This is a genomic window from Streptomyces sp. NPDC020299, assembly GCF_044387825.1.
In the GTDB taxonomy this organism is placed as follows: Bacteria; Actinomycetota; Actinomycetes; order Streptomycetales; family Streptomycetaceae; genus Streptomyces.
In genome coordinates, this window is the sequence record NZ_JBIRWL010000011.1 from 1 (window position 1) to 101,643 (window position 101,643).

At 70.0% G+C, this 101,643-nt stretch carries 158 protein-coding genes and 1 pseudogene (1 of these 159 only partly in view); 18 read left to right on the plus strand and 141 right to left on the minus strand.

Going from position 1 to position 101,643, the window contains the following annotated elements; translation table 11 throughout:
• Positions 1 to 27 precede the first annotated feature (27 nt).
• A complete protein-coding gene (locus ACH45E_RS26230; RefSeq protein WP_361448747.1) occupies positions 28 to 264 on the minus strand; it encodes a hypothetical protein in 237 nt (78 codons plus the stop codon).
• Between the two features lie 215 nt (positions 265 to 479).
• Here ACH45E_RS26230 and ACH45E_RS26235 point away from each other — a divergent pair, with 215 nt between their 5' ends.
• Positions 480 to 713 carry a helix-turn-helix transcriptional regulator gene (locus ACH45E_RS26235; RefSeq protein WP_361448744.1) on the plus strand — a complete coding sequence of 78 codons (234 nt, stop codon included), beginning with the start codon at positions 480 to 482 and terminating at the stop codon, positions 711 to 713.
• Between the two features lie 241 nt (positions 714 to 954).
• On the opposite strand, the gene ACH45E_RS26240 is transcribed toward ACH45E_RS26235, so the two are convergent.
• The 3 genes from ACH45E_RS26240 to ACH45E_RS26250 all read right to left on the minus strand — a co-directional run bounded on the left by ACH45E_RS26240 (position 955) and on the right by ACH45E_RS26250 (position 2,629).
• Positions 955 to 1,380, minus strand: a complete 426-nt coding sequence (locus tag ACH45E_RS26240) for a hypothetical protein (protein WP_361448742.1) — start codon at positions 1,378 to 1,380, stop codon at positions 955 to 957.
• Between the two features lie 62 nt (positions 1,381 to 1,442).
• A complete protein-coding gene (locus ACH45E_RS26245; protein WP_361448739.1) occupies positions 1,443 to 1,889 on the minus strand; it encodes a hypothetical protein in 447 nt (148 codons plus the stop codon).
• A gap of 344 nt (positions 1,890 to 2,233) precedes the next feature.
• Positions 2,234 to 2,629 carry a hypothetical protein gene (locus tag ACH45E_RS26250; protein WP_361448736.1) on the minus strand — a complete coding sequence of 132 codons (396 nt, stop codon included), beginning with the start codon at positions 2,627 to 2,629 and terminating at the stop codon, positions 2,234 to 2,236.
• Positions 2,630 to 2,821: 192 nt separating this feature from the next.
• Between ACH45E_RS26250 and ACH45E_RS26255 the strand changes: the two genes are divergently transcribed.
• Positions 2,822 to 4,045, plus strand: a complete 1,224-nt coding sequence (locus ACH45E_RS26255; protein ID WP_361448733.1) for a helix-turn-helix transcriptional regulator — start codon at positions 2,822 to 2,824, stop codon at positions 4,043 to 4,045.
• Here ACH45E_RS26255 and ACH45E_RS26260 read toward each other — a convergent pair.
• A complete protein-coding gene (locus tag ACH45E_RS26260) occupies positions 4,026 to 4,688 on the minus strand; it encodes an HAD family hydrolase (RefSeq protein WP_361448730.1) in 663 nt (220 codons plus the stop codon). The genes ACH45E_RS26255 and ACH45E_RS26260 overlap by 20 nt on opposite strands.
• 72 nt (positions 4,689 to 4,760) lie before the next feature.
• Here ACH45E_RS26260 and ACH45E_RS26265 point away from each other — a divergent pair, with 72 nt between their 5' ends.
• Positions 4,761 to 4,955: a hypothetical protein gene (locus ACH45E_RS26265; RefSeq protein ID WP_361448727.1), complete on the plus strand. Its 195-nt coding sequence runs from the start codon at positions 4,761 to 4,763 to the stop codon at positions 4,953 to 4,955.
• Positions 4,956 to 5,013: 58 nt separating this feature from the next.
• Here the strand turns inward: ACH45E_RS26265 and ACH45E_RS26270 are convergent, their stop codons facing one another.
• The 44 genes from ACH45E_RS26270 to ACH45E_RS26485 form a co-directional block, all read right to left on the minus strand.
• Positions 5,014 to 5,331 (minus strand): hypothetical protein, encoded by a 318-nt coding sequence (locus tag ACH45E_RS26270; RefSeq protein WP_361448724.1) that lies wholly within the window; start codon positions 5,329 to 5,331, stop codon positions 5,014 to 5,016.
• A 92-nt stretch (positions 5,332 to 5,423) separates the two neighbouring features.
• Positions 5,424 to 5,795 (minus strand): hypothetical protein, encoded by a 372-nt coding sequence (locus ACH45E_RS26275; protein WP_361448721.1) that lies wholly within the window; start codon positions 5,793 to 5,795, stop codon positions 5,424 to 5,426.
• On the minus strand, positions 5,785 to 6,156 hold the full coding sequence (locus tag ACH45E_RS26280) for a hypothetical protein (RefSeq protein ID WP_361448718.1): 372 nt from the start codon (positions 6,154 to 6,156) through the stop codon (positions 5,785 to 5,787). Before ACH45E_RS26280 ends, ACH45E_RS26275 begins: the two co-directional genes overlap by 11 nt.
• A 52-nt stretch (positions 6,157 to 6,208) precedes the next feature.
• Positions 6,209 to 6,526: a hypothetical protein gene (locus tag ACH45E_RS26285; protein ID WP_361448715.1), complete on the minus strand. Its 318-nt coding sequence runs from the start codon at positions 6,524 to 6,526 to the stop codon at positions 6,209 to 6,211.
• Between the two features lie 26 nt (positions 6,527 to 6,552).
• The gene (locus tag ACH45E_RS26290; RefSeq protein ID WP_361448712.1) at positions 6,553 to 7,404 is read right to left on the minus strand and encodes a peptidoglycan-binding protein; all 852 of its coding nucleotides are present in this window, start codon (positions 7,402 to 7,404) and stop codon (positions 6,553 to 6,555) included.
• Positions 7,404 to 7,664, minus strand: coding sequence for a hypothetical protein (locus ACH45E_RS26295; RefSeq protein ID WP_361448709.1), 261 nt, complete (start codon positions 7,662 to 7,664; stop codon positions 7,404 to 7,406). Before ACH45E_RS26295 ends, ACH45E_RS26290 begins: the two co-directional genes overlap by 1 nt.
• 2 nt (positions 7,665 to 7,666) lie before the next feature.
• Positions 7,667 to 8,587, minus strand: coding sequence for a hypothetical protein (locus ACH45E_RS26300; protein ID WP_361448706.1), 921 nt, complete (start codon positions 8,585 to 8,587; stop codon positions 7,667 to 7,669).
• Positions 8,588 to 8,654: 67 nt separating this feature from the next.
• Positions 8,655 to 9,203: a hypothetical protein gene (locus tag ACH45E_RS26305; RefSeq protein ID WP_361448703.1), complete on the minus strand. Its 549-nt coding sequence runs from the start codon at positions 9,201 to 9,203 to the stop codon at positions 8,655 to 8,657.
• A 9-nt stretch (positions 9,204 to 9,212) separates the two neighbouring features.
• Positions 9,213 to 12,641, minus strand: coding sequence for a hypothetical protein (locus ACH45E_RS26310; protein WP_361448700.1), 3,429 nt, complete (start codon positions 12,639 to 12,641; stop codon positions 9,213 to 9,215).
• Positions 12,642 to 12,684: 43 nt separating this feature from the next.
• On the minus strand, positions 12,685 to 16,815 hold the full coding sequence (locus ACH45E_RS26315; RefSeq protein ID WP_361448697.1) for a phage tail protein: 4,131 nt from the start codon (positions 16,813 to 16,815) through the stop codon (positions 12,685 to 12,687).
• A gap of 46 nt (positions 16,816 to 16,861) precedes the next feature.
• Positions 16,862 to 17,311 carry a hypothetical protein gene (locus ACH45E_RS26320; RefSeq protein WP_361448694.1) on the minus strand — a complete coding sequence of 150 codons (450 nt, stop codon included), beginning with the start codon at positions 17,309 to 17,311 and terminating at the stop codon, positions 16,862 to 16,864.
• A 240-nt stretch (positions 17,312 to 17,551) separates the two neighbouring features.
• Positions 17,552 to 17,914 carry a hypothetical protein gene (locus ACH45E_RS26325; RefSeq protein WP_361448691.1) on the minus strand — a complete coding sequence of 121 codons (363 nt, stop codon included), beginning with the start codon at positions 17,912 to 17,914 and terminating at the stop codon, positions 17,552 to 17,554.
• 92 nt (positions 17,915 to 18,006) lie between these two features.
• The gene (locus tag ACH45E_RS26330; RefSeq protein WP_361448688.1) at positions 18,007 to 19,182 is read right to left on the minus strand and encodes a phage tail tube protein; all 1,176 of its coding nucleotides are present in this window, start codon (positions 19,180 to 19,182) and stop codon (positions 18,007 to 18,009) included.
• A 78-nt stretch (positions 19,183 to 19,260) separates the two neighbouring features.
• The gene (locus tag ACH45E_RS26335; protein WP_361448685.1) at positions 19,261 to 19,623 is read right to left on the minus strand and encodes a hypothetical protein; all 363 of its coding nucleotides are present in this window, start codon (positions 19,621 to 19,623) and stop codon (positions 19,261 to 19,263) included.
• A 51-nt stretch (positions 19,624 to 19,674) separates the two neighbouring features.
• Positions 19,675 to 20,211, minus strand: coding sequence for a hypothetical protein (locus tag ACH45E_RS26340; protein WP_361448682.1), 537 nt, complete (start codon positions 20,209 to 20,211; stop codon positions 19,675 to 19,677).
• Positions 20,212 to 20,218: 7 nt separating this feature from the next.
• Entirely contained in the window at positions 20,219 to 21,109 is an 891-nt protein-coding gene (locus ACH45E_RS26345) for a hypothetical protein (RefSeq protein WP_361448679.1), read from the minus strand.
• Positions 21,110 to 21,127: 18 nt separating this feature from the next.
• Positions 21,128 to 21,346, minus strand: a complete 219-nt coding sequence (locus ACH45E_RS26350; RefSeq protein ID WP_361448676.1) for a hypothetical protein — start codon at positions 21,344 to 21,346, stop codon at positions 21,128 to 21,130.
• Positions 21,346 to 21,615 carry a hypothetical protein gene (locus ACH45E_RS26355; protein ID WP_361448673.1) on the minus strand — a complete coding sequence of 90 codons (270 nt, stop codon included), beginning with the start codon at positions 21,613 to 21,615 and terminating at the stop codon, positions 21,346 to 21,348. The genes ACH45E_RS26350 and ACH45E_RS26355 overlap by 1 nt, the downstream gene beginning before the upstream one ends.
• A 114-nt stretch (positions 21,616 to 21,729) precedes the next feature.
• The gene (locus tag ACH45E_RS26360; RefSeq protein WP_361448670.1) at positions 21,730 to 22,281 is read right to left on the minus strand and encodes an HNH endonuclease signature motif containing protein; all 552 of its coding nucleotides are present in this window, start codon (positions 22,279 to 22,281) and stop codon (positions 21,730 to 21,732) included.
• 48 nt (positions 22,282 to 22,329) lie between these two features.
• The gene (locus tag ACH45E_RS26365) at positions 22,330 to 24,048 is read right to left on the minus strand and encodes a hypothetical protein (protein WP_361448667.1); all 1,719 of its coding nucleotides are present in this window, start codon (positions 24,046 to 24,048) and stop codon (positions 22,330 to 22,332) included.
• Positions 24,049 to 24,113: 65 nt separating this feature from the next.
• A complete protein-coding gene (locus ACH45E_RS26370; RefSeq protein ID WP_361448664.1) occupies positions 24,114 to 25,934 on the minus strand; it encodes a hypothetical protein in 1,821 nt (606 codons plus the stop codon).
• A 25-nt stretch (positions 25,935 to 25,959) separates the two neighbouring features.
• Positions 25,960 to 28,659, minus strand: coding sequence for a phage head morphogenesis protein (locus tag ACH45E_RS26375; RefSeq protein WP_361448661.1), 2,700 nt, complete (start codon positions 28,657 to 28,659; stop codon positions 25,960 to 25,962).
• Positions 28,660 to 28,670: 11 nt separating this feature from the next.
• The gene (gene terL / locus ACH45E_RS26380) at positions 28,671 to 30,131 is read right to left on the minus strand and encodes a phage terminase large subunit (protein WP_361448658.1); all 1,461 of its coding nucleotides are present in this window, start codon (positions 30,129 to 30,131) and stop codon (positions 28,671 to 28,673) included.
• Between the two features lie 19 nt (positions 30,132 to 30,150).
• Positions 30,151 to 30,816: a hypothetical protein gene (locus ACH45E_RS26385; RefSeq protein WP_361448655.1), complete on the minus strand. Its 666-nt coding sequence runs from the start codon at positions 30,814 to 30,816 to the stop codon at positions 30,151 to 30,153.
• The gene (locus ACH45E_RS26390) at positions 30,816 to 31,265 is read right to left on the minus strand and encodes a hypothetical protein (RefSeq protein WP_361448652.1); all 450 of its coding nucleotides are present in this window, start codon (positions 31,263 to 31,265) and stop codon (positions 30,816 to 30,818) included. The genes ACH45E_RS26385 and ACH45E_RS26390 overlap by 1 nt, the downstream gene beginning before the upstream one ends.
• A gap of 15 nt (positions 31,266 to 31,280) precedes the next feature.
• Positions 31,281 to 31,601, minus strand: coding sequence for a hypothetical protein (locus ACH45E_RS26395; protein ID WP_361448649.1), 321 nt, complete (start codon positions 31,599 to 31,601; stop codon positions 31,281 to 31,283).
• A gap of 12 nt (positions 31,602 to 31,613) precedes the next feature.
• Positions 31,614 to 33,641 carry a hypothetical protein gene (locus tag ACH45E_RS26400; RefSeq protein ID WP_361448646.1) on the minus strand — a complete coding sequence of 676 codons (2,028 nt, stop codon included), beginning with the start codon at positions 33,639 to 33,641 and terminating at the stop codon, positions 31,614 to 31,616.
• 4 nt (positions 33,642 to 33,645) lie between these two features.
• Complete coding sequence (locus ACH45E_RS26405; protein ID WP_361448643.1) at positions 33,646 to 34,110, minus strand: hypothetical protein; 465 nt, start codon at positions 34,108 to 34,110, stop codon at positions 33,646 to 33,648.
• A 10-nt stretch (positions 34,111 to 34,120) separates the two neighbouring features.
• Positions 34,121 to 34,825, minus strand: a complete 705-nt coding sequence (locus tag ACH45E_RS26410) for a hypothetical protein (RefSeq protein WP_361448640.1) — start codon at positions 34,823 to 34,825, stop codon at positions 34,121 to 34,123.
• 48 nt (positions 34,826 to 34,873) lie between these two features.
• Complete coding sequence (locus ACH45E_RS26415; protein ID WP_361448637.1) at positions 34,874 to 35,506, minus strand: hypothetical protein; 633 nt, start codon at positions 35,504 to 35,506, stop codon at positions 34,874 to 34,876.
• Between the two features lie 7 nt (positions 35,507 to 35,513).
• Positions 35,514 to 35,714 (minus strand): hypothetical protein, encoded by a 201-nt coding sequence (locus ACH45E_RS26420; RefSeq protein ID WP_361448634.1) that lies wholly within the window; start codon positions 35,712 to 35,714, stop codon positions 35,514 to 35,516.
• A complete protein-coding gene (locus ACH45E_RS26425; protein WP_361448631.1) occupies positions 35,704 to 35,892 on the minus strand; it encodes a hypothetical protein in 189 nt (62 codons plus the stop codon). Before ACH45E_RS26425 ends, ACH45E_RS26420 begins: the two co-directional genes overlap by 11 nt.
• 20 nt (positions 35,893 to 35,912) lie before the next feature.
• The gene (locus ACH45E_RS26430) at positions 35,913 to 36,101 is read right to left on the minus strand and encodes a hypothetical protein (protein ID WP_361448628.1); all 189 of its coding nucleotides are present in this window, start codon (positions 36,099 to 36,101) and stop codon (positions 35,913 to 35,915) included.
• On the minus strand, positions 36,095 to 36,523 hold the full coding sequence (locus tag ACH45E_RS26435; protein WP_361448625.1) for a hypothetical protein: 429 nt from the start codon (positions 36,521 to 36,523) through the stop codon (positions 36,095 to 36,097). Before ACH45E_RS26435 ends, ACH45E_RS26430 begins: the two co-directional genes overlap by 7 nt.
• A gap of 76 nt (positions 36,524 to 36,599) precedes the next feature.
• Positions 36,600 to 36,887 (minus strand): hypothetical protein, encoded by a 288-nt coding sequence (locus ACH45E_RS26440; protein ID WP_361448623.1) that lies wholly within the window; start codon positions 36,885 to 36,887, stop codon positions 36,600 to 36,602.
• A gap of 17 nt (positions 36,888 to 36,904) precedes the next feature.
• Complete coding sequence (locus tag ACH45E_RS26445) at positions 36,905 to 37,210, minus strand: hypothetical protein (RefSeq protein WP_399041571.1); 306 nt, start codon at positions 37,208 to 37,210, stop codon at positions 36,905 to 36,907.
• A gap of 87 nt (positions 37,211 to 37,297) precedes the next feature.
• Positions 37,298 to 37,942 (minus strand): hypothetical protein, encoded by a 645-nt coding sequence (locus tag ACH45E_RS26450; RefSeq protein ID WP_361448617.1) that lies wholly within the window; start codon positions 37,940 to 37,942, stop codon positions 37,298 to 37,300.
• Between the two features lie 54 nt (positions 37,943 to 37,996).
• On the minus strand, positions 37,997 to 38,431 hold the full coding sequence (locus ACH45E_RS26455; protein WP_361448614.1) for a hypothetical protein: 435 nt from the start codon (positions 38,429 to 38,431) through the stop codon (positions 37,997 to 37,999).
• Positions 38,428 to 38,802: a DUF6221 family protein gene (locus ACH45E_RS26460; RefSeq protein WP_361448611.1), complete on the minus strand. Its 375-nt coding sequence runs from the start codon at positions 38,800 to 38,802 to the stop codon at positions 38,428 to 38,430. The genes ACH45E_RS26455 and ACH45E_RS26460 overlap by 4 nt, the downstream gene beginning before the upstream one ends.
• Complete coding sequence (locus ACH45E_RS26465) at positions 38,799 to 39,089, minus strand: hypothetical protein (protein WP_361448608.1); 291 nt, start codon at positions 39,087 to 39,089, stop codon at positions 38,799 to 38,801. The genes ACH45E_RS26460 and ACH45E_RS26465 overlap by 4 nt, the downstream gene beginning before the upstream one ends.
• Positions 39,086 to 39,286 carry a hypothetical protein gene (locus ACH45E_RS26470; protein ID WP_361448605.1) on the minus strand — a complete coding sequence of 67 codons (201 nt, stop codon included), beginning with the start codon at positions 39,284 to 39,286 and terminating at the stop codon, positions 39,086 to 39,088. Before ACH45E_RS26470 ends, ACH45E_RS26465 begins: the two co-directional genes overlap by 4 nt.
• Complete coding sequence (locus ACH45E_RS26475; RefSeq protein ID WP_361448602.1) at positions 39,283 to 39,765, minus strand: hypothetical protein; 483 nt, start codon at positions 39,763 to 39,765, stop codon at positions 39,283 to 39,285. The genes ACH45E_RS26470 and ACH45E_RS26475 overlap by 4 nt, the downstream gene beginning before the upstream one ends.
• A gap of 208 nt (positions 39,766 to 39,973) precedes the next feature.
• Positions 39,974 to 40,630: a DUF3761 domain-containing protein gene (locus ACH45E_RS26480; protein WP_361448599.1), complete on the minus strand. Its 657-nt coding sequence runs from the start codon at positions 40,628 to 40,630 to the stop codon at positions 39,974 to 39,976.
• A 4-nt stretch (positions 40,631 to 40,634) separates the two neighbouring features.
• Entirely contained in the window at positions 40,635 to 41,153 is a 519-nt protein-coding gene (locus tag ACH45E_RS26485) for a hypothetical protein (RefSeq protein WP_361448596.1), read from the minus strand.
• 151 nt (positions 41,154 to 41,304) lie between these two features.
• On the opposite strand from ACH45E_RS26485, the gene ACH45E_RS26490 reads away from it, so the two are divergent.
• On the plus strand, positions 41,305 to 41,559 hold the full coding sequence (locus tag ACH45E_RS26490; RefSeq protein WP_361448593.1) for a hypothetical protein: 255 nt from the start codon (positions 41,305 to 41,307) through the stop codon (positions 41,557 to 41,559).
• 64 nt (positions 41,560 to 41,623) lie between these two features.
• On the opposite strand, the gene ACH45E_RS26495 is transcribed toward ACH45E_RS26490, so the two are convergent.
• From ACH45E_RS26495 to ACH45E_RS26515, 5 genes are all read right to left on the minus strand, one after another.
• Positions 41,624 to 42,538, minus strand: a complete 915-nt coding sequence (locus ACH45E_RS26495; protein ID WP_361448590.1) for an AAA family ATPase — start codon at positions 42,536 to 42,538, stop codon at positions 41,624 to 41,626.
• A 2-nt stretch (positions 42,539 to 42,540) separates the two neighbouring features.
• Positions 42,541 to 43,668, minus strand: coding sequence for an RNA ligase (locus tag ACH45E_RS26500; RefSeq protein ID WP_361448587.1), 1,128 nt, complete (start codon positions 43,666 to 43,668; stop codon positions 42,541 to 42,543).
• A 69-nt stretch (positions 43,669 to 43,737) separates the two neighbouring features.
• Positions 43,738 to 44,487, minus strand: a complete 750-nt coding sequence (locus tag ACH45E_RS26505; protein ID WP_361448584.1) for a mucin-2 — start codon at positions 44,485 to 44,487, stop codon at positions 43,738 to 43,740.
• An 8-nt stretch (positions 44,488 to 44,495) separates the two neighbouring features.
• Positions 44,496 to 44,669: a hypothetical protein gene (locus ACH45E_RS26510; protein WP_361448581.1), complete on the minus strand. Its 174-nt coding sequence runs from the start codon at positions 44,667 to 44,669 to the stop codon at positions 44,496 to 44,498.
• A 9-nt stretch (positions 44,670 to 44,678) separates the two neighbouring features.
• On the minus strand, positions 44,679 to 45,020 hold the full coding sequence (locus ACH45E_RS26515; RefSeq protein ID WP_361448578.1) for a hypothetical protein: 342 nt from the start codon (positions 45,018 to 45,020) through the stop codon (positions 44,679 to 44,681).
• 100 nt (positions 45,021 to 45,120) lie between these two features.
• Between ACH45E_RS26515 and ACH45E_RS26520 the strand changes: the two genes are divergently transcribed.
• Complete coding sequence (locus ACH45E_RS26520; protein ID WP_361448575.1) at positions 45,121 to 45,369, plus strand: hypothetical protein; 249 nt, start codon at positions 45,121 to 45,123, stop codon at positions 45,367 to 45,369.
• A complete protein-coding gene (locus ACH45E_RS26525) occupies positions 45,366 to 45,629 on the plus strand; it encodes a hypothetical protein (protein ID WP_361448572.1) in 264 nt (87 codons plus the stop codon). The genes ACH45E_RS26520 and ACH45E_RS26525 overlap by 4 nt, the downstream gene beginning before the upstream one ends.
• A 172-nt stretch (positions 45,630 to 45,801) precedes the next feature.
• Here ACH45E_RS26525 and ACH45E_RS26530 read toward each other — a convergent pair whose 3' ends face one another.
• Positions 45,802 to 46,101 carry a hypothetical protein gene (locus ACH45E_RS26530; RefSeq protein ID WP_361448569.1) on the minus strand — a complete coding sequence of 100 codons (300 nt, stop codon included), beginning with the start codon at positions 46,099 to 46,101 and terminating at the stop codon, positions 45,802 to 45,804.
• Between the two features lie 133 nt (positions 46,102 to 46,234).
• Here ACH45E_RS26530 and ACH45E_RS26535 point away from each other — a divergent pair, with 133 nt between their 5' ends.
• Positions 46,235 to 46,426 carry a hypothetical protein gene (locus ACH45E_RS26535; RefSeq protein WP_361448566.1) on the plus strand — a complete coding sequence of 64 codons (192 nt, stop codon included), beginning with the start codon at positions 46,235 to 46,237 and terminating at the stop codon, positions 46,424 to 46,426.
• On the opposite strand, the gene ACH45E_RS26540 is transcribed toward ACH45E_RS26535, so the two are convergent.
• The 19 genes from ACH45E_RS26540 to ACH45E_RS26630 form a co-directional block, all read right to left on the minus strand.
• Positions 46,405 to 46,578 carry a hypothetical protein gene (locus tag ACH45E_RS26540; protein WP_361448563.1) on the minus strand — a complete coding sequence of 58 codons (174 nt, stop codon included), beginning with the start codon at positions 46,576 to 46,578 and terminating at the stop codon, positions 46,405 to 46,407. The two genes, ACH45E_RS26535 and ACH45E_RS26540, sit on opposite strands and share 22 nt — an antisense overlap.
• A gap of 112 nt (positions 46,579 to 46,690) precedes the next feature.
• On the minus strand, positions 46,691 to 46,969 hold the full coding sequence (locus ACH45E_RS26545; protein WP_361448560.1) for a hypothetical protein: 279 nt from the start codon (positions 46,967 to 46,969) through the stop codon (positions 46,691 to 46,693).
• Between the two features lie 2 nt (positions 46,970 to 46,971).
• Complete coding sequence (locus ACH45E_RS26550; protein WP_361448557.1) at positions 46,972 to 47,202, minus strand: hypothetical protein; 231 nt, start codon at positions 47,200 to 47,202, stop codon at positions 46,972 to 46,974.
• 23 nt (positions 47,203 to 47,225) lie between these two features.
• Positions 47,226 to 47,378: a hypothetical protein gene (locus ACH45E_RS26555; protein ID WP_361448554.1), complete on the minus strand. Its 153-nt coding sequence runs from the start codon at positions 47,376 to 47,378 to the stop codon at positions 47,226 to 47,228.
• 17 nt (positions 47,379 to 47,395) lie between these two features.
• A complete protein-coding gene (locus ACH45E_RS26560; protein ID WP_361448551.1) occupies positions 47,396 to 47,644 on the minus strand; it encodes a hypothetical protein in 249 nt (82 codons plus the stop codon).
• 73 nt (positions 47,645 to 47,717) lie between these two features.
• Complete coding sequence (locus tag ACH45E_RS26565) at positions 47,718 to 48,383, minus strand: hypothetical protein (protein ID WP_361448548.1); 666 nt, start codon at positions 48,381 to 48,383, stop codon at positions 47,718 to 47,720.
• A gap of 65 nt (positions 48,384 to 48,448) precedes the next feature.
• Complete coding sequence (locus ACH45E_RS26570; RefSeq protein ID WP_361448545.1) at positions 48,449 to 48,853, minus strand: hypothetical protein; 405 nt, start codon at positions 48,851 to 48,853, stop codon at positions 48,449 to 48,451.
• Positions 48,850 to 49,605 (minus strand): hypothetical protein, encoded by a 756-nt coding sequence (locus ACH45E_RS26575; RefSeq protein WP_361448542.1) that lies wholly within the window; start codon positions 49,603 to 49,605, stop codon positions 48,850 to 48,852. Before ACH45E_RS26575 ends, ACH45E_RS26570 begins: the two co-directional genes overlap by 4 nt.
• Complete coding sequence (locus tag ACH45E_RS26580; protein WP_361448539.1) at positions 49,602 to 49,742, minus strand: hypothetical protein; 141 nt, start codon at positions 49,740 to 49,742, stop codon at positions 49,602 to 49,604. The genes ACH45E_RS26575 and ACH45E_RS26580 overlap by 4 nt, the downstream gene beginning before the upstream one ends.
• A complete protein-coding gene (locus ACH45E_RS26585) occupies positions 49,742 to 50,449 on the minus strand; it encodes a nuclease-related domain-containing protein (RefSeq protein ID WP_361448536.1) in 708 nt (235 codons plus the stop codon). The genes ACH45E_RS26580 and ACH45E_RS26585 overlap by 1 nt, the downstream gene beginning before the upstream one ends.
• Before the next feature lie 2 nt (positions 50,450 to 50,451).
• Complete coding sequence (locus tag ACH45E_RS26590; RefSeq protein WP_361448533.1) at positions 50,452 to 51,915, minus strand: hypothetical protein; 1,464 nt, start codon at positions 51,913 to 51,915, stop codon at positions 50,452 to 50,454.
• A gap of 162 nt (positions 51,916 to 52,077) precedes the next feature.
• Complete coding sequence (locus tag ACH45E_RS26595; protein ID WP_361448530.1) at positions 52,078 to 52,272, minus strand: hypothetical protein; 195 nt, start codon at positions 52,270 to 52,272, stop codon at positions 52,078 to 52,080.
• Entirely contained in the window at positions 52,272 to 52,562 is a 291-nt protein-coding gene (locus ACH45E_RS26600) for a hypothetical protein (RefSeq protein WP_361448527.1), read from the minus strand. The genes ACH45E_RS26595 and ACH45E_RS26600 overlap by 1 nt, the downstream gene beginning before the upstream one ends.
• Positions 52,562 to 52,762: a hypothetical protein gene (locus ACH45E_RS26605; RefSeq protein WP_361448524.1), complete on the minus strand. Its 201-nt coding sequence runs from the start codon at positions 52,760 to 52,762 to the stop codon at positions 52,562 to 52,564. The genes ACH45E_RS26600 and ACH45E_RS26605 overlap by 1 nt, the downstream gene beginning before the upstream one ends.
• Positions 52,759 to 52,914: a hypothetical protein gene (locus tag ACH45E_RS26610; protein WP_361448521.1), complete on the minus strand. Its 156-nt coding sequence runs from the start codon at positions 52,912 to 52,914 to the stop codon at positions 52,759 to 52,761. The genes ACH45E_RS26605 and ACH45E_RS26610 overlap by 4 nt, the downstream gene beginning before the upstream one ends.
• Positions 52,911 to 53,291, minus strand: coding sequence for a hypothetical protein (locus ACH45E_RS26615; protein WP_361448518.1), 381 nt, complete (start codon positions 53,289 to 53,291; stop codon positions 52,911 to 52,913). The genes ACH45E_RS26610 and ACH45E_RS26615 overlap by 4 nt, the downstream gene beginning before the upstream one ends.
• A complete protein-coding gene (locus ACH45E_RS26620) occupies positions 53,288 to 53,512 on the minus strand; it encodes a hypothetical protein (RefSeq protein ID WP_361448515.1) in 225 nt (74 codons plus the stop codon). The genes ACH45E_RS26615 and ACH45E_RS26620 overlap by 4 nt, the downstream gene beginning before the upstream one ends.
• Positions 53,509 to 53,811: a hypothetical protein gene (locus tag ACH45E_RS26625; RefSeq protein ID WP_361448512.1), complete on the minus strand. Its 303-nt coding sequence runs from the start codon at positions 53,809 to 53,811 to the stop codon at positions 53,509 to 53,511. The genes ACH45E_RS26620 and ACH45E_RS26625 overlap by 4 nt, the downstream gene beginning before the upstream one ends.
• Positions 53,808 to 53,975, minus strand: coding sequence for a hypothetical protein (locus ACH45E_RS26630; protein ID WP_361448509.1), 168 nt, complete (start codon positions 53,973 to 53,975; stop codon positions 53,808 to 53,810). The genes ACH45E_RS26625 and ACH45E_RS26630 overlap by 4 nt, the downstream gene beginning before the upstream one ends.
• A gap of 189 nt (positions 53,976 to 54,164) precedes the next feature.
• On the opposite strand from ACH45E_RS26630, the gene ACH45E_RS26635 reads away from it, so the two are divergent.
• Positions 54,165 to 54,482, plus strand: a complete 318-nt coding sequence (locus ACH45E_RS26635) for a helix-turn-helix domain-containing protein (RefSeq protein WP_361448506.1) — start codon at positions 54,165 to 54,167, stop codon at positions 54,480 to 54,482.
• A 71-nt stretch (positions 54,483 to 54,553) separates the two neighbouring features.
• Positions 54,554 to 55,084 carry a GIY-YIG nuclease family protein gene (locus ACH45E_RS26640; RefSeq protein WP_361448503.1) on the plus strand — a complete coding sequence of 177 codons (531 nt, stop codon included), beginning with the start codon at positions 54,554 to 54,556 and terminating at the stop codon, positions 55,082 to 55,084.
• 565 nt (positions 55,085 to 55,649) lie between these two features.
• Here ACH45E_RS26640 and ACH45E_RS26645 read toward each other — a convergent pair.
• The 24 genes from ACH45E_RS26645 to ACH45E_RS26760 form a co-directional block, all read right to left on the minus strand.
• On the minus strand, positions 55,650 to 56,471 hold the full coding sequence (locus ACH45E_RS26645) for a hypothetical protein (protein WP_361448500.1): 822 nt from the start codon (positions 56,469 to 56,471) through the stop codon (positions 55,650 to 55,652).
• Positions 56,472 to 56,473: 2 nt separating this feature from the next.
• Positions 56,474 to 56,644, minus strand: coding sequence for a hypothetical protein (locus ACH45E_RS26650; protein WP_361448497.1), 171 nt, complete (start codon positions 56,642 to 56,644; stop codon positions 56,474 to 56,476).
• Positions 56,641 to 57,018 carry a DUF2493 domain-containing protein gene (locus ACH45E_RS26655; RefSeq protein WP_361448494.1) on the minus strand — a complete coding sequence of 126 codons (378 nt, stop codon included), beginning with the start codon at positions 57,016 to 57,018 and terminating at the stop codon, positions 56,641 to 56,643. Before ACH45E_RS26655 ends, ACH45E_RS26650 begins: the two co-directional genes overlap by 4 nt.
• Positions 57,015 to 57,179: a hypothetical protein gene (locus ACH45E_RS26660; RefSeq protein ID WP_361448491.1), complete on the minus strand. Its 165-nt coding sequence runs from the start codon at positions 57,177 to 57,179 to the stop codon at positions 57,015 to 57,017. The genes ACH45E_RS26655 and ACH45E_RS26660 overlap by 4 nt, the downstream gene beginning before the upstream one ends.
• Entirely contained in the window at positions 57,176 to 57,412 is a 237-nt protein-coding gene (locus ACH45E_RS26665) for a hypothetical protein (protein ID WP_361448488.1), read from the minus strand. The genes ACH45E_RS26660 and ACH45E_RS26665 overlap by 4 nt, the downstream gene beginning before the upstream one ends.
• Complete coding sequence (locus ACH45E_RS26670; protein WP_361448485.1) at positions 57,409 to 59,037, minus strand: hypothetical protein; 1,629 nt, start codon at positions 59,035 to 59,037, stop codon at positions 57,409 to 57,411. Before ACH45E_RS26670 ends, ACH45E_RS26665 begins: the two co-directional genes overlap by 4 nt.
• 69 nt (positions 59,038 to 59,106) lie before the next feature.
• Complete coding sequence (locus ACH45E_RS26675) at positions 59,107 to 59,895, minus strand: DNA methyltransferase (RefSeq protein WP_361448482.1); 789 nt, start codon at positions 59,893 to 59,895, stop codon at positions 59,107 to 59,109.
• Positions 59,892 to 60,392 carry a hypothetical protein gene (locus ACH45E_RS26680; protein ID WP_361448479.1) on the minus strand — a complete coding sequence of 167 codons (501 nt, stop codon included), beginning with the start codon at positions 60,390 to 60,392 and terminating at the stop codon, positions 59,892 to 59,894. The genes ACH45E_RS26675 and ACH45E_RS26680 overlap by 4 nt, the downstream gene beginning before the upstream one ends.
• A gap of 73 nt (positions 60,393 to 60,465) precedes the next feature.
• Positions 60,466 to 60,786, minus strand: a complete 321-nt coding sequence (locus ACH45E_RS26685; RefSeq protein ID WP_361448476.1) for a hypothetical protein — start codon at positions 60,784 to 60,786, stop codon at positions 60,466 to 60,468.
• Between the two features lie 14 nt (positions 60,787 to 60,800).
• Positions 60,801 to 61,349: a histone-like nucleoid-structuring protein Lsr2 gene (locus ACH45E_RS26690; RefSeq protein ID WP_361448473.1), complete on the minus strand. Its 549-nt coding sequence runs from the start codon at positions 61,347 to 61,349 to the stop codon at positions 60,801 to 60,803.
• Between the two features lie 10 nt (positions 61,350 to 61,359).
• Complete coding sequence (locus tag ACH45E_RS26695; RefSeq protein ID WP_361448470.1) at positions 61,360 to 61,593, minus strand: DUF6011 domain-containing protein; 234 nt, start codon at positions 61,591 to 61,593, stop codon at positions 61,360 to 61,362.
• An 85-nt stretch (positions 61,594 to 61,678) separates the two neighbouring features.
• Positions 61,679 to 61,987: a hypothetical protein gene (locus tag ACH45E_RS26700; protein ID WP_361448467.1), complete on the minus strand. Its 309-nt coding sequence runs from the start codon at positions 61,985 to 61,987 to the stop codon at positions 61,679 to 61,681.
• A complete protein-coding gene (locus ACH45E_RS26705) occupies positions 61,984 to 63,021 on the minus strand; it encodes a hypothetical protein (protein ID WP_361448465.1) in 1,038 nt (345 codons plus the stop codon). Before ACH45E_RS26705 ends, ACH45E_RS26700 begins: the two co-directional genes overlap by 4 nt.
• Complete coding sequence (locus ACH45E_RS26710; RefSeq protein WP_361448462.1) at positions 63,018 to 63,302, minus strand: hypothetical protein; 285 nt, start codon at positions 63,300 to 63,302, stop codon at positions 63,018 to 63,020. Before ACH45E_RS26710 ends, ACH45E_RS26705 begins: the two co-directional genes overlap by 4 nt.
• A complete protein-coding gene (locus tag ACH45E_RS26715) occupies positions 63,299 to 63,529 on the minus strand; it encodes a hypothetical protein (protein ID WP_361448459.1) in 231 nt (76 codons plus the stop codon). Before ACH45E_RS26715 ends, ACH45E_RS26710 begins: the two co-directional genes overlap by 4 nt.
• Entirely contained in the window at positions 63,526 to 63,927 is a 402-nt protein-coding gene (locus ACH45E_RS26720) for a hypothetical protein (protein WP_361448456.1), read from the minus strand. Before ACH45E_RS26720 ends, ACH45E_RS26715 begins: the two co-directional genes overlap by 4 nt.
• The gene (locus tag ACH45E_RS26725; RefSeq protein WP_361448453.1) at positions 63,924 to 64,493 is read right to left on the minus strand and encodes a hypothetical protein; all 570 of its coding nucleotides are present in this window, start codon (positions 64,491 to 64,493) and stop codon (positions 63,924 to 63,926) included. Before ACH45E_RS26725 ends, ACH45E_RS26720 begins: the two co-directional genes overlap by 4 nt.
• Positions 64,490 to 65,491 (minus strand): hypothetical protein, encoded by a 1,002-nt coding sequence (locus ACH45E_RS26730; RefSeq protein WP_361448450.1) that lies wholly within the window; start codon positions 65,489 to 65,491, stop codon positions 64,490 to 64,492. The genes ACH45E_RS26725 and ACH45E_RS26730 overlap by 4 nt, the downstream gene beginning before the upstream one ends.
• A gap of 69 nt (positions 65,492 to 65,560) precedes the next feature.
• A complete protein-coding gene (locus tag ACH45E_RS26735) occupies positions 65,561 to 65,938 on the minus strand; it encodes a VVA0879 family protein (protein ID WP_361448447.1) in 378 nt (125 codons plus the stop codon).
• 94 nt (positions 65,939 to 66,032) lie between these two features.
• Positions 66,033 to 66,548 (minus strand): hypothetical protein, encoded by a 516-nt coding sequence (locus ACH45E_RS26740; RefSeq protein WP_361448444.1) that lies wholly within the window; start codon positions 66,546 to 66,548, stop codon positions 66,033 to 66,035.
• On the minus strand, positions 66,545 to 66,718 hold the full coding sequence (locus ACH45E_RS26745) for a hypothetical protein (RefSeq protein ID WP_361448441.1): 174 nt from the start codon (positions 66,716 to 66,718) through the stop codon (positions 66,545 to 66,547). The genes ACH45E_RS26740 and ACH45E_RS26745 overlap by 4 nt, the downstream gene beginning before the upstream one ends.
• Entirely contained in the window at positions 66,715 to 67,017 is a 303-nt protein-coding gene (locus ACH45E_RS26750; protein WP_361448438.1) for a hypothetical protein, read from the minus strand. The genes ACH45E_RS26745 and ACH45E_RS26750 overlap by 4 nt, the downstream gene beginning before the upstream one ends.
• Positions 67,014 to 67,790, minus strand: a complete 777-nt coding sequence (locus tag ACH45E_RS26755; RefSeq protein WP_361448435.1) for a hypothetical protein — start codon at positions 67,788 to 67,790, stop codon at positions 67,014 to 67,016. Before ACH45E_RS26755 ends, ACH45E_RS26750 begins: the two co-directional genes overlap by 4 nt.
• On the minus strand, positions 67,787 to 68,884 hold the full coding sequence (locus ACH45E_RS26760; protein ID WP_361448432.1) for a hypothetical protein: 1,098 nt from the start codon (positions 68,882 to 68,884) through the stop codon (positions 67,787 to 67,789). The genes ACH45E_RS26755 and ACH45E_RS26760 overlap by 4 nt, the downstream gene beginning before the upstream one ends.
• A gap of 143 nt (positions 68,885 to 69,027) precedes the next feature.
• Between ACH45E_RS26760 and ACH45E_RS26765 the strand changes: the two genes are divergently transcribed.
• Entirely contained in the window at positions 69,028 to 69,222 is a 195-nt protein-coding gene (locus ACH45E_RS26765; protein ID WP_361448429.1) for a type II toxin-antitoxin system prevent-host-death family antitoxin, read from the plus strand.
• An 88-nt stretch (positions 69,223 to 69,310) separates the two neighbouring features.
• Here the strand turns inward: ACH45E_RS26765 and ACH45E_RS26770 are convergent, their stop codons facing one another.
• The 34 genes and pseudogenes from ACH45E_RS26770 to ACH45E_RS26935 form a co-directional block, all read right to left on the minus strand.
• The gene (locus ACH45E_RS26770) at positions 69,311 to 69,397 is read right to left on the minus strand and encodes a zinc-ribbon domain-containing protein (protein WP_361449169.1); all 87 of its coding nucleotides are present in this window, start codon (positions 69,395 to 69,397) and stop codon (positions 69,311 to 69,313) included.
• Entirely contained in the window at positions 69,394 to 69,588 is a 195-nt protein-coding gene (locus ACH45E_RS26775; RefSeq protein WP_361448426.1) for a hypothetical protein, read from the minus strand. The genes ACH45E_RS26770 and ACH45E_RS26775 overlap by 4 nt, the downstream gene beginning before the upstream one ends.
• Complete coding sequence (locus tag ACH45E_RS26780) at positions 69,585 to 69,950, minus strand: ParB/Srx family N-terminal domain-containing protein (RefSeq protein ID WP_361448423.1); 366 nt, start codon at positions 69,948 to 69,950, stop codon at positions 69,585 to 69,587. Before ACH45E_RS26780 ends, ACH45E_RS26775 begins: the two co-directional genes overlap by 4 nt.
• On the minus strand, positions 69,947 to 70,195 hold the full coding sequence (locus ACH45E_RS26785) for a hypothetical protein (protein WP_361448420.1): 249 nt from the start codon (positions 70,193 to 70,195) through the stop codon (positions 69,947 to 69,949). The genes ACH45E_RS26780 and ACH45E_RS26785 overlap by 4 nt, the downstream gene beginning before the upstream one ends.
• 79 nt (positions 70,196 to 70,274) lie before the next feature.
• Positions 70,275 to 70,766, minus strand: a complete 492-nt coding sequence (locus ACH45E_RS26790; protein ID WP_399041594.1) for a hypothetical protein — start codon at positions 70,764 to 70,766, stop codon at positions 70,275 to 70,277.
• Complete coding sequence (locus ACH45E_RS26795) at positions 70,763 to 71,149, minus strand: DUF6915 family protein (protein ID WP_361446450.1); 387 nt, start codon at positions 71,147 to 71,149, stop codon at positions 70,763 to 70,765. The genes ACH45E_RS26790 and ACH45E_RS26795 overlap by 4 nt, the downstream gene beginning before the upstream one ends.
• Positions 71,146 to 71,349: a helix-turn-helix domain-containing protein gene (locus ACH45E_RS26800; RefSeq protein WP_361446452.1), complete on the minus strand. Its 204-nt coding sequence runs from the start codon at positions 71,347 to 71,349 to the stop codon at positions 71,146 to 71,148. Before ACH45E_RS26800 ends, ACH45E_RS26795 begins: the two co-directional genes overlap by 4 nt.
• A 108-nt stretch (positions 71,350 to 71,457) precedes the next feature.
• Positions 71,458 to 72,075, minus strand: a complete 618-nt coding sequence (locus tag ACH45E_RS26805) for a hypothetical protein (protein ID WP_361446454.1) — start codon at positions 72,073 to 72,075, stop codon at positions 71,458 to 71,460.
• 20 nt (positions 72,076 to 72,095) lie between these two features.
• A complete protein-coding gene (locus ACH45E_RS26810; protein WP_361446456.1) occupies positions 72,096 to 72,425 on the minus strand; it encodes a hypothetical protein in 330 nt (109 codons plus the stop codon).
• Positions 72,422 to 73,159, minus strand: a complete 738-nt coding sequence (locus ACH45E_RS26815) for a VWA domain-containing protein (protein WP_361446458.1) — start codon at positions 73,157 to 73,159, stop codon at positions 72,422 to 72,424. Before ACH45E_RS26815 ends, ACH45E_RS26810 begins: the two co-directional genes overlap by 4 nt.
• Before the next feature lie 69 nt (positions 73,160 to 73,228).
• Positions 73,229 to 74,074, minus strand: a complete 846-nt coding sequence (locus ACH45E_RS26820; protein ID WP_361446460.1) for a hypothetical protein — start codon at positions 74,072 to 74,074, stop codon at positions 73,229 to 73,231.
• Positions 74,071 to 74,562, minus strand: coding sequence for a hypothetical protein (locus ACH45E_RS26825; RefSeq protein WP_361446462.1), 492 nt, complete (start codon positions 74,560 to 74,562; stop codon positions 74,071 to 74,073). The genes ACH45E_RS26820 and ACH45E_RS26825 overlap by 4 nt, the downstream gene beginning before the upstream one ends.
• Before the next feature lie 269 nt (positions 74,563 to 74,831).
• Positions 74,832 to 75,122: pseudogene (locus ACH45E_RS26830) on the minus strand (WhiB family transcriptional regulator); the annotation flags it as partial.
• Positions 75,119 to 76,159 carry a hypothetical protein gene (locus tag ACH45E_RS26835; protein ID WP_361446464.1) on the minus strand — a complete coding sequence of 347 codons (1,041 nt, stop codon included), beginning with the start codon at positions 76,157 to 76,159 and terminating at the stop codon, positions 75,119 to 75,121. The pseudogene ACH45E_RS26830 and the gene ACH45E_RS26835, both read right to left, overlap by 4 nt.
• A complete protein-coding gene (locus ACH45E_RS26840; RefSeq protein ID WP_361446466.1) occupies positions 76,156 to 77,031 on the minus strand; it encodes a hypothetical protein in 876 nt (291 codons plus the stop codon). The genes ACH45E_RS26835 and ACH45E_RS26840 overlap by 4 nt, the downstream gene beginning before the upstream one ends.
• Positions 77,028 to 77,354: a hypothetical protein gene (locus ACH45E_RS26845; RefSeq protein WP_361446468.1), complete on the minus strand. Its 327-nt coding sequence runs from the start codon at positions 77,352 to 77,354 to the stop codon at positions 77,028 to 77,030. The genes ACH45E_RS26840 and ACH45E_RS26845 overlap by 4 nt, the downstream gene beginning before the upstream one ends.
• Positions 77,351 to 77,701 (minus strand): hypothetical protein, encoded by a 351-nt coding sequence (locus ACH45E_RS26850; RefSeq protein ID WP_361446470.1) that lies wholly within the window; start codon positions 77,699 to 77,701, stop codon positions 77,351 to 77,353. Before ACH45E_RS26850 ends, ACH45E_RS26845 begins: the two co-directional genes overlap by 4 nt.
• Entirely contained in the window at positions 77,694 to 78,053 is a 360-nt protein-coding gene (locus ACH45E_RS26855; protein ID WP_361446472.1) for a hypothetical protein, read from the minus strand. Before ACH45E_RS26855 ends, ACH45E_RS26850 begins: the two co-directional genes overlap by 8 nt.
• Positions 78,050 to 78,367 (minus strand): hypothetical protein, encoded by a 318-nt coding sequence (locus ACH45E_RS26860; protein ID WP_361446474.1) that lies wholly within the window; start codon positions 78,365 to 78,367, stop codon positions 78,050 to 78,052. The genes ACH45E_RS26855 and ACH45E_RS26860 overlap by 4 nt, the downstream gene beginning before the upstream one ends.
• Positions 78,364 to 78,843 carry a hypothetical protein gene (locus tag ACH45E_RS26865; protein WP_361446476.1) on the minus strand — a complete coding sequence of 160 codons (480 nt, stop codon included), beginning with the start codon at positions 78,841 to 78,843 and terminating at the stop codon, positions 78,364 to 78,366. Before ACH45E_RS26865 ends, ACH45E_RS26860 begins: the two co-directional genes overlap by 4 nt.
• The gene (locus ACH45E_RS26870) at positions 78,840 to 79,577 is read right to left on the minus strand and encodes an exonuclease domain-containing protein (RefSeq protein WP_361446478.1); all 738 of its coding nucleotides are present in this window, start codon (positions 79,575 to 79,577) and stop codon (positions 78,840 to 78,842) included. Before ACH45E_RS26870 ends, ACH45E_RS26865 begins: the two co-directional genes overlap by 4 nt.
• Positions 79,574 to 80,254: a hypothetical protein gene (locus ACH45E_RS26875; protein ID WP_361446480.1), complete on the minus strand. Its 681-nt coding sequence runs from the start codon at positions 80,252 to 80,254 to the stop codon at positions 79,574 to 79,576. The genes ACH45E_RS26870 and ACH45E_RS26875 overlap by 4 nt, the downstream gene beginning before the upstream one ends.
• Before the next feature lie 67 nt (positions 80,255 to 80,321).
• The gene (locus ACH45E_RS26880) at positions 80,322 to 81,458 is read right to left on the minus strand and encodes a recombinase RecT (RefSeq protein WP_361446482.1); all 1,137 of its coding nucleotides are present in this window, start codon (positions 81,456 to 81,458) and stop codon (positions 80,322 to 80,324) included.
• On the minus strand, positions 81,455 to 81,967 hold the full coding sequence (locus ACH45E_RS26885) for a hypothetical protein (protein ID WP_361446484.1): 513 nt from the start codon (positions 81,965 to 81,967) through the stop codon (positions 81,455 to 81,457). Before ACH45E_RS26885 ends, ACH45E_RS26880 begins: the two co-directional genes overlap by 4 nt.
• The gene (locus ACH45E_RS26890; protein ID WP_361446486.1) at positions 81,964 to 82,170 is read right to left on the minus strand and encodes a hypothetical protein; all 207 of its coding nucleotides are present in this window, start codon (positions 82,168 to 82,170) and stop codon (positions 81,964 to 81,966) included. The genes ACH45E_RS26885 and ACH45E_RS26890 overlap by 4 nt, the downstream gene beginning before the upstream one ends.
• Positions 82,170 to 82,529, minus strand: coding sequence for a LuxR C-terminal-related transcriptional regulator (locus tag ACH45E_RS26895; protein WP_361446488.1), 360 nt, complete (start codon positions 82,527 to 82,529; stop codon positions 82,170 to 82,172). Before ACH45E_RS26895 ends, ACH45E_RS26890 begins: the two co-directional genes overlap by 1 nt.
• Complete coding sequence (locus ACH45E_RS26900) at positions 82,526 to 82,981, minus strand: hypothetical protein (protein WP_361446490.1); 456 nt, start codon at positions 82,979 to 82,981, stop codon at positions 82,526 to 82,528. The genes ACH45E_RS26895 and ACH45E_RS26900 overlap by 4 nt, the downstream gene beginning before the upstream one ends.
• Positions 82,978 to 83,262, minus strand: a complete 285-nt coding sequence (locus ACH45E_RS26905) for a hypothetical protein (RefSeq protein WP_361446492.1) — start codon at positions 83,260 to 83,262, stop codon at positions 82,978 to 82,980. Before ACH45E_RS26905 ends, ACH45E_RS26900 begins: the two co-directional genes overlap by 4 nt.
• The gene (locus ACH45E_RS26910; protein ID WP_361446494.1) at positions 83,259 to 83,525 is read right to left on the minus strand and encodes a hypothetical protein; all 267 of its coding nucleotides are present in this window, start codon (positions 83,523 to 83,525) and stop codon (positions 83,259 to 83,261) included. The genes ACH45E_RS26905 and ACH45E_RS26910 overlap by 4 nt, the downstream gene beginning before the upstream one ends.
• Positions 83,522 to 83,902, minus strand: a complete 381-nt coding sequence (locus tag ACH45E_RS26915) for a hypothetical protein (RefSeq protein WP_361446496.1) — start codon at positions 83,900 to 83,902, stop codon at positions 83,522 to 83,524. The genes ACH45E_RS26910 and ACH45E_RS26915 overlap by 4 nt, the downstream gene beginning before the upstream one ends.
• Positions 83,899 to 84,624, minus strand: a complete 726-nt coding sequence (locus ACH45E_RS26920) for a hypothetical protein (RefSeq protein ID WP_361446498.1) — start codon at positions 84,622 to 84,624, stop codon at positions 83,899 to 83,901. The genes ACH45E_RS26915 and ACH45E_RS26920 overlap by 4 nt, the downstream gene beginning before the upstream one ends.
• Entirely contained in the window at positions 84,621 to 85,001 is a 381-nt protein-coding gene (locus ACH45E_RS26925) for a hypothetical protein (RefSeq protein ID WP_361446500.1), read from the minus strand. Before ACH45E_RS26925 ends, ACH45E_RS26920 begins: the two co-directional genes overlap by 4 nt.
• Positions 85,002 to 85,090: 89 nt before the next feature.
• Positions 85,091 to 85,285: a hypothetical protein gene (locus tag ACH45E_RS26930; protein ID WP_361446502.1), complete on the minus strand. Its 195-nt coding sequence runs from the start codon at positions 85,283 to 85,285 to the stop codon at positions 85,091 to 85,093.
• Positions 85,282 to 85,509 carry a helix-turn-helix transcriptional regulator gene (locus tag ACH45E_RS26935; protein WP_361446504.1) on the minus strand — a complete coding sequence of 76 codons (228 nt, stop codon included), beginning with the start codon at positions 85,507 to 85,509 and terminating at the stop codon, positions 85,282 to 85,284. The genes ACH45E_RS26930 and ACH45E_RS26935 overlap by 4 nt, the downstream gene beginning before the upstream one ends.
• Before the next feature lie 237 nt (positions 85,510 to 85,746).
• On the opposite strand from ACH45E_RS26935, the gene ACH45E_RS26940 reads away from it, so the two are divergent.
• Both ACH45E_RS26940 and ACH45E_RS26945 read left to right on the plus strand, forming a co-directional pair.
• Positions 85,747 to 86,205 carry a helix-turn-helix transcriptional regulator gene (locus ACH45E_RS26940; RefSeq protein ID WP_361446506.1) on the plus strand — a complete coding sequence of 153 codons (459 nt, stop codon included), beginning with the start codon at positions 85,747 to 85,749 and terminating at the stop codon, positions 86,203 to 86,205.
• Between the two features lie 16 nt (positions 86,206 to 86,221).
• Positions 86,222 to 86,770 (plus strand): hypothetical protein, encoded by a 549-nt coding sequence (locus ACH45E_RS26945; protein WP_361446508.1) that lies wholly within the window; start codon positions 86,222 to 86,224, stop codon positions 86,768 to 86,770.
• Here ACH45E_RS26945 and ACH45E_RS26950 read toward each other — a convergent pair.
• From ACH45E_RS26950 to ACH45E_RS26960, 3 genes are all read right to left on the minus strand, one after another.
• Entirely contained in the window at positions 86,694 to 88,337 is a 1,644-nt protein-coding gene (locus ACH45E_RS26950) for a recombinase family protein (protein WP_361446510.1), read from the minus strand. The two genes, ACH45E_RS26945 and ACH45E_RS26950, sit on opposite strands and share 77 nt — an antisense overlap.
• Positions 88,338 to 88,365: 28 nt before the next feature.
• Positions 88,366 to 89,904, minus strand: coding sequence for a carbohydrate binding domain-containing protein (locus tag ACH45E_RS26955; protein ID WP_361446512.1), 1,539 nt, complete (start codon positions 89,902 to 89,904; stop codon positions 88,366 to 88,368).
• Positions 89,905 to 90,060: 156 nt separating this feature from the next.
• Positions 90,061 to 91,212 (minus strand): ATP-grasp domain-containing protein, encoded by a 1,152-nt coding sequence (locus tag ACH45E_RS26960; protein ID WP_361446514.1) that lies wholly within the window; start codon positions 91,210 to 91,212, stop codon positions 90,061 to 90,063.
• A 319-nt stretch (positions 91,213 to 91,531) separates the two neighbouring features.
• Here ACH45E_RS26960 and ACH45E_RS26965 point away from each other — a divergent pair, with 319 nt between their 5' ends.
• Positions 91,532 to 92,440, plus strand: coding sequence for a metallophosphoesterase (locus ACH45E_RS26965; RefSeq protein ID WP_361446516.1), 909 nt, complete (start codon positions 91,532 to 91,534; stop codon positions 92,438 to 92,440).
• Positions 92,388 to 93,068: a 4'-phosphopantetheinyl transferase superfamily protein gene (locus ACH45E_RS26970; RefSeq protein ID WP_361446518.1), complete on the plus strand. Its 681-nt coding sequence runs from the start codon at positions 92,388 to 92,390 to the stop codon at positions 93,066 to 93,068. Before ACH45E_RS26965 ends, ACH45E_RS26970 begins: the two co-directional genes overlap by 53 nt.
• Before the next feature lie 34 nt (positions 93,069 to 93,102).
• Here the strand turns inward: ACH45E_RS26970 and ACH45E_RS26975 are convergent, their stop codons facing one another.
• The 3 genes from ACH45E_RS26975 to ACH45E_RS26985 all read right to left on the minus strand — a co-directional run bounded on the left by ACH45E_RS26975 (position 93,103) and on the right by ACH45E_RS26985 (position 94,693).
• Positions 93,103 to 93,330, minus strand: a complete 228-nt coding sequence (locus ACH45E_RS26975) for a hypothetical protein (protein ID WP_361446520.1) — start codon at positions 93,328 to 93,330, stop codon at positions 93,103 to 93,105.
• Between the two features lie 124 nt (positions 93,331 to 93,454).
• Positions 93,455 to 93,994, minus strand: a complete 540-nt coding sequence (locus ACH45E_RS26980) for a toxin-antitoxin system, toxin component (protein WP_361446930.1) — start codon at positions 93,992 to 93,994, stop codon at positions 93,455 to 93,457.
• A gap of 42 nt (positions 93,995 to 94,036) precedes the next feature.
• Positions 94,037 to 94,693: a helix-turn-helix transcriptional regulator gene (locus ACH45E_RS26985; protein WP_361446522.1), complete on the minus strand. Its 657-nt coding sequence runs from the start codon at positions 94,691 to 94,693 to the stop codon at positions 94,037 to 94,039.
• A gap of 235 nt (positions 94,694 to 94,928) precedes the next feature.
• Between ACH45E_RS26985 and ACH45E_RS26990 the strand changes: the two genes are divergently transcribed.
• The gene (locus ACH45E_RS26990) at positions 94,929 to 95,600 is read left to right on the plus strand and encodes a hypothetical protein (RefSeq protein WP_361446524.1); all 672 of its coding nucleotides are present in this window, start codon (positions 94,929 to 94,931) and stop codon (positions 95,598 to 95,600) included.
• A 106-nt stretch (positions 95,601 to 95,706) separates the two neighbouring features.
• Here the strand turns inward: ACH45E_RS26990 and ACH45E_RS26995 are convergent, their stop codons facing one another.
• From ACH45E_RS26995 to ACH45E_RS27005, 3 genes are read right to left on the minus strand one after another with little or no spacing between them, the layout of a single operon-like run.
• The gene (locus tag ACH45E_RS26995; RefSeq protein WP_361446526.1) at positions 95,707 to 96,642 is read right to left on the minus strand and encodes a PDR/VanB family oxidoreductase; all 936 of its coding nucleotides are present in this window, start codon (positions 96,640 to 96,642) and stop codon (positions 95,707 to 95,709) included.
• On the minus strand, positions 96,639 to 96,854 hold the full coding sequence (locus tag ACH45E_RS27000) for a hypothetical protein (RefSeq protein WP_361446528.1): 216 nt from the start codon (positions 96,852 to 96,854) through the stop codon (positions 96,639 to 96,641). The genes ACH45E_RS26995 and ACH45E_RS27000 overlap by 4 nt, the downstream gene beginning before the upstream one ends.
• Entirely contained in the window at positions 96,851 to 97,918 is a 1,068-nt protein-coding gene (locus ACH45E_RS27005) for an aromatic ring-hydroxylating dioxygenase subunit alpha (RefSeq protein ID WP_361446530.1), read from the minus strand. Before ACH45E_RS27005 ends, ACH45E_RS27000 begins: the two co-directional genes overlap by 4 nt.
• 217 nt (positions 97,919 to 98,135) lie before the next feature.
• Here ACH45E_RS27005 and ACH45E_RS27010 point away from each other — a divergent pair, with 217 nt between their 5' ends.
• The 3 genes from ACH45E_RS27010 to ACH45E_RS27020 form a co-directional block, all read left to right on the plus strand.
• Positions 98,136 to 99,140, plus strand: a complete 1,005-nt coding sequence (locus ACH45E_RS27010; protein WP_361446532.1) for an alpha/beta fold hydrolase — start codon at positions 98,136 to 98,138, stop codon at positions 99,138 to 99,140.
• Between the two features lie 320 nt (positions 99,141 to 99,460).
• Positions 99,461 to 101,266: a hypothetical protein gene (locus ACH45E_RS27015; RefSeq protein WP_361446534.1), complete on the plus strand. Its 1,806-nt coding sequence runs from the start codon at positions 99,461 to 99,463 to the stop codon at positions 101,264 to 101,266.
• A 10-nt stretch (positions 101,267 to 101,276) separates the two neighbouring features.
• Positions 101,277 to 101,643, plus strand: the start of a protein-coding gene (locus ACH45E_RS27020; protein ID WP_361446536.1) for an AAA family ATPase. Its footprint extends 653 nt past the window's final position; only the first 367 of its 1,020 coding nucleotides appear in the window; its start codon is at positions 101,277 to 101,279; its stop codon lies off the right edge, out of view.

Sequence of the window (101,643 nt, forward strand, 5' to 3'; positions counted from 1 at the left end):
TGGGTCCACAAAGTGATTTAGGGGTGGCTATTCGCCTGTCTGGGCGGGGCCGAGTGGAGGGGCATTGAAGACCTCGTCCACGACGGCTAGTACGTCACCGAGGCGGCCGCGCAGCCGCTCGATGAGGAGTATGAGTCCGGCGGCTTCCAGCTGTGCGAGGTCTTCGGCGCGGGCGTATTCGAGGTCGCGGCGGGCGTAGTCGAGGCGGGCGCTTTGGATGTCGGTGAGGGCTCCCGGGCGGGGACGGGGCTGCTCGTCGGTCACGTGGGTCTCGCTTGCTGGTGGTTCGGGTGCGGAATTGTTGAAACGTGCAAGCGATCCTATGACCTGCTGATTGTTGTTTGACAATAGTTCAAATGGCAAGTCACTTGAACGGGTGTTTAGCAGGACCGCCCCTTGCGTTTCCGGGCCCATCATGATCCAAAAATGTACGGTTGACGATACAGACAGGGGATCTTGATCGCGCAAGAGTCGGGCGGGTGCCATCCGCTCCACCGCCCGACTGGGTCATTGCTCGCCGCCGGGCCATCGGCGACCAAATCCGCGATGCTCGCATGCACGCGAACCTCACCCAGCAGCGGGTCGCCGAACTGGCGGGTATGGAACGGCAGGCCATCAACCGCATCGAGATGGGGCACCAAGCCGCTCTGATCGACAACCTGATCTGTATCGCCGACGCCATCGGCGTACCCCTCGCCGAGCTCGTGCGGTGAACTACAAGAGGCCCCGCCCATCCACCACGGGGGAGGCAGACGAGCGGGGCCGATCAACGGCAGGTCAGCACTGTTGCAGCTGACTCTGCGACCTGCGCGGCCGCGGGCCGCCGGGCGGATCAGGCCCCGGCGTCGGCGGCGAAGTGTCTATCCTCGTCAGTGTGTTCCCCTCCTCTCCTGGCGGATGGGATCCGGGCGTCTCGACCACTTGACCTTCGCGAGAGTGAGAGTGGTCGGGGCGTCATCCCGCGTACTGGGGATAGAAGGTCGGCTTCGGGGCTGCCTGCTCCTCGGTGACCGTCGGTACCGTGAACACGCCAGTGACCAGCGTGTTCTGGCCGCACCAGGTACCGATGTCCACCTGCCAGCCGCCGGCCTCCATCTCCCAGTCCTCGTCGGAGAACTTCACGACGGCGTCGCTGCCGCAGATGAGTGACCGGTTGGCCTGGGACACGATCCACATGGCCTTGTCGACCTCGGTGTCCCTCTCCCGGCAGCACCTGTCGGCGATCAGCCACAGCTTGCGCCAGTGCACGCCCGGGGTGAGAGGCCCCACGTAGGCGACCGTCCGGCCGTCCACAAACGCGCTCGCGTAGCCGAAGACGGGCCCGAACATGGAGAACACGGTGACCCTTCCCCGGCCCTTGGCAGCTTCGGCAGTGGCCATGAAGTCTCCCTCTTTGCGGTGAGAAGTCCGAACCGTGAGAGCCGGACTCTAACGGTCGGTGGTCAGCAGCACGGCCCGTCGCCGCAGCACGCCGGCGGGTTGCACTCCGCAGCGGTGCCCCACAGGATCCGGTCGATGTGGAAGCCCTCGGCCTCGATCTTGGCGGTGACGTCGGCCATGAGCTGGCCAGAGCGCGTCTTGCTGTTCGGCGTGTGGTGCAGCAGGTAGCCGAAGTGCTTGGTGCAGAACGCCTCGTACCACTGGGTGTGGAGGATGGCGGTGTGCCATCCGGGGTCGACCGCCTCGGAGGGCGCCATGGTGTCGCCGGACCGGGTGACGCCCATGACGTAGATCATGGCGAGGGCCTGGTCCATGACTCGGTCGGCGAAGGCGGGGTCGAGGTTGTACTCGTTCGCGCAGAACGCGGCGAGCATCTCGAACTCGGAGTCGCTGACCAGGTCCCGGCCGCGCCGGGTGGCGACGGCCGGCTTTTCGGGTGCCACAGTCATCTGGAAGTCCTTTCTCCCATGAGGTGATGTGGTCTTGCAGTCCCGCCCCGGAGCGACCTGTTCAGGAGCCCGGGGCGGGCGTCTTGTGGGTGCTACGCCCGACCGGCCCGCCGCGGAGGATCTGCTGGTCGCAGCGGGCGCAGACCATCAGGCGCCTGCCCTCTCCGGGGCGCAGGCGGGGCAGGCGTACACGTCGACACTCAGATCGTGGGCGCCAACCTTGCCCACCGCGCGGCCCGCAGGAACGCCGCCGTTCTGTAACGAGGCGGTGCACCAGCAGCAGGCCCACCCGGAGTACTGCGCCAGGTTCAACTCGGTTGCCGGAGGCGGCTCGACGGCGGCGGTCACCCCGCCTGCTCCTCGCCGATCCGCGGTCCGAACGCATCCGCGATCGCTGCGGCGAGCGCTTCCGGGTCTGTGAGCCAGCCGTCGTCGCCAGGGCAGATCCGCCAGTGGGGGCCGGGCCCCTGAGTGCGGCGGCCGGGCGGGATCGTCACGGTGGCGCCTAGTCCGAGGGCTCGGGTGTTTTCGACGTCCCAGTCGGTGGCTGTACCGACAGGAGTGAAGAAGTACACGGCTCCGGCGGCGCTGAGAGGGTCTTCGATCACGGCGCCGCAGCGGGTGCCGAGGATGGCCACTGCGGAGAGACCGACGCTGCGGGGAACGCGGATCGCGTCCCAGTCCTGTCCGGCGTCGTACAAGGTGGCCCCTGCTGCGGACGGTAGTCGCGCGCTCGGCATCGCAGTCTCCTCGGCATCAGACGTGATCAGACGCGTACAAGACTGGCCCTCAACGAAGCGTCAGCCGAGGACTTGCAAAGGCCTTTTCGGTGCCACTAAGAGGACTTTCGGTAGTCCTAGGGGGTGACTAGTGGCCAACTGTAGGACCTTCGAGGACACTTGCCGGGAGTACATGACCACGGAGGTACAGCAGTGCCCACATCAGGGAACGCTCGGCTCAAGGCCGCGCGGATCGCCGCCGGTTACCCGTCACAGCAGGACCTCGCCGACGCACTCGGAGTCGGCGTCCGCCAGGTCCGCCGCTGGGAATCCGCCACCCCGCCATGGCCACAGCCAGACCAAGGGCACGCTCTCACACAGCTCCTCGGCCAGGACCTCGAAGCGCTCGGATTCACCCCACCGGGCGGCAAGTGGGTAGACCGCGGCCGCCGCACGGTCCTCACAGCCACCGCCGCCGCGATCGGGCTCGCCGCAGTGCCCACCCAGGCCATCGCCACACAGCCCGCGACCGCAGCCGACGACTACGAGGCTGTCACCCGGTCACACCGTCGCCTGTACTGGTCCGTCGCCCCCGCCACCCTCCACCCAGCCGCAATCGCGCACGCCGCCCTCGGCTGCGCCCTCCTCCCGGAGACCGCCGGCCAGACGCGTGCGCGGATCGCGGCGGCCCTCGCCGAGAGCTACCTCCTCGCGGGGCGGATCGAGTTCTTCGACATGCGGGAGCCGGACCGTGCCGGGCACACGCTGCTGCGCGCGCTCCAGGCGGCGGGTGAGGCCGACGACCCGCTGCTCGGGGCGGCGATTCTGGCGCACACCGCGTTCATCCCGGCCTGGGTGGGGGGCCGGGATGCGGCGGTAGAGCGGATGGTCGCCGCGCGGACCTACGCCCGGCGCGGCCCGGCCTCCAGCGAGCTGCTCGCCTGGCTGGACGCTGTCGAGGCTGAGTGCGAAACCCGCTGCGGCAACACGAGGACCGCACTGCACCTCATCGGGCACGCCGAAGACGTCCTCGCCCGCGGCACCGAGTACGAGAACCCGGAATGGCTCGACTGGTTCTCCCCGGTCCGCCTCGCCGCATTCAAGGGCAACACGCACCTCAAGGCCGGGCACCTGCCGCAGGCCCGGGCCACGCTACTTGACGTGCTCGACACCTTGGAGCCGTCTGGGGAGAAGCAGACGACTGTCGTCCTCGGCGACCTCGCTGCGGTAGAGGCTGCCGCCGGCGATCCCGAGGCAGCGTGCGGGTACGCGGTCCGGGCGCTGGAGCAGCTGGAGCGGACGTGGTACGCGATGGGCATGGACCGGGTGCGGGAGGTACGGCGGGCGCTGGCGCCGCACCAGCACGAGCGGTGCGTGCGCGAGCTCGACGACCGGCTGTACGGGTGGTCGACGACCGTCAGTGCGCTCGCTCGTTGAACTGGCGGATGTTGCCGGACAGTTCGAGGAGGCTCTTCACGCGGAACGTGGGGAGCTTCTTCGCTTCCTCGGTGTTCCACTGGATCGTCGCCCACGGGCCGCGGCGCACGAGCGCGGTGTGCATTCCTGCTGCGGCGGCGGGGCGGATGTCGTTGTCGACGCGGTCGCCGACATAGAGCATCTCGTCGAGCTCGGCCGGTACGACCTCGGCGACGCGGTCGAAGAAGGCGCGGTCCGGCTTCGAGGCGCCCCAGTCGTCGCTGGTGCCGATCAGGTCGACGTCCGGGGTGAACAGTTCGCGGAGGATCCGGCCGGCGCGGACCGTCTGGTTCCCGGCGATGCCCAGCCACAGGCCGTCCGCGCGGAGCGCGGCCAGGGCGTCGCGGACGTCCGGGTAGAGGTCCTGCTCGCCGAAGTGCTCTGGCTTGCCGGCCGCCGCGCGGGCGTCCCGCTCGGCGTAGAGGTCGAAGTCGGGCCGGAACTCCTGGAAGGTCTGGCGGTAGTCGCGGCCTTGTGCGATGACGGCGCCGAACATCGCGTGGAAGGTGTGGCGGGGGACGCCGAGCCAGTCGGCCCAGGTGCCGTACTCGGTCGTCTCGTCTACCAGGCACTCGCCGACGTCGAAGATCACAGCGCGAATCATGCGGGCAGCGTATCGGCCGCGCTCGGCGGTCAGACAGGGGGCGCTGTCAGAGGTGGCCCTTACGCTGGCGGCATGTCCCCCGATCGCGACCAGCCTGGGTTCGTGCGGCCCGCCGCCGTAGTGAACGAGCTGATCCGTGCCCTGATGGTGCGCTGCGGAGGCTGGCTCTCGGCGGCGGACCGTGCCGAGTACGAGCTGCTCGTCGAGGAGTGGACGCTGGCGACTGCGCGGGAGCGGGCGCAGCCAGACGTGGCCGTCGCGGCGTAGATCCCCCAGGCACGACAAAGAGCCCCGCCGCCCGGAAGGGCGGCGGGGCAGATGAGCGTCAGAGCGTGGGCGCTGGGGTGAGGCCGTGCTCGGCGGCGATCGCCAACCCTCGGCGGGCCAAGGCGACGCACCGGCGCGGCAGTGCGGACACGTCCCGGCCGGCGAGGATGCCGTCCAGGGCAGCGTGCGCTGACAGATGGCAATTCGGGCATATCGCCACCAATGGCGTATCGACTGGCTTCCCGGCCGCCGCCCACCACGACGCCGGGGCGACGTGATGGCGCTCGATGACCGCGCACGCGTGGCTGCGGTACAGGGTGCAGGGCTGGAGCAGCAGCCGGCCGTCGGCTACCGCGAGCGTGCGCGGGGCGGTCACTCGGGGTCCTCGTCGGCGGGCGGCAGGGTGGGTTCGAGGAACGGCCGCGGTGACAGCCAGAACGGAGTGTCGTCTTCGTCCATCAGGGCTCCTCAGCCGTACGGGGTGAGCTCGTGCGGCACCGGCTCCTCCGGCTGCCCGGTGGCGGTGAGGCGGGTGTTGGCGCGGCGGACGATGCGCATCGCAGTCTGGAGGAGGTCGCGAAGTCGGGTCTCGCGGCCCTGGCTCTGCTCGACGAGCTCGGTGAGGTGGTCGACCTTCTCTTCGAGCTTGCCGATCTTGCCTTGCATGTCCCGCCAGATCGCCGGTGACACCTGCAGTTGCCCTCCGGATGCTTCCACCAGTTCGACGGCCGCGGCGGGTGGTAGTTCCTTCGGTGCGGGGCCGCGGCGGCCGGTGTAGATGGCTCCGATGAGGCCGATCAGTGCGACGACGGCTCCCCAGAGGCCGCTGTCAGGTCCCATGGTCGCCTCGCAGGTCGTACTCCGGCCAACGGTTGATCTTGGTGATGATGTAAGCCCACACCCCCCACGTCACGAAACTGGTCCAGGCCTGGCCGTAGGCTCCCGACAGCCACGCGATCAGATTGGCGCCCGACCAGATCATCATCGGGAACGTGGACGCGGCGAACCCCCACCGGTCCCAGCGCGGCCGGGGCTCGAACGCCAAGACGACGGCGACGAGGCCGCACAGCATCCACGCCGAACCCCAGAACGCCATGGGAAGCCAGTGGGTGAGGACGCCGACACCGCGGGCGACGCCGTAGCGGGGATCGATCGCGACCTGGAGCCCATACACCAGCTCGACCGCGCCGATCCCCGCCAAGACGTGACCGCGGCGGCCCAACCGTTTCGAGAGCGCGTGGGCCGCCACCACCTCACACGCCCCGCGGAGCAGCCGGCGCGCCGCCGGTGGACGTGGCCCGCTCGATCCCCGGCGCGATCCCGGACGGCCGCCACACCGTGTGGTATGCCACGCCGATCGCGATCGCCGCGATGAGGATGCAGGTCACGATCGTTCGGCCGTGGAACTGGTCGTTGAAGTACGCCGTCCCCAGCCCGTCGCCGGTGGCGACGAGCAGCATGAACAGGCCCTTCACCGCGCCCGACCATCTCGGCTGGTTGACGATCGCGATCACGGGCGGCAGGACGTAGCCGAGAGCCGCAGCCCACAGCTCAGCGTTCGACAGATGCATGAGGGGGTCCCCTTCCGGGAGGTGGGTCAGGACTTCGGGACAGGGACCTTGAGCAGGTCCCACGTCGTCTTCCCGGGCGGCCACTTCGCCGCTGTCCCGGAGAAGCCGCAGGCGCGCTGCCACGCCTCGTACGATGCCTCGTCGCCTGAGCCGATGACGTTCTTGTTGGCCGACGACTGGTAGCGGTTGCAGCCCTCCGCGACGAGCCGGTCGTGCATCGCGGCGACGATCGGCGACCGGCGGCCCATCACGAACCACGCGGCGCCCGGGAACGACACGTACTTTGCGGCCGGCTTCGGTGCCGTCGGGAACGCTGGCCACGTCAGCGGGTCCTGGTGGTCGTTCTCCGGGACAGCCTTGTGCGGGTACCAGCCCGCTTCGGTCTCCCAGGTGTGCTCGTTGCGGGTGCAGTTCTCCGGTCGACCGTTCGGCCAAGCGTCGGGGACGCCCCAGCTCCTCACCCAGGCATGAATGTCGGCCCAGCCCTTACACGGGGTGTCGACGAGCCGGGGGAAGATCCGGCCGTCCACCTCGCAGTACGGGAAGTACAGGCCCTCGATCTGGATCACGACCGCGCCCGCACGGTTGGTTCGGGTGCCGCCGGGCTCGTCGAGGAGGCTCTTGGAGCGGGAGTTGGCCGGGACGAACTGGCAGACCCGGCCGCCGAACGGGTCCCACAACAGGTGCGGAGCCAGCCCGCGGCCGGCGCCCGAGAAGTACGAGCGCAGCGTCTCGTACGGCACCAGCGGCAGCGGCGCCTTGGCGGTCGCGTTCCGGTCCCACGTGATGTGGGGAATCGCCTTGGCAGGGCCGCCGTCGGTGGGCGCGTGGTCTCCGATGTCGAGGTGCTCCGCGCCTGGCATCCACAGTTCGGCCATCACACACGCTCCGGCCAGTGCCAGGTGCCGCCGCGCTGCTGGCTGGTCTCGTTGTGCGGAACGTGCTGGTTGAAGAACATGCCCGTGGGGTTGAGCACGGCGAGAGACACACACTGCGTATGGGCATCACAGTCGGGCGCACCAGTGATGATCGCTGCGCGGCACTGCTCCGTGTACGCCTGCGTGCCGTCCTCGCGGACGGGCGTGCCGTGGCTGACGTAGTGGACGATCCGTCCGACGGAAGGCTGCTGCTCGGCCATGGTCAGGCTCCGTTCGTGGTGGCAACGTGGTGGTCGTGCGCCCACGCCTGCATCAGGTCGTACGCCTGAACCAGGCGAGGATCCTGGCCAGGACCCGGAGCAGGAGTGGGCGACGGGAGAGGGGCCGGGATCGGGTTCGCCTCGCCGGTCAGCTCGGCGAACGCCTGGCCGAGCGCGTAGAAGCTGGGCGCGCCGGTGAAGTAGACGCCGGCCTTCTTCAGTCCGTCCTGGTCGAGGACGACCCAGGCCTCGTCGACGTAGGCGCGCCAGAAGGCTTCGCTCATCGTGGTCTCGGCGCCCCAGGTGATGAGGCCGAACTTGGCTGCCCCGTAGGCGCCGACGATGACGCAGTGGCCGCCCTCGACTCGGGCGCCCCTCACGACGTCCCACGGCTTGCCCTGGTTGAACTGGTCCATGGCCGAGTCGGGGAAGCTGAGACCGACGTAGACCGTGCCGAACAGGCTGATGGCCTGCTTGATCTCGTTCAGGTTCGAGACGTCGAGCGCGGCGTACGCCGTGATCCTGTGTCCCTCGAGGCCGGTCTTCCGCCAGTAGCTGAGGACGTCCTGGCAGTAGGCGCCGGTGTCGGTGGGGTTCTCGCCGGTCGCCGGGTCGGTCTTCGACGGGTCGTATCCGGTGATTGCCGAGTACATGCCGATCACGGACTTCTCGGCGGGCAGCTTCTCCGTGCCGCTGCCGTAGAACGTCAGCTGGTTGACCATGTGGCCGACGCCGGCGCAGGTGCAGTCACCGGCGCGGTCGTTGCCGTACATGGGCCAGGCGATGGCGTCGGACTGCCAGTCCGCCCTCGCGGGCGGGTTGGCGAGCCGCTCGCGCAGGACGGCCGAGAGCCGCAGGTGCGGCCTGGCTGGCTGGGCAGGCAGCTTGCCCAGTCGGCGATGCCGGCCGTCGGGTCGTTCCATGAGGGTGCCTTCCGTGAGGGCATGAGAAAGGCCCGCACGGTGCGCGCGGGCCGGGAGAAGCGAAGGGTCAGCCGGAGATCCACCAGACGCCGAGCGAGCAGGCGACGTCCGAGGCTGCGGAGGTGTTGAGGGCGGCCCCTGACGTTTGGAGGCCCATGACCTCGATGTAGTCGCCGACCGCGCACACGGCCTGCGCTGAGGTCGCGATACCGGAGGAGTGCGAAGCGGTTGCCGCGAGGCCCTTCACGAAGGAACCCGCAATCGACGCACCGTTGACCGTGATGCGTGCCGCCCGGTTCCCCGTCGCATTGGCCGCGAACGCGGCCGCACCGGTGATCGCGTACGTCCCGGCCACCTGCACCACATACCGGCTGGTATTGCTGCTGGTCGAGTGCCCGTTGTCCGAGTCGAAGACCTCGGTGTCCAGATTCAGCGATGTCCAGGTGTTGTCCGCGAGGGACTGTGTGGTGCCCTGGTAGCCGCGGAACCTCGGGACGCCGTTGGAGGCCGACCCGAGCAGCCAGTCGCCCATGGCCTTGATGTTGGCGTTCCACAGGGCCCCGGTCAGGAAGTTGCCGGGGCTCTCGGACGCGATAGCGGGCACCGTACGGGCCACGAGTGCCTCCTAGTAGGCAAATGCGATGGAGTCGAACTTGCTGACGCTGTCCCACGTCGTCGGGTCCGTCGTCCCGGCCGGGAGCGGCTCGCACACGGTGTCGCCCGCCGTGTGCGCTTTGGTCGTCGCGGCGGTCAGCGTGATCGTGGCCGTCGTCCAGCCCGAGCTGGTCGCGCCGACGGAGGCAACGGTGACGGTCTCCTGGTTCGCCGTGCCCTGCCCGAGGAGCAGTTGCTGCCCGGGCGCGAGCTGCGCCGCGAGCGGGTTCACGTTGTCGGCCGACGCGTTGATCGTGATCGACGTGACCCCCGACGCGGGTGAGGTGTTCAGCGTGGTGTGCCAGGCCGCGAAGATCCCGTACGGGGTCAGGTCCGCCGGGCTGCACTGCAGCGTGCACCAGGCCTCGCCGCTGTCGTCCACATCCCATTGGATGTTCTCAACGAAACAGTCCACCTGAATCGCTGGCACGCCCGGCGGCCGGCGCATCACCCGCACCCGCGTGCCCAGCTCAAGGTTCAGGCAGACCGCCCACAGCCCGGGTTGGGCCGAGGGGTGCAACTTGATCGAGCTGACGCGCTGCGCGGGCTGCCTGTACCGGGACAGGAGGTAGTTCGCCGCGTCCTGGCACTCGCCTGTGTCGGATGCGTTGATGCTGCGGGACATAGTCCGCGGGAAGTAGGCCGCGATCGACGCCGCATCGGTGGCGTAGAAGCTCTGCCCCGTGCCCTCCTGGGTGACGGTGATCTGGTTGGACAGGTGCGTGCTGTCATAGTCGAGTTGGCAGTCCTCGTACGGCCACTCGCCCGCCGCCGCGTTCTCACCGAAGGCGTACGTCGGGGTGAGGGCGTTGTACCGGGCCGAGCGGGACTTGAACACGACAGCGCCTGCGCGGTCGACGTAGTGCGCGCCATTCTCCGTGTCCACGACCGCCTGAAGCGCGCTCATCGCGTCCTGGCCGTCGATGCCAGCCAGCCCCATGCTCGTGGTCAGGCCCGTCTGGATCGACGTCCCCCCGCTGTAGCCCGCGTAGCGCAGGATCCGGGCGTAGCGGGCGCTCGAGGACTCGCCTGAGCACGCCGATTTCCAGGCCTGGTAGAGGTTCGTGATGGACTGGTTGGAAACCCAGGCCTGAAACTCCGAGGCGAAGCTGATGTCGCCCTTGTAGTTGAAGGATGTCCCGTTTCCGACGGTGGCATCAACATAGGCGCCGACGCAGTCCGAGATGATCCCCGTCGGCGCGTACGCCGACGGCACGCTGGTGTAGAAAGCGACCAGGTTGCCGTCCTGAGAGATGACCACCTGCGCATTCGCCTGGTTGTAGCCGAAGATCAGCAGGTGCCAGTCGCCGTCGGCGCAGTTAGTGGCCCCGCCCGCGGTGTAGGTGGCTCCTGCTCCGGTTGGCCCTTGCATCTGCATGGCCGGTTTGCCGGTGGAGTCGAGGTAGACACGGATGGCGCTGCCGCTCTGCCCACCACCGGAGCGCTGCCCGTCCATGGCCGACCACAGGTAGGCAGCGGTGGCCGGCGTTGGGCCCGTGTAGCGGAAGGCGATCGCTCGCACCCACTGCGTCGGATCCGCCGGGCCCTTGATCCCTGCCGAGGTCAGTTTGAGGAACGTGGCGGCGCCCACGACCGCTTGACCGGGGTTCGCGTTGTTGAGCGTCGATACCGTTCCGCTGGACCCGGTGTACGCGCCGCCCACATCGGTAGACGTGATCGACGTCCCGAAAACCCATGATCCGGCGCCGTATTTGCTGATGCCGAGCTGCGCCGAGGGGTAATTCCCCGTCCAGTCTGCCGCGCTCGTACTGCCGGACGGGTCGTCCAGCTTGTAGAGGAAGCGGGGCTGGTTGGCGTTGATCTCCTGCGTGAGGGGATCCGACAGCTGCTGCTGCGACAGCAGACTGAAGCTGTCCACCGCAGCGGGCTGGATGGTGCCGTAGGTGCCGGCCATGTCCCACTGCGGTGACCAGCGTTCCGTCCAGCCTGCGTACATCGGGTACCAGACGCCCGGGCACTGCCACGTCGTGGCGGTGGCGCCCTTCTCCAGCTGCCAGCCGTCGGCCTGCATGTTGGCGGTCGCCGCCGCCGTGGCGGCGAGGGCCACACCCACGTCCATGCCGGCTACGTTCGCCGGTGCGGTGGCGGTGACGGTGAGAGTGGTCCACGCTGCGGTGGTGGAGCCGGTGAGGGTGCTGCTCGATCCGTAGGTGATGGTGGTCGGGTTGGTGCCGCCGCCTGCGGTGTACCAGCCGATGAACGCCTGCACCGACAAGGACGTGGAGGCGGTGATGTTGCGGACGCGGATCTGCATCGTGTACGTCTGGCCGGGGATCGGGGACCAGCGCGGTGTGCGGCAGATCCGGGTCGTCGACGTTGACCCGGACGGCACCGAGAACTGCATGACGGCCGAGCCCTGCCACGCTGACGTCGATGTGACGAAAGAACCGCCCGTGGTGTCTGTGTTGGAGAAGATGCAGGCGCCGGACGAGCCCTGGGGGATGGTGCCGAGGCTGTAGCCGCCGACGTCGCCGCCGGCGGCCATGTGCTGGTCCAGCAGGTTCCGGCTGGGGGGCCACTGGGCGCGCTGCCGGTACGGCTGGTACGGGGCGATGTGGCCAGCCCACGGTCCGGACGCGTTCGCCGGGTCCAGTGCCGCATCCGTGTTCGCCAGGGTCAGGCTGGCTTCGCCGGACCGGACCTGGTCCAGTTCGTACTGGCGGCCGCGGCTGATCGTGATACTCCCGCGGGTGCGGTCGGTGACCTCGACGTACCGGTCCAGGGGCTGCGAGCCAGCGTTCGCGTTCCAGTAGGGCGCCCACGCGTCCTCCATGAGCGGCCAGTTCAGGTTTACGGGGCCGCCGATTCGGGTGTTCACGTGGGAGATCACGGACACGTTGCCCGCGGCTTCTGTTGCTCCGGCCTGTGACTCGAACCTGAGGGTGATGTTGGTGGTGTCCCACGTGTAGGCCATGGATGCCAGCTGGGTCCAGGTGAGGCCGTCTGGACTGGCGTCGGCGTAGAAACTGCCGCTGGACTCCCGTAGCCGCCACCAGCGGTGATCGTCTGGGTCGTAGGTGGGCAGGGTGGTGGAGGTGAGGGTGCCGCCGATCTGCATGGTCATCTTGAAGACGCCGGATTCGACGCGCATGGTGGCGGCGTTGTTGCTGTCGAACCGCACCCGCATGATCGTCTTCGTGTTGCCGTTGCCGTTCGCGGCCACACCGATCTGCGCGTAGACGCTGCTCGAGGTGGCGTCGTACAGGTTGTTCGTGCCGAACGTGTTGATCGCCCCCGACGTGGTCGGCACCGCGAGGGCTACCTCGTCGTTGACCGTGTCCAGCGTCGCCGCGCCGCCGGTGACGTTGCTCCACAGGCTCGTATCGATCGCCGCCGCAGTGAACGCATCCTGCAACTTCTCCAGCTTCAGGTTCGGCACCGGGCACCTGCCGTTTCTGGCGCCCGGCGGCGCCCTCGAACTGTCAGCGTTTGTAGGACGGGTACGTGGCCGGGTTCCGCATGCCTCGGCGGAGGAACGCCTGCTCGATGTCCTTGGCGAGACGGTCCACAGTCACCGCGTTGCCTGCGATGTGGAACTCGAAGTGCTGGTGGATGACGGTTCCGCTGGCGCGGCCGCCGGCCCGGGGATTGCCTGACCACACTGGCGTGCTGGCGAGGGTCGCGCCTTGCTGTACCGACATGGCCATGCCGCGTGCGGCGATGATCGCGTGCTTGCTGCTGCGGTCGATGCCGTGCGCGAAGCCGAGGGCGGTGAAGTCACCGACCTGGGCCATGACGGTCGACGGGCTCTTGATGCCGAGGGCATGCTTGATCGCCCTCTCCATGCCCTTAGCGATCTTCAGCATTTGGCGCTCGATCGCCTTCTGCTTCTTCTCCAAGCCGCGGACCAAACCCTCGGCAGCCCTGATGCCGGCGCCGTACATGGAGTCCGCGACGGCGGAGCCGGCCTTGTCGGCCGACTTCTTCATCTGGGACTGCATGCTGTTGAGGTGCTTGATCTGGGCAGCGCTCGCACCCATCAGTGCCTGGGCTGTCGCACCTCCTTGGTCGACGCCTGCTGATGCGATCTGTTCCAGCAGGTCGGCGCGCAACCCGCGCTTCTTCAGGGCCTGCAGCTGATTGGAGAAGGTGAGCGTCTTCGACGCTTGCGTGGCCATGTTGTTGACCACGTCCTGGCTGCTGAGAGCGAAGCCTTCCTGCGGGGCCTGGGTGACGATGCCGCTGTCCTGCATGATGCTCGAGGACACCGAGGACTTCAGCTGTGCCGCACTGTTCTTCAGGTCGTCCAGCTTGCTCTTGGCCGAGGCGAGGCTGGCGGTGACCTTCGTCAGCTGCTTGTCGTAGCTGATCAGGCTTTTACCGGCCCTGTTGAGTTGCCTCAGCAGCGACGTCTCGGTGTGGCCCCTGAACGCCTTCTTGATTTCGCCGGAGACCCCGTTGAGGGCGGACACCAATGCGTTGACATCGGTCGGTACGGCCAACCCGTGCTCGAACGGCGTTCTGCGATAGCCAGCGCGCCTCCCGAAGTAGCTGATCCCGAACTCGCCGTGCAGCTGCTTCCGGGCATCCTTCTCCGCCGACGTCAAACCGCCCCGTGCAAAGTGGCCGAGCTTGTCCTTGTTGATCAGCTGCAGCAGTGGCAGATACTTCTGGGTGGCCTTGGCGTTCACCACGAACTCGGTGTGCGAGATCATGCCTCGCGCGCCGGACTCGAACAGCGCCATGATGCTGTCCGACGTGCCTGTGCCGGGGCCACGGACGAGCCCGGTCGGGGCGATCTGAACGTCGCCGCCGTCGGCGTAGCGGGGCATCAGTCCGCCGCGCGCGGCGCCCGGCATGCCGGGGAGCTGCGGGCCCGAGTGCACCCCGCCCTGCTGCACCGTCCGCATGTATTTCGTCGTGTAGACGCCGATACCGATGGTCTTGCCGTGCAAGGCGTTGACAGCGCCCTGCACGTTGTGGATCTGACTGAGGGCACCCCCGGCGATGGCGGTGATCTTGACACTGCCGTTCTTCAAGTGGGTGACGTGGTAGCCGAAGGCTTCCAGTACCTGCTCGGCCGCGCCGGACAGCGTTTTCAAGGTCACGCTCTTCGCGCCCGGCGAAGCACGGACCTTGGCGTTGAAGGCGTTGAGATCGCGGGTGGCGTCCTCGGTGTTCATCTGCACCCGGGCCGTCTTGCCCGGGATCCTCAGGATCTGGTCGGCAAGCGCCTTCGCCTGCGTGCTGGACAGGCCCATCTGCTCCGCGTACTTGATCAGACCAGAGCGGCCCTTGGCGTAGATCCCGTTGACCGTCTCCCACGAGGAGCCGGCGTCCCGGGCGGACGATGCCGCCGAGTCGGTTTTGTCCGCGAGGTCCTGCAGTGCGGACGCTGCGTCCCGGGCTTTCTGGCTGTTCAGGTTGAGCTGCCCGTGCGTCATCGACAGGGCACCGGCATTGTCCTTCGCGGCCTTGGCCGCGTCGGCGATGGACTGGTTGAACGCGATCATCCCGCCGAGCCCGGCCCGGTTGACATCGTTCAACGCCTGAATCGACTGCCTCAAGCCGTCCGCAGACGCTTTCTGTTTGGCGAGCTGGTCCGAGGCCTTCGCCGCCGCGGCGCCGAACAGGCCCATGCTCTCGGCGGTGAGTTTCTGCTCCAGCGCGGAATCCGCCAGCGCCGACTTGTAGTCGTCCAGCTCGCTGGCGAGTTTCTTCGGGTCGCCGCCCTTTTTCGCGTAGGCCTTCTGCAAGTCCGCCACCGCTTGTGCGGCTACCTTGGCGTGTCCGCCCTTCACCAGATTCGCAAGGGACTTGTCGAGGGAGTCGATGTCCTTCTCAGCGTCCACCATGGAGTTCGACTTCTTCATGCCCAAGGTGAAAACCTTGTTCATGAAGTCATTGAACTTGTCCATGCCGGATGCCTTGCCAGCCACCCGGTCCACGGCGTACGTGAATCCGTCGAGGTTGCTGCCGAAGACCCGCAGCGCTTCACCCGTGACTCTGCCGGTGGCGCCGAGGTTGCCGATGGCCGTGGTCATCTTGTCGACGTCCGGGGCCTTCTTCCCCGAGTCCGAGAGTTTCGCCAGGACAGCCACCACCGCGGCGATCCCCGCCACGATCACGGATGCCTTCGCCGCCGTGCTCAGCGACGCGAACGCGGCACGGATCCGCCCCAGGGCGCCCGCGCCCGTCGCGGAGGCCACCTGCAACTCACGGAACTTCGCGACCAGCGACTGGATTCCCTCGGTGACCGAGGTGATGCCGGAAGCACCCATTTTGATCAGCTTGAACGCTGTGTAGAGCTGCATCATCCGGGTAAGCAGCTCGGCCGGGATCGAAGCAACCAGCTTGGCAAAAGCGTTGACCAGGGTGAGCATCCCGGGGCCAGCCTGGGAGGCAGCCTTGAGGATGTTCTGAATGGCCTCGGCGAGGTTCTTCAGCGTGTCCTTCACCAGCGGCGCGTTCGCCTTGGCGTAGGCCATGAACTGGGCAAGCGAATTACTGCCAGCCCCCTGGGACAGCACCCGTACGAAGTGCACGACACCGTCGACGGCACCCTTCAGTACCCCGTTGGTGAAATTGGTGAACCGGCTCATCAGCCCGTCGAATGCACCGCTGTTCACCCCGCCGGCCAGCATGGTCGTGAGCCGCGTGAACTGGACAGAGGTGTCCTTCACCAGCGGTGACAGCTTCGGCAGGATCGCGTCCAAGACTTCGACGCCCTGTGTGACGGGCTTCATCGTGAACTTCGCCAGGCCGTTGGACCATTTACCGAAGTCGCTGTGCAGGCTGCTGAATGCGGCGGCCGCCTTCAACGTCTGGGCAGGCATTGCCTCCATGGTCTGCGACAGTTCCTGCTGGGCCTGTGCTGCCTGCTTGGAACCGGAGCCGTATTTGGCGACTGCGGCGTCGTACTTGCCCTGTGCGTCGGTGAGCCCGGAAAGAGCCGACAGTTGCGACTTCACCGCCAGACCGAACGCACCCACGGCAACGGTGGCGGCTCCGACAGCGCCCGCAACCGCTGTGGCCTGGGCCACGATCGGGGCCAGGGCAGGCGCCAGCGTCATCAGCGTGCCAAGGGCACCGCCTCCGCCCTCGCCACCGCCTCCGCCGGAGCCGGGCAGCCGGTTCGCGTCTCCGATGACTCGCGTACGGATCGTCACCGTACGGTTCTGCGAGAGCCGGTCCAGTCGCGTCTGAACACGCCGCTGCGAACCCTGGTCCATCTGCGGCCGGATAGAGACATCAATGCGCTTGCCCAGCTCGCGTAGCACCGTCTGCACGCGGCGCAGCGCCGCTTGGTCCATGGTCGGCCGGACGGTCGCCTGGATCGGGCGCTCTTCGAGCTGGGCGCGGATCTGGTCCCGCTGGCCTGTGGCCAGCTGCAGATCCACCTTCAGTTTCGCCGCCGGGCTTTCGGTGACGCGTCGGCGGATTTCCGCAAGCGCACCGCTCTTCAGTTTGGCGTCGACCTCGATGGTCGCGTTGAGTCGGCCGACCTCAGCGACGAAGGCACGGACCTGGGCCTTGGCCCGCGTGAGTGCCTCGGTGAGCTTCTGCTCCCGGCCTTCGACCTCGATGACCACCGGCGGCAGGTAGTCGGACACAGTCCCTCCCCCTCCGTTCAGTTATGCGGGAGCTGGCGGGAAGGGGTTAGAGGGCGCGGCGCCACGCGCCGACGAAGATGCGGCGCAGGGAGCCGTCGGCGAGGACTTTGGCGCGAGTAGGCCGCATGTATGGGCGGGGCGGCAACGTCACCGAGTGGTTGCGGCCAGCTCGTCCGCCTAGCTCCTGGATCCGCGAGTACACCGCGGTAGGCCCGACTTTCCCGGCCATTCCCCCGCCAGTGGGATACGGGCCCGTCGGTGAGAGCGAGCCGAGAAGATGCCCGCTGATACGGGCCGGCGGCTGCCCAGGAGGCGAGGGGGTGGGGGTGTTCGGCGGGTGGGAGTAGCGGGACAGCTCCGCGGTGGCGCGGCGCTGTACGAGGCGGTTGGCGTCCTTGACTGCGCTGCGGGTGGCGGTGCGCATCCGCATTGCGATCCGGTCCAGGGCGGCCGCGACCGCGTCACCGCCCGAGACGTTCATGGAGATGTCCGGCACCAGGTCACCTGCCCGTCTGCCGCTCAGCCTGCTGTTGGGCTCGTTCCTGCACTGCCGCTTGGGCCTCGTCGAAGGCCGTTGCCAGGGTCGGTAGCCGCTCGATGATCCATGCGGGTTGCTCGTCGACCATGGTGGGTGTCCAGCCCCACCGTTCGGCGAACCAGGCGTAGTCGGCGGCTTCTTCCAGCAGCGTGACGGGGGCGTTCTCGCTGCCGGGGATGGGGCGTCCTTCCAGCCGCGCTACGAGGCGGCGGAAGGCTCGGTAGGGGAAGCGTCGTCCGCGGCCTGCTCCGGGTTCTCCTCGACCGGAGTTGGGAACAGGGCGTCCTGTGTCGGGCCGAGCAGCTCGGACAGCTTGTCGTAGTCCGCGATCTCCATCAGGTCCAGGACCTTGATGTCCTGGGAGGGGATCGGCAGCTCGAGGCTCCACGCCTCGACGGCGACCGTGGCGATCGCATCCAGCATGCTGAGGGCGAGTTCGCCAGATTCGGCGTTGTCACGAACGGTACGTAGGACGTGGCGCTTGTCGCCGGACTTGAGGGTGTGGGGGTCGCGGATCTGTACCCAGGAGCCGGTGGTGGCCAGGGGCTGACGCTCGGACATGAGGGTGTGGCCTTTCGGGTGGAAGGGAGGGTGCGGTCCCGGAGCCCTTCCTCTCCGGGACCGCAGCTCAAGAGGGCTGTGCGGGAGAAGGGTTAGAAGGAGCCGGGTGCGACGGCGCAGGTCACGGAGACCTTGATCGGGGACATGCCGCCCGAGCCGCCGGCGTTCGTGGTGTTGAAGTTCGCCTGGAAGCTGGCCTGGTAGCCGACTGCGGCCTTGGAGGTGTCGGGGTCGGCCTGGGTGAAGACGGCGGAGTTCATGTCGATCTGTACGACGACCTGGTTGGCGCCCGCGAGCCCGTTGTCGCAGACGAACTGCACCTGCGGCTGCGTGTTGTTCAGCATGTACAGCAGCACCGACTCGTCGGAGACGGCGCCGAAGTTCAGCTTGCCCGCCACGCTGAGGCCGCCGCGCTGGATGATGTACGGGGTGCGGTTACCGGTCGCGGTGAACACCGGCTGCAGTTCCCGGGTGATGTCGACTTCGCCGTCCATCACTGTGTTGACGAGGGTGCCCCCGGACGCCGGGCCGCCGATGCCTACCTTGGTCCGCCACGAGGCGGTCGGCAGCACCGTGGTGGGGTTCGCCGTCGGCGCCGAGCCCGCGGCCACCGATGGCCACGAGGTGCCCTGTCCGGTCCACGCGAACAGTTCGGACTCGGCGTTGAACGTGAAGTTGCACTGGCTGAGGCAGAAGCCGGGGTACTGGCGGGCACCAGAGGTGGCCGTCGTCCCCAGAGAGTGGGTGAGCGTGTGACTGGCCGGCTGCCCGCCGCCGCTGTTCAGGAGCGACCAGGCGTAGGTGAACGGGCCAGCGGACTGCAGCGGGACGACCGCCTGCGCCGAGGCGTGCGCGTAGGCCAGGCCGCCCGTCGGGGAGGCGAGCGGGATCGTGTACGGGCCTGCACCCGACGGCGTGCCCGTCGTGAACACCTCGGCCGTCGCCCCGGAACCGATCTGCACGATGGTGCCGTTCGGGATCGACGCCGCGGTCGAGACCGACGTGGCCCCCGCGACGGCAGAGGAGGACAGGGTGGTGGATCCGGACCCGGTGGGTGTGCCGGTGACGGCGACGTCGCCGAGGACGTTCCGCAGCCAGAAGCCCATCGTGTCCCCGTAGACGGGCCCACCGAGGCTGACGTCGGCGGTGCCGACACCGAGGATCTGCGCGAACGCGTCGGTGCCCATCGACCCGCGCCACGACTGATCCTTCAGGAATGTCGGTTTGTCGGACGGGGTGAACGTGGACAGCAGTTGCGTCGTGGTCATCGCTACTGCGGTGCCCTGGGTAGTCTCGGGTGCGATTCCGATGAACTGCTTTGTGGATGCGTAGGTGGCGACCACCGGTCACTCCCCTTCGGGGTCGGCCGGGGCGTTGTCCGGCTGCTGGTTGGGCTTCTTCTTGGTGGGCTTCCAGCGGCCGTCACCGGGCGCGCTGACTGGCCAGTCGAAGACGGTCGCGGGCGTGGCCAGCACGGCGGCCTCGTCGTCGGTGGCGTCCCGGCCCGGGGCTGCGGGCCGCGCGGTGAGCGGCACCTCGAGGTACTGCGTGGGCACGGTCCCCACGAATTCGTAGACGCCAGCAGGCAGGCGGTCCTCGGGCACGTCGTCCACCTCGGCCTTGGCCGGCTTCGGCGCTTCGGTCTCCGTCGTGCGGGTCGTGACCGGAGCGCGCTCCGGCTCCGGCTCCTGGGCAGGCTTCGCGGGCATGCTGAACTCCGGTCATCGAGAAGAGGGGGAACAAGGGCGCCCGGCAGCCCGTCAGGCTTGGATGATCTCCAGCGCCGGGAACGTCATCAGGAGGAAACTCTTGGTCAGCTGCGCCTTCGTCTCGGGCTGGCCGTATTCGAGGTCGATGGAGCCGTTGCCGCCGTCGACGTGCTCACCTGCCTCGAAAACCGCGTTGCCGAGGGTGCGGTCGGCGCGCAAGTGCTCGACCAGGGCGTCGCGCAGCGCGTGTACGTCGTCCTGGGCGTCTTCCGCGTGCGGGGTGCGGGACCGGATGTAGCAGCACATCTGCACCTCGTAGACCACGTTCTTGTGGCCGCCGGTGGCGCCGCCAACCGCGAACCGGGTTTCGCTGCTGCGTGGGATCCACACGACGATCTGGCAGCCGGTGCGTGCCCCGGCGTCCTGGCCCCAGAAGTAGTCGGCGAGGTTGTCGTCTTTCGCCCACGCGCGCCGTACGACGCCGACGCCGGCCGACGAGAGCGGTGAGGACCGGTAGGTGCGGGTCTGTTCGTCGTACGCGCCGCCGAAGTAGCGGCAGATGCCGTCCAGCGCGGTCTGGATGCTCATCCGGCCATCACCTGACTCGCTGGTAGGAGGCGAGGATGCGGCGTGCCTCGTCGACCAGGCCCTGCCCCGTCCGGCGGCTGTCCTTGCCGCGGGTACTGGCGTTCGTCGCTGCGTCCGGGAACTCGTCCTCCGCGGTGCTGTCCGGGCGCATCAACAGCGCGCTCGTGTACAGCACCACGGCGAGCCGGGCATCGGCCGGAAGCCCGGACACGTCGTGGCCGGTCTCGTGGTCGAAGACGGTTGGCGTGGCCAGGAGCACGGTGGTGGGCACGGGCGCCGTGGATGGTGTTGGGGGATGCCAGAGCGGCGAGACCACGATGGTCTCTTCGCGGCCGGGTTCCCAGATCCGGTAGCTGCCGCCCGGCTCGATGCAGGTCGGGTCCGTCACCGAGATACTCGTCGCCCCGCTCGTGGCCGCGGCGGACAGTTGCGTGGCCACGTAGCCGGCCGCGATCGACAGGCGTGTAAAGAGTTCCGAGCCGGGTGCTGCTCCGAATCCGGCCTGCAGGGAGCCGCTCCAGGCGGTTGACGCCCCCGCGAGCGCGATGACCAGGTTGGAGCCGTCCTCCACCCAGGCCTGCGGCGAGTCGAGCGCGGTCAGCGACGTTGGGGACAAGCCGTAGGAGAGAGCGGTCACCGTGCTGACCGGGGCGTGGTCGGCGTGGATGCGGAGCATCCCGGACCGGTCGGTGCGCACGCGCGTCGACTGCGTGTACAGGTGCGCCCCGAGTGGCTGGTCGCACTCGTTGTCCGCCCACGCGGAGGCCTGGAGCAGCAGGTTGGTCAGCTCGGCGTCCTGCGCGGCCGGGTCCGGGTTGTCGGGGATGAGGCCGTCGGTGTCGAGGTAGGTGGGGTGGGCGCGGAACGCCGCGGCGGAGACGTACGGTGTGGCGGGCACGCCCACCCTCCTCCCAGGTCAGGAGTTGTCGCGGATCCAGGTGCCGTGGGTGCAGCCCACGGAGAAGGCCTGTTGGGGCCAGCCGTTGGGGAAGCACTCCTCACAGGGCCGGTCGACCGTCTGCAGGTCGCTGCGTGCCGAGTCGTCGGCGGTGGAGCAGGCCGTCTGACTGTCCGTTTCGGGAGCTACCGGCTCCTCGGCCTTCGGTGCGCTCTCGGCGCGCTTCCTCGGGGGCATCAGTGTTCCCTTTCGCAGGTCCCGCCGCAGCGAGAGCAGGTCTTGAAGAAGGACCCGAACGAGCAGGCCGGGCAGCGGTATCCACCGCGGGTGCGGCCGCCGAGGTTCGCGAGGAACGCCCCGTACTCGCGAAGGGCGCGCTCGTGCTGTGGGTTGTCGACGGTGACAGTGCCGTCGCGGCCGGGGGTGTAGGCGGTGGTGGCGCCTGTCTGGGCGCCCTGGACATCGATGCCGCGGCAGGCGCCGTCGGGCATGCACAGTCGAGCCATGCTGGTGTGCTCCTTGAGGGTGTCCGCGGCCCCCGCACCCGAGGGACCGCGGACGATCAGAAGGGATACAAAAGGCCCGCAGAGCTACCTGCGGGCCTTCCTATGAAATGTTTCCTACTGGTATGGAAGTGACTTACGTTCGCAGTAATCGCGAACTCTTCCGATGAGCGGGCCATGTGTCATGCCGAGTTCGGCCGCAATTTTCCGCCACGACATTCCATCAGTCCGCATCTGGTACGCCTTCGCCAACTCTGGATCCCAAGCTTTTTGGGGAGTTGACCGACGGCGCCTCAGGTTTTCTTCTGAGGTGACCGGCTCCATGTGAGCTGGGTTTACACACATTGTCACGAAGCAGCGATGGTCAAGTTCCATCCCTTCAGGGATGGGTCCTACCTGCTGCTCGTAGATCGCTCGGTGCGCGAGACCCGTGCTCTTGCCGCCACGGCTCACGAAGCTGCCGATGGCGTAGCCCTGCCGGTTGGCCCTGCGCTGCCAGATCCAGCACCCGTTGGCGTCTGCGATCCAGCGAGGTCCATGGTCCTTCCACGCGGCGTGGCCGCGAAGGTAAGGCTGAGGCTGCCCCTTGACCCATCCGCGTGCGGTGTGAGTTCGTGGAGCAATTTTCGTCCTACCCTCGCAGCCGCAGCAGCAAAGTCCGTTACTCATTCCATGAGTTTAGAACAGTGCGCCGCAAACCACCTGCGGAATCCGGAACTACGCCGACTTAATTCCCGTGATCGCCCCATTCCAGGCGGGTGCGTAACATACCAGCGTCCCGAACCAGTACGACGAGGACTCGAAGGCGAACTGGTTGACGGGCCAGTCGATGCCCATCAGGTCCTGGACGTTGAACACGGACCAGACGTCGCTGACTTCGCTGTCCGGGATGGGCAGGCTGTCGGAGAGGATCGGCGCGTTGCCCTGCGGCATCCACGGGTGGACCTCGACCGCGACGCCCTTGCCGGTGACCTCGTTGATGATGGTGTTGACGACGTCGCCGATGGTGACGCCGGTCAGCTGGTCCTGGGTGATCGTCATCCGGTAGTTCGAGGACGATGAGCCCTTCAGGGCGTCGGACAGCTGCTTGCGGTCCGCGCCGTTCAGCAGCGTCCGGTCCGGGTCGGCCTTGACCGAGTTGTAGAGCGAGACGAACGCGTTCTGCCACTCCACGCCCGGGTTGCTCGTCGAGAGGGCGGCGTTGAGCCGGTTGACGTACCCGGAGTCGGAGCCGGTGCAGACCGGCAGGATGCCGTCGTAGCCGGACGCGTACGCGGTGGTGTCACCGGTGACGGTCGACGCCGCGGTGCCCGACGTGGGGAGCGCGCCCTGCAGGGTGAAGGTGTTCGTGCCCGACTTGCCCGCGTACCAGCGGGCCGAGTCGCCCGGGTCGGACGAGCCGGTCGACACGTACACGCGCATGCCGGTCGCACCGGCCGGGAGCGTCACGGTGACGTCGACGACCTGCGTCGACGGCGCCACGTTCGCTGCCGAGGAGAGGACGGACTGGCCGAAGTCGCCTGCATCCGAGGTGACCTTGACGTAGATGTTCGTCGAGACGCCGGTCAGCGCGGTCTCACCGGCGCCGGCCGAACGGGCCGTAAGGGTCAGGCCGGTCGGAGCGGCCAGGGCGCCGAGGAAGCCGTTGCCGGAGGTGCCGCGCCCCATGAGGAGCATGCGCTCCTCCAGCAGCATGCTGGAGTACATCAGCGACGTGCGGGACAGCTGGCGGATGTCCTGGTAGCCCTGCCCGGCGTACTGCGCGGACCAGGTGACCTGGTCGGACACGGAGAACTGGCTGTAGGCCACGTTCTTGTCGTAGCCCGCGTAGCTGATCTTCGGGCCGCGCGCGTAGTACAGCGACTGGCTGGCGCCGGAGGGGGCGAAGTTGTTCTGCGTGGTGTCGGCGATACCGGGGTGGATGTTCCCGACGCCACCGCTGCCCGTGCCGGTGAACCCGGAGATCACCTTGAAGCGGTGGGAGAGGCCGATGCCCTTCTTCCGCGGGATCCGGTTCCTGAGCGGGGTGGGCCGCGGCGTCAGCATCTTCGCCGGCGCCTCCAGGTCGAAGGCCACCAGGCCGCCGGAGACCGGGGACGAGGTGGTGATGTCCTTGACGAGGTCGGGCTGCTGGGCCTTCAGCTCGTCCAGCGCGCCGGTGATCGAGGCGAGAGACTCCGCGGACAGGCCCTTGACCAGGTCCGGGCTGGACAGGGTCTTGGTGAGGGCGCCGTACGCGGTGGTCGGCTGCTGCTCGAAGCTGATGCCGCGGCCTTCGGTGAAGGCCTGCACGACGTCGGCCGGGCCGAGGGTGCGGCTGGGCGCGGTGTCGACGGCGGACATCAGCTCGTCGAAGCGCTGGGAGACCTCGGCCTTGGACAGGGCCGGGGCCTCCGGGGAGTCACCGAAGAGGACTTCGGCGCGGGGCAGAGCCATGATGGCCCCTTTCATGCGATAGGCCCCACACAGGGGCCGGAGCTGGTGGGGTGAAGGGCAGGCGGTCAGGCGTCGGCCTTGGCCAGGAGGGCCTTGGCGCGGTCCCGGTAGCCGTCGCGGAGGTCGCGGTCGGAGACCTGGTCGGCCTTGGCCAGCAGCTGGCTGGCTTCGTGCCGCATCCGGTCGGCGTCGCTGTTCTTCGCCTGAGCCTGCTGTGCTGCGGTGCGAGTGAGCGCGGGTCCGCCCGGGGTGGGCATGGCCCGGAACTCCTCGATGGCAGCGTTCGCCTTCGCCAGCTCCGCCTCGAGCGCCTTCGAGCGCTCCTCGGCAGCGGTGGTGACCTCTGCGACTGCGGCCTTGACGAGTTCGGCCATATCGGCCTTCGTCACTGCGTCGGACACCGTCCCGGTCTCGCCGGCTTCGGTGTCCTCGGTGGCGCCGTCGTCGGCCTGCTGGCCCTCGGCGGCGGTCTGCTCCTCGGCGGAAGCAGAAGTCTCGGCGGTTCCGGCCTCGGCGGCGCCCTCGGTGGTCTCGTCGTGGGCGCTGTCCGACTTCGCGCTGTCGGCGAGGTCCATGTCGGCGTCGCCCGCCTGCTCGGCTTCTTCGCGTCGCTTGAACCAGGTCAGAGAGCGTACGGCGGACAGCAGCAGGTCGATGTCGCAGGCCTCGTTGAGGTTGCCCATGGCGAGGGACTCGGCCTCGGCGATGATGAGCTTCGCGATGACAGCGATGGCCTGCTCAGCGTTCGCGATGTCCGCCGACTCGCTCTCGGCGCTGTCGTTCCCTTCGCCGCCGTCACCGTCGTCCGCCTTGGTCAGCGACGGCGCGAGCGCCCGGGTGTCGCGGAGGATCTGCTCGGCCTTCGCGATCAGGTCGTCGTCTCCGTCGGCCTTGTTCGCCGTCTTCAGCGAGCCGTCCGAGTTCCAGTTGCTGGGCACCATGGCCTCCAGTCCGAGGGCCTTGGCCCGCTTCATCACGTGCTTACGGATCTTGTCGTGGTCGGCGCCCCCGCGGCTCACGGCCTTGATGGCCTTCCGCAGGTCCGCCTTCGTCTTGATCGGGTACGAACCATCCGGCATCGCAGCTCCCGAAGCAGCCGCCTGCCGCCGCCCTGCAGCGGACGTGTCCGCCTTGGCCACATCGCCCAGCTCGGCGACGCGCGCATCGACCAGGCCGCGGATCACGTCCTCGGACACGGTCAGCCCGTCGAGCTTCAGCAGGAACGTCGGCGACGAGACGGCCACGCCCTCGTCGACTCTGTCGGCCTTCAGAGCTTCGGCGGACACCGCGGCACCGGCCGATGCCAGGCTGGTCAGCGCGGTGCGCACGCCCTCCGGCAGCCGCTCGTACACGTCGGCCGGGATCCCGAAGGCCTCCGCGTCCGTCTTCTCGACGACTTCGCCCTCCACAGCTTCCAGCGGGCCTGCGCCGTCCGCCTTCGCGATCTCGAAGAGAGTGCCCGGGTTGCACGGCCGGTCGACGACGCTGATCTCGCAGATGCTGCCGTCCACGACCTCGCCGCCCGGCGCGTCCGCCTTGCCGAGCACTACCCGCGGGTTCTTGATGCCGACGGAGAACCCCTTCAGCACCTTCGTCTTGATCTTCTTGATGGCCTGCTCGTCCACGATGTGCGCAGCGATGTGATGCTTGCCGTCTTTTGCCTTCGTCAGGCCCACCCCGACGCCGACGGCCCTCTTGGCGTCGTGCTGCTCGCGGATGTTCCCGACCTGCGCCCACTCCGGCATGGCCCGGTCCAGCCAGTCGGCGTTCAAACGCTGCTGATCGCGGTCGAGGTCGCTGGACGCGGCCGGCCCGTAGACCATCAGCGTTCCGTCGGCCTGCTCCTCGGTCTTGGTGATCGGCGCCCACGCGTAGGCGACTGTCATGACGGCTCCCTTCGGTGAGCGCGGGCTACAACTGGTCCGGCTCCGGCAACGGGCTACACCGACAGTGAGGGTGCGCAGGAGGGGCTTCGGACCCGTCCGGCCACACCTCGCCGATCCTCCGAGGGCCCGCTTCCTCATTGGCCACGCAAACGGGGCAGGCACCTGGCTCCGTGCCCCACCGCCACCTCGTGACGCCCGCCGCCGTGTATACGGCGCGCGCGGCCGCGGTGCTGGCTCGGGTCAACTCGGTGAGAGCCACCATCCGGACCCACGCATCGTCCTGCAGGGTGTCGCGGAGGGCCTGGGCGAGCTCCTCGGCGGTCATGCCTTGCGCCTTGGCCTCGGCCAGCACGCGAGCGAAGACTCGCAGGCGCCGGTCAGCGATGGCCGGGATGCCGCTGCGGTTGCGGTCCAGAAAGGCCTGTAGCGCGTCCGCCGCGGCGGTGGTGAGGGCCTGCCTTGCTGCCTGGTCGTCGCCGATGTCCCACGCGAACCGGGCCCGGCGTCGGCCGGCCAGGATGGCGCGGGCGGCTGTGTCACCGATCGCCCAGCCTTCCGCCCAGATCCCGGCCAGGGCGGCCGCGAGGGGGGCGGTGAAGGTGATGCCTAGGGCGAGGAGGAACGCCACGGCCAGAGCGATCGCCCACTCGGTGGTGCTGTCGTCGTCCTGTGGCGGCTGCTGGTAGGTGTCGACTGCGGCCGGGTCGGGCTCGTCGGCCTTCACCAGTTCCTGGGCCAGCCAGCGTTCAGCCAACCGCTCACAGTCCACCGAGTCGGCCAGCGACTGCTTGAGGCGGTCGCCCCACACGGTGGCGGTTTCCTGGTCGCGGTCCCAGCCGGGCCACGCGACCGGCTCAGCTTTTGGGCGGTCATCGCCGCCCGGAGTGACGAAGACGACGGGCGCGTCGGCGAGGTTGGGCGCGTCCGCCTTGGTAACCGTCTGGAACTCGAACGGCCTGCCGGGGACCGGGTTTCGCCGCGACCAGCGCCGGAAGGCGGCCAGTTCCGCCTTCACTGCGTCGGCGCGCTCACCGCCATCTGCCCCAGCGTCGTCCTCCGTTGGCCCGTCGCCGTCGCCGTCGGCATCCGACAACGGCGTACCTGGCTGTTCACCCTCCCTCGGCGGACTCACGCTCGTCCCTGGCTCGGCGCGTTCGGAGGCGCCTTCCAGGAGAATCACGCCGCGGGTCGTCATGACCATCGGCATGTCGGCCTCAGGGAAGTCGAACCGCGGCTGCCCCATCCGGTCGCGATCCTCATTGATCGTCATGCGGCCCCACATGACCCGGGCGCGGGCGACCTCGTCCGCGCCGGCCTCGTCCTCTTCCTCCAAGCCGAGGAAGCGGAACTCCAGCTCGGCTGGCATCCGCAGGTGAGTGCGAGAGATCGAGGTGAGGAGCTGCTGCAGCCAACGCAGCGTCGGCAGTGTGGCCTTGCGCTGCTGGACCGCGGCCTGGCCCTCGTGCCAGCCCGTCGAGCCGAGACCCCCGGGCTCGGTGAAGCCGAGTTCGGCGATCGTCGTGTCGAAGTGCGCGGCCAACAGTTTGATCAGGAAGAGGTCGTACTCCGGCTTGTACTTCTCGCCGAAGTCGGCCGGGGTCTCGATATCGAATCCGGGCGGGAGCACGCGCAGCCGGTGCCTCGCTGCGGTCGATCCGGAGTAGGCGTCGTTGAGCGCGGTCTCGTACTCCGACAGCTGCGCCGGCGTCCAAGACGTCTGCCCCTGGTTCGTGACGAACCCGGCCGGGACCGTGCCTTCGGAGTACTCGTCCCGGATCCACTTCCGTCGGCGCAGCCAGACGTCGACGTCTTCCAGGGCCTGCTCGACCGCGGAGTACCCGTACGGGGTGTGCGCGCGGACGTTCCGCCGCTTGTACACCAGTTGGTCGGCGCGGTAGCCGCCGATCACCTCGCCGGCTTCGTCCGCGTCGGCGACGAACTCGCCGCGCGGGAACCCCCACAGGATCTGCTGGTACGCGGGGTTCGGCGGGAGCGGCCGGCCGCCGCGGTGGTCGCGGAGGGGCTTGATGGTGGAGCCGTCGAGGACTTCGAGGGCGTAGAGGTCGCCGCCGTAGGTGAGCCGTGGGTAGATCGCGATCGCGTCGAGGACGAAGTGCTCCTCGAGGACTTTGCCGACCCACTCGCCGAAGTTCTCGTCCTGGCCAGGGTCGGGCTTCTGCCAGAACCGGGTGCAGCGCACCATCTCGGCGGAGAGGGACTGGCGGAGTTCCTGCTCGACCTCCGCGCGCGGCTTGTCCGAGGCGGCCTGGGCGGCCTCCACGGCCTCCTTGGTGATCGTGATCGCCCAGTCCAAGGTGGTGACCTCGGCCTTGCGGATCTCGATACAGCGCCGCGGCAGCCCTCCCGCGTCAGCGGCGTCGCGCAGCACCTTCCAGGGCACCAGCCTGTCGCCGACGCCCGGCAGGTTGGAGGTGACCGGGTACTCGTTGAAGCGGGGCTCGGTCCGGCCGTCCGGGCGCAGCGGGTCGATCGCGGCGGGAGTGAGCGGCACGCCGGGCCCGAACGGTACCTGCGGCTCGATCCGGGGCAGCGGCTGATACGTGCCGTCCGTGCGGGCTGCCTGCGCCGTTGCCGCGACGAGTGTACCGACCTGAGCCGGGGTGAACGTCTGCGCTTCGGCCGGGGCGATCGCCTTCGTCGTGTCTGCTTCGGCCGCCGGGGCGGACGGGCGGGAGAACCAGCGGAGCGGGTTCCAGCGGGCCACGGCACCTCCCATCAGGCGGTCGCGTTGCTGAACTGCTTCAGCCAGTCCATGGCCTGCTCGACACCGGTGTGGCTGCCGAGGAGCCGGTCCAGGGCCTGGCTGGTGCAGTCGACCTGGTCGTCGTGGCTGGCGTTCGGGAACGAGGTGTGCTCGACGACGTAGTCATCGATCCACGGGGCGAGTGCCGGGTCCGGGAGGTAGACGTTCCCGGACTCTTGGAACGGCGCGACCGATGAGGCCCGCGCGTACTTGGAGTCCTTCGGGTTGATCGGGATCAGGCCGGGGACCACGGAACGCAGCTGCGCGATGATCGCCGGGCCGTTCGCTTTGTCCTCGACCAGCTTCGCGTGCGTCTGCGGCCACTTCGCCGTCATCGCCTTCACGGCCTGCTGCGTGGCAGGGAAGTCCAGCCGGTCCCGGATCTGGTCCAAGAGGTACACGTCGGCGCCGAAGCGGGCCCATACCTGTCCGACCACGAAGTCGGACTTGCGGGTGTCCTTGAACGCCATGTCCCAGGACTGGATCAGCTCGTCCGCGCCGTGCACCCACATCGTGCCGTCCTCGCGGCGCACCGCCCGGGGTGCCGTGTACCAGCGCCAGTGCTGCCGCTTAAACAGCGTGCCCTCGGAAGGCGCCGGTGCCCCCTGATACAGGGCAGCCCAGGTCCGGGACCCGACGTCCCGCTTCGTCGCCTCCCAGTCATCGGCCGAGCGGCCGCGCGCGGAGACCAGGTATTGTCCCGGCTCCCGTCCCAGCGGGTCATTGTCGCTTTCGGCCTGAGCTGGGATGTTGATGTACCGCCACTCGTGGCCTGACGGCCCTGCCAGCAGCCAGCCGGTCAGGTCGTCCTCGTGCCAGCGGGTCTGGATGATGATCTGCATGGCATTCGGTCCGAGGCGCGTCCGCGCCGTGTCGGTGTAGAAGTCCTTGCAGGCCTTCCGGTACGCCTCGCTATCCGCTTCCTTGCGGCCCTTCAGCGGGTCATCGATCAGCAGCACATCGACCGGACGCGACGTCAACGCGCCACCGATGCCCACGGAGTACACGCCGCCGAGGTGGCCTTCCAGCTGCCACTCGTGAGCGGCTGCCGTATCGTCGCGGACGGTCAGCCCGAGTTCCGGGTGGCTGATGATGTCGTTCCGGATGGCTCGCCCCCAGCGGCGGGCTACGCCCTTCTCGTACGAGACGATGCCGATCCGCAGGTCAGGGTTCTGCATGAGCAGCCACAGCGGGAAGCGGCGGCTGGTGCGCTCCGACTTCCCTTCCTGCGGCGGCATCGACCACATGAGCCGTCGGCAGCGGCCCTCGGCGACGTCGACGAGGTTCGCGTCGAGGAGGTCGAGGGCTGCGGTCTGGACGGTGTTCGGGTCCAGGTGCCGGGCCAGTGCGCCGGGCGTCGCCCACCGCTGGTGCGAGCTGGCCGGTTCGAACTCGCGGGCGGCGAACTCGGCCCAGTCGAGGGTGTCGGTCACGATCACCACCCCCGTGCGGTCAGGAGGCGAGCGCGCGCAGGTGCCGTGGGACGACCTCCGGGACGCGGGCTTCCTGATCCGGCGTGAGCTGCAGATCGCCGAGGATCGCCTTGATAGCCCGGGCAACGAGTGCGCCCTGCTGCTCGGCGAGCTTGATCCGCCGCTCCTCGATGCCAGCCTTGATGGCCTCGGCGCATACCTTGACGAGGTGGGCGCGTTCCTGCTGGTACAGGCGCAGCCACACGTTCGGGACAGCTTCCTCGGTGGTGCCGAAGTCCTCGCCGCCGGTCTTTTTCTTCGTCTTGCCCCAGACGAGCGGGTGCTCGCCGTCGGCTCCGGAGACGGGGCCGGCCTCGATCTCCTGCACGCGTTCGCGGAGGTAGGCGACGTGGCCAGCGGTCCACTGGACCTCGTCCAGCAACGCCTCCGTGGCGGTGGTTTCGATCTTCCGGCCGTACGTTTCCACGAGTGCTCGTGCCTTCGCCTCGGTCACCCGCTGCTCGGCTGCGCGCAGGTTCTGTGGGGCGGCGCCGCCGTGGAAGCGGCACACGTTCTGCCCGGTCATCGCGGGGGCGCCGCACTGCTTGCCGCTCTTTTTGTTCCGGCCCCAGCAGCGGCGGTTGCCGTCGGCCCGGTACTCCTCGAAGCCTTCGGGGAGGTCGCGGCCATATCCCTGCTTGGGCATCAGGCGCCGCCTGTCACCCAGTGCGTGGGCAGCGCCCGTACGGGCTCTTCGAGCGGTTCCTGCGGCCGGACCTCGGGTGTGCAGTCGCAGCTGGGTAGGTCGACCTCGTTCGGGGCCGTGCAGCTGGACGCGTGAATGTGCGCGGCGGCTTCCAGCGTGATGGCGTGCGGGCTGCAGGCGTACACGGTGACGGTCATGTCGTCGCCGGACGGCGGCGGTCCGAACACCGGGGCCGGGAGCTGCGGGTCGGCCACGCGCATCAACTGCTCGCGGCGGCCCCGCTCGGTGGCGATGACCGCGGCCAGTTCGTCGTCCATGGGGCGGCGCAGCCAGTGCACGACTGCCTCGGCACCGCACGCGGCGCACACCGGCCCGACCAGCATCGGCGCGGGCGGAGCGGGGGCGTGGGTGGGGGGCTGGAGGGCGGTTGGCGGGGTGAGGGCGTCCACGCCAGGCTCCTTCTGTTAGGTGACGTTGAGTTGCCCGACGGGGATGACGGGCCGTTCGGGACTATCCGTGACTCGAATCCACACGGCGTAGCGGCCGGGAGAAAGGGCAGGGCCGCCGCTGGAGGGCCCGACGAGGACCTGTGCGCGGTAGGAGTTGGTGCCAGGGATCGAGGCGGTACCGTCCCAGCCACCCGCGTACCAGGTGCTCGGGCGGCCACCGACTGAGGCGAATGCGAATTCGACGACATCGGCCGTGGGGTTGTACGGCTGGCCCTGGACGTTGACGGTGACCTCGGCCTGTACGTATTCCCGGGAGTCGCGGTCGATCGTCTGCACCCTGCACTCCCTTCAGTCGTCGGCGTTCCAGCGGCTGCCGGTGAGCCAGGACCGCCACCGTGCCGGGCCTTCCTGCGTCTGCCAGCGGGTGAACGGGCCCCGCACCGCGACCGTCAGGCGCCGCAGGTTCGCGCGGACCGCACTGGCCGCGCCGGTGAGCTGGGCGACGGCCTGCAAAGCGAGCGCGTACAGGCGGCCGGACACCATGGTGGCGGCGAGCAGTACCGTGCCCCGGTAGGCCGTGAGTGCCGTACGCCGCACTGTGGCGGCGGCCGGCACGATGACGCCCGCCCGCGTGAGGCCGGTCAGACGCGAGACCGCGGCGCTGGCGGTGACGGCCGCTGCGAGGATGAGGCGGGCCGCGCCGCTCACGGTGGCGGTGGCCGTCGTCGCGGTGACTGCGGCGGCGATCTGCTGGAGCAGCCGGACCGCCCGGCTCACTGTGGTCACGGCCGCCGCCCGGGTGAGACCGGTGCTGCGGCTGGTGCTGCCGCTGGTGGGCGCGGGCGCTTGCGCGAAGAGCCCGGCAGCCCGGCCGACGAGCCCGGCCACCGTAGCGACTGCCGCCAGGGCGACGCCGGTCGCGCGCCGTACGGCCGCTGTGCCGGTCACCGACGCCTGCCGTCCGAGTCCGACGGTACGGCGGACCGCCGAAGTCGTGCTTGCGGCCGCCGTCCCGGTGAGGCCGGCGGCCCGGGTGAGGCTGCTCTGGACGGCGGCGGTGGCCGCGCTGGTCAGGGCTGCCGTACGGCGTAGGGCGCTGGCGGTGCTGGCAGCCGCCGTGGCCCCGAGGTTCGTGGCGCGGAGGGTGGCCGCTGTGGTGGTCGTGGTGGCGGCGAGGAGGATGCCGTGGGCGAGCTGGCTGATGTTCGCCGTTGCGGTGGTGGTGACGGTTGCGGCGAGGGTGCGCAGGTAGGCGTTGCCGCGGGCCACCGTGGTGGTCAGCGTGGCCGTGGCGGCCCGGGCCAGCGCTGCGGCCCGACCGATCTGTCCAGCCGTCCTCACCGTGGCCGGCGCGCCGAGCTGGCCAGCGCGCCGTAGGCCGCCCGTCAGGCTGGAGGCGACGTTCATGGCGAGGACGAGGCCGCGTAGGGCGGCGGCGGTGGCGTTGGCGGTGGCCGTGCGGGCGACGTTGGTGAGGCGGCGGGCCTGCCCGAGCGTGGCCACGACGACCGCGGCGCTTAGCGTCGCGCCGCGCTGAAGAGCTGCTGCCGTGGACGTCTGCCCGGCCCGGGCCAGCCCGGCGGTCCGAGCCACGACCGCAGCGGACAGCGCGCTGGCCGCACGCGCGAGCGCAGTCTGCCGCAGTACGGCCGCGCCGGCCGCAACGGTGCCCGGCCGTGAGAGGCCCGCCGCCCGCGCCACGGCGGCGGTGATGCCAACCGCCGCGTCGAGGACCACCGTGAGGCTGCGCCCAAGGATCGCGCCGGCCGTCGTCGTGACGGCTGCTGCGCGGGCCAGGATTGCCGTGCGCCTGGCTGCGCCCGCCGTGGAGGCAGTGGCTGTGAGTGCGCTGGTCAGCAGTCGGCCGACACCCGCGATGCCCGCCGTGGTGGCAGCCCGGGCCAGGAGTACGGCCCGGCGTACGGCCGCCGGAACGGTGACCGTGGCCAGTAGGACACCGAGGGCCAGCGCCCGCGCCGCAGTCGCCGCCGTGGCGACGGACGCAGCCCGCTGAAGCCCGGTCTGCCGCAGCATCAGGCTGCTGGCGGAGCAACTGGCTGACCGCGGCAGGGTCCCGGTGCGGAGCAAGCTGGTGCTGGTGGTCGCGGTGGCGGTCTGCCGCTGGCTGATGAGCCGGGTCGTGGTCGCGGTCGTGCTGGCCACTGCCGTGAGGACGCCCAGGAGCAGCGCGCGGAGCACGCCGGCGGCGAGGGCCGCCGTTGCCGCCAGCGTGAGCAGCGAGCTGCGGCCGGCGCCGGCCGCGAGTGTCACGGATGCGTCGGCGTTGACCGCGTACACGGTGGGGCCGGAGCCTGCGTAGCGGACGGGCGGAATGACGACCGGTGCGGGCGGGCGGGCCCGTCCGAAGCGCGACATCGAGCTACTCCACGAACGACATGTACGCCACGCAGCCCGGCGTCACGGAGGCGGCGGTGGTGTAGCGCAGGCCGATCCGGGCCCCGGAGGATGCTGCGCCGACCTCGCGGTCGAGGACTTCCTGCATGCCGAACATGCCGCCGAACGGGGCGACCATCCAGGAGCGCAAGATGGTCACCGATGTCGGCTCCGTCGTCAGCGCCGTCAACGCGGACGCGGACGCGGACGGCAGGTTCTCATCCGTCAGCTTCGCCAGCGTGCCACTGGATCCGGCCGGGCTGCCGAGGGTGGCCACCCGGTACAGGTCGATCTGCACGCCGGTCGCCGCCGCCGATCCGTCGAGGGAGACGCCGAGTTCGGTGAGGCGCAGGCCCGGCGAGCCGGGGGCGATGAGGATGAGGCTCTTCGTCGCGGACGCGGACAGGGTGATCTTCGCGGTCGTCACCGAGTACGGGTAGATCCCGGGCACCGGGCGCCTCCTATCGCAGGGCGGAGCGCGCCACGGCCTGGCGCAGAAGTAGCGGGGCGATCGGCGGCGTCGGCCCGGCCGGAGCCAGCGCGACGGTGCACATGCAGGCGTTCGACTGCGATGCGGACGCAGTGGACGAGTAGCTGTACGAGCCGGTCGACTGGCCGCCGTTGCTGTCGAACGTCGCCAGGCTGTTGTTGTTCGTGCCCGTCGTCGTCAGGTTCCCGGACCGGGATGTCAGGCCGGTCGGGGTGGACCAGGTGCTGGCGCTGGCCGTGCCTCGGTCGCAGTACCCGGCGATCAGCCAGCAACTCGCGACCGTGGTTGTGATCGACGGGCTGGCGTGCGCCGACCTGTTCGTCGTGTCTGCCGTCGCCGAGCTCGCGTTGATCGGAGTGGTGTTGTCGACACCCCGGTAGCTGCTGATGCTGATGCAGATCTTCCCGACCGAGAAACTGAACGTGTACGACGCGGGTTCGCTGGAGGCGACGCGGTAGAACCCGTACAAGGCCGTACCGTTGCTGTTCGTAGTGGGGAAGTTGGGCAGCGCCGACCAGCCTGTGGGGGTGCTGACCGTTGCTGAGCTCGACGGCCGGGACGTGATCGCCACCATCACGTCACCGTCAGCAGTGTTCGCGGGCACGTTGCAGGCGAGGGAAGTCGCCGACGGCGTCGAGGTGGTCGCCGTGGCCGTGTTCACGTACGAGATCGCCACCGCGTGCCCCCTGACTGGGTGGTGGGATCAGGGGCGGCAGCCAGTTCGCTACGTGAGCTGGACTTTGAGGGTGTAACTCACCTGGTCCCCGGAGCTCAGCACCTGAGACCCGTGCGCCGAGTGGAAGGCCATGCTGCCGCCGGTGACCGCCGTGTTGCCGGGCGGGTTCCCGCCGGTCACCGTGTCGCCGGACGCGATCGTCGAGATCGCGGTGCTGCCGTTCTGGTGGCGGGTGACCGTCAGAGTATTGGTACTGATGCTCGAGATTTGCATTACCTCTGTGCGCACCTGGATGTACTGGTTGGTGCTGAAGTTGGCGCCGTTCGCGACGACCAGGTTCGTCGAGGACGAGGAGCCGATCACACCCGAGCCGCCCTGCACCGTGTCGACGGCCGTCGGCTTCGACGACGAGTCGAACAGTCCGACCTCGGCGATCGTCTGCCCCGACGCCGACGTGAACGTCCCCGTCACCTGATACGTGTCGTTGGAGGTGGACGTCGTCACGAGCGACGACGTGCCGGCCACCCGGGACTCCGCGGCCTCCTTGAACATGGCCACGTCCGTGGCGGCCTCGGTCAGTGAGGCGGGGTTGTTGCCCCAGCCGAGGTTCAGGGGCTCGTTTCCGGAGCCCTTGAGCCGGTTGAGGATGACCTCACGGCCCTTTGCTGTCACGACTGCCATGGTGGGGTCAGCCCCTTCCTGCGGTGCGGTTCGAGCGGCGGATGCGCCGGTTGGCGAGTGGGCGGCGGACGTACAGCCACCAGGCCTGTCTGAACGGGTTGCGGTAGTGCGCGTCGACCACGCCGTGATCGTGCATCGTGCCGTCGGCGCGGCGGATGACCATGCGGAGTTCGCTGGAGTGGGGCACGTTGGCCCGGCTACGGCTCACCGGCCAACTCCTCCCGGGCCGTGGGGTGGGCGTCGGCGATGTGCGCGCGGAACGAGCTCATGTCGATCGTGACGGTCACCGAGGACCGAGCGGCGCCAACCTGCCGGACCGGCACCGTGACCGGCTCCTCGCACGCTGGGCAGTCGAGCGGAATGCTGGAACCGAGGAGAGACGCCACCGGGGCACCTCCTGCCAGGGTCAGCCGCGCTCGGCGATGGTGCGGGCGATGGCGATCCAGCTGTCGGCGAGGCTCTCCAGTCTGGCCATGAGCGCGTGGTCCGTCTGCATCTCGGCGTTCTGGAGCAGCCGGACCGCGTTGGCCAGAGCGCCGTCCACGGTGAGCGGCTCGACGGACGCCGGTGTGGCCTCCCCGTCGGGGCTCACCACGACCCGGACCAGTCGCCCGGCCCCTGCCACATGGCCTCAACCGTCTCCCGCGTCCGGTGGTCATCGCAGAGCGGCGCCTCGAAGTGCATCGGTGGGATGGAAGCGCCGTGCTTCGTCGGCACGTCGCACGGGCCGTCCGTGGCAGGCGCGCGGCACCCGGCCCAGTCGGCGTACTGGGCGTCGAGGCGCAGCTTGTCGAGGAGCACCGCCCGCATGTGGGCGTACGCCTCCTCGGCGGTGTCGTGGCCGATCCGCTCCCAGGCCGGGGAGGAGTCGCGCTGATCGGCTGGCGTCTGCAGCATCTCCAGCCACGCCTCGGAGCAGCATTCGGCGTAGCGGCCCATGCGGGCGTTCCCGCCGCTGTAGATCCACTTTCCGGCACGTGGGCCGCGGTCGAGCTGCTGGACGGTGTGGTGCTGCATCGGTGCCGCCCCCTTGCCTGCTGGCGTTGGTGATCCGCCGCCGCCTGCGACCCTCAGCGCGGACGACGGCGGACGACTATCGGAGGTAGGTCAGGGCGGCGCGACGGCGCCTGTCCCGTTCGAGGACCCGCTGCACAGTTCGCTCCAACGTCCGCTCATCGAGTCCCGTCACCTCGATGTGCACGCGGCTGTCGCCGACGAGGGCTCTCACCTGTTCGTTGCGGTGCACCAGCTCGCACACCGGGCAGTGCTCGACACCGATATGCACGGCCAGGGCGTGGCCGCACTCGACACAGGCGGCGGCCAGCCTCTCGCCGGCGACCGGGCGGTACGAGCAGAACGGGGACGGTTCGACGTCAGGCACTGGCACCTCCGAGGGCATTACGTGGCGGCCGGACGTCGTTGCGGCATCGGCCGGTACGTCTTGGCCCGCTCACGAACCTCGGGGAGGGCGTACATGGTCTTGAACTCATGACCGTTACCGGTCAGCCGGCCGTCGCCCTGGAACTTCTGAATCTTCCCGCGCCGGGCCCACTGCCGGATCACCGGGCCAGGAACGCCAGTCTCGGCGGTCGCCTCGTGCTCGAAGACGAGATCCTCGGCATACAACTCACTCGGGCGCATCAACACCCCCGACATGCAGAAAGCCCCCGGCCGGAAGCTGGGGGCTGAAGCGGATGCGGACACACGTAGTTCCGGCTGAGGGCACTGTGACATACAGACGAACACACACGCAAGCGTGAGATCGCACGTCCAACCTGGAGAGCGGTTCAGCTATGCGGCGACCCGCTCCGCAAGCGGCAGATCCAGCACCTCACTCCGCCCGTACTGCGTACTGCAGCCACGACACCGGACGCCTGGCGTGGACACCGTGACCCGTAGCACCGTGCCACACGGACACGCCACCGCGATCGGTCGCTCAGCGCGCTCGCCGGTGATCTGCCGCTCGCACTGGCGAACCAGATCGCAGGCTTCCCGCGTGAATTCCACGAAAGCGGGGTGCTCGGTGGCGGCCCACTCCAAGTTGATGCGAAGTGCCTTCACGACCTGGTCGAGCTGCTGTTGAAGGCCACCCTCCCAGCGTGGGTGGCGCCAGCCGAGACGCTCGTGCCAATCGACGAGCCACGTCTGAAGGACAGTGACGACACCACCGCGCGCAGTGAGGCTGAGGGGTTCGAGACGCAGCGGGAGCGGCGCGGTGCGGGAGCCGGTGACGCGGACGGCACCCCCACCGGAGCCGGGTGCGAGGACGGTGGCGAGGGCTGCGTACAGGCCGGCGGGTCCGGGGAGGGCACGGAGTGCATGGTCGGCGCGGTCTTGGCAGAGGCGGCAGGCGATGCGGTCGAGTTCGTCGTTGCGGAGTTGGCGTCCGCAGGCGCAGGTGGGCCAGGCGTAGTCGTCGAGCGGGGAGTCGGGCATGTGGGTCTCCCGGGTGTGCTGAGGGTGGTGAGACCTAGTGTGCCTATCTGGTGATCACTCGCCGGGGACTGCCAGATCGGGCAGGATCTCGCGACCCTCGCAGCCGCACGGCTCGAACTGCCAGAGGATCTCGATGTCACCGGGCCCGTCATCGGGTTCGTACCAGGACGTGGAACCGTCGCCGTCCCGCCGGACCCGGAATGGAGGGTCGCAGCTGACGTACTCGCCTCGTCTTCCGCAGAGCGGGCAGACCAGGCAGCTCCAACGGCAGCGTTGGAGAGCGAGGAGGCCGAGTGGGCTGATGATCGGCGGCGGCAGGTAGGCGCCGGGCGTGTAGGGGACGTGATCGCCATCGTGGTCGCACCACAGGCCGCAGTGCTCGTAGTCGTCGCCGTCGATGATCCAGCAGCACTGGTGTGGCGGATCGAGGCGGTTCGGTGGGGCCAGCACCCCGGATCGGAGGAGACGCATCGTGAGCGCGTCGGTCACGTCGTCTCCTCGGTCCAGCCGTAACTGGTCGGGCTGTCGTCGTTGTACTCGACGGTGACCGGGGCGTGCAGGTCGAGCTGCTTCCGGTCGGCGGTGATCCTGCGCAGCACGGCGGCAGGGTCGTGGCGTACGACGTGCTCGGCCATGAACACGCCCTCGTAGGAGCCGTTCCACCGTCGCCCGATCTTCCGCTTGATCCCCGGGTGCGGGTCGTCGACGACGAGGATCCGGCCGTCCGTCGTCTCGTCGCCGAACGTCCACAACGGAGCGGCCGGATGACAGCCGCACAGCTCGGCAGCCTTCCGTGCCGCGAGCCCGGCCGCGTCCATGGCCTCCCGCAGCCACACCACCATCCGGTCGATGTCGGTCACCGCTTCCTCCCGCTGTACAGTCCGCGTCGGATCTCGGCGCGCCGTTCGTCCTCCCGGCGCTGCGATTCGGCGCGTGCGGCGTTTCGCTGCTGCCGCCGTTCGCCCATAACAGCGCCCATCTCCTCCTGAGCCTCAGCCCAGGCGCTCTCGGCAGCCTGCCAGCGTTCTGCCTGCTCGCGCGGCACCTCGTACACGTTCTCCTCGGACCAACAGGACTGCGGCTCGGTAACGAACTGCTCGCCCAGGTAGTAGTCGTCACTGAGGCCCACCCGAACCGTGTCACTCACCGCTCCGCCTCCCACTCGAACCGCATCCCGGCGGCGCGCATGTCCGCCGGGAGCAGCGTCTCCGTCAGCTGGGCGGCGAGCGCCGGACACGCCTCGTCCAGCCGCGCCCGGTACGCAGCCTCGCGTACCTCGCGTTCCGCCTGCGCTTTGTCGAGGAGCGCGAAGAAGTCGGCCAGATCCGACGGCTCGGCCGTCACGGCGTCCACCGTCCGCTCGGCTTCAGCGCTTCCCGGACCATCCCCGGCGTCACCATGAGCCGACGACCCAGTTCCTTCATCCGCATCTCCATGGCACCCAGCAGCATGTACTTCTCGTGCAGCTCCCTGAGGGCGTCTCGCTCGTCGCAGTGCCACAGCAGATGCATCGCCCGGTCGGCCGCTGCGGCCACGATTTCCGGGGGTGCGTCGGCTTCGATGTTGAGGCGGGTGCGCCAGTCGAGGCGCGTCCGCTCGGGAGCTCCGTAGTCGTCGCCGATACCGAAGGCCAGCCGTCCGTCAACCAGGCGCCAGGACAGCCAGAACTCGGAGAACCTCATCGCGTGGCCCGTGGCCGGGTCCGGGAAGGTCATCTTGATCTCGGAGTCGGTGACGTACTCCGGGTCCCAGCCAAGGGCCTTCAACTGGTCGTCGAGGGCCTGCACCGTGGCGTCCGGGAGGCGCACGTAGGTGTCCGTCATGCGGCCAGTATGCGGCCCGGCCGGAATCCGGCCCGTGAATTCCCCACCCGCAGGGCTTTCTGGCGGCCAACCTGCGAAGAGGGGCCACCCCATCGTCCGGCCGCGTGCATGCTGGACATGGTCCTGTGTCTTGGTGGGTCCAGGCGCAGCGAAGGCCGCAGGGGTGGTGCCCTGCGGCCTTCGCCTCACCCGGAGCCGTGCGCAATCGTCACTGGTACCACTGGGCGACACCGTGGTGGTGGGAGCACGTGCCCTGATGGTGGGCGCTGTACGACAGCGTGCCATCGTTACAGAGGGCGGTCGCCCCACCGTGGTCATCGACGGGCGGCGCGGTCGTGTGGTGCGTGGCCGGAGCTGGTGCCGGCGGGCGGACGGCAGCCTTCGGTGTGGCCCGGTGGGTGGGCGATGCCGTGGCGGTCGGCGACTCGCTGGCCACACGCTGCGCCTTGATCCGCTTCCCAACGTCGGACAGCAGGGGCGCGCACCACGTCTTCCCGTCACTGTCCGGGAGGCCGGTCACCAGCTCGTCGAGCACCCGGTACACGTCCTGATGGTGTTCGGTGTCGACCAGGTCCAACGCGGTGCTGGTGGCGCTGTACTCCAGCCCCAGCACGTCATCCGTACAGCGTGACCCGATCCGCTGGACCAGGCCCTCGACCTTGGCCCGGGAGTACCGGTGATCGTCGACGTCGTACAAGTACGGCACCGGGTCCCCGGCGTGCGCCTTGCTGGGGCTCGCAGCCGCGGGCTTGCTCGGACTTGCCGCCGCGGGCTTGTCGTCGCTCGTGGGAGTTGAGTTGCTGGAGCAGCCGGTGACGCCGGCGAGGAAGAGAGTGGCAGCCGCGGCGATGAAGGTTCGTCGCATGGGGTCACTCACCGAGCCCGTTGGTGGCGGTCTTGTACGCGGCGGCCTGCGCCGGGGTGAGGTAGTGCGACACCCGAACGAGGACGCTGCCGTGGACGTAGTCGTACTCGGCGGCTGCGGGCAGCGACTTCGTGACGGCCTGGACGTACTTCGCCCGTGCCTGTGCTGCGGCTTGGTCGGCGAAGACCTCGACCGCCCCGCCGCGGTCGACGTCGCCCTCCTTGGTGCCTTCGACGTCGGCCGCCTTGATCCGACTGTCGGTGAAGGTGACCTTCGACGTGTACTGGCCGGGCCGGCCGAGGAGGTGGTTCGGGTCGGTGGCGGCGGTGACGGTGCCGGACAGCTTGGCTGAGGCGACCTTCGACGAGAGCCGGGTGAAGGCGGTGCTGGCGGTGAGCGGGCGGCTCGCGGCGGCGTTGCCCTTCCCGGAGCCGGTGCTGCTGGCCGGGCTGCTGTTACTACATCCCGCGAGCCCGGCGAGCAGCGCGACGGCGGTTGCGGCGGCGGTGAGGGTTCGTCTCATGCGGGCGAGGGTGGCCGATGGGATGCCCGTGTGATGCTGATGTGGCGGAGTTGTGATGGTGCGTTCGAGAGGAACCGGCCCCAGTGCAACGAATGTTCATGTAGCGTCACGCCACGCTGCGCGCCACGAGCGCGCCAAGTCGGGGGCGATCATGGGGATTCGACTGTCGGGCGGCATCGGCCCGCTCCGGGTATCACTGCCAGTCAGTGGAGCGGCGACCGGGTTCGCCGGCCTGGCCGTGGCCGTATTCAAGGGCCTGTTCTACCTGCTGTGGTTCGAGCTGTGGCTCTGCTACTGGGCGATGTACGGCTGCTACTGGCTTCTGCGGGCCGTGTACTGGGAGGCCCCGCGGGCCGGGTACCGATGGTGGCAGCGGCGGCAGGCGGCACGCCCCGGAGCGGCTTGACCGTGAAGCGGTGAGAGCCCGTCCCAGTGCGGGGGGCGGGCCCTCAAAATACGCGGGTCAGTCGTCAGAAGTTGCCGTAGTTGACCTGCCATGTCGGCAGGCCCATGCGTCGCCAGAGCGCGACCACCCTGTCTCTGTCATCGAGGCTGACGCGGACGTTGTACCGGTGCCGCAGGTGCGCATCGAACAGTTCGGCCTTGACGATGTCGTCGCGCCGCGTGTCACCTGCCGGGCGCATCCACAACTCGTCGTAGGGCACCGCGTGGCGAGTGAGCCAGCCCTCGGTCTGCTCACGAAATTCCTCACCGCGGCCGGACAGCAGGACGATCTCGTCGTTGTTGGCCAGCCGGAACGAGACGAGGGCCCGGCGCACCGACTCGTTGAGGGCATCCTCGCCGCAGCGCGTGAAGTCGTAGGGGCCGCGGTTGCCCATCAGGGCCAGCGTCCCATCGATGTCGCACATGATCGCCGACGGTAGTCCGGGGTCCGGGAGGTATGGCTCGACGGGTGGTGTGTCGTTCATCCACGCATCGGTGAGCCGCCAGCCGTTCCGGGTGGCTTTGACGTGGTTTCCGTGCAAGCGCCTGATGACGTCCTCGCCGACGGCGTTCTCCCGGGCGGCGTCGCGGCGCAGGCATTCCTCGACCGGCACGTGGGTGAAGTCGTGGACCACGAACGTGGCTCGGCCCATGGCGGCCGCCTTGAGACGCTTCGGGATGTGCGGCGTCAGGTGCGTGTTGTCCACGACGGCATCGAACTCGCCGTCGATCGCAGCCCGCACGGCTGCGTCTTGGACGTCGAGGGCCGTCTGCTCGTGGGCTCGGGACCAGGTCCGGCCGCCCTCGTAGTTGTCGAACATTGCCCGCAGATCATCCAGGTTGATCCGGCGGATACGACCGCCGCTCTCGGCGAGGAGCTTGCGCGCGGCAGTCGTTTTGCCGCTGGCCGGCAGCCCGGACATGACGTGGATCGTCGGCATGGTCAGCCCTCCTCGTCGGTCTTGAACGGCTTGTCGCCGCGCGGCTTGATCTGCTTCCACGCCCAGTCGCTGACCGCATCGTTGCGGCCGTCGTGGATGAGGAACAGCGCGGACCGGTGCGAGGATTTGACCGCTTCGAGAGCGAAGGTCTTGCGGTCGGGGTCGGCGGGGAGGGCGGCCATGATGTCGGCGTAGGCGGTGGCAGCCTCGTCGACGATACGGGCATGCTCCGCGCGCAGTTGGTCGGCGACGGTGCGAGCCCAGTCGGCGAACTCGTCGGGCACCTGGTCGAACAGGACAGCCGGGTCCTGGCCGGACGCGAGGACTTCCCAGATGGTCCGCTCGTTCGTGCCGGTGAACAGCTTGTGCAGGGTCAGGTACGCGGACAGCTTGATCTTCGCTCGGGCGCCGGAGGCGTAGCGAATGACGTACCCCTCCTCGTCGGTACCGCCGACAGTGACCCCGTCCAGGGTGGTGCTCGCCAGGGCGAGTTGCTCCAGCTCCGCGAGACCGTCGCGTAGGCCCCAGGACCGGACGACTGGGCCGATCGGCTTCCAATGCGGGGCGACTGTCGCCAGCGGCTCCTCGGTGCCGTCTGCCGGCCGGTAGGCGGCGAGGAGTACGAGCTCCTCGCGCTGGCCGTAGTCGACGACGATCCGGTTGTCCGGGTAGATCGCCTCGGCCAGGTACGTCAGCTCGGGGTCGAGGCCGGACAGGTCTGCGGTGTCGAGGACGGCCTGCGCCCATTGGGCTTGCTCGGAGATGAAGCTGCCCTTGGAAGCGGCGTGCCAGCGGCCGTCGTAGTGGAAGACGATGATCAGGGAGCCGTCGGCCTTCGCGAAGATCTCGAACGGCTCGGCAGGCAGGGGCGGGGCGAAGTCGTGCACGCCGTGCATGGCCGTCACGAAGATCTTCGGGAACGGCAGCGCGACCACATGGCCAGCCTGGTCGTCGGCGATCAGGCCACGGCACCGCATGGTGACGGGTGTCCAGATGTGCCCGTACTGACACTCTCTCGTGTAGGTGTAGATCGACAGAGGCAGGGCGGGGTGCGTCTTGCGGGTGACGTGTCCGGCCTCGATTGCGGCGGCGAGGTCGGCGGGCGGGATCAGGCTGTCGAGGTCGGTCATGCGGACCATCTTCCGTTGCGGCGTGGGCGTTGAGCGAAGGAATTCGGGGTGGACCCTCGGGGTGGCGGGTCAGGCGGCGGTGCGGATGTCGGCGATGAGGGCGGTGGCGTTGTCCGCGTACGGGTCCGGGACGGCGCGGGCGGTTGCGACGGCAGTGTCGACGAACGCCTCGGCGAGTTCGTCGACGTCGCCAATGAGGAACTTCGCCAGCTGGTGGCCGGCGTCCTCGTGGGGCTCGTACGCGCCGTCGGAGGCGAGGAGGAGACGGCAGTCCTCCGGGCCGCGGGTGACGGACTCGATCGCCGGGTGGTTGTGCAGGTTCATCGTCTCCTCGTCGGTCTCGATCGCGCCGAGGCAGGAGGTGATCCGGTTCCGGTTCCCGCCCGGCCTCCCATTGCGGGGCGGCCAGACCCGGCGGAGGTTGTGGTCGGCGGTGAGCCGCTGCACCGTGCCACGGACCAGGACGTAGGCGCGCACGTCGCCGCACCACGCGACGGTCATCGGCCTGTCGGGCGCGGTCACGGCGACCAGCGCGCAGGCTTTGGGCATCTCGTCGCGGGTCCATGGGTCTCGCTGGGCGCGCTGGGCGGCGATGTGGTTGTAGAGGGAGCGCAGGCCGGTCTCGGCGTCACCCTTGCGGGCGGCGATCACGGCGAGGCGGCGGGCCTGCGCGCGGGTCCAGCGGCGTACCGCGTCGTTGGAGCCGATGCCGTCGCAGAGGACGAACGCCTGGGCGCCGGACGGGGCCGTGTAGGTGGCGGTTGCGTCGCACTGGTGACTGCAGTCGCCGATCAGCTGGGCGGTGGCGTAGGTGCGCATCGTGATCCTCAGGCGTTGTTTCGGCTGTCGATTTCGTCGCTGATCCGGTCGGCGTAGTCGGCGTGGAATTCCTTCACACGCTCGCTGCCCGCGTAGTCGTCGGTGGTCAGTAGCAGGCAGGCTTCGCGTTCGTCGCGGAGCCCGTTGGCGGACGTGGCAGCGAGGTTCTCAGAACGGGGCATGGCGGGCTCCTAGGCGGCGAGGGCGAGGCGGGCGGCGGCGACCTTGTAGGCGGGCTTCCGCGGCCGGTAGATGACCGCGATGCGGGCGACGTCGGCCGGCGTGTAGCGGGTGCAGGCGCGGGCCTGGACGTTCTTCGCGTAGCTCACCCCGGCCTGTCCGGTTACGCCAGCCTTGGCCGCGTTGTCGCGGAGGGATCCGGCGACCGAGCGGGCTTCCTTGACGCGGAGGCCGGCGGCGATGCAGTGGGTGGCGAGGGTGGCGGTGCCGTGGCGGCGGATCTTTGCGGCGGCGCGGTGGGTGCGAGCGCGGTCGCGGATGGTGGCGTGGCGGGTGCGGTTAGCGGCGATCATCTTGCGTCCCCTTGCTCGTTTCCGTGTGGCTACACAGTATCGCTAACCGTGTAGCCACACAAGCTATTCGGGTAAGAAACTCTGTGGGAACATGAGCGGCATGTCAGAGGCCACCGACCACACCTTCGTCACCCGCTTCCGCATCCCACGCCGCATGTGGGACGCCTACGGCACCGCGGCCGAACGGCACGGCGTCGACCGCAGTGCTGACCTGGTCGACCACGTGCGCACGTTCATCAAGCAGAACGGCAACGAGCAAGAGCTCGCCGAACTCGCCGCCGCCGAGGAGGAACTGGCAACGCGTCGCGCACGCAAGGGCGGCCGGCCGAGGAAGGGGCAGAGTGCATGAGCGAGAAGCCTGACCGGTACGAGCTGAGGGCGCGCCAACTCCGCATTCTCGCGGGCCTGCACCGTAAGCGTGCCGCCGAGCTGGACATGGCAGCCGAGCGGACGTTGGCCACCCGCACGATGAGGCGCTTCGCTGAGCTCCTCACGGAAGCCGAGGTCTGCCAACTGGCTGAGCATCCGGACTTGGCGGAGCTAAACGTGCAGCTGGAAGGCTTCTACGGCACGGACCCCGAGCGACCGGACGAGGAGCCCACCGCATGACGACGGCCCCGCCCAATCCGGCGGGGCCGCATCATGTCTACGCGGCAGCCGCGCGAGGGAGAACGTCCGCAGCGCCGGGCCGCCTGGGCTCGGCGAGCGGATCCCACGACTGCCGCTGACTGGACGCTACGCCCCAGCGTGCGCGCCTGTCACTACACTTGACCGCCATAGATCACGGCGTCTCGGTGACCGAGTCGAGCATCTTGTTCTCGTCGAAGTCGCCGTTCTCGTCCGTCCAGCCCAGGTGATCCATTGCCGCCTGCATCACGAGCGCGTCGTAGTCGTCCGCGTGCACGTCCTTGCAGGCGTCGGGCTTCCCCTTCTCGTCAGCCTTGTACTGCTCGGCAAGGGCCTTCTGGCAGCCCTTCACCACGTCGTCGTACGACGGCCGGAGCATCAGCCAGACGGCGACGGCAGCGCCGGCGGCGATGACGAATGCGGCGGCGAGGATGGCGAGCTTGCGGTGGCGCATGGTTCCCCCAAGGTGCTTGTGCAGGTAGGCATGATGCGCGCCGGTGCGTCTGGCATGGGGTGTTGTGTCCGTGCTGTGACCCGGATTGGCGAATTCCGGCCCGACATCCCGTACGTCCCGCCACACTCGATCCATGACGATCCGGTACAGCGTCCAGGCGGACACCCGGGACGAGTGCGTCGAGGGCCTGGAGCAGCTCGTGCAGCTCGACCTGGTGCCCGTGATGCTGCCCGTCCAGGTTGGCGGCGACCGGTGGATGGCCCGCGCGGTGCCCCGGCCGGCCGACCGGATCGAGGCGGCCGGTCAAGAGCGTGCCCAGCAGTAGTGCCAGGCGGCGTCCGGGTGCGGGTTGACGCCGAACCAGCGGAGTACGTACCGGGCGCCGTCGAGCTCCTGCTCGTCGGGCGGTACCCCGTCCACGGATTCCACGACGACCTCGCGGCCGTCAGCCGGGCCGCCCTCGACACCGAGTCGCATCTCCACACCGTGATCAACGGCGGCCGGGCGCCGAGGTCACCCCGACGTGCGGCGGCCCCTGCCGCGACGGGGGGTGACACGGCAAGGGCCTGAACGCAGTGTGGCAGACCGGTCAGTAGCCGCGCTCGCGACGGATCTGCTCGTACGCCTCCTCGATCCGCGGATCCGGGGGCTCAGGCGGCGGCAGGATCCCCGCAGCGACGGCCGCGCGAACCCAGCCGCGGGCTTCGGCGATCAGCGCCTCCGGGTTGTCCTTGCCCAGCATCAGCCAGTCCTGCCGGCTGCCGCCCGTCTCCAGCCGCCATCGGGCCTCGGCGAGTTGCCGAATGCGCGGATCGGTGGCGTAGTGCACACGCTCTGCCGCCGCGCGGTCGAGGGTGGTGTCGTCCATAGTCAGTCCTCCTCCGGCCCGCACCGGCACTCATCCGGCGGCGCGCCCTGCCCGATCGCGCACGCGCACACCGGGATCAGAGCGCCAGGCTCGGAGGCCCGCTTCAAGTCCTCCGGCGTGGAACCAGTGCACATGTCGCACTGGCCTTCCTGCCACTCCTCGCCGTCATCGTCGTCGACCAGGTCGTCCTCGTCGTAGTCGACGCCCTCGACGTACCGCTCGTCGTGCCTCATACCGGTCAGTCTCCCTTCTGGGGTCAGTCGTTGTCCGGCGTCTCAGCGACCGTGAGGTTCGGCCGGTACTTCCGGATCCGGCCGATGCGCTCCTGCGCGAAGTCCGGCGCGTTGGTGGTGAACTCGTCGAGGAACGTGCCGTCCTCGTCCTCGACGCGGTAGCGGATGAAGTCCATGAGGACCCCTTCGATGGTCAGCGGCCCCAGCAGTTCGCCAGGACCAGGGCGAGGAGGACGAGCGCGGCAATACCGGCGTGCCGGGGCAGGAGGCCGTCGCCGCGACTCGCGGCGTGGACGCGGTCGATGCGGTCGCCGTCGAGGGGGGCGTGGCCGCCGTGCACGCGGTCGCGGTGCTCCTGCCTGTCAGCTTCCGCGTCCTCGCGCTCGTCGCGTCTGGCTGGCGCCTGGGTGCGGCACTGTGCGCAGGTGTACAGGAACGGCATCAGAGTCTCCAGGCCGGGCGAGGGCTGCTACTACGGGCCCGCTACGCCTTCCTACGATCTGCGACAGTGCAGGTCAGGCGGCTTCTCCGCCATCGCTACACGCCTCTGCTACGGCAGGGGCCTCGGTCGGGGAGCGGGACCGTTCCCATGCTGTCAGATCATCCCGGTGCACCCCCCGGTTCACCTTCCCGCGGGCATCCCGGACGGACGCCCGCAGGGGGATCTCGAGGGCCTCCAACTTGGCCTCCACGTCGGCCCGCGAAGGGGGCTTTTCCCCCGCCGCCTGAGCGGCCCGGGCGAGGGCCTCGGCGAGGGTCTTCAGGTGCACGCCGGGGGCCTCCCCGATCAGCCGCCACAGGAGGCCGGACAGGGGGTCGATGGGGGCCTCCTCGCCGGGCTCGCCGCTCTCCCCCAGGGTGGGGGCTTCGTCGGCCGGTGCCGTGCGCTGGTTACCGAGCTGCTCGATGCGGGCAGAGAGCCTGTCCAGAGGCTCGTGCGGAATGAACAGCCCGACGGCCAGAACGAGGCTGATGACGACCGCCCAGGTCACCCACAGGCTGTAGTAGCCGGCCGCCCACACGGCCACCGCGTGCAGCGTGTACGTTCGGCCGGAGCCGATGCGGTTACTGCACCAGGTGAACCAGCCGCGCACGCCCTGCGCGAGGGCGCCAAGGAGCCCGATCACTTCGGCGGCGTCCCGCTCCTGGCCGTCATCGGCGGCGTCGCCGGGCTCGTCCACAGCGGATTCCTCAAGGTCCGGCTCGGGACCGGGGGCGGACTGTGGCTTGCGGAGGCTGATGAACGTCACTGGAGGCCTACCCGGGCGTTCTCGATGGCGTCGGCGATGTACGACCAGGTGCCGCCGGCGCCGCTGGCGCAGTAGAAGAAGATCAGCGCGGTGTATCCGACCTCCTTGGTGGTCAGCTTCTTGAACAGCATGAAGATGACGACGCAGAGGGTGATGGCGGGCATGGTCAGGCCCTTGAGGAAGCCCTGCGCGAAGTGGATGACGCTGCCTGTGGCGTCCGGGACGATCGTGAACGGGCCGCCGGCGGCCTTGTAGGCGCTGGCGGCGAGCATCGCGACCAGGACGGTGGTCCACCAGCCCAGCGGCTTGATCTTGCCGCCGCCGGGCACGCCGAAGATGAGCAGGCAGGTCAGGGCGGCGGCTAGGCCGACTGGGCCCAGGTCTCCGAAGACGCCGTTCACAGCGGAAGCTCCAGGTGCAGTTCGGTCCAGTCGGTCCCGTACAGGAGGGTGCCGACGACGATGGATGAGATGGGGATGGCCGCCAGCCAGCGGACGGGCAGGCGCCAGCCGCGGAAGGCGCGGTAGCGGAGGACTTCGCAGCCGATCGTGCAGCCGCACCAGAAGATGCCGCTGGCGGTGAGCAGGCCGTTCTGGGCGATCCAGGCCGCGGTGCGGGTCGAGAACTGCACCCAGCCGAGCTTGTATCCGGCTGCGGCTGCGCTGCTGTGCAGGACCAGCCAGCGGATGCGCGGTGGGATGCGGGCGTAGGCGTCGAGGAGGGACATCCGCGGTGCGGGCGCGGCGAGGATCGGGCCGCCGTTCGAGGGGCCGCTGTCGGGGCTGCGCGGGCCGACGGGGATGCGCAGCCGGAGGCGGCGCTTCTTGGGCTGCGCATCTGTATCCGCGCCGTCGGGTTCCTCGGTCGGTTCCGCGTCCGCGTTGGCGGCCTGCGGCTCCTGCTCCTCGTCCTCGTCCTGGCCATCGGGGGTGAGGTCGACGTGGCGGCCGGTCCACCAGGGCGGGATGCGCCGCGGGTCACGGCTACGGCTGGCGGTCTGAGTATCCGGCTCGTCGGCTTCGTCCGGCTGCGGCTGCACGGGGTCGGATGACGCGCCTGCGGTCGGCTGCGGCACGGCTGCTGCCGGGCCGTCGATGAGTGCGATGAGCCGGTCCCGGACGGTCTTCTCGTCGTCGTCCACGGACGCGCTCACCACTGCCACCAGAAGACGACAGCGAACAGTGCGGTCATGGAGCCGATCGCGCGGCACATGTAGCGGGTGTCGAGGGTGGGGTGGTTCCAGCCGGTCAGGGCGGCGAGGACGCCGACGGCGAGGAGGAAGTAGAACATCAGCGTCCTTGCTGGTAGTCGGGCAAGAGCCGGGCCGCCTGCGCGGCCAGGTCGGCGGGTCGGGGGTGGCCGTGGTGGGGGCGGGCGATCCCGGGGAGGGCGTGGGCGGCCTGGTCGGCGTGGATGACGGGGATCCCGTCGACGAGGAGCCGCCCGTCGGGCATCCGGCCGTGCATGACGACGACCGGCACAACGGGCACACCGACGATGCGGGAGACGGCGTCGGACTCGTAGCGGAGGCCGTTCAGCCGGTCGGTGATGTCCCGGGTGCCGTGGAACAGCCGCCTGCCGCGGCCGGTGACCGGCCAGCGCGCCGAGCAGCGTTTCGTGTCGAGGACCAAGACGACACCGGCCGGGCTGATCGCCAGGTGATCCACGTTCGCCCGACTGCCAGGCAGCGCCCGGTCGTGCAGCAGCGTCCAACCCTTCGCGGCGAGCGGGGCGAGGAGGGCCGCGGTACGCCGCTCCCCTTCCGCGCCAGCCTCCGACCGGTCGGCGAGAGCACCGGCCTTGGTGCGGATGCCGAGGAGGGTGGCGAGGCGAACGACCGGGGTGCGCAGCTGGCGGGCCCGGGCAGCTGCGGATGCGCCTGCCCCGATGCGGGGGTTGCGGCTGCGGATACGCCGGGTCATGGTGCGCAGCCACTTCGGGCTGTTGGTGAGGTACAGCCACACGGCGGCAGCCAGGACCATATCCAGCTTCGTCACGGTCAGGCCTCCTTCGCGGGCGGCTGCGCATCCGCATCCGCGGGGTTGTCGAGGGCGTCGGGGAGCTGCGCCTGGATGCGCTGCGCGCGGCGCTGGCCGATGCCGAGGGTGCGCTGCAGGACGCGGAGGGAGACCTTCTTGCCGTCCTCCACTAGCGCGGCGTTGTTCAGGGACTTGGCGCGCTCAAGGAGCTGCGCATCCGCATCCGGTGCGCGCAGCGGCGACACTGGCTGTTTCTTGCCGACCGGGGTGGCCGCGCGCGGGCGTGGTGCATCCGAATCCGGTGTGACCTGCGGTGGCTTCGGCTGCGCGGCTTCCGGATCTGCCGGAGGCCTGTGCTGGACGTCCGGGTGCAGAGGCTGGGCCGGGGCCAGGTCGAGGATCAGCGCCTCGTCGCGTGCGACGTGCTCGATCACGCTCGCAGATGCGTCAGTGCCAATCCGGATCACGGTGTGCGGCTGCGCGACGGCGAGTGCGGATGCGGCTGCGCTGTCGAAGTCGTCGGGCTCCGGCTGCGGTGCGGGCGCCAGCTCGGGCGCGGTCGCGTCTGGGTGCGCATCCCGTACGGTCTGGATTGCGTCCATGGGGTGCATGCGGCGCAGCTCGGCGCCGGTGACCCCGAGCGGGGTGGCGGGGTGCGGCTGCGCCGCGGGGTCGGCGACCCACGGCGACGGGACCTCCATGGTGCGCAGTTGTTCGGCGGTACGGCGGCCGGCCAGGTCTTGGAGCAGTCGGTGGCGGCGGTTGCCGTCGACGGTGGCGCGGGAGCGGGTGACGGCGGCGGCGAGGCGGGCCCTGCCCCACGGGCCGAGGTGGCGGCGGGCGCCGAGGCGGACGGCACGTGAGTGTGCACGGTCGCGGGTGATCTCCTCCGCGGTACGGTCCCGGGTGGCGAGGCCAAGGTAGGACAGGAGCCGCTCGCGCAGCTCGTGGCCGATCTGAGCGGGCAGCCCGCTGGACAGCGCTTCGGGGCGAGTAACGCGGATCTCTAGGCCCATGGCCAGGTGCCAGAGCAGGGCGGCCATGGCCGGGCCGATTGCGCCACGAACCAGACCGGCCCAGAATCCTGACTCCGTGAAGGCTGGGACGAGCTGAATGCTGGTGATGCACCAGACGAGAACGCCGGGGACGCCGGGAGTTCCCGCGCTGTCGTCGGTGGCGGTGGCTTTCTTGTTGGCGCGGGCCATGACAGCGCAAGACAGGAGTGCGATTTCCCCGGCGGCGAACATGAAGAGACGCTCGTTGGGGCTGGTCATGCCGAGGTGGTCCCGGGCGAACCGCCAGGAGGTGTCGCCGGAGTAGCCGGTGCACACCATGGCGCCAATTCCGGCGACGAGCACGTTGCCGCCGGCGCGGCGGACGATCAGGTAGCCGGTGGCGGCCAGTGAGAGGAGCAGTAGGCCGGTGGCGAGGGCGGCCAGCCGCGGCTCGGTGGTGGCCCACCGGGTGAGCTGGTCAGCGTTCACGGTGCTCCTCCGGGAGCGGTAGGGGTCGCGCCCGCGTGGGGGGATGGTCACGCGGGCGCGGCGGTCTGGGTGGGTCAGTGGATGTGGCGGCCGAGGAGGAAGGCAGCGAGGATCAGCGGCCAGGCCATGGCGAGCAGGTAGAGCCAGCGCATGCGGGTCTCCTCAACGGGCTGGGCGGTACCAGCCGCCGCGGCGGTCTTGCGCCCGGTCGCGGTCTTCCCACGCCTGGCCTTGGGCGGCGGCGCGGCGGGCTCCGCTGGTCTTCGCGCGGCGGAACCGGCCGACCGAACCGGTGACGGACACCCCCGCGGCGGGGTAACTACGGGTGGCCTGTGTGTCGCGGCGGAAGAGGCCCATCAGGTGCCGCCTCCGTACGACCGGTATCGGGCGGCTTCGGTGCGGGCCGCGTCGATGGCTTCCTGGCGGGGGATGCGGTCGATGCCGTTGCCTTGCCAGCCGCAGTAGGCCTCGATCAGGCTGTGCGCCTCGTCGTAGAGGTCAGCTTCGGTGGTCTGCCGCTCGGGGACGTGGGCGTGCGGGTTGCCGAAGACGGCTTGCCGTACGGCCTGGTCGGGGTTGAGGTTCGGGTGGGCGTCCATGATCGTGGCGGCGTTCTCGAGGACGCCAGCGACAGCAGCGAAGTCCATCAGTGGTCTCCTGCGAGGGTGCGAAGCCGGGTGGCGTATTCGGAGTGGTGCGCGCCGGCCGGGTTGGGGAGGAGGGTGAGCCAGTCCCCGGGGAGGCCGAGGGCGCGGGCCTTGCCGCGGATGGTGGGCAGGTCGACGGGCCGGTTCGGCTGGGTGTCGAGCTGGTCCGCGAGGGCGGCGAGCACGGTGGGGATGGTCACTGGTGGCCTCCGGGCTCGTTGCCGCGTACGCACTGCCGGATCTCGTGGTCCTCGCGTCGGGCCACGGCGGCCTCGTAGTCCTGGCGTGCGCGGCGGAGGAGTTCGGCGAGTTGGGCGTTCTGGTCGGTGTCGACCGGTGTGGGCTCGTTCACTGGACGTCACCCCCAGCCGTCGGTTCGTCGGCGTCGCGGACGGTCAGCGTCCCGGTGACGGTGTGCATGGCGTCGACGGCGAGGGCGAGCCGGCGGGCGTGCGCGAGGACGGTGTCGAGGCTGCCGCGCAGCTCAGTGACCCGGTCGACGGGTTCGCCGTCGGCGACGGTCAGCTGGCCGCGCTGCTGGGCGACGGTCACCGGGCGCATGGCCTGTTCGAGGGCCTGCGGGAGGATCCGCGTCAGGTAGGCGAGTTCGCCGAGGGCCTCGTACGTGTCGGCGGGGTTCTGCCAGTCCTCACCGGTTTTGACGGTGGCGTGGTTGAACTGGCGCAGCTGCGCGGCGGCCTCGGCCGCGAGGCGGTAGGGCTCGCTCATGCCACACCCGCGATCTGCCTCAGGCGGGCCGCGTAGGCGCCGCGCGTCGTCGGTTCGGTGATGCGCGGCAGGAGGTCGAGGAAGCTGCGGTCGCCGCCGGTGAGGGTGTTCGCGATGGCGACACGCTCATCGGTGGTGAGCTGGGAGTCGGCCGGGCGCTCGGGGTCGTGGTCGAGGATGTCGGCCATCGTGATCAGGCGGTGGCGGAGAGGCTCGTTCACCGGGCCACCCCCGGCTTCGGGAGGGCGCGGCACATCTCGGCGTGGGCCTGGGCCCACTTGTGCGCCTCGCGGTCGGCCTTGTCGCGGTTCGCGAAGTACACGGGCTCACGGCTGCCGTGGCTGTAGTAGTAGTCCCTGATGGCGTGGTCCTCGTGGCTGCCGCAGCCGAGGCACTTGGAGCGGGTGGCGGAGTCCAGTTGCATCAGGTCGACGGTGGCGCCAGCGACGGTGGCGTAGCGCGCGATGACCTTGCTGGGCCACGGCTCGGCGAACACGCTGGGCGCGGTCGGCTGGTTCATCGGGCACCGCCGGCCTGCCGCGGGAACGGGTTGGCGGCGAGGTGCTTGGTGAGCTCGCGGCCGGCCTTCGCCTGCGCGGGGTGCCGGAGGGTGCCGCACAGGTTGCAGTCGCGGGCCGTGTGGGGGCTGGGCTGCGGCTCGGGCGGGTCGGTACGGTTGGCCATCAGGGCCTGCCTTTTCGTGAAGGTTGAGGTGGGCCTGGCCCCGACCGGCAGGGTGAGAGCTCCGGTCGGGGCCGTTGTGCGTTGCAGGCGCGGGCTTCCGCTCGAGCCTGTATGGTGACCATACACCAGTTGTGCGGTCACCATACAGCCTCTGGGGGAAAGCCCGCCTGGATTGAGGAAGGTGCGGGCGTGTCAGACGACGAGGAGGTGCAGCGAGTGTTCGACGCTCTCGACGAGGTGGAACGCATCGCCGACCCAGAGGCGCGGTCGCGTGCTCAGGCCCTGATCACCGCGAAGACGAGGGAGCGGAGTACCAGGTGGAACGCTGAGCGGGGCGAACTGGCCCGTCAGCTCGAGGCCGAGGGTGAAACCGTGCGCGGGATCGCGAAGCGTCTGGGCGTGAAGCCGAGCACAGTGCAAGACCTGCTGCGTGGCTATAGGGGCTCGGGCAAGGACCGGCCGCCCGCCGAGGAGCGGAACGCGACAGACAAGCCGTCTGAGGAATGAGAGAAGCCCGAGCGGTGTGAGAGACCGCCCGGGCTGTGAAGCGCCGAACCCCTTGCAAGGAAGGCACTGCCTTGACTGTATCGAACTGGCTGGAGCAGCATCGGCAGGAGAACCCGCGCTGGTACGAGCCTGCCGCCGTGTACCGGCTGTGGGACGCTGACGGGAACCTGCTCTACATCGGGTCTGCATTCAACCCGGACCACCGCTGCAAGAGCCATCAGAAGAAGCCGTGGTGGTCCGAAGTCGCGCGCCGCACGGAAGAGTGGCACCCGAGCCGTGGAGCGGCGTACGCCGAGGAACTGAAGGCGATCGCGGTCGAGCGATCGAAGTACAACGACATGGGTACGCCCGGGTATCGGACGCCACAGACCGAGAAGATCAAGCAGCGGAACGCGCTGGCTCGCACACGCTCGCTCCTGATCAGCGAAGGCTACAGCGTCAAGGCGGCCATTCGTGAGGCGGCCCGAGAAGCGGGGTACTCCCACGACGAAGCCGACCGGATGGCGACGCTGGCAGAGATCGAGTTCCTGGAGCACACAGGGTTGTTCGCTGCCTCAGTGAAGCGCCGGCGCGAGATGCTCGCGAGGGCTGGCCGCGCGTAGAGCAGAGTCCCCCGAACGCAGCAGCGCCCTCGTCGTCTACTTCGGCGAGGGCGCTTTGTGCTGTAGCACGCCTCCCGTCGGCAGCAGCGTTGCGGCGGGCGGCACGACCAGGATCACACGCCCGTCAAGCCGGACCCGAACCCGTCCTGGAATCCCCTCACTGGAGGGGTTGCGGTTTGGTGTCGGCGTAGGCGTCTGCTGCAATGGGACTGCGACCCCTCGGAAACGGGAACTCGCAGATGGGCCGGGCCTGGAGGGTGGCTCCCTCCGATGGGTCCGGCCCTTCGTGTGTGGGGCGGCGGCCGTCACCGCCAGGTGTCCCGGCAGGGTGCCGGGGATCGTTGCCGCCCCGTTCAGGATGCCAGATCGCGGGCGCCCGTCCAGTTCCTAGTTCTGGTCGGGCGCCCGGGTGGTGGCGGTCGCGCCTGCACGCCTACAGGCCATCGCCGCTGGCGCCCCGCGAGAGGAGGAGCGGCAGGTGCCCGCCCGGCTGTAGTCCGGACCTCCCCGGGTGCTGTGGTTTCCCACGGCAGACGAGCGGGCTGGGTTCAGGATGCCATGGCTGTCAGGCCGGGCGCTGGGTCTGGTCCGTCAGTTCGTCGAGTTGTTCGCGCCAGCGTGCGATGCGGTCGCCGGTGATGTGCCCGCCGTGGAGGATCTCCCGGGCGAGTACGAGCAGCTCGTCCCGCTGCCGGGCGAGGCCGGTCGCTTCGGTCGCTGCCGTGGTCGGCGCGGTGTGGTCTTTGGCGACGTGCCGGTCTCGGGCGCGTTGCGCGGACTGCTCGCTGGTGTGGTCGAGGGAGAGCCAGCCGTCGCAGGTGTCGGTGCCCCAGCAGCGGAACGCCCACTTCTGGCTGCCGTCGTCGGCGCGGTAGGGCTGGACGACGAGGGACGCGTCAGGTTCGAACGGCCCCACGCTGATCTCGGCGCGGAGTTCGGTCAGCGGCCGGTTACCCGGGGGTGGCCCTTCGAGGTCCCACCTGTCGGCGAGCGTGTTCATGCGCTGGCGGAGGCGGTCGCGTTGGGCTGCGATGGCGGCGGCTTGCTGGTGGGCTACGTCGCGCTCGGCCTCTGCCTGGTCGGCGCGGTGCCGCTGCTGCTCCCAGTCGGCCACGGTGGGTGCTGCGTCACCGCGTCCGCAGTCGGGGCAGTAGCCGCGCGCGACCTGCCTGAGCGCGGCCAAGGCGTCCAGTTCGGGCTTCAGTTCGGCGAGCACGGCGCCGGCGAACATCTCCGGGCTGCCCTCCACCACCGCGAGCTTCCCGTGGTGCCAGACGAACGGCTGGATCCGTTCCTTGGCGCATTCCTCCTCGGTCTGGCCGCAGTTGCCGGTGCAGGCGGCTGCCCGAATCGCGTCGGCTGCACGCTGGTGCAGGTCTTCGGTCATCGCTACTTCCTCCGTGCTGCGCGTTTGAGGGCGCGTCGGGTGGCCCGGTTGGGCGGTGCAGGGTCGGGTGCGTCGTCGTCAACGAGCTGCTCGGTGCGGACGACGGTGGTCTGCCAGTGGGCGCCCGGCCGGGGCGTGTGCTCGCCGCGGGGCGTGGACGATAGACCGGTCATGCGGTGAACCTCCGGACGGGGATGCCGGCTTGCTCGGCAAGGCGTGCGGTGTGGCTGGCGCCGCGGGAGCCGTCCTTGATGAAAGCGAGGCAGACATCGGCGCCGAGGTTGACCATGCGGGCGTTGCGGATGAACCCGGCCCGCCTGCCGTTGATCACCCAGTTCGCGGGGTGGGCTTCGATGACGGCGCCGTACCCGCGCGCCCATTCGTGGGCCATGTAGTCGGCGCCTGTGGGGCAGGCTCCGTGGACGATGACGACTTCGCGGTCGGCTGAGAGTTCGCGGACTGCCTCGGCGAGCGCGCTGTAGACGGTCTGCTGGTCGGTCCAGTCGCGGCTGCCGGTGACGAGGATCCGGTATGGGCGTTCGGTCATGGCTGCTCCTGGGTGCCGTTGATGGTGCGGGCCACGGCGAGGGCGTGGCGGGCGACGAGGTCCTGCCAGTCGGGGTGGGTGTGATCGCGGAGGACGAGCCAGCAGGCCATGGCATCGACCAGCTGGTGGAAGCTGTACTGGAATCGGGCGCGGGTGTTCATGCGGCCTCGTCGTAGTCGTACGGTTCGGTGTGCGCCCAGGACGGGACGGGCCGCCGGCGGGGCTCGGGGCGAGCGGTGCGGCGTACGGCCCGGGCGGTGGGCGCGATGAGCGGGGCGAGGCAGAAGCCGACCACGCACAGCACGAACGCGGCTGCGGCGGCGAGGGTTTCGACGGCGGTGATAGCCCGGTCGATGATGAGGACGAACAGGGTGGCGGCATCGTGGATGATCACGGGCGGGGCTCCTCGCTGTCGGCTGCCGCAGGCAGCTGCTCGCCGTGGTGGCCGCAGCCGCAGAGCTCGACCGGGCACTTGCAGACCCACGCCTCGGGTGCGGATTGCTGCTGTGCGGCTGCCTGCTGCCGTTGCTGGAGTGTGTAGGCCGTCGTTCCGGGCCGGGCGTCGGTGACGTCTTCGTCGTCAGCGATGTGGACGGCAGCGCGCGCTCGTTCGATCGCCGCTTCGGCCTGCTCCACCCGCTCGAAGTGCTTCAGGTGCCGGACGCTGCCGAGGATGTCCACGCCGCACGCCTTGCCGATCACACGGAGGCTGGAGTGCGGGATGTACGTGCCGCGCTCGCTGACCTCCCACTGGCCGACAGCGCGACGGTAGGCGGCCAGTTCGGACTCCAGCGCTTGGGCGCGCCGGTTGAGGCGCTGGTTGGTGGCGCGCGCCATGGTCAGCTCGGCGGCCGCCTCGGTAACGTCCTGCTGTTGTGTCCCGGTGTCGTGCGCCTCGCCAGCCAGACGGCGCTCCCGGTCGGCCATGACGCTGAGCTGGTCGGCGGCGAACTGCGTGCCAGGGTCTGTGTCCATGCCGCGCACCGCTTCGGCAGCCTCGGCGAACGCTTCAGCCCGGACGGCGGCCCGGCTCGTCGGCGGGGACACCACGGCAGGAGCGGCGGCGGTCGCGTGGCGCAGCTCGTCGAGCGCGACACGCATCTCGTCGCCGAGTCGGTGCAGCGCGTCGAAGGCTTCGGACTTCAGCGGCACGCCGTCGTCGTCGAGACCGCGGTCGTAGGCCCACTTGCGGCGGTGGGCTTCGGCGGCGAAGCGGAGGAGTAGCGCCTCAGCCTTGGCGGCTCGGTTCATCTGCGGGGGCTTGTCGTCGGCTCGTGTGGGCTGCCCGGCAGGCACAGCAGCGCGGGCCACAGCAGCAGCGACGGCGGCGATGTTCCGCGGGTCGTCGACGGTGAGGCTCATGCAGTCGTCGGTGCCGCACTGCTTCCACACGGCGTGGGCGATGGCCTCCGTCAGCGGGTCACCGTCGGCCCACACGGCGGCGGTTGGGTCGGTCGGCGGGGACACTGCGGCAGACGCGGCCTTCAACACGTGGGGCGTGATCACGCGCCCGTCGGCGCCCTGCAAGCTCTGCCCTCGCTGGAGGAACCAGACATCGCTGTAGCCGAGCGTCCCGCCCTGGCAGTCCAGTTGCGGCGGGCACGCACGGTCGGCGTCCACGAGGTTGATGCAGAGGCAGCGGTGCCAGCGCTTCGGACCGTGGTCGACGACGCCGTCACACTCGACTCCCGGTCGGTGAGCAGCGTGCTGGCAGGTGGGGCAGACAGGCTCGTCGGCGGGCGCGTCGTTCCGGTGCACGATCGCGCGGGCCGCAGCAGCAGCCTTCAGCGGGTCACCGAGCGCGGGCTCGATCAGGCGGGCCAGTTGCGGCACGGTGTAGCTGTCGTAGCCGATCGACGGGTAGCCGTCCTCCGGGTCCGTGTAGACCCGGGACATGCTGACGGTCGGTTCAGGCGGCGCGGCGTGCTCGCACAGACCCCACGCCAGGGTGTGCTTCTGCTTGATGCGGCATTCCCGGTAGCAGCCGTCGAAGTCGGCGGTCGGGTCGGTGTGGTTCACGGTGTCTCCAGGGGTGAGAAGATTCGGTGGCCGGCCGCCCCGATAGCCGCGGGGCGGCCGCGCTCGTGGTCATGCGGCGGCGATCTGTTCCGCGATCCGCTCAGCGGCCTGCACCCGCTGCACGGCAAGCTCAGCGTCAGCACGGTTGATCTCGACGAGGAAGCAGCGGCGGCCTTCGAGGACGGCGGCCACGCCGGTGGAACCGGAGCCGGCGCACGGGTCGACGACCAGATCGCCGCGCACGGTGGACGACTCGACGAGGTCGGCCATCAGCGGGACGGGCTTTTCGTTCGAGTGGCGGGCGCGTCCTCGGCCGGGCCGCTGGTAGCGGAGTACCGATCCGCGGCGCAGGCGGGCCGACAGGTTCCCGGCGCCCGACATCCGGTCGCTGCGCCGTTTGACGTGGACGCCGAAGGTGATCGGCTCGTGGCCCGGCCCCCAGGGGACGGTGAGGTCGCCGCTGCCGATGTCGGTCTTGTCCCACACCAGGACCGCTGTCCCCCCGAGGCGCAGCGGACCGGAGAGGGTCTCGGGCTGGTAGCCGAACACGTACACGTGTCGGGAGGGGGCGAGGCCTCCGTTGAAGGTGCCTTCCGGGCCTACCCACTGGCCGAGGATGGCGGGCCAGTCGATGGTGCCGTCGTCTCCGGGGATCTCGGTGAAGGTGCTGGAGCGGCCGGAGTTGTAGCGCATGCCGTAGGGCGGGTCGGTGCACAGCAGGCCGTACCAGTCTGGGACGGAGGCGATGATCTGGGGGTCGCGGCAATCGCCCCAGATGATGGTGGCGCGGTCGGTGTGGTGGAGAATCTGCCCGCCGGCGGGCGGAATTAGGGGCATGTCGAGCATTTCGGTGCTCACTGGCCACCGTCCTCGTTCGCGGCGGGCACCACAGCCGGGACAGCGGCGGGCTCGATGCGGGCGCGGCCCCGGTCGTAGTGCGGCACCGGGTCCGGGACGGGCAGCAGGACGCGCGAGTGCGGGTCGACCTCGTTGCCGTCACGGTCGTAGTAGGTCGGCGCGTCCATCTCGTGCTCGGCCCGCCACTCGGCAAGGTCGAACGGCGACAGATCCTCCGGAACCGCCTCGTCGTACCAGTTCTCTTCGATGCCAGCCTCTTCGAGCAGGTCGTGGCTCATCTCGCTGACGATGTGCTCGGTGGCGGCCTCCACGCGGTAGGCCTCGGCCTGCGGCACGTGGTCGAACGCCTCGCGCATTTCGTCGAGCAGGGCCACGAACTTCGTCTGCCAGGCGTCGGGCATCGACTGCAGCAGCGTCCGCGGGAGGACGAGGTAGTTGGCGTAGGACAGGCCGAAGTGGGTGTGGATCGCGTCGGTTTCGATCTCGGGCTGGTTCACGGGTGCTCCTGGGGTGGTTGGGGTGGTGGCCGCCCGCGCGGTGGGTTGCGGGCGGCCGTGGGTATCGGGCGGTTCACGGGGTGAGCGCCCGGGCGAGCGCGAGGGCGTGCGGCGAGACGGTGTCCTGCCAGTACGGGTGGGCGGTGGTGGCCATGCGGCGGGCTTCGGCGCGCAGCCAGCGGGCGAGTTCGAGGACGGCGGTCGGCGGGATGGCGCCGACCAGTTCGGAGCAGATGCCGCCCATGCCGTTGGTGAAGCCGTCCCGCCAGGCGGTGGCCTTGTCGTAGCCGGACCAGTAGTCCTTGGCGTCGAGGTCGTGCTGCGCCTTCTTGGCGAGTGCTTCGAGCAGGTCGGCCGCGGCGGTCAGCTCGTCGGCGGGCGTGGGTTCGGACATGGCGGTCTCCGGGGTCACGAGGCGGCCGTGCCGGTGTCGGCGCGCCAGGCATCGACGACTTTCTTCGGGATCCGGCCGCGGTCCGGGCAGGCGACGCCCTTGCCCCGAGCCCAGGCGCGGACCACGGCGGCGTCGTACGACGGCGACGACCGCTTGGCCTTCGGCTTGACGGGGGCGAGTTCGCCCTTCCGGGCGCGGAGTTCGGCGAGGCGCTGCTCCAGCTGCTGCTCCTCGGTGGCCAGGGCGGCGAGTTCGCGGTCGCTGGTGTACCGCTGGCGCAGGCCGTGGAGCGCGATCCGGGCGCGGGCGGCCTGGTCCTGCACGGCGGGGTCTTCGTGGTCGTCGCCCCACTTCAGGAGCTTGCCGACGGGCAGCTGCTCGGGCTGCTCTTCGACGGCCGGCGGCCGGATGGTGACGAGCGGGGCTGGGCGGATGGCGGGTTCGGGTGCGGCGGTCATGGTTGGTCCTTCGTCGGGGAGGTGGAGGCAGTTAGCGCGGGCGGCTTCGGGGCCGCCCTGGTGGTCGATCTCGTCGAGGAGGCGACGGAGGGCGGCGATCGTCACGGCACGCTCCTCACACGCTCCAAAGGGCCATCTGGTCGTCGAGCGGGAGTTCGTCTTGGCCGGGCATCGGCTCGGTGCTGGTGGCTGGACGGGGCGGGGTTGGCTGGCGCCAGGCGTGCGGCGGTCGGCCGTGGAGTTTCCGCCAGCAGACGGGACCCGTCCTCCGGGCAATCGATTCCGGGTCCCGAAGAGTCCGCCCGCACACGCAGATGACGGGCTCCTCCTCGTCGCGGCGTGCTTCCATTTTCCCATCTTTCAGGTGGAGTTATGCGGGTATTGCTGGCTTTATGGAAGTGTGGGCCGCACCATGTCGGGCGACCCGAGAGCGGTCAGGTGGCTGCTGATGCAGTGCGGCGTACACCCTGGAACTTGCGGGCCAACCGGCGGAGTCGACGTTTCGTGTCGTCGCCTCCGCCACCGTTCCACCAGACCCACGCTGCGAGAGCCGTTCCGCCGGCGCAGATGCCCCCGTCCAGGCTGTCGTGCCGCAGGGCGGCGCTGACGAGGTTGATGGCGTTGCCGACGATGCACCAGCCCATCAGGGTGTGGTGGTTGATGATGCCTTTGAGACGGGCGGCGAGGGCGCTGACGAAGGTGGCCATGCCTGCGGCGGACAGGGCGAGCGATACATAGGTCATGAGGTGGCCGCCTCGGTGCCGGGTTCGTCGCTGCGGGATCCCTGGCCGGGGGTGCGCCAGTCGGCGCAGGCTTTCTCGACGGCGGCGAGCGTGAACCGGTCGGGTACGGGCCCGTCGGGGTCCGTCCGCCACCGGTTCATCGCGGCGGCCACGAGGTCGTCGAGGAAGCCGTGCAGGTCGTCGTCGGACATGACGTGCGCCCAGGGCAGGGCGGGCCGGGTTGTGGCCGGGCGGTCGCCGTCGGCTGCCTCGCGTACGGCGTCCACGGTGAACGTGCCGCCGGAGAGGGTGCCGTTGGCCGCGGTCCGGTCGCACAGGTCGTACACGGCGTCGAGGCAGCGGGAGAGGTAGGCCATCTCCTCGGCGATGGTCGGCTCGGCGCCGACGTACTTCTTCCGCTCCGTCTCCAGCTCGGCGACGCGGGCGCGCAGCTGCTCGACCTCGGGTGCGAGCCAGCCCGCGACCTTCGCCCGGGCCTCCGGGTCGAAGGCGAGGGCGACGGGCCGGCCGTTGTCGGCGATCGCGCCGATCGTCAGGCCGGGCTCTTCCTCGAGGGCGGCCTCCATGGCCACGTCGAACCGGGACACGACGAGCGGGGTGGCGGCTTCGGCGCGGTGCTCGGCCAGTTCGGCCGCCTCTCGCTTCACCCTGGTCTCGGCGTAGTCGTCGGCGGTGAACACGCGCAGGCCCTGGTCGACGGCGGTCTTGCACGGCCATTGTGTGGACCAGCCGTCGCCCCAGCAGACCGCGCACACCCAGGCCCTCACGGGCTCGACGAAGGCCGGGATGTGGAAGCGGGCCGGGAGCGCCCAGACTTCCTCTTCGCTCATGCCGGTGATCAGCTCGTACCCGGGTGCGTCCGGTGCGGGGAGCAGCAGGGCGCGCTGCGCGCATTCGTCGTGCACGACCTGACCGCCGGCCGCGACGGTCGTACGGCAGGTGCCGCACGCGCCCGGGTCGGCGTGCTGGCCGCGCTCGGCCACGGCGCGGGCGCGTTCCTGCGCCCAGAAGTCGTCCTCGAGTTGCTCGGTCATGCCGGTGCTCCTTCGGTGATCACGTCGATGTGGGTGAGGGCGATGCCGCCCGGATAGCCGTCGACGGAGACGACGGGCGCGCCGTAGCAGAGGGTCCAGGCGGGGGTGCGGGTCACGGTTTCCAGCCGCTTGTAGAGGTCGGTGCAGTCCGGGTCGGCGTGGCCGCGAGCCTTCCGCTGGGCGCGGGCCGCCGCGATGAACGGGTTGTCCGGGCGCAGGCCGGGATACGCGATCACCGGCGTGCCGACCGGGTGCAGGGCGTTGAACTCGTCGGCGGTCATCGGGGGTCACTCCTGTTGATCAGCTGGGCGTAGGCGCTGGCGGTCTCCCAGATGGCGAAGCCAGGCTCGTAGTCGTGGAACGGTGCCAGCCAGGCGAGGGCGTTGGCGGTGGCTTCGAGCCAGTCGGCGATCGCTGCGTCTTCGGGGGTGCCGGTGGCGCGTTTGGTGTCGGCGGCTTGCTGGAGTTCGCTGGCTTGCGGGCAGGTGGTGCGGCGCGCGACGGTCATGCGGTCACCGCCGTGTGGGTGCAGGGCCAGGGTTCGGCGTGGGTGATCGCGCCGTCGGTGTTGATCTCGGAGTGGGTGGCGCAGGCGAATTTTTTGCGGACTTCAACGCAGTGCTCGGCGTCGAGGGCGATGTCGTGGGCGCAGTCCCCGCCCCCGTCCAGGCACTCCGGTTCGCCGACGAGCATGACCATGGGCAGGCAGTCCGGCTCGGGCGCGGTCGGCCCGCAGGCGGGACACTCGCGGCGGACGTCGGGAAGCGGCAGCCCGTTGAGCGCGCGGGCCATCTCCTGGTCGGTGACGTCACCGAGCCGAAGGCCGCAGCCGTTGCAGGCCCGCTTCAGCTTGATCGTGGTCGAGCCGTGCTCGGTGATCCAGTCCGGGGTCCATGGGCGCGTCATGCGGTCACCGCCGGGGCGTCCTTGCAGGGCCAGCGGTTGCCGCACGCGCACCAGTGGCATCCGTCCGCCGGGTCCGGCACCTTGTCGTAGTGCTGCGAAGGCGGGGTTTCCCCGGCCTCGGTGATGTCCGTCCAGCCGTCCAGCTCGTACTCGCCGTCGGGGATCCAGATGCCGCTGCTGTCCGAGGAAAACCCGAGCGCCGTACGAAGGCCGCGGGGAATCTCGGCGATGGCGACGACCTTGAACGTGCGCCCGGCGTTGACGTAGATGCGACCCGGCCGGAAGAAGCCCGCCGCGGTGTTGGCCGGCGCCTGGCCGTACCGTTCGGCGGCCAGGGCCCGGAGCGTGCGTGCGTCCTCGCGGACCAGGTCGGCGGAGCCGGGGCCGATCCCGGACGCCAGCCCGTAGTGCGCGGCGACGCGCGCCTCGGCCTCGTCGGCGATGGCCTCCAGCACGGCCGCGCCCTCGTGCAGCACCTCGGCGGCGAAGTCGTCGATCGAGCGCCGCGCCATGTCAGCCGGCACGGCCGGGTCGATGTTCGTCTCCAGGACGTCTCGGGCCGTCACGCCGACACCTCCGCGCGGTTCCGGGCGGTGTCGTACTGGGCGATGGCCCACACGGCGGCGTGGCACTGGTACAGGTAGTGGTAACCCAGCTTGTGGATACGCCACTCGGTGAAGTCGTCGAACGTGAACCCCCCGGTTTGCCGGACCTTCACCTTGTGCTTCGGGCCGCTGCCGTGGTGCGTGAGCGCGTTCCAGCAGACCGCGGAGCTGTACGAGTCGTGCTCGTCGCCTTCACCGCAGGAGCATTCCGAGCGGAACCGCATGCCAAGCTGGAACTCGCTGACCAGACGCAGCGCGTTCTGCTCCTCGTCCATCCAGTGGCTGTCCAGGATTTCGTCCCGGACCTCGGCCTCCAGCCCGGCCGGCGCCCACCCGTCTCGGACGGCCTCGGCGACGCGCTCGTTGATCTGGTGCTCCAGCCGCTTCCGGTCGTACTCCTCGACCGAGCGGCGACCGTTGACGAGCTTGCTCGCCCACGACGACGGGCTGACCCGCTGCCCGCGCAGCCAGTTGAGCATGTCCTCGGTGTCCGGGCCGAACCGCTCGAAGTGGAAGCTGCCGTGGCTGCCAGCGACGATCAGGTTGTACGGCCAGGTGACGAGGATGATCCGGGACAGGCCGCTCAGGCCGGTGAACTCGATGTGCCGGAAGACGCCGTCCTCACGGTGCACGGTGAGGGTGTGGGTCTTGGCGTCGTTGGCGAAGTGTGTGGCGGCGCGGGCCTCGTCGGTGAGCTCGTGGCCCGCGGGCGTTGAGTCGGGGACGGCTGGCGTTTTGCGGAGCTGCTCGGGCTTGCCGATGAGCGCGGCGCCTTCAGGGGCGGTGAGGGCGTCCGGCGACGATGCCTCTTCCTGGCCGCCGTACGGGCCGGAGGCGGCCGTTCCGGGTCCGGTTGGGGTCTCGGGCCCACCGTGGGGGTCGCGGGTCTCTGTGGGGCCGTTGTGTCCTTCTGAGGCGTCCGGTGCCATCGAGTTGTCCGTTTCGGTTGAGGGTGTCATGCGGTTTATCCGTTCTGGCGCTGTTCGGTGAGGTACTGACTGGTGAGTCAGTTGTTGCTGACAGTTCTGTCAGCAAGGGGCTGGTGCGAGGGGGAAGGCGTGCTTGGTGCGCCCGTCGGGGAGCTGGATCTCCCAGGGGCCGGCGAAGAGGCCGTAGGCGACCCAGTCGCAGCCGCGGCCCTTCCACTGGTTCTGGGGTCCTTTGAGGGCGCCGAGGGTGCGGCCGATGCATTCGACGCCGAGGATGTCGGAGGCGATGACTTCGTCGCCGGTGACGTGCGCGCGGGGGTGTTTGGTCAGGGCTTCGCTGAAGTCGGCGCCGTTGGCGATGTCGCCGCAGGACGGACAGGCGAAGGCCCACTTGAGGGGGTCGGTGCCGAAGCGTTCGCGGGCTTCGGCGACGAGTTCGGCCTGGGTGAGCTTGCGGTGCTCGGTCGTGGCGGTCACAGGGCTGCTCCTTGGTCTGGGTGGTGGGGCGGTTGGCCGGCGGTGCCTGGCAGGCGGGGCGGCCGCCCGGTGATGGCCCGGGCGGCCGTGGGGGCTACTGGGAGGCGACGAGACGCCGGAGGGCGTTGATCAGCTCGGGGATGCGCTCGATGGGCACGTGGACCGGGTCGACTACGGTGTGGAAGCTGATCGCGGGGCCGCCGTTGACGGGGCTGTGCGGGACTCCGATGTGCAGCAGGTCGCCGTCGTTGTCCGTGAACTGGTAGGGCTCGATGTCGCCCGTCGGTGGCTGGTCGGTGACGCGCGTCCAGCGGGTGACGATTTGGGCGCGCTGTTTGACCTCGAACGCGTTGACCTCACGGTCGTCGAACCAGGGGTCGCACTCCTGGTGTTCGGTCAGAGGCTCCTGGTACGTGACCCGGTAGGTCTTGCCGTCGTCGGGGGCGCGGAAGACGAGTGTGTGGGTGGAGGCCCAGCGGCGGGTGTCGGTCTGTTCGCGGTGGAGTTCGACGGCGGCCTCGGGGTGGTCGGCGGCCTCGTCCTCCTCGATCAGGTCGTACGGGAGCCCCCAGTCGTCGAGCTGGTCACGGGTGAGGATGCGGGTGGTCATTCGGTGTCTCCGGTCTGCTGGTCCTGGTCGGCCTGCTGTCGTTGCCAGGCGGTGGTGCGGGCGTCGTGGCTGGGGATGCCGATGGGGCGGCCGCGTGGGGTGGTGCAGCGTTGGCCGGCGGGGGCGCCGCACCAGGGGCAGCGGATCGCGTGCTCGGGGAGAGCGGTCATGTCATGCCTCCGCAGGTGTTGCAGGTGAAGCCGGCGGGCCGGGCCCCTTGGCAGGTCGGACACGGCACGCAGCGACGGAGGAGCGCCGCGGCGTCGGCGCCGAGCGCGTGGGCGGCGGCGACGAGGTGCCCGACGGAGATCTCGGCGCGGTGTCCGGTTTCGGCCTTCGCGATGACGGCGCGGTCGATTGGGTAGCCAGCGGCTGTCATGCGGTCCGCCAGGACTCGGGCGGAGACCTTCTCGCGCTGGCGGAGTGCCCGGAGTTCGGCGATGACCCGGGCGCTGATGGGCTCGGTCATGACGCGGAGTCCTTCGGCTTGTCGGTGCCGTCCTCCGCGGGCTCTTCGCGGAGCTTCTCCTCGAACTTGGCGAGCTGGTCTCGCTCCTCGTCCGTGAGGCGTCCGAGGTGGGCCTGCGCGGCGGCGCGGCGGCGGTCGATCTCCTCGGCGACGGCGTTGTGGTCCACCGCGGTCTTGCCGGAGTTGATGGCGCGCGACGCCTCGATGCGCGTGGGGTGGGCGTCAAGGCGGCGTCGCCCGCGCCCGCTCTCACAGGACTGGCCGGCGGGCGCGTGGCAGTGAGGGCAGGGCGCGGTGAGTTCGGGGCGGCGGCTGGTCGTTTCGCGGCCGATGGTGCGGAGGATCGCACTGCCGCGGCCGTCGGCGTCCACGCTGTCGCCGCTCGTGAGCGCGGCGGTCGTGGTCTGCGGTGGGAGATGGCCGCTGGCGGCGGCGGAGTGCAGGGCCTTGCGGCTGGCGATCGACTCGCGACCGGTCTCGTCCGGGTTGCCGTCGTACATGACGGCGGTCTTGGCGAGGCGGGTGTTGCGGATTTGCTGGCGGTGGTAGCGGACGTGGTGGGGTTCGAGCCAGCGGCGCTTGCTGGGGTCGAAGCGGGTTGCGGTGTCGAGGGTGTTGGTGCCGTAGAAGGCGGTGACGGCGTCGATGGCGTCTTGGTCGTACGGGATGTCGTGGAGAGCTGCGGCCCAGGCGCGGGCGGCGGCTTCGCCGACGGTGCGGTTGTCGAAGGCGGCAGCGTGGCCGAGGAGGCGGGCGGCTTCGGCGGCGTTCATGGCGAGTTCCTCTCTTCGGCTTCGAGGCGGGCGGCGAGGTTGAAGGCGTCGGAGACGCGCTGGTCGGTGGTGGGGATCTGGCGGGGCGGCTGGAAGGGCACGATGTCCGCGCCGACGGCGACCGGGAGGTGTCCGGGCTGGGGCTGGGCGGCGGGTGCGTCGGGGAGGGCGCGCCAGGCGGGGAGGAAGTAGTTGCCGGAGCGGGGCTGTTTGCGGGCGCCTTGCCAGCTGCCGCGGGCGGAGGTGACGAGGGCGGGGATTCCGCATCGCTTGATGAGCGCCTCGATGAGGAACCACTCGCCGGGCTGGAGGTCCCATCCGACGACGAAGTGTGCGGTGGTGAGGGCGTCGACGAGGGGGCGGCAGGCATCGGGGATGCGGGGCCGGTCTCCGATGCGCGGAAGCGTCGCGTCCGAGCTAGCTAGCTGTCCCTCCTCCTTCGTAGAAGGAGGAGGTGTAGTTGGGACGGGTCGGGTCGGGTCGGGGGCAGCGTCTCCGTGACGGCCGGGAGACGCGTCTACATCGGCATCTACATTCGAGCGCGTACCGTCTTTGACGTGGGGCTTTCCGGTTTCAAGATCGTCCCCGTGTGTGTGGTCAGGGTGCGAACTCGATGCGAACTCGACCTCAACTCGATGCGAGTTGCCTTCCGAATCCGCTTCGACTTCGCGCGACTTGACCTCCGGATTACTTTCCGGGGCATCGGCTGTAGACGCGTCTACATCAGCGTCTCGCTCACCCCTCTTCCCCTCGCGCCACCGCTGCTGCCGGGCGGACTTCGCCTTGCGCGCGGCGTCCGTCTCGGCGCGGCTGGGATTCTTCTCCAAGTACTGGTGGATCACGTATGAGTTGGCGTCGGCCTCGGGGCAGGAGCCGCAGGCGTGGCCGCGCTGGTGCCACAGGCCGGCGTCGACGAGCGCCTTGATCATGCGGGGGGTGCCGTACATGCGGGCGACGTGCTTGGGGATCACGCCGTCGGTGACCTGCTGCGCGGCCCAGGACCCGCAGCGGACGTACAGGCCGACGGCGGGAGTGCCAGCTGCGAACACCTTGGGGTGGCAGTGGAACCCGTCGTCGATCTTGAACCAGGCCATTGGTGCTTCTCTCGGTCGTGCGGATCAGGGCATGGCGAAGAAGCCCGGTTTCAGGGCGGCCTGTCGTTGTGCTCTGACGTCTCAAAGCCTACAGGATTTGTGTACACAAAGGTACCGCGCAGTACCTCGGCTACTCTTTGTGTATGCCGGAGAACGCGAAGAACGAGTTCGGGGTCCGCGAACTGCGCGCGAACCTCGGCGACGTCATCAGCGATGTCGCCGTGCGCGGCCGCATCGTGTACGTCACCAGCTACGGCCGGCGCGTGGCCGCGATCGTGCCTGTCCCTGACGCCGAAGCCCTGGAAGCCCAGCGGCAAGCGGAGCCCCCCGAGTCCTGACACCGTCTCCTCCTCTCGCCCTCCGAGCCCAGCACCGTCGTGCGGGGTTTTGTGATGTTGTGGAACCGTTTCGGCTTGATCCGCCCGATTAGCGCCGGGCTCCGATAGGGCCTGAGCAGGCCTTGCAGAACCCGGCGTTCGGAGGGACCGGAGCCCCGCAGCGCGGACACTTCACGGGCCACCCGCCTCGGTGACGGGCCCGTGTTCGGCGACGAGGACCCGCCAGCGGATGAACCGGCTACCGGTGCACGTCCAGCGGGCGCCGTCCTTCGAGCACCGGCGGCCGGGCCGGTCGGTCACGGCGCGCACGCCGGCCGGGGCCTGGAAGCTGCCGGGGCCGTCCGGCCGCCAGGAGCGGGCGGTCACGGTGGGCCCGGCGTGGGGTCGTCGTGGTCCTGGTCCCAGGAGTGGATGAACCAGTCGGTGCCGTCCCAGGCGTCGGCGACGGGGACGCGTTTGAGGCCCATGTCGCGGGCGAGGACGGCACGGTGGTGGCCATCCACGACGTGGAGGGAACTGCAGCAGTCGGGGTGTCCCCAGCAGAGGCGGATGGGTTCTTCGATGCCGAGTTTGGTGATGCTGCTGCGGAGCTTGGCCATGCGGACGGGGTGGTTCTCGTACAGCCAGGCGGCTTCCGTGTCCCAGGTGTGGTCGGGTGAGACGGTCTGCTCGGTCGGTGTGAACAGCCGGAACAGCTTGGCGACCGACATGGTCCGCTGGGTGGTCATACCCGCTCCCAATCGACGGTGCCCTGCTCGACGTAGCCGGTGGCGCGACTGGTGCCGGTCTTCTCGCCGGTGTCCTCGTCGCGGTCGGCGAGGTAGTTGGTCCAGAAGCTGACGCGGGCGCGGGCGGCGCCGAGGGAGCCGTACGGGCCTTCGTGCTTGGTGTCCTGCGCGCCGTCGTGGTCGGTGAAGGTGATGACGGCGCGGTACACGGTGGCGTCGGCGGCCATGCCGATGGATCGGGCCATGGTGATCTCCTGACGGTTGGTGCCCGGGGCGGCCGGGCGTGGGTGGCGTTTCGCCCCGGGCGGTCTGCGGGACGGGCGGTCAGTCGTGGCTGTAGAACTCGACCTCGATGCCGTCGTGGCGGACGGTGATCTCGGCGTGGTCGCCGAACGCGTCGAGCAGAACGTTTTCGAAGTGGCCGCCCTCGACGGCGCTCTCCAGCGCTTTGCAGCACAGGTAGCGGGCCTCGTCCGGTCCCTCGTACGGATCGGTCACCCAAGTGCCGGTGGCCTCGTCGCGGTGGCCGGGGATCTTGCCCAGACTGCGGTGGCCCCACATCTCCAGGTCGTCCTCGTCGGCGTCCTCATCGGCGGTGGTCCGCACCCACGTGCCGTGAACGCCGAAGGTGCAGGGATCACCGTCGTTGAAGTACGGCGTGTACTGCCGCCACCCGAACTCGACGATCGTCGGGTCGTCGAGGACGGCCTGGAGGATCGGCTGGAGTTCCTCGATCGGGCGCTGTTCGCCGCGGGACTCGCCGCGGGTGATGTCCCCCTGGACGGGGATGCCGAGGAAGTTGCGGGTGTCGGTCACTGGGTGCCTCCGGTGGGCTGGTTGAGGAGCAGGTGGGAGAGAGGGACGGTCTTGCGCTGGGAGCCGGACATCCACGGGGCGATCGGCATGCCGTCGATGTAGTCCGCGGGCGACGGAAGCCAGCCGAGGTCCTCGAGGACGTGCTGCTCCGCGATCAGCCGGACAGGGACCTGCACCGTGGACCGCTGCTTGGGGACGTCGAGGGTGACGCCGAAGATCCGCTGACACAGCCACACGCCGGTCGTGTGGTGGTACATCGAGCGGTGGCGGACGTCGCCGATGACCTGCTTTGACGAGTCGATGAACTCGTGGATCGGCAGGTACAACTCCGGGTCCCCGCCCCACTTCCGGGCACTGGACTGCGCGTGGTGGAAGGAGTTCACGCCCGGGCCCCCGTCCGGGGGCCGCCGCGGGCGCGGAGTTTCACGCCGGCGTCGAGGAGGAGCTGACGAACGTTGCCGTACGAGCGGCCGGTGCGGGCGGCGATGCCGCGGATGCTGGCTCCGGCGTGGTACAGCTCGGCGAGGTCTTCTGCGTAGGCCTTGCGGTCGTCGCCGGTGAGGGCGGGACTTCTGGTGCTCATGTGACTCTCCGGGTTACAGAAGGGGCGCCGAGCCCGCGGTGCGGGGGAAGGTGCGGGCTCGGCGCCCGGGGTGGCCGCGCGTAGGGGGAGGCGCGGCCGGGCAGTGGGTCAGGCGGCGTATTCGTCGACGAGGGCCTGGTACTTGTCGCGTTCGGCCGCGTACTCGGCGATGTACTTGGTGCTCGTCTCGTCCGGGCCGTCTCGGTCGGCGATGCGCTGCCAGTTGGTGACCCGCTCCTCCGCCTGCTGCGCGGACTTGCGTAGCGCCTCCGCCACGGCCGTTCGGCTGGCCCAGGTGTCGTCGGTGACGATCGGCGTCCCGTTGTAGACACAGTCGCGGACGTAGCCGTACACGCTGACCAGGTGCATGTCGGCCTTGCGATCGTAGGACGCGGCCTTGTAGAAAACGCCGACGCGGCGGCGGCCGAGCTCGTCGACGATGTACGACCACATGGCGTGGTCCGACCCCTCGCGCTTCCACCCGTCGGGCAGGGTGGCTGGCGCGAACAGCGGGTCGTGGGGGTCGGGCTGGCCGAAGGTGAAGCCGACGGCCTCGAACTCCTCGCGGGAGTCGCGCATTGCGGTGGGCAGGCAGTCGGAGTGGATGACCTGTGCCTGCCCGGCGCGCTCCTGCGCGCCGATGACGGCCTCAGTGTCGCCGGTGGCGAGGAGCAGCATGCTGGTGAGCTCCATGCTGCTGGGGTCCTGGGTGTTCTCGATGGACACAGTGAGTCTCCGGGTGAGGGTCAGATGTGGTCGCCGACGTGGATGCGGCTCCAGCGGGCAGCGGTGACGCACACGGTGAGGCCGGTGTCGAGGCGCAACTCCCAGCACTCGGGCGTCCGGTGGGCGACGCGGCGCATCCCGGCCGGGATGCTGGAGCAGGTGCGGCGGCTCCTCCGGCCGGACGTCGTGGTGCACACCCGGCGGGTCCGGGTCTGGGTAGTCCACGTCGTCTGCGCGGCCCGGTAGGTTTTGCCGAGGACCCGGCCGTGCGAGGTACTGCTTCCGGAGCAGGCGGTGACGAGCGCGTAGACGGTGAGCGCCGCGCACACGGCGGCGAGCGCGCGCCTCACCGGATCACGCCAGCAGCGGTGGCGGCGGCGAGCCAGCCGGCGTACTCGTGGGTGATCCCGTCGTACAGCTGGGCGTCGGTCACGCGGTGCGGGTCGCGGGCGTGGAAGAAGCTCGCGTTGTCGACGGTGCGGCCACGCAGGTCGTCGAGCTTCTCCAGGAACTTCACGCGGTCACCGAAACCGACGAACGCGAAGAACAGCGGGTGAGTGGACGCTTCGCGGAGCGCGGCTTCCGCGTCGCGGCGGGAGTCCGGCTCGCCATCCGTCTGGAAGATCACCAGCCCGGGCCCGGCGTTGCTGGCGTGGAGGTCGACGACGTAGTCGATGGCCCGCGCGTAGTCCGTCGATCCCCACGGCACCTGGTGGTGGGTGCGGTTGATGACGCCCTGGTAGTCGTCGAGGCGGACGTCGGGCTGCTGGGTGACGTGCGACCCGAAGTACACGAGCGGCACCTGGCCGTCGTCGTCAAGGTTCACGGACAGACCCAGGGCCTGCTCAGCGAGCCGCTGCACCGACCCGTTGTTGTAGAAGCTGGTCATGCTGCCGGAGTGGTCCAGGACCAGGTACACGGCGGCCCGCTGCCCGGCCAGACCCTGCTTCTCCAGGCTGACCGCAGCGGTCTTCGCCAGGGAGACCAGGCCCGCCGGGACCTTGTCGAGGTCGATCGCCGGGCCCTGGCCGACGGGCGCCGGGACCGGCGACGACGTGGCGGGGTTCTTGCGGAAGAGGTTCACGAGGTTCTCCGTTGAGGGTGAGTGGGTGGCCCCGGCCGATTCGCGCGGCCGGGGCGCTCGAGCGGGTGGCTACTTGGGCATGGGCATCTGGCTGTTCGGCGGGTGCACCAGCCGGTCCAGCGAACGGCCTTCGCGTACCGCGTTCCAGGTCCGCACCAGGTAGGCCATGTGCCGGGACTCCGGCATGCGCATGCTGTCGAGACGTTCCGAGGTCACTCGCGACCGCAGCGCGAGGACCGGGTGTCCGACAGGGAGTTCCGCGCCGTCCGCGATCCGCTGGAAGAACCAGGTCGCCTCGTCCAGGGAGATCGCCGCGAACAGGTGGTGGGCGGTACCGAGGACCGATTGCGGGATGTGCGGGAACGCATTCCTGGTCCGGACGGCGATCTCAGCGGAGCGTCGCAGTTCGGGGTGGTCGGCGAGGAGCTGGGCGCACTCGCGGTTGGTCGCCGCGTAGTTGCCGCTGAACCGGTAGTCGCCCTGCTTCCACGCCCAGACGCGGCGCAGAACTGCGGCCAGGGTGTGGGCGTTGGTCTCTCCGCGGAGGCCCATGACGTCGCCGGTGGTGCGCTTCCGGCCGGTGTCCATGGTTTCCTGCGCGGCCGGGTCGAGGCCCACGACGACGAGCATCTGCACCGTGACACCGGATTCGATCACGGCGCGGAGCCGGTGCTGCCCGTCGAGGACGGTGCCGTCGGTGGCGAACTTGATCGCCTCGCCGTTCAGGTTCCAGTGGCCGGCGGCCATGTCCCGGGCGTAGTCGGCGACGGCGCGCTCCCGGACCTTGCGGTTGTGGGTGTTGTTGCGTAGCCAGGTTCGGGCGATGTCGGGGGTGACCTCGACGACGACGGCGGTAGGCCCGTCGATGTCGGCGAGCAGGGGTAGGGTTTCGACGTTCAGCGATTCGGCGTTCACGAGTTGCTGCTTTCTGTGGTTGTTGGGGCGGCGGTGCCGGGCAGGGCGCCGCCGCCTTTGTTGTTGGCCGGGCACCGCTGCTGGTGCTCGGCTGTGATGTGGGTGGCGAAGTGGGCGACCTGGTCCCCGCTGGCGCTCTCGGTTTCCCGACAGGCCGGGCAGACGAAGTCGGCGTTCGGGATGCGGATCCAGCCGCCCCGGTGGTCGCGCTGCCCCGGGTCGAGACGGAGCCCCGGCGCCGGGTCAGGGGCTCGGCCGACAGCGGCCCGAGCGGCCCGGAATGCAGCCGGGTTCGAACGGCGCTTGCCAGAAGCCACGGCGCGGTCACCCGGGCCGGGCGGGATCTCGTCCAGGCCCTGAAGCGCGCGCGGCGTATGAGCTGGGCACCGCAGGCCCGGCAGGAACAGGCGGACGCCCTCAGTCGCGTGGCAGTGCCGCTGCTCGACGCCGACCCAGTAGTCGCACGCCCGCGGCTCGCGGCTGGTCATGCCGTCGCCTTCCGTGCGGCCCGGAGTGTGGCGTCCGTCAGGTGGGCGACGCACTTGTGGTGGTCGCAGTCGGCCTTGACCGGCCCGGACGGCGGGACGCCCGTCGTGGCTTCGAACGCGAGCCGTCGGTACCCGACGTGCTTGTCACCGACCCGTACGGTCGGGGTGGGGCCGATCCAGACCCGGTGACCGTCCTCGGCGGGCTCCGTGTGCTTCACATACAGGGCGGCCGGCGTCTCCTCGGCCGCAGCCTCCGGCTCCAGGTGGGGTGCCGGGCGGCGGCCCTTCCGGCGCTGGAGCCTCCGGCGCTCGTCCTCGCTCAGCCCACCCCACACCCCGAACTCCTGCCGGGTCTCCAGCGCCCACTGCAAGCACAGTTCGGCAACAGGGCAGAGGCGGTGGCAGACATTCTTGGCCTCCTCGATCTGCAGGAGCGCCAGCCCGGTTGCACCGACCAGGAACCACAACTCGGGGTCGTAGCGGCGACGGTCGCGGCAGACTGCCCGGTCACGCCAGTCGCTGTCCCGGCTGGTGGTGTCGGGGTAGACGTGGTGGCTCACGACGCCTCCCCGAAGAGCAGCCTGTACGCGCGGTCAGCGCGGCGGTTCGCCTCACGGATCCTTCGGTCCTCCAGGTGGCCGCCCGCGACGCAGTGGTCCACGCCGCACCCGGGCCGGGCCTGCCCTTCGGGATCGCGGCCGTGGTGGAGACGGAAAGCAACCCTCGCGGCGGTGATCCGGGTCTGACGGCTGGAGACGTACGGAATGCCCTTGTTGATGTAGCCGGTCCAGCGAACGTGGCCGCCCTCGACTGCTTCGGTGTTCGCGTGGAACGCGTCTTCCGGCGAGGCATAGGTGTCGGGGCGTCCGGACCGTGCCGGCGGTAGCCCGAGTTCTGTACGGACGCGTTTGACGGTGGCCGAGGAGACTCCCAGCTGGCGAGCGATGCGGGCGTCAGGAGTGCTCTCGCGGAGCAGCTGCTCGATGACCCTGAACTGCTCCTCGCGGGTGGTCGCGGTCCGCGCTTTCATGGCGGCGGGGTCGCGCCGCCACTCGCGCTTGCACGCCTCGCAGTACGCGGTGCCGGTGGGGTCGAGTCGGCCGTGCTCCTGCTGGTTGTGGCCGTGCACGCACAACGTGGAGACGTCGCCGAGGCCCTGGCTGGTGCGGAGCGCACGGCGGGCCTGCTGGCGTCCGGCCTCGTCGTTGACGTGCTCGGGCGCAATGCAGTGCTGAACCCCGCAGTCAGCGATGGCGTACCCCTCAGGCGCACGACCAGTGCGAATCCGGAACGCCACCCCGGCGGCGCTGAGGTGCCTCTCCTTGTAGGTGAGGAGCGGGGTACCGCTGCCCTTGGCTCTCTCGCCGGTCCACTCCATGTGGCCGCCGTCGACGGGCCGGGCGAACAGCGCCCACTTGTCCTCGACGGTGCGGGTCTGCTCGGCCTTCACGAACTGGGGCAGGCCCAGCTCGTGGCGGAGGCGGGCGACGCGGGTCTTGTCGCAGCGCAGGTCCCGCATGATCTTGCTGTTGCTGTGGCCCTGACGAAGCGCGGTGATGATGTCCTCCCGGGACGCGTTCGGCTGGGTCGGGCTCATGCCGCCACCTCCGGTGCGTACTCGGGGTGCTGGTGGAGGGCCTTGTCGACGTACGTCCGGTCCACGCCGAGGCGTTCGGCGACCAGGCCGCGGTCGAGGCGGCCGGCCGTCATCAGCCAGTGGGCTTCTTCGGCGATCACCGTGATGCGGGCCTTGCCGTACTCCGGGATGAAGTGCGGGTCGTCGATCGCGCCCGGGAACTGGTCCCAGTAGCGGGTCGGCGGCCAGTTCCGCCGCTTCGCGAGGTTGCGGACATACGAAGCCGAGCGGCGGGAGATGCCGTACCTGGAGGGCCTCTTGACACGGAGCGTGTCGTAGCCGCGGGCCACCTTGAGCGCGGTAGCCCCCATGACCTGTGCGTCGTCGTACAGGCTGGCCCGGCCGATCAGGGCGCTGATGTAGCCCGGGTAGAGGTCCACCCATCCGGCGATCTCCGTCATGGGCCAGGCGTCCGCGACGAGGGCCCGAAGACGGCGGCTCGTGCCGAGTGCGGGCACGTACTGCGGGATGACGTCGCCCGCGCTGACAGCGAGCAGCTTCTCCGCGTTGCTGGTGAGGAGCCGGTGCCGCACCGGCGTCCGCCGGCCACTGGAGCGGGGAGGGAGGAGGTCGGAGACCACTCTCAGGCTCGTCTGGGCCCGCAGAGCGATCCCGCGCGGGCTGGCCCCTGCGGCGATCAACTGCTGGACGTGCGCGCGGACCGGGGCCGCGTCGGTGAGGTGTCGGTACTCGCCTGCTCGGTGCAGCCGGGCCCGCTCGCGCTCGTTGGCGTTGTACCGGTCGGTGCACTCGGGCCTACGGCAGCCGTACTTGGTGTAGCAGGTGGTGGTGTCGTGGTTCGGGGGCTCGCGGAGCACGGTCGGGGTGGTCATGCGGCACCGCCGACCTGCTGCTGGCCGATCCGGTCGAGCTGCCGGCTCAGGCGGCGCAGCACCACGACCTGGTAGCTCAAGCGGACGTCCGCGTTGTGCGCGTCCCGGCACGGCGGGCACGCCACCGTCTGGTGCCGCTTGTGCCAGTCCCAGCCCCGCGGGGTTCCCGCCACGTCCTCGTGGGAGACGACGCGGACCGGCGGCGGGCCGTCGGCCGGGCGGCCGTGGTACCGCCAACGGCGGTGGCACGGCTCGCACCAACCATGGGCACGGTGCTCGCGGGACTCGCCGCAGGCGGCACAGACGATGGTCCGGCGGCTCACTGGGCACCGCCGTTCCGTCGGGCCTGCTTGACGGCGTTCTGGTACTCCCGCTGCGCCTGGAGGCACTCCGGGCACGGCGGGTCCTTGCGGTAGTAGTGCTGGCGGGCGCCCCGGATGGTGCCGTGAGCGATCGGCTTCAGCTGCCGGGGCCGCTTCACCGGCGCGGCGTAGCTGGCGTTCTTCGCGTCGGTGTTGGCCTGACGGCAGGCGTCGCAGATCTCGTCGCCCTCACGGCGGTGCCGGTAGTAGCCGGCCGGAGTACCGCAAGCCGCGCGGGCGCCAGGCCCCTTGGCCGGGCGGGTGAAGATCGCGTCAAACAGCGCATCGAGGTCGGTGGGTTCAGACATCGTCGGCCTCCTTCGCCTGGTCGTCGTGGATGGCCTGCCACAGCCGGTCCGGGCCCGGATGCCGGGGAGGCAGGGAGTAGAGGCGCTCGCACTGGTCACGGAGGGCGAGGTTGATACCCCAAGCCGTCTCGCGCGCAGCAGGCTTCGTCCGGTGCGGGAGCGGCGGCCGCGGGTCCGGCACCGTGTCCGCCTGGTCGGCGTTCCGGTACCAGCGCACCAGCCGACACAGGAAGAAGACGGCGATGAGGATGCCGACGGCGAGGAGGGTGGCGACAAGCGCGACCGCGATCATGGCGGCCTTGACGATCAGCACGCTAGTCTGCAGCGCCTGAGCGAGGAGGTAGCCGTTCACGCGGCACCGCCCGAGACCGTCAGGCAGTGGCCGCACTGCCAGGTACCGTCCGCGTGCAGCACGGACGGCATCTCCTGCCCACACGGGCCCGAACACGGCCGCCACGCCTGCACGACCACGCCCGACACCGGAACGTCCGCGAAGCCCGGCGTCGTGTACGGCGACGGCGGCCCCAACAGGTCATCCAACGGCACCGTCCCGGAGGCTCGGTGCCGGCCGAGGGTCGGAGCGGGCCACGAGGCCATCACGCCCCGTGTCACGCCGGTCAGGCCCGCGACGAGCACGGCAGCGCCCACAGCGATCTGCTCGATCACGACGCGCTCGCCTCCTTGTCGGGCGTCGGCTTCTTGTAGCCCGGCTGGTAGGGCGAGCTGTCCCGGATCCCCGAGGGCGTGAGGCCGACTGCGTCGTCCAGCCGTTTCTGTAGCGCCGTCACTTGCCGGGCCAGACTGGTGCTGTTGGCGCGCTCCGCCTTCAGCTCGTCCCGGGCGCGTGCGGTCTCGGCCGTGAGCTCGGCGATCCGGTCCGCGGTCTCCTTCGCCTTGGCCCGGTCGAAGCCGCCGCCGACCTGCGCGGCCTCCAAGCGCTCAGCCAGCGCCTTGTTCCGGCCCTCAAGCCGCCGGTTCGCGGCGTCGAGCTCGGCGTTCTGCGCGAGGACCTGCTGACGGTTGAAGACCGCGGTCTCCTCGCGTTCCTCGGCGTTCTCGGCGCGCTTCCGCTGCCGAGCGGCCTCTGATTTCGCCGCGCCTAGTTCCACCTCGAAGCGGCGGCGGGTGACGAACCAGCTCATGCCGCACCTCCGACCGGACGAAGCGGCCACGAGCCATCGATCACCGCGTCCGTCTCGCCCTTGCGGCGCAGGCTCGCCTGGAAGTTCGCGGCCCACGCCGCGTGCCACTGCACCTGCCAGCCGTGCAGCACCTCGGCGGGCACCTGAATCTGCGCGTACCGTTCGGCGATCGCACGGGCCACGTCGAGCGCGGCCTGCGCGTCGGCATCCGCGGTGTGCGCGTCCGTCAACGTGACGCCGTAGTGGGCGGCGAGCGCTTCGAGATTCCGCCGGCCCCTGCGATACCGGTCCGCGGCCCGGTCCAGGACCAGCGGATCGACGACCGGTGCCACCGCGCCGAGCCGGTCAGCAAGCGACGCCACGCCATACCGTCGGCACTCCGCATCGAGCATGGAGAGGTCGAACGGGGCGTTCATGACCACCAGCGCGGCACGGTTCGCGCCGAGCTCGCTGGCGACCGCGTCCGCGATCTCCTCGACGACCTGCTTCGCCGGACGGCCGTGCGCGCGGGCGTACTCGGTCGTGATGCCGTGCACCGCACTTGCGGCCGCTGGGATCTCTACGCCGTCCCCGTCGGACAGCCACCGCAGTGTCTCGCCACTCGACCGGATCAAGGCTCCGGTCACGATGCGGTCCGTCTCGACGGCCAGGCCCGTGGTTTCCAAGTCGAAACTGGCCAGCGGGCCGCGGTGCCACGAGGGCCCGGTGGGACTGGGCTGGGGTGTGGTGCTCACTCGGCACCTCCCTCGGAGATCTGGACCGCGTGGTCCCAGCCCTCCCAGTTGTCGACCCCAGCCGCCTCCAGCGCGGACAGCCACGCGTCGCGCTTCTCCAGCTCGGCAACGCGCTGCCGCAGCTTCGCGGCGTCCCCGCCCTCGTCTGCGGCCTCGATCGCCACCGGCGCCACCACGGGCATCCCGGCGACGGCCAGGCGGCCCTCACGCCACGCCTCGGCGATCGCCGCCTTACCGGCGTCCGGCACGGTCAGCCGGGTGTACGCGGCCCGGCCCTGCATCTCCACGCCCGGCACGTCATGGATGACGCCGGTCTCCGGGTCAGCCCACTCCGCCGTCCCGGCGGCCGTGAGCGCGTCGAGGATCTTCTTCTGGAAGCCGGGCTTCACCTCGGTGACGAACCGGCGGGTGATCTCGGTGTTGTAGTTCTCCAGCGCCCAAGCGGTGAACGCGTCGGGGTCGGTGACGGCGGCGGCTGCCTTCGGCTGGACCAGGCTGACGGTGCCGATGTCGGGGCCGTCGTCGAGGCTGACGGCGATCTTCTGGGTGCCGGTCTCCTCCTTGGCGGCGCGCAGGCCGTCTTCGAGGTCACGCTTGGCGGTCTTGAGCTCGTCGCCGATGGCCTTGTGGAGGGTGTCGAGGACCGCGGCGCGGGCTGCGGTGTCTTTCAGCGTCATGGTGTGTTCTCCTTGCGGGCGGGGCCGTCCGCGTTTCGGGCGCGGACGGCCCCGCCCTGGTGGTGGTTCAGGCTGCGGAGCCGGTCAGCAGGCCGGTCATCTCGCGCATCTGCTGCGCGCCGGCCTGGGCGATCGGGAGGCCGTAGCTCTGCTCAAACTCGGCGTCGAGGTTGTCGAGGCCCACCCGGGCGGCGGTGGCACGGAGCTCCCGCTCAGCCTTGTCGGCTTCGGTTTCGCCCTCGGGGACGACCTCGGCGTCCGTCACACCGTCTTCGGTTCCGCTGCCCTGAGGCTCCGGGTCCGCGAAATCCTTTGCACGGCGGGTGAGGTACTGGCCGAGCTCGTCGATCTGCCCGGTGTCGGGCGCCTTCACAGGGGCCTCCATGAGCCGCCCCGTCTTGGCCAGCCCCCACAGCTGGGTGAAGCGCTCCTTCGTGGTGGCCTTCTGCGCCTCGTCCGCGATGTCCTGCGCCGGGCGGTGCGGCTCGACGACCGGACCCTCCGTGGTCACTTCCGGCGAGGGCGCAGGCATGGTCCACGGATCGGCCTCGCCAGGCTGCACCTGGCGGAGTTGCGTCACCTCGGCCTCGACCGGCAGACCTTCCGAATCGACCCGCGCTCCGAGTTCTTCCGGCGTGTAAATGGCCCCGTGCAGAACCTCCGGGCACGCGGTCCGCACACACTCGGAGATGGCGCGGGCCCGGAGCATGGCCCGCGGGTACTTCTCCCAGTTCTGCGGCTCGTTGTTCTGCTTGCTGCGGGAGTACGGGCGGTTATTGCGCATCTCGCACAGGCCCGCGGTGACGGCGTCGTCGTAGGTCCAGGTGATCGTGTTCTCGAAGTCCGGGTCGTCGGAGCGCCAGATGCTGACGGTGCAGCTGCCGGGCTCCTGCCGGATGCGGACCTTGTGGCCCGCAGAGCGGGTGCGGGACAGCATGAGGTCGGCGGACTGGGACGGCTTGCCCTTGATGACGTGGATGGTGGTGATGGTGGTGACGACGTCCAGGCCGAGGGCGCGCCCGTACTCCATGGCCCACAGCACGGAGGCCGGGTTGCGGCGGTACGCGTCGGGCAGGAGCGGGGTGTCCGCGAGGGACTGGCAGAACAGCCACGCCTCGTGCGGCGTCATGTGCCCGAGGGAGAGCGCGCCTCCCCGCTGTGCGACTGCAGGCGCGTAGCCCTGGTGCTTGACGATCTCGCTCATGAGGGTTCCCCCGTGGTGGTGCTGGTTGTGTGAATGGAGGCGAGGGCGCCGGCCCAGGCCTCGTCGGCGGACTGCGACGGTTCGCCGACGTAGCGGGCCTCGACCTTCGCGCCCTTCGACACGGGCACGGTGCGGGCCTCGAACGCGCCCGCAGGCCCGTACATCGGCGCGCCATCGGCACTGCGAATCCGGTCTGCGGCAGCCCAGGCGCCGGCCCACGTCTGCCACTGGCCGACCAGAAGCCACACGCCCGGCTGAGCCCGAAGCGCGGCGGCGGCCTCAGCGTGACTGATGACCGTGCGGCGGGCATCGACGGACAGCAGGGCGGACGGCACCTGCCCGGGCTGCCGAAGACTGGCGGCCGGTACTGGCTCCCAGACGGCGTTGCCGTACGCCTCCATAGCGCGGGCGGCGAGCGCCCGGGCCGCATCCGGCCCGCACCGCAGCTCGCCGCGCTCGATCTGCCCGAGGACCCGCTGGGTGTCGAAGGACATGTGCTGGACGCTCACGGCCGGCCGCCCTTCACCCGGGCCGCGATCGCGTCGACGAGGACGCTGGCCGCGTAGCCGGACACGATCACCGCAGCCCCAGTCGCCGCAGTCGCGTACACGCCGTGCAGCGGGGTGAACCCGACGACGGTCGCCGCGCACGCGATCACCGTGCCGACCACGGCGTAGTAGACGAGCGCCGCGCCGATCTCCCGCGCGGCCATCAGCGGGCACCACCGGTCGGCAGGAGCCCGTGACGGGACGCGATCGCGACGGCCTGCCCGCCCGTGTACGCGCCCAGCCGCTTGTACAGCAGCCGCCGGTGGGTGGCCACCGTGTTCTCGGCGAGCTGCAACCGGGCGGCGGTCTCCTGGCGGGTCTCGCCCGCCACGAGCGCCCGGAGGACGTCCATCTGGCGCGGCGGCAGGTTCGTGTCAACCTGCGTTCCGCGCTGAACCGCTGCTTTCTCGGCGACGAGGTGCGCCAGCTGCGCGATCTCCGTAGTGGTCAGGTTCAGGGACATCTCAAGTGCGGCTTCGAAGATCAACTGCCGCAGCCCGGACGGGCCGTTCGGCTTGTTCATGCGCAGTCCTTCGGGATGTAGAGGCGGCGCCCCGTGGCGGTGGTGCCGGTGTCGAGGCGGCCGTTGCGGGCCAGGCCGCGCAGGTCTTTCCGGACGGTGTTCCGGCCGGCCGTCGGCCAAGGCGAGTCGGCGAGGAGCAGTTCGGCGTCGTGCGTGGTGATCGGCTGGCCAGCAGCCCTTATCGCGGCGAGGAGCCAGTCGCGGCGGGTGCCGACGTAGCGGGCGTAGACACGCACGCCTTCCTCGACCAGCTCGGTGCGGGACTCGAACGAGTCTGGGGGCGCGTACCAGGCGCCGACACCAGGGGTTGCCGCGCGGATGGCGTACGAAGTGCTGCTGGCGGTTGAGCGGTTCCGGTACTCGCCGACGATCAGCCACACCCCAGGACTGCGGCGCAGCGCCTCGGCGGTCTCCTTGTGGTTCACCTGGCGGCGCTTGGCGAGGCGACTCACTGGTCCTCACCGCCGTCGGTGGGCGGTCGGTGCGGGATCTCGATCCCCTCGCCCAGCGCAGGCAGCCGGTAGGCGGCGGCGACCTGCTTCCACTTCCGGTGGAAGCGGATGGCCTGCCCGATGCCCCACAAGCTGGTGACCACGTACGTCGCGACCAGGCTGACGAGCAGCGACGGCTGGCGCCCGCTCACCGCCAGCCACACCGGGTTGACGATGAGACCGGCGACGAGACCGGAGGCCACGCCCCCGAAGACGGACCTGACGAACTTGCGGCGGCTCACTGCCCCTCACCGCCCTCGGCGACCTCGGTCCAGCCGCTGAGCTCGAACTCGGCGGTGTCCTGCGAATACGGGTGCCACGACGTCCGGGGCTGCCGTCGGTACCAGCCGAACGCCTGCCAACCGCCGTCCGGGCGTTCGGAAACGTGCCGGACATCGAACTCCGCGCGGACGCCGTGACACTGCCGGGTGTAGATGCGACCCGGCTGGGCGAAGCCGTGCACCACGGCAGCCGTATCCGGCTTGATCATGTTCCGGGCGCTCATGCCGCACCCGCCTCACGCTGCGCGGGGATCGCAGCCCCGTTGACCACGTAGTCCAGGACGCTCAACCGCTGGGCCATCTTCGTCAGCTCGCCGCCGTACACCGGCAGTTCGTAGCCCAGCTCCGCCGTCAGCTTCTCGACGAGCAGCCGCTCCGGCTCCCAGCCGTCGTGGCCCCGCGCCAGCCCCCGGTCCTCCGCGACCTCCAGCAGCAGGTCGAGCAACTCGGGGTCGTCAGCGATCGACTTGATCACGGAGATCAGGTAGTGCTCGACGTCCAACATGACGCCGGTCGGGGTGCGGTGGACGTAGATCCGGTACGGACCCGTGACGGCCGACCGCCGGAACAGACGGTGCAGATTGAGGCGGATACGGTTCATCGGGCCGCTCCCTTGCCGTTGGCCCCGGAGGCGTCGTCGTATCCGGCGACCGTCCACTGTTCGGTGACCCGGTCCCAGACCACGGACCACGCGTTGTGGTCGGTGAGGGTGCCGTCGAGGTCGATGCCGACCGGCATCCCGACGGCGTGTGCGGCATTGAGGGCGTCGGCGATGGCCACCCAGTACGACCGCTCCGTCCGCGGCACGAACACGGCGGCCTCGTCCTCGCGGAGGGCCTGCGTCGGTGCCAGCAGCCGCGTCAGCTTGTCCGCCGACACCTCCGCCGCACGCTGCGCCACCGTCGTGTCCGCGAGGGCTTCGTTCGTCGAGTGCCGTTCCGTCTGCAACTCGGCGATCCGCGCCCGCAGTTGCTCGTTCTCCGCGAGCAGCTTCCGTGCTACAGGGTGCTGGCGGGCCTGGTCCTGCTCCCACGCGGCGTGCATCGCGTCGTGGTTTGCGTCGTCCAGCAGCCACTCCACGACGGCGGCGCGGGCGGCGGTCGAGGCGGGGTCGGTCAACGTGCCGCGCTGCACGTAGCACTCCTGCGCGGAGTCCACGACGTGCGGCCACGGCTCGCTCTTCAGCACGGAGTAGAACTCCGCGTCCAGCAGCCACGACGCACGCGCGACCTCGGGGATCTGCACGTACACCTGCGTCTGCTTCGCGTTCGACATCAGGTCGAAGCGGTCCAGACGGACGCGGACGATGATCGAGTCGCTCATGCGGCCACCGCCGGCGTCTCATCGGTGGCCTGAAGGGTGTTCGCCTGCTCCGCCGTCAGCGGCACGTTGAACCCGGTCAGGTGCACGGCCACGCCGTGGAACACGCCGTCAGCCTGCAGCCACACGTGCTTGTCAGACGTTGCACGCATCTCCACACCGGACGGCGCAATACCCAGGGCCGTCCGCCAAATCTCGAAGGCCTGCGGCGTGTCCAACTGCAGCCCCAGCTCGGCCGGGACGGACAGCACCGGCCGGTGGACCTTGATGTAGGCGTCAGGCAGCTGACCGAACATCCGGATCAGCGAACCCAGCGCCTCAGCAGCAGCACCCTGCTCGCTGATCGGGCGCGGAGTCGGGAAGGTAACCTCGTCGGTCACGGGGACCTCTCTTCTTGGTTGATGGGGTCGCCGAGTCGTTGGGCTGCTCAGGCCGGCACAGTCGGAGCGGCCCTTCGGCGTGAGTGGGATCAGGCGGCGGCGTTCGCCGCGTGCTGGGCGTCGTCCGTCGGCCGCGGCTGAGGCGCGGCGCCTCCGGGGCGGGTCATGATCCGGCGGAGTTCTTCGACGAGTTCGTCTGTCGGTTCCGGGGCGAGTGCTACGCGGGCGCGGATCGCGGCGACGGTTTCGGGGCCGAGGATCGCGAGACGTTCTTCGCGGGTCATGCGGTGGCCTCGGCGTCTTCGGCGGTGTCCATGACGTCGCGGAGGTCGAAGTTGTAGGCCTCCGAGAGTCGCAGTGCCGTAATCAGGTCAGGTTGGGCGGCGCCGCGCAGGATGCGGTAGACGGTTGAGTCGTTGATTCCGGTCCGCTTCTGGATGGCGTAGCCGCTCGTGTCGCCGTGTTCGCGGGCCTTGCTGCGCAGCTTGCGGACGTTGAGCTGGTACATGGGTGCGCGCCTCCTTCCGCAGGTTGCGGGTGGGTTCTGCCTCACGAGGAAGACTCTGGCACAAGAATTCCTGCCGCGCAAGGCAGGTGTCACGTAAGGCAGAGGTGAATTTGGAGGCGAACGTGCGTTCGAGTGCGGGTGTGGCCTGTGTTGACGCAGGTCGGTGACTGGATGGCACACCTTCCTCGCGAGGCAGTCTCTAGCTACTGCCTAGCTAGGCAGGTACTGTGCGGGAATATGACGGAGACCCCCCAGAACCGCGAAGAGTTCTTCACGGTTGTCCTCCCCGCCCTCAAAGCCGCCGGCTACGAGGGCTACGGCTCACAGCAACGCCTCGCCGACGACACCGGCATGTCCCCCGGCACGGTGTCCCGCCTCGTCCGCGGCAAGACAATTCCAGACGTGGAATCGATTCCCGCGCTCGCCAAGGCAATCAAGCTCGACCCACTCGACCTGCTAGTCAGGGCCCGCTACCTTCCCGCCGACTTCCGCGAGTCACAGCAGACACTGTCCGAAACGAGCCGGTCACAGGTAGGCTCCGAAGGAATCACACCGGAGGAGGCCGCCAACAGGCTTGGCTTCCACGACGAGGTACGCCGCTCGATCTTCCTCGGCATCATCGACACGCTGAAGAACACGCAACCCGAGACCGAGCAAGGCACCGCCGCCTCCGGAGACGCAGCAGCACAGATGTGACGCGGGGGTGCGGTGTATGAGGCTCGCAAGCGGCAGTCGGATCATCCTGGCGGGCGGGGCCACGCTACTGGCGAGCGGTCTCGGGCTCGGCGCCATCGGCGTGACCGGCAGCGACGCGTCCCGTTCCCTGGGTGGGACATGCCTCGTTACCGCCGCACTCACGATGATCGCGCTCACGCTGATCCATCACTGGGTCGTCGACACCAGCGTCGTCCGCCGCGAGCTAGTGCGCTCACTCGGAGAGGTCGAGGCAGAACGGCGCCGATACACCGCCCTGCAAGGCGCACTCGAAGCCGAAGCAACGCGCCTCACCCGCGACTTGAACGAAGAGCGCGCCGCCGTCACTGCCACGCTGTACGCCGAACGCGCCGCCATGCAGAAAAAGTTCGAGGAACAGAGACTTCAGCTCGCAGGCGAAGCCTTCCGAACCGGCGTCCAGATGGAACGCTCCGGCATGCTCAAGCCCGACGAGCCCGTACCGGCCAACCTCATCCAGTTCCCCGAGCACGGGCAGATGAGCCGGTCCCCTGAGCGGTCCCGGGAACACGGAGGGGTCGCTCCCTGAACCCCGGCTCACCGAAGAACGCCAGCCGGATACGGCCGTCGTCCAGCGCCCGCCGACCAGACGCCTGCGCCTTGAACAGTCGCACCGTCACGGTCTTCTTGATCACCTCGCGCCTCTGATCCAGCGTGAGCCCCGGCACCGCCGGCGGATCCTCAGTCTCCAGCCGCCCGTTCCACACCACATCAGGATCGGGGGCCTCCAGCAGACGGAGCACCAGCGGCGAGACACCCGTGTAGGTCCGAAGCTTCTCTTGCGCCGCCTCCAACTTGGGCTCCAGCTCCAACTCCATCGCCGCGAGCGAGACGGCGGAGAGCTTGAAGCGGCCGGCTTCCGCGTCGAACTCCCGGGACATTCGGCGTGCTTCGTCGAGCTGCTCCGTGTAGGCGTTGATCAGCTTTTGGGCGGCGGCGGCCATCTCCTTGACCTTGTCGTCTGCGGGGATGAGCGCGGCCCGGGCCTTGGCCTTGTCGGTGAACCAGTCGATGACCGCTTCCTCGACGTATGCGTCGATGCGGGCCTCGGCGATGCTGGTGTCGTTCTTCTCGCTACAGCACAGTCCGGGCTTACGCTTCGTGCTCCCGGAGAGGTGGCGGAGCACGGCGTGGTCGCCGCATTCGCCGCACAGGGCGAGGTACGACAGGAGGTGCGCCACCTCCGACCCGCGCTGCATCAGCCGCGCCGGGTGGGTGAGCGCGGCTGTCACACGGTTGAACATGGCGCGACCGTCGGGGGTTTCCAGGCCCTTGATCGGAGCCCACACGGCCTTGACGTAGGTGCCCTTGTGGACCCGCTCTCCGAGGTAGGCCCGGTTCAGGAGCATCGACCGGGCGAAGGCCTCGGTCCACGGCTTGCCGTCGAGGCGGGTCGCGTCCTGCTGGGAGTTGAGCCAGCGGGTGAGCGACCTGAGGGAGTGCCCCGTGTCGATGCGTTCCAGGGACTGCAGCACGTACTGGCCACGCACGGGGTCTTCGTCCTGTCCGGTGCAGCGTTTGCGCCCGTTGACGGTCTGATAGGTGCGGTTGTACCCGTACAGCAATTTCCCGTGCGGGAGGCCGGCCTGGGCCTGGCTGCCGGCCGTGCGGAGGTTCCCGTCTCGGATGCCTTCCGCTTCGTCCTCGGCGTCGATGGCGTGCTGCGCGGTGGCCTTGAGGTCGTCGCGGCGTGATAGGTCGTAGACCTGCCCGTTGTAGCAGAGCAGCGTGTTGGTGTCCCGGAGGACCTTGCGGAGGCGGACGTAGGCCTCAAGGTCGCGGTAGTAGCGGCTCGCTTGGAAGGCGACGACGATGCGTCGGGTGCCGGACGGCACGGGCTCGGTGCCGAGCGTCTGGATCAGTGTCTCGAAATCGTTGCGAGGTTTGCGGCCGTGCCTGCTGGCGGAGATGTCCGTGTCGCTGAACTCGCGTGTCACGTGCCACTTGTGGTTGTCGCACAGTCTGCGGCCGGTTGCGAGTTGGTCGATGACGGAGCTGCCTTCACCGATGGCGTCATCGGAGTTGCGGCCGTAGAGCATGGCCTCGAAGGTGACGCCGGGGATGACGAGGTGCAGGTACTCGGGCGCGTAGGGCATGCGGTGATGCTAGCGAACTCTGCCACCCCTAAATAGGTTTGTGGGTCCAGATGGCCGGGGTGGTGTTCTCCTGCTGGTCGGACAGGCCGTTCATGCCGGAGATGCCGATGTGGGAGTAGGCGGTGGCGTCGTCCCACCCGAAGGTCGACTTCAGCTTGGTCTTCAGGCCCTCGGCGGCGTTCACGGTGTTGCCGTACATGTCGGAGCCGCCACCGAAGTCGAACGGCATGATCGTGAAGACGTCGATGTTCGCGCCGAGCGACTGCGCCTGCTCGATGAGGCGGTTGCCGTAGTAGGTCGGGCCGGTGGTCGACGTGCCGAAGGTGACGATGGTCTTCAGGCCGGGGTTGTTGGCCTTGACGGTCTTCAGCGCGGTGAGGATCTTCGCCTGCACGGCCTCGTTCTCGAACTCGTCCGAGTTCTCGATGTCCATGTCGATCGCCTTCAGGGAGTAGGCGTCGATCACCTTCTGCAGGGCCCCGGAAAGCGCTCCGGCGGAGGAGCAGTTGGCGCCGAGCTTGCTGCCCTGCCAGCCGCCGAACGACGGGACGATGTCACCGCCGGCGGAGCGGATGGCGTTGATGGCGCTCTGGTCGGCGCCGCCGGTGAGCGGCCGGCTGCCGTCCCAGGCGGGGTTGCAGCCGCCGGAGTCCAGCACGAAGGCCATCGTGAACCACTTGACGCCGGTCGCGCTCATCACCGTGCTCGGGCTCGGGGGATCGCCCCAGCCCTCGTACAGATAGGGTGCGGCCTGCTTGAAGCCGGTGCCGCCGCCGCTGCCCGCATCGGTCGTGACGGACACGGAGTTGGAGGCCGCGGAGGTGTTCCCGGCGGCGTCCCGCGCCTTCACGGTGAAGGTGTACGAGGTGCTCGGCGACAGGCCGCTGACCGTGGCGGACGTACTGGAGACGCTGAGGACCTGGCTCGAGCCGCTGTAGATGTCGTACGCGCTCACGCCCACGTTGTCCGAGGAGGCGTTCCACTTCAGCGACACGCTCGAGGAGGTCTTGCCCGTGGAGCTCAGCCCGGTGGGCGCGGTCGGCGCCTGGGTGTCCGAACCGCCGCCCCCGCCGGGCCCGTCCAGGCTGATGTCGTCGGCGTAGTAGGTGCCTTGCGCGTACCAGCCGTGGACGTAGATCGTGGCGCTGGTCTGGGAGGCGCCGGTGGTGAAGGACACCGACAGCTGACTGTAGGCGGACGGCGACGTCGTCCAGGTGGAGGCGCCGCCGTTCACGCCGAGGTAGACGTAACTGCCGCGCACCCAGCCGCTGAGGCTGTACGTCGTGTTCGGCTGGACGGAGACGGTCTGGCTGCACTGGGCGTTGTCGCTCGAACTGACCGCCCCGGCGAGGGCTTTGGAGCCGCCGTGCACGGGGGAGGAGACGACCGAGCCGAGGTTTCCGGTGCAGGTCCAGGGGGAGAGGCCGCCCGATTCGAAGCCCGGGTTGGTGAGGACGTTGGCCGCGTGTGCGGTACCGGGGAGGGCGATGGCCCCGGCGAGCGCCAGGGCCGCGGAGCCGAGCAGGGCGAGGAGACGGCGTCTGGAACGCCGGAGTGTGTTGCGCACGCGATCTCCCTGAAGTGATGGGGGTGTTCGGGAGTGCACGAAGGTGTGCGGGGAGTGCGGGGGGTGCGGAAAGCGGTGCGCAACCAAGTTGGTATGGACCAATCGAGGTGTCAAGGGGCTACGCCATGATTGGTCCAGACCGGTGGACGGTGTGATCTAGGCCGGTGCTATGGCGGGGGCGGCGGCCCCCGCCTCCGGCGCCACCGCGGTGACGGGCCCGGCCGCAGGCGTGGGCACCGTCGGCAGCAGTACCCCGGTCTCCTCCGTGCGCTGCCGCGGCAGCGACACCGGGCGCAGCGGACGCGGCCCGGAGACCACCGCGTAGTCCTGTCCCAGGAACGGCGGCTCGAACTCGCCCGGGTCCTCGCCGAGCGCCAACTGCACCGCCGCCCAAGGCGCGTTGATCCCGCACTGGGACAGCTGGTGCAGACCGCCGGCCGGGCGCGTGTTGACGTCGAGCAGTACCGGCTGCTCGCCGAACATCCGGAACTGGATGTTGGACAGGTAGTGCAGCCCGAAGCCCCCCGCGATCAGCCGCGCGGGCGCCAGCCACCGCTCGTCGAGCGTGAAGCCGCGACGGCGGCCGTTCTTGGTGCGGCCCACCGCCAGCCGGACCCGGTTGTCGGGGCCGGTCAGGCAGTCCACCGACACCTCCGGCTCCGCCAGGCGCGGCATGACCAGCCAGTCGACCGGTTCGTCGGCCTCCCGTACCGCCGTCAGCACCATGTCCAGCGGCACATGAGGCCCCGGGAAGCCACTGAGATGCGTGAGGGAGAAGGGCGCGCGTGTGATCACCCGGAAGCCCACCCCGCCCGCACCGGCGGCCGGCTTGAAGCACGCCTTGTGCCCCGCCGCCTCCAACTCCTCGACGGCGGCGAGGAGTTCGTCCGCCGTGCGGACCCGCTGCCACGGCGGCACCGGCACACCGACCGAGCCCATCGCCTCGTACGCGGTCGCCTTGTTCTCGAACACGGCGACCGCCTCGGGCGTCGGCGCCAGCAGCGCCGTACCGGCCGCCGCGAAATCGGCGCGGTGCGCCACGATCGCCGCCTGGTGCAGGCGCGGCACGAACACGTCGATGCCGCGCCGTGCGCACTGGTCCAGGGCGTACTCGACGTAACCGGCCGGGGACAGGCCCTCCGGTTCCAGGTCGGCGGTGTCGGCCGCGGCCAGCACGGGGGAGTCGGGGTCGCCGTGCGTGGCGTGGATCTCGACCGCCCGGTCGCTGGGATTTCTCCGCAGCTGATCCATGAAGAACACGTTCTCCGCGTACGTGCGGTTGAGCCAGACGCGTACGCGAGAGAGCATGCAGGCCGCCTTTCGGGGTTTTCGGGCAGGGCGCAGCGGCCCGTGCCCGGGCAGGGTGGATGGAGGGACACCGAACCGCCCTGCGCGAAGGGCGTTGATGGCGGCGGTGTTGGGGCGATCATACGGCTTTCAAACAGCCCGGCGTGCAACGCGAGTGTTACGGATTCACCGGTCCTGCCCACCCGCCCGGCCGGTACTGTGAAACGGGGGTTCGAGAAACAGGAGTTCGGGGCGTTTTCGTACTGTCGTGGATTGTCCTTGTCCGGCGACCGCGAATGTGTTCTCGTTGGTGGCACTGACATGATCGGGAGGGGCCAGGGTGGAGTCGACGGCCGGCGGGGCCGGGCAGTTACTGGCCATCAGCGACCTGCACATCGGGTACCCCGAGAACCGCGCGCTCGTCGAACAGATGCGCCCCGACTCGGACGAGGACTGGCTGATCGTGGCGGGCGACGTGGCCGAGACCGTCGCCGACATCCGCTGGGTCCTCGGGACCTTCGCCGGCCGCTTCCGCAAGGTCCTGTGGTGCCCCGGCAACCACGACCTGTGGACCCACCCCCGTGAGACCGTCCCCCACCGCGGCGTCCCCCGCTACGAGCACCTCGTCGAGGTGTGCCGCGAGCTGGGCGTGACGACCCCCGAGGACCCCTACCCCGTGTGGCACGGCCCCGGCGGCCCGGTGGCCGTCGCACCGCTGTTCCTGCTGTACGACTACTCCTTCCTGCCCGACGGGTGCGCCACCAAGGAGGAGGGACTCGCCTACGCGCACGGCACCGGCATCGTGTGCAACGACGAGTACCTGCTGCACCCCGACCCCTACCCCAGCCGCGATGCCTGGTGCCGCGCCCGGGTCGCCGCGACGGAACGCAGGCTGGCCGCGCTTCCCGAGGACCTGCCCACCGTCCTGGTCAACCACTACCCGCTCGACCGGCACCCGATGGACGTCCTGTGGCACCCCGAGTTCGCCATGTGGTGCGGTACCGGGCTCACCGCCGACTGGCACCGCAGATTCCGCGTCGCCGCCATGGTCTACGGTCATCTGCACATCCCGCGGACGACCTGGCTCGACGGCGTCCGCTTCGAAGAGGTGTCCGTGGGATACCCCCGCGAGTGGCGCAAGCGCCCGGAACCACCGGGAAGGCTGCGCCGCATTCTGCCGATGGAGGTCGGATCCGGTGATCGAGGAGCTGCTTCCGGACTCGGTCGTGGCCGTGGAAGCGTACGGTGACGACGGGCTCCGCGGCGCCCCGCTCTACCCCGAGGAAGCGGCACTCATGACCCGGGCGGTGGCCAAGCGCCGCCGCGAGTTCTCCGCCGTGCGCGCCTGCGCCCGGCTGGCCATGGAGAAGCTCGGCGTACCCGCGCAGCCGGTGCTGACCGGCGAGAGCGGCGCGCCGCGCTGGCCGGACGGGCTGGTCGGCAGCATGACCCACAGCGACGACTACTGCGCCGCCGCCCTCGCCCGCGCCGCCGACCTGGCCTCCCTCGGTATCGACGCCGAACCGCACGAGGCGCTGCCGGGGGAGATCGTCTCCTACGTGTTCCTGCCCGCCGAGTCCGACCGTCTGCGCCGGCTCGCCGGGCAACGGCCCGAGGTGCACTGGGACCGGATCCTGTTCAGCGCGAAGGAGTCCGTCTACAAGGCCTGGTTCCCGCTCACCGGCCAGTGGCTGGACTTCTCCGAGGCCGACATCGAGATCGTCCCCGAGCCCGGCCCGGGCCCGCAGGGCCGCCTGCACGCCGAACTCCTGGTGCCCGGGCCGTGGGTGGGCGGCCGTCGCGTCGGCCGGTTCGAGGGACGTTGGACCATCCGGCGCGGCGTGGTCACCACGGCGGTCGTGGTGCCGCATTCCTGAGCGGTGTGCGGCCGGCGCCCCCGGTCCGGCGCCGTCAGGCCGGTGGACACCAGTCGTGCAGCAGCCGGAAGAACTGCTCCTCGTTGCCCGCGAGTCCGGCGTCCGACAGCGCCCGCTCCGCCTCGGCGAGCACGGCGGGCGGGAGCACGACCGGACGGGCTCCGTCGGGTGGGCCGTCCAGGGCGGCGCGCACGGTGTGCAGCAATCGCAGATAGGCCTGGACGGCGGCACGCTCGTGGTCGGTCAGTACGGCGGTGGGCATCGGTCGGCTCTCCCCGTCGGGTGTCACGGTCACGCACGCGCAGCGCGTACGCCGCACATGTCGGCGGCGCACCTCCAGCTTGCCGTCCACCACTGACAACGCCGCCCCACCGCGCGGTGCACGCTCAGCCCTGCGGCCCGGGATACCCCAGCGATGCCTCGATACGGCCCGCCACGTCGTCCCGCTGCACCGGACCGCGCAGCGAGGAACCGGCCAGCCACGTGCGGCACTTGCTGGCCAGGAGCAGTCCGAAGGTCTCGGCCTCCCGCTCCTCGGCCAGGTCGAAGCGGGTCCGGGCGGCCACGTTGCGCACGGTGGCCTCCAGGGCATGCTGGTCCGGGACGTCGCCCAGCAGCCGCGCGGCCACCCCCACGCCGTCGACGTGGTGGCCGCTGTGGCCGGCCTGCATGTGCCACAGCTCGTGCCCGAGGATGACCAGCTGGTGGTCGGGCGCGGTGCGTTCCTCGACGACGATCAGGTCACGGTCGGCCATGTCGAGCCACAGCCCGCTGGCGGTGCCGGCCGGGAAGCCGGCCGCCCGGAACACCACGGGCCGGCCGCGGCGGCGGCTCATCGCGTCGCACAGCGCCGTGTACAGGTCGTGCGGCCGCGCCGGTGCGGGAAGGGTCAGCTCGGTGACCAACTCGCCGCACAGGCGGCGCATCTGACTGGCGATGCCCACTCTTCTCCCTCGGTTCACGACCGGTCACGACTCGGGGCGCTTGACGCTCTCCAGCAGCATGTCCAGCCACTCCGCGACCTTGTCGCGGTGCTGGTCGGTGGGCAGCTGCGCGGCCCGCCAGGCGATCCCCCGGACACCGTGGTCCTGCAGCAGCCGCTCCAGCGGATCCTCGGCGGCCTCGGCCGCCGCACGCTCGCGGTCGGCGAGCTTCTGCAGCAGCTCCTGCTCGGTGCGCTGCAGCGCACCCGCGAGGGCCTCGGGGTCCTCCGCCGTGAGGAAGCCGGCGTGCACCCGGAAGAAGCGCTGCAGCGCGTCGCAGTGCTCCATCGTGGGACGCCGGTCGCCGTTGATCAGAGCGCCCGCCTGCTGCCGGGACATGCCGGCGCCGTCGGCGATCTCCTGCTGGGTGTACTTCCGCCCGTTCGTCTTCAGCCGGGTGCGGCGCAGCAGGTCCAGGCGCTGCAGGAACCGTGCCTGCACATCGCGTTCGCCCGCGGGCCGGCCGCCGAGCAGGGCCCTGACCACGGGCTCGGGGACACCGCAGCCGACGGACAGCCGTCTGACGTCGAAGACCTCCGCGTGCGGCACGCCGAGCCGGCCGGCGAGCGCGGTGACGCGGGCGACGACGGCCGGCAGCCGGTCGGTCGTCGTGGCGCCCGGATCCTCGTAGCCATCCGTCACCGACAGATCTCCTACGTCTCTCAGAGGCTCAACACGAGGCTCATCACAAACGGTTGCCGTGAACTTCCCGGAGAGTAGCGGTTGGTTCGAACTCACATCCAGGTCTCGCCACAACTGTGGCCAATTTCAGCCGTCAACAGGCATGAAATGCCACGATAGTTGACATCACTCTTCTCGGGGCAGCAGGATCAGGGCGCCGCGTGAAGGCCGCATAGGCAAGAGGGGTGACCTCCCGATGGCACATCAGGCAGGAGGGCAGCGGCCGGCGCCGCGGCCCGTCCCCGAGGGTCTCGAGGCCCAGGCGTACCTCCAGGACTACGCCACGCTCCTTCAGGCCGGCCCCTTCCCGTCCTTCGTCGTGGACCACCGCTGGGACGTCGTCCTGGCCAACAACGCCTTCGAGACACTTTTCCGGGGTGTCGGCCCGCATCCGACGGCCATGCCCGGCGACAACTTCCTGAGGTTCGTCCTGTTCCACCCGGACGCCGGCACGGTCCTCGGCGAGCACGAGCCGAGCTGGTGCCTGCCGATGCTGGCGCACTTCAAGGCCGCCTGGGAGCACGGCGCCCACGACCACGGGCTGCAGGCGATCCGCCGGGACATCGCCCAGGACCCCCTCATGGAGGCCGCCTTCCGGCAGGGCCTGCCGCACTGGATCCGCGCCGTCGGCGAGGACGCCTGCGAGCCCGACGGCGCCGTCCGCCCGCTGCTGCACCCCGACCCGCGCTGGGGCGCCACCGAGTGCCGCATCGTCGTCGAGACCCCGAGGACCCTTCAGGCCCTCGGCTACACCCGCCTCACCCTGGTGCTGCGCGACTCCCGCCGCCCCGCCGCGGCCCCGCGCCGCCCGCGCCGCGCCCGTGCCGCGGCGGGCCATCTGACCGTCGTCCCCGCACCGGAGGCCTGACCCGGCACCGTCGGCGTTCAGGTCGCCGACGGCGCCGGGCCGGAAACCCGCGATCACCTCACCCCGTCGAGGCGGAGGTGCGTTCGACTCCGTGGCGTGCCGCACGTCACAGGTCGAGGACGAGCCTGACGCCCCGGCACCGTGACACGCAGATCATCATGGTCTCCCCGGACGCCCGTTCGTCCTCGCCGAGGACCGAGTCGCGGTGGTCGGGGGTGCCCTCCAGCACGTCGGTCTCGCAGGTGCCGCAGGTGCCCTCGGTGCAGGAGTAGAGCACCTCCACGCCCGCGGCGCGCACGGTGTCGAGTACCGAGACACCCACCGGGACCGTGAGCGTACGGCCGCTCCGGGCCAGCTCCACCTCGAACTCGCCGTCGTCGCCGACCGGTTGCTCCTTGGGCTGGAACCGCTCCACGCGCAGCACCCCGGCCGGGCAGCGCTCCTCGACCGCGTCGAGCAGCGCCCCGGGACCGCAGCAGTAGACCAGGGTGCCGTCGGGCAGGCCGTCGAGCACCGGGCCGAGGTCCAGCAGTCCCGTCTCGTCCTGCGGGGCGATCGTCACCCGGTCCCCGTACCGCGCCAGCTCTCCGGTGAACGCCATGGAACCGCGCGCCCGTCCGCCGTACAGCAGCGTCCACTCGGCGCCCGCCGCCTCGGCCGCGGCCAGCATCGGCAGGATCGGGGTGATGCCGATGCCGCCGGCGACGAACCGGTACCGGGTCGCGGGCTGGAGGGGGAAGTGGTTGCGCGGCCCGCGCACCCGCACCTTGTCGCCCGGCCCCACCTGCTCGTGCACATACGCCGATCCGCCCCGCCCGTCCGGCTCGCGCAGCACCGCGACGCGCCACACGGCACGGTCGGCCGGATCGCCGCACAGCGAGTACTGCCGTTCGAGGTCCGGGCCGAGGAGCACGTCGACATGGGCGCCCGGCTCCCAGGCGGGCAGTTCCTCGCCCAGCGGATGGCGCAGCGTGAGGGCGAGGACCCCGTCGGCGGCGGACTCCCGCCGCTCCACCACGAGTTCGGCTTCGTACACACTCATGAGCCGGCTCCTCGCGGCTGGCGTCCTTCGGGGTGGTGTCCTTCGGTGCGGTGTCCTTCGGGGTGGCCGAGCATCCACTCCCACATGGCGACCGGATCCTGCGCGGTGTGCATGGCACCGCAGTGACAGGTGCCGTGCAGGACGTCGGTGCCCGGCAGCCAGTCGATGCGGTACACCTCGCCGGTGGCGGCCCCGCGGACGGGCGACGTCACTGGACCTTCTCCACGGGCTTGTCGCCCTCCTCGACCAGCCGGGCGAGGATACGGCGGGCGGCCAGGCCGCCGGTGTCGATGTTGATGCTCAGCTCCTGGTAGCCGGTGCGCTCGGTGCCCAGCGTCTTCTGCAGCAGGTTGAGCGCGTCCACGTCCTGCATGACGACGGTGTGGTTGTTGCCCCGCAGGAACCCGGTGACCTCCTCGTCGTCGACCGCCCAGTCGCGGGAGACCATCCAGAAGTCGTACACGTGACCGTCGGCGGACGGCGTGATCGCGTACGTGATCTCGGTGTGGAAGCCGTTCGGGTCGCTGCCGTCCGCCTCCGGCAGCACGCCGACCGGGGCGATGCGGCTGTGCAGCAGGTAGAGGCACGGGGCGTGGTACTCGATGTCCTGCCAGCGGGTGATCCGGCCTTCGATGCCGGTGGAACGGGCGTAGAACGGCGGGCAGGCGGCGTCGTCCATGCGCCGGCTGACCCGCACGATGCCCGCGCCCTCGTCGACCTCCGTGGTGATCGGCGTCTCGGCGACCTCCGGGGTGCCGATGTAGCCGCCGTGCAGATACGTCTCGTGGGAGAGGTCGAGGAGATTGTCTACGAGGAGGCCGTAGTCGGCGTCGATCGGCTCCATGCCGCGGACGGTGACCCAGCCGGGGGAGTCGAGGTGCCGGGCGCGCGGAATGGTCAGCGGGTCCGCGAGCGCCGGGTCGCCGATCCACACCCACACCAGCGAGTCCTGTTCGACCACCGGGTAGGAGGCGACCCGTGCCGTGCGCGGGACGCGTTTCTGCCCCGGCACGTACACGCACGTACCGGTCGTGTCGTAGGTGAACCCGTGGTACCCGCACACGATCCGGTCGCCGTCCAGCCGGCTCTCGGACAGCGGGAAGCGGCGGTGCACGCACCGGTCGTGCAGGGCGACCGGGGTGCCCTCCTCCTCGGTGCGGTAGAAGACGAGCGGCTCACCCAGAATGGTCCGGCCCAGCAGTTCCTCGCGCCCGACCTCATGGCTGTAGGCGGCGACGTACCACTGGTTCCTGGCGAAGGCGGTCATGTGCGGCATGGCTGCGGCTCCCGTCTGTGGTGGTGGCCACATCATGGGAAGCGGCGGAGCGGCACGACAACGGCTCTTCCGTCCCGCGGAAGGGCTCCGCGAAAGGCCGCCTCGCAGGAGGCGGCTCGTTGTCCGGGGCCGTGATGTTTCCGAAGTGCCCCAAAGGGGGCACTTACTCTCGTGTTGCGCTTCGCGGGGGGCGGAGTGGCGGGGGGAGGAAGCCGTGATGGCGACGGCCGGGCCACAGTTGCTGTTGGTACACGGAATCGGGGGAATCCGGGACGCCGAGGACGAACGCCGGGACTGGCAGCGGTCCTTGGCCGAAGGCGCCCGTGCGGCAGAGTACGCGGACCACATTTCGGCTCTGACCGGCGGCTGGCTGGCCGACTGCCGGTTCGCGGATTACAGCGACCTCTTCGCGCGGCCGGGTGCACAGGGAGCCGGCGGGGCGGAAGGCCAACTCGACGACGAGGCGGCGCTGGTGACGCTCGCGATGGTCTTCGAGTACGTCGACGCCCTCGACAAGTCCGGTCCGGCGAGGGCCGATCTGCAGCGCATCCGGGCGCAGGCCCGGCTGTATCTCGAGACGCGGCCCGAACAGCGGCGGGCGCAGGGACTCATGTCGCCGGTGCGACACGCGGCCGCCGTGTGCGCGGCACTGGCGCGCGTACCCGGTGTCCGGTTCGGCCTGCAGCGGGCCAGTGCCGCACGGTGTCTGTCGATCCTGTCCCAGCCGGGCCGCTATCTGCGCCGCAAGGAGCGTGTGACGGACGAGGACGGGGGCGTCACGACGCTGGACGAACGGATCCGGCACCGGGTCGTACGTGAGCTGGATCCCGGGCGTCCGGCCGTCGTCATCGGCCACTCGCTGGGCTCGGTCGTGGCTCTGGAGGCGCTGGCCTACTACCCCGGGCAGGTCGAACTGTTCGTCACCATCGGCGCCCCGATCGCCATGAACGCCCTGATATGGCCCCGGCTCCGACCGCAGCCGCCGGCTGTCCCGGCTCAGGTCCGGCGGTGGCTCGACGTGTGGGACGGGGACGACCCGGTGGTACCGCTGCGGCGGCTGTGCGACGTCATCGCGCCCAATGCGAGCAAGGTGCTGCCCGAGCCGGTGCCGCTGTCGTCCAGGGCGGTGTGGACGCATTCGGCCCTCACCTACCTGCGCCGGCCCGAAGTCGCGGGTCCCGTGATGGACACACTGATCCGCCTGCGCGGGGCCGCCTCATGAGACGTGCCCTCGGGACCGAGTTGCGGCATCCCCGGCACGCCTTGGTGGTGGCGACACAGTGTCAGGCCGAGGACGAACTGCCCGGGCTGGCCGAGACCGCGGCGGCCCTGCACGCCGTCCTCACGAATCCCGCCCTCGGGGCATGCGAGCCGAGCCCGGGCTCCCACGAGTCGGTCATCCGCTCCGGTCATGCCGACCGTGCCACGGTGGACGCGGCGGTGCGGGAGGCGATCGTACGGGCCGGCGAGGCGCACGCCGTCCTCGTACTGGCCTTCCTCGGCCACGGCCAGTCAGCCCCGGGATCCGGCACCCTCCACTACATGGCCGCCGACACCGAATGCGAGGATCCGGTCACGTCGGTGGACGTGAACCAGCTGATCGACTGCGCGGTCAACCGGCACGGTATGGCCGGGGTCGTCGTTCTCCTGGACACCTGCAACGCCGGAGCCGGAATTCCCGCCGCGACGAGCCTGATCGGCGGATACCTGCAGGGGCGGACCCGGATTTCCGTACTGGCGGCGTCGCAGTCGCAGCAAGAGGCCTACAACCTGGATTTCAGCCGCGAGATCACCCAGTGGATCAGTGACGGATTCGAGGACGCCGGGGAATTCGTGCCCCTGCGCAGATACCGGTCGGCGCTGATGGAGACACTCGACCAGCAGGAAGCGGCGGCACTGGACTACAACGGGTCGCTCATCGCGGCGGAAGAGGGACTCTGGCTGGCGGTGAATGCCCGGCACCGTGCGCCGCAGGGCCGCGGACAGCTCAGTGAGGTCGGCGCCGCCGACCTGCGCTCGGCCCTGCTGACCTGGCCGGACGGGGCCGCGATAGGGGCGTCCGACGGACAGGCGGATCTGGCGGAGCTGCACGAGGCGGCAGCGGAGCGCGGCGACTCGATCGGGGCCTGTCGGGTCGCGGAAGTGACGCACGCTCTCATACAGGCGTTCGCAGCGGAGACATTTGTGACCGACTGGACCAAGAACGCGCTGTCGACCTTTACAGTGACCCGTGCCATGAAAGAGCTCAACAAACGCCGTCGCGCCGGAACGGATCCATTGCGCCCGCCCGCGGATCTGCGGGGTACGGATCTGCTGCGGTATTTCCTGCAGCACGAGGCTCTTCGCGGCATGAGCATGGACGGCCGTATGAATTGCGATCTCGCCCTGGCCCGTTGCATCGTCGCCCTGGCTCAGGCGTGCGCCAGGGATCTCGACGATGTGTCGCTCGACGCATGGGCGGCGCAAGGCGATACCCATGTGGCGCTCAACGACGCGCGGGAAGAGGTGCGCGTCATGCAGGACAAGCAGCGCGCCGGCGCGGTGGTGAGTCTGCACGCGGCCCGGCTGGACTGGCCGGAGTCCATCTCGGTATGGGTGCGGCACGGCACCGACTTCTCCGCCCCGGAACACTTCCCCTGCCCTCCCACCCAGTCCGGTGTGGAACAGGTCCTGCCGGACGTCGTGGACTGGGCGGAGGAACAGCTTCCCGCGGGGGTGCGGCTCGGTCACATCGACGTCGTGGTACCGGCGGCGCTCTTCCCCTCATGGCGACCGGAGGAGCTCAGGGCGGGGCTCTACGTCCTCGGCGCCGCCGAACGCAGCGTGACGCTGCGCTGGTCGGAACGGCTCGTGGAGCCTCGTCACCTTCGGGGGCTGAACGACCTGGCCCGGCAGCAGCTCCAGGTGTGCAGCACCGAGGCGTTCAACGGCATGGCGCCCATCGACTGGCTGAGCGTGAAGCAGGTCGAAAACATCGAGCAGTTGACCGACGCCCTGTCGATGGGCCGCTATCCCAGGGCCATCGGCATCGCCCGACGTGACCAGAGCTTCTCCCTCCTCCTGCAGACCCTGCTGCCCTATACGCCCGTACTGCTGTGGCCGGCGGACGAAGAGACGGCCCTGCGTGAACCGTTGGCCGAGCTGGTGCGTAACTGGGAACGTCTGCCGACCGAGTTCACGCGCGCCTACCGGTGGCGCCGGCTCAAGGAGCACGGTGCGGACGGGCCGGTCGACCAGGACGGCGACGCGGCGAGCTGGGCCGAACTGGCCCTGATGAGAACGGCGTGGCACGACGAGCCGTGGCTCGACTTCTGCCGCCGGTTCCAGACGAGCGGGCACCGTCCCTGAGGAGCATGTGATGGCGTGGAACACCTACTACCAGGGCACCGGTGAAGCACATGACACCGAGCTGCCGCCCCCTCCTCCCTGGCGTACCTTCCCGCGCCGGTCCGCGCCGCGCACCTTCCAGCCGCCCGTGGGACTGACCGACGCCGTCAACGCGGCGCTGTTCCTGCACCGCCCCCTGCTGATCACCGGTCCGGCCGGCAGCGGGAAGTCGTCCGTGATCGAGCAGGTCGCCGACGAACTGCGGCTCGGCCCGGTGCTGCGCTGGCACATCACCTCCCGCAGCACCCTGTCCGACGCCCTCTACCGTTACGACGCGCTGGGGCACATCCACACGCTGCGCCTTTCCCAGTCGAAGGCGAAAGGGGACAGCGGCGAGA

Excerpts from the sequence above, each read along its gene's own strand:
- ACH45E_RS26240 (WP_361448742.1), bottom strand. The coding sequence starts at position 1,380 with ATGGCCACTGCCGAAGCTGCCAAGGGCCGGGGAAGGGTCACCGTGTTC.
- ACH45E_RS26245 (WP_361448739.1), bottom strand. The coding sequence starts at position 1,889 with ATGACTGTGGCACCCGAAAAGCCGGCCGTCGCCACCCGGCGCGGCCGG.
- ACH45E_RS26250 (WP_361448736.1), bottom strand. The coding sequence starts at position 2,629 with ATGCCGAGCGCGCGACTACCGTCCGCAGCAGGGGCCACCTTGTACGAC.
- ACH45E_RS26260 (WP_361448730.1), bottom strand. The coding sequence starts at position 4,688 with ATGATTCGCGCTGTGATCTTCGACGTCGGCGAGTGCCTGGTAGACGAG.
- ACH45E_RS26265 (WP_361448727.1), top strand. The coding sequence starts at position 4,761 with ATGTCCCCCGATCGCGACCAGCCTGGGTTCGTGCGGCCCGCCGCCGTA.
- ACH45E_RS26275 (WP_361448721.1), bottom strand. The coding sequence starts at position 5,795 with ATGGGACCTGACAGCGGCCTCTGGGGAGCCGTCGTCGCACTGATCGGC.
- ACH45E_RS26285 (WP_361448715.1), bottom strand. The coding sequence starts at position 6,526 with ATGCATCTGTCGAACGCTGAGCTGTGGGCTGCGGCTCTCGGCTACGTC.
- ACH45E_RS26290 (WP_361448712.1), bottom strand. The coding sequence starts at position 7,404 with ATGGCCGAACTGTGGATGCCAGGCGCGGAGCACCTCGACATCGGAGAC.
- ACH45E_RS26295 (WP_361448709.1), bottom strand. The coding sequence starts at position 7,664 with ATGGCCGAGCAGCAGCCTTCCGTCGGACGGATCGTCCACTACGTCAGC.
- ACH45E_RS26300 (WP_361448706.1), bottom strand. The coding sequence starts at position 8,587 with ATGGAACGACCCGACGGCCGGCATCGCCGACTGGGCAAGCTGCCTGCC.
- ACH45E_RS26325 (WP_361448691.1), bottom strand. The coding sequence starts at position 17,914 with ATGTCCGAGCGTCAGCCCCTGGCCACCACCGGCTCCTGGGTACAGATC.
- ACH45E_RS26330 (WP_361448688.1), bottom strand. The coding sequence starts at position 19,182 with ATGACCACGACGCAACTGCTGTCCACGTTCACCCCGTCCGACAAACCG.
- ACH45E_RS26335 (WP_361448685.1), bottom strand. The coding sequence starts at position 19,623 with ATGCCCGCGAAGCCTGCCCAGGAGCCGGAGCCGGAGCGCGCTCCGGTC.
- ACH45E_RS26340 (WP_361448682.1), bottom strand. The coding sequence starts at position 20,211 with ATGAGCATCCAGACCGCGCTGGACGGCATCTGCCGCTACTTCGGCGGC.
- ACH45E_RS26350 (WP_361448676.1), bottom strand. The coding sequence starts at position 21,346 with ATGCCCCCGAGGAAGCGCGCCGAGAGCGCACCGAAGGCCGAGGAGCCG.
- ACH45E_RS26355 (WP_361448673.1), bottom strand. The coding sequence starts at position 21,615 with ATGGCTCGACTGTGCATGCCCGACGGCGCCTGCCGCGGCATCGATGTC.
- ACH45E_RS26360 (WP_361448670.1), bottom strand. The coding sequence starts at position 22,281 with ATGAGTAACGGACTTTGCTGCTGCGGCTGCGAGGGTAGGACGAAAATT.
- ACH45E_RS26365 (WP_361448667.1), bottom strand. The coding sequence starts at position 24,048 with ATGGCTCTGCCCCGCGCCGAAGTCCTCTTCGGTGACTCCCCGGAGGCC.
- ACH45E_RS26370 (WP_361448664.1), bottom strand. The coding sequence starts at position 25,934 with ATGACAGTCGCCTACGCGTGGGCGCCGATCACCAAGACCGAGGAGCAG.
- ACH45E_RS26385 (WP_361448655.1), bottom strand. The coding sequence starts at position 30,816 with ATGCCCAAGCAGGGATATGGCCGCGACCTCCCCGAAGGCTTCGAGGAG.
- ACH45E_RS26400 (WP_361448646.1), bottom strand. The coding sequence starts at position 33,641 with ATGTCGCGCTTCGGACGGGCCCGCCCGCCCGCACCGGTCGTCATTCCG.
- ACH45E_RS26415 (WP_361448637.1), bottom strand. The coding sequence starts at position 35,506 with ATGGCAGTCGTGACAGCAAAGGGCCGTGAGGTCATCCTCAACCGGCTC.
- ACH45E_RS26435 (WP_361448625.1), bottom strand. The coding sequence starts at position 36,523 with ATGCAGCACCACACCGTCCAGCAGCTCGACCGCGGCCCACGTGCCGGA.
- ACH45E_RS26450 (WP_361448617.1), bottom strand. The coding sequence starts at position 37,942 with ATGCCCGACTCCCCGCTCGACGACTACGCCTGGCCCACCTGCGCCTGC.
- ACH45E_RS26475 (WP_361448602.1), bottom strand. The coding sequence starts at position 39,765 with ATGACGGACACCTACGTGCGCCTCCCGGACGCCACGGTGCAGGCCCTC.
- ACH45E_RS26480 (WP_361448599.1), bottom strand. The coding sequence starts at position 40,630 with ATGCGACGAACCTTCATCGCCGCGGCTGCCACTCTCTTCCTCGCCGGC.
- ACH45E_RS26485 (WP_361448596.1), bottom strand. The coding sequence starts at position 41,153 with ATGAGACGAACCCTCACCGCCGCCGCAACCGCCGTCGCGCTGCTCGCC.
- ACH45E_RS26490 (WP_361448593.1), top strand. The coding sequence starts at position 41,305 with ATGGGGATTCGACTGTCGGGCGGCATCGGCCCGCTCCGGGTATCACTG.
- ACH45E_RS26495 (WP_361448590.1), bottom strand. The coding sequence starts at position 42,538 with ATGCCGACGATCCACGTCATGTCCGGGCTGCCGGCCAGCGGCAAAACG.
- ACH45E_RS26500 (WP_361448587.1), bottom strand. The coding sequence starts at position 43,668 with ATGACCGACCTCGACAGCCTGATCCCGCCCGCCGACCTCGCCGCCGCA.
- ACH45E_RS26505 (WP_361448584.1), bottom strand. The coding sequence starts at position 44,487 with ATGCGCACCTACGCCACCGCCCAGCTGATCGGCGACTGCAGTCACCAG.
- ACH45E_RS26510 (WP_361448581.1), bottom strand. The coding sequence starts at position 44,669 with ATGCCCCGTTCTGAGAACCTCGCTGCCACGTCCGCCAACGGGCTCCGC.
- ACH45E_RS26515 (WP_361448578.1), bottom strand. The coding sequence starts at position 45,020 with ATGATCGCCGCTAACCGCACCCGCCACGCCACCATCCGCGACCGCGCT.
- ACH45E_RS26520 (WP_361448575.1), top strand. The coding sequence starts at position 45,121 with ATGTCAGAGGCCACCGACCACACCTTCGTCACCCGCTTCCGCATCCCA.
- ACH45E_RS26525 (WP_361448572.1), top strand. The coding sequence starts at position 45,366 with ATGAGCGAGAAGCCTGACCGGTACGAGCTGAGGGCGCGCCAACTCCGC.
- ACH45E_RS26530 (WP_361448569.1), bottom strand. The coding sequence starts at position 46,101 with ATGCGCCACCGCAAGCTCGCCATCCTCGCCGCCGCATTCGTCATCGCC.
- ACH45E_RS26535 (WP_361448566.1), top strand. The coding sequence starts at position 46,235 with ATGACGATCCGGTACAGCGTCCAGGCGGACACCCGGGACGAGTGCGTC.
- ACH45E_RS26540 (WP_361448563.1), bottom strand. The coding sequence starts at position 46,578 with ATGCGACTCGGTGTCGAGGGCGGCCCGGCTGACGGCCGCGAGGTCGTC.
- ACH45E_RS26545 (WP_361448560.1), bottom strand. The coding sequence starts at position 46,969 with ATGGACGACACCACCCTCGACCGCGCGGCGGCAGAGCGTGTGCACTAC.
- ACH45E_RS26550 (WP_361448557.1), bottom strand. The coding sequence starts at position 47,202 with ATGAGGCACGACGAGCGGTACGTCGAGGGCGTCGACTACGACGAGGAC.
- ACH45E_RS26555 (WP_361448554.1), bottom strand. The coding sequence starts at position 47,378 with ATGGACTTCATCCGCTACCGCGTCGAGGACGAGGACGGCACGTTCCTC.
- ACH45E_RS26560 (WP_361448551.1), bottom strand. The coding sequence starts at position 47,644 with ATGCCGTTCCTGTACACCTGCGCACAGTGCCGCACCCAGGCGCCAGCC.
- ACH45E_RS26580 (WP_361448539.1), bottom strand. The coding sequence starts at position 49,742 with ATGTTCTACTTCCTCCTCGCCGTCGGCGTCCTCGCCGCCCTGACCGGC.
- ACH45E_RS26595 (WP_361448530.1), bottom strand. The coding sequence starts at position 52,272 with ATGGGCCTCTTCCGCCGCGACACACAGGCCACCCGTAGTTACCCCGCC.
- ACH45E_RS26600 (WP_361448527.1), bottom strand. The coding sequence starts at position 52,562 with ATGGACTTCGCTGCTGTCGCTGGCGTCCTCGAGAACGCCGCCACGATC.
- ACH45E_RS26615 (WP_361448518.1), bottom strand. The coding sequence starts at position 53,291 with ATGAGCGAGCCCTACCGCCTCGCGGCCGAGGCCGCCGCGCAGCTGCGC.
- ACH45E_RS26625 (WP_361448512.1), bottom strand. The coding sequence starts at position 53,811 with ATGAACCAGCCGACCGCGCCCAGCGTGTTCGCCGAGCCGTGGCCCAGC.
- ACH45E_RS26630 (WP_361448509.1), bottom strand. The coding sequence starts at position 53,975 with ATGGCCAACCGTACCGACCCGCCCGAGCCGCAGCCCAGCCCCCACACG.
- ACH45E_RS26645 (WP_361448500.1), bottom strand. The coding sequence starts at position 56,471 with ATGACCGAAGACCTGCACCAGCGTGCAGCCGACGCGATTCGGGCAGCC.
- ACH45E_RS26650 (WP_361448497.1), bottom strand. The coding sequence starts at position 56,644 with ATGACCGGTCTATCGTCCACGCCCCGCGGCGAGCACACGCCCCGGCCG.
- ACH45E_RS26655 (WP_361448494.1), bottom strand. The coding sequence starts at position 57,018 with ATGACCGAACGCCCATACCGGATCCTCGTCACCGGCAGCCGCGACTGG.
- ACH45E_RS26660 (WP_361448491.1), bottom strand. The coding sequence starts at position 57,179 with ATGAACACCCGCGCCCGATTCCAGTACAGCTTCCACCAGCTGGTCGAT.
- ACH45E_RS26685 (WP_361448476.1), bottom strand. The coding sequence starts at position 60,786 with ATGTCCGAACCCACGCCCGCCGACGAGCTGACCGCCGCGGCCGACCTG.
- ACH45E_RS26695 (WP_361448470.1), bottom strand. The coding sequence starts at position 61,593 with ATGGAAGCACGCCGCGACGAGGAGGAGCCCGTCATCTGCGTGTGCGGG.
- ACH45E_RS26700 (WP_361448467.1), bottom strand. The coding sequence starts at position 61,987 with ATGACCTATGTATCGCTCGCCCTGTCCGCCGCAGGCATGGCCACCTTC.
- ACH45E_RS26705 (WP_361448465.1), bottom strand. The coding sequence starts at position 63,021 with ATGACCGAGCAACTCGAGGACGACTTCTGGGCGCAGGAACGCGCCCGC.
- ACH45E_RS26710 (WP_361448462.1), bottom strand. The coding sequence starts at position 63,302 with ATGACCGCCGACGAGTTCAACGCCCTGCACCCGGTCGGCACGCCGGTG.
- ACH45E_RS26715 (WP_361448459.1), bottom strand. The coding sequence starts at position 63,529 with ATGACCGTCGCGCGCCGCACCACCTGCCCGCAAGCCAGCGAACTCCAG.
- ACH45E_RS26720 (WP_361448456.1), bottom strand. The coding sequence starts at position 63,927 with ATGACGCGCCCATGGACCCCGGACTGGATCACCGAGCACGGCTCGACC.
- ACH45E_RS26730 (WP_361448450.1), bottom strand. The coding sequence starts at position 65,491 with ATGACACCCTCAACCGAAACGGACAACTCGATGGCACCGGACGCCTCA.
- ACH45E_RS26740 (WP_361448444.1), bottom strand. The coding sequence starts at position 66,548 with ATGACCACCCGCATCCTCACCCGTGACCAGCTCGACGACTGGGGGCTC.
- ACH45E_RS26745 (WP_361448441.1), bottom strand. The coding sequence starts at position 66,718 with ATGACCGCTCTCCCCGAGCACGCGATCCGCTGCCCCTGGTGCGGCGCC.
- ACH45E_RS26750 (WP_361448438.1), bottom strand. The coding sequence starts at position 67,017 with ATGACCGAGCCCATCAGCGCCCGGGTCATCGCCGAACTCCGGGCACTC.
- ACH45E_RS26755 (WP_361448435.1), bottom strand. The coding sequence starts at position 67,790 with ATGAACGCCGCCGAAGCCGCCCGCCTCCTCGGCCACGCTGCCGCCTTC.
- ACH45E_RS26760 (WP_361448432.1), bottom strand. The coding sequence starts at position 68,884 with ATGGCCTGGTTCAAGATCGACGACGGGTTCCACTGCCACCCCAAGGTG.
- ACH45E_RS26765 (WP_361448429.1), top strand. The coding sequence starts at position 69,028 with ATGCCGGAGAACGCGAAGAACGAGTTCGGGGTCCGCGAACTGCGCGCG.
- ACH45E_RS26780 (WP_361448423.1), bottom strand. The coding sequence starts at position 69,950 with ATGACCACCCAGCGGACCATGTCGGTCGCCAAGCTGTTCCGGCTGTTC.
- ACH45E_RS26785 (WP_361448420.1), bottom strand. The coding sequence starts at position 70,195 with ATGGCCCGATCCATCGGCATGGCCGCCGACGCCACCGTGTACCGCGCC.
- ACH45E_RS26800 (WP_361446452.1), bottom strand. The coding sequence starts at position 71,349 with ATGAGCACCAGAAGTCCCGCCCTCACCGGCGACGACCGCAAGGCCTAC.
- ACH45E_RS26825 (WP_361446462.1), bottom strand. The coding sequence starts at position 74,562 with ATGACCAGCCGCGAGCCGCGGGCGTGCGACTACTGGGTCGGCGTCGAG.
- ACH45E_RS26835 (WP_361446464.1), bottom strand. The coding sequence starts at position 76,159 with ATGAGCCCGACCCAGCCGAACGCGTCCCGGGAGGACATCATCACCGCG.
- ACH45E_RS26840 (WP_361446466.1), bottom strand. The coding sequence starts at position 77,031 with ATGACCACCCCGACCGTGCTCCGCGAGCCCCCGAACCACGACACCACC.
- ACH45E_RS26850 (WP_361446470.1), bottom strand. The coding sequence starts at position 77,701 with ATGTCTGAACCCACCGACCTCGATGCGCTGTTTGACGCGATCTTCACC.
- ACH45E_RS26865 (WP_361446476.1), bottom strand. The coding sequence starts at position 78,843 with ATGAGCTGGTTCGTCACCCGCCGCCGCTTCGAGGTGGAACTAGGCGCG.
- ACH45E_RS26875 (WP_361446480.1), bottom strand. The coding sequence starts at position 80,254 with ATGACGCTGAAAGACACCGCAGCCCGCGCCGCGGTCCTCGACACCCTC.
- ACH45E_RS26880 (WP_361446482.1), bottom strand. The coding sequence starts at position 81,458 with ATGAGCGAGATCGTCAAGCACCAGGGCTACGCGCCTGCAGTCGCACAG.
- ACH45E_RS26890 (WP_361446486.1), bottom strand. The coding sequence starts at position 82,170 with ATGGCCGCGCGGGAGATCGGCGCGGCGCTCGTCTACTACGCCGTGGTC.
- ACH45E_RS26895 (WP_361446488.1), bottom strand. The coding sequence starts at position 82,529 with ATGAACAAGCCGAACGGCCCGTCCGGGCTGCGGCAGTTGATCTTCGAA.
- ACH45E_RS26910 (WP_361446494.1), bottom strand. The coding sequence starts at position 83,525 with ATGAGCGCCCGGAACATGATCAAGCCGGATACGGCTGCCGTGGTGCAC.
- ACH45E_RS26915 (WP_361446496.1), bottom strand. The coding sequence starts at position 83,902 with ATGAACCGTATCCGCCTCAATCTGCACCGTCTGTTCCGGCGGTCGGCC.
- ACH45E_RS26920 (WP_361446498.1), bottom strand. The coding sequence starts at position 84,624 with ATGAGCGACTCGATCATCGTCCGCGTCCGTCTGGACCGCTTCGACCTG.
- ACH45E_RS26930 (WP_361446502.1), bottom strand. The coding sequence starts at position 85,285 with ATGACCCGCGAAGAACGTCTCGCGATCCTCGGCCCCGAAACCGTCGCC.
- ACH45E_RS26935 (WP_361446504.1), bottom strand. The coding sequence starts at position 85,509 with ATGTACCAGCTCAACGTCCGCAAGCTGCGCAGCAAGGCCCGCGAACAC.
- ACH45E_RS26940 (WP_361446506.1), top strand. The coding sequence starts at position 85,747 with ATGACGGAGACCCCCCAGAACCGCGAAGAGTTCTTCACGGTTGTCCTC.
- ACH45E_RS26945 (WP_361446508.1), top strand. The coding sequence starts at position 86,222 with ATGAGGCTCGCAAGCGGCAGTCGGATCATCCTGGCGGGCGGGGCCACG.
- ACH45E_RS26950 (WP_361446510.1), bottom strand. The coding sequence starts at position 88,337 with ATGCCCTACGCGCCCGAGTACCTGCACCTCGTCATCCCCGGCGTCACC.
- ACH45E_RS26960 (WP_361446514.1), bottom strand. The coding sequence starts at position 91,212 with ATGCTCTCTCGCGTACGCGTCTGGCTCAACCGCACGTACGCGGAGAAC.
- ACH45E_RS26975 (WP_361446520.1), bottom strand. The coding sequence starts at position 93,330 with ATGCCCACCGCCGTACTGACCGACCACGAGCGTGCCGCCGTCCAGGCC.
- ACH45E_RS26980 (WP_361446930.1), bottom strand. The coding sequence starts at position 93,994 with ATGCGCCGCCTGTGCGGCGAGTTGGTCACCGAGCTGACCCTTCCCGCA.
- ACH45E_RS26990 (WP_361446524.1), top strand. The coding sequence starts at position 94,929 with ATGGCACATCAGGCAGGAGGGCAGCGGCCGGCGCCGCGGCCCGTCCCC.
- ACH45E_RS26995 (WP_361446526.1), bottom strand. The coding sequence starts at position 96,642 with ATGAGTGTGTACGAAGCCGAACTCGTGGTGGAGCGGCGGGAGTCCGCC.
- ACH45E_RS27005 (WP_361446530.1), bottom strand. The coding sequence starts at position 97,918 with ATGCCGCACATGACCGCCTTCGCCAGGAACCAGTGGTACGTCGCCGCC.
- ACH45E_RS27010 (WP_361446532.1), top strand. The coding sequence starts at position 98,136 with ATGGCGACGGCCGGGCCACAGTTGCTGTTGGTACACGGAATCGGGGGA.
- ACH45E_RS27015 (WP_361446534.1), top strand. The coding sequence starts at position 99,461 with ATGGCCGCCGACACCGAATGCGAGGATCCGGTCACGTCGGTGGACGTG.